At 60.3% G+C, this 106,556-nt stretch carries 100 protein-coding genes and 1 tRNA gene; 76 read left to right on the forward strand and 25 right to left on the reverse strand.

The window, feature by feature from the left end:
- From QD409_RS19275 to QD409_RS19395, 25 genes are all read left to right on the forward strand, one after another.
- Window positions 1-186: flagellin (locus QD409_RS19275; protein ID WP_430763381.1), on the forward strand; the 186-nt coding region annotated here is incomplete at its 5' end.
- 329 nt (window positions 187-515) lie between these two features.
- Window positions 516-1,439 (forward strand): flagellin, encoded by a 924-nt coding sequence (locus tag QD409_RS19280; protein ID WP_092851355.1) that lies wholly within the window; start codon window positions 516-518, stop codon window positions 1,437-1,439.
- A gap of 255 nt (window positions 1,440-1,694) precedes the next feature.
- The gene (locus QD409_RS19285) at window positions 1,695-2,672 is read left to right on the forward strand and encodes a flagellin (protein ID WP_092851353.1); all 978 of its coding nucleotides are present in this window, start codon (window positions 1,695-1,697) and stop codon (window positions 2,670-2,672) included.
- 246 nt (window positions 2,673-2,918) lie between these two features.
- On the forward strand, window positions 2,919-3,551 hold the full coding sequence (locus tag QD409_RS19290; protein ID WP_092851349.1) for a hypothetical protein: 633 nt from the start codon (window positions 2,919-2,921) through the stop codon (window positions 3,549-3,551).
- Complete coding sequence (locus tag QD409_RS19295) at window positions 3,548-4,990, forward strand: MotB family protein (protein WP_092851344.1); 1,443 nt, start codon at window positions 3,548-3,550, stop codon at window positions 4,988-4,990. The genes QD409_RS19290 and QD409_RS19295 overlap by 4 nt, the downstream gene beginning before the upstream one ends.
- A gap of 3 nt (window positions 4,991-4,993) precedes the next feature.
- Window positions 4,994-6,298 carry a chemotaxis protein MotC gene (motC, locus tag QD409_RS19300; RefSeq protein WP_092851341.1) on the forward strand — a complete coding sequence of 435 codons (1,305 nt, stop codon included), beginning with the start codon at window positions 4,994-4,996 and terminating at the stop codon, window positions 6,296-6,298.
- Between the two features lie 2 nt (window positions 6,299-6,300).
- On the forward strand, window positions 6,301-7,896 hold the full coding sequence (locus tag QD409_RS19305; RefSeq protein ID WP_430763382.1) for a flagellar hook-length control protein FliK: 1,596 nt from the start codon (window positions 6,301-6,303) through the stop codon (window positions 7,894-7,896).
- The gene (locus tag QD409_RS19310) at window positions 7,844-8,431 is read left to right on the forward strand and encodes a lytic transglycosylase domain-containing protein (RefSeq protein ID WP_092851335.1); all 588 of its coding nucleotides are present in this window, start codon (window positions 7,844-7,846) and stop codon (window positions 8,429-8,431) included. Before QD409_RS19305 ends, QD409_RS19310 begins: the two co-directional genes overlap by 53 nt.
- Before the next feature lie 280 nt (window positions 8,432-8,711).
- On the forward strand, window positions 8,712-9,383 hold the full coding sequence (gene rem, locus QD409_RS19315; RefSeq protein WP_092851334.1) for a transcriptional activator Rem: 672 nt from the start codon (window positions 8,712-8,714) through the stop codon (window positions 9,381-9,383).
- A 290-nt stretch (window positions 9,384-9,673) separates the two neighbouring features.
- Complete coding sequence (locus tag QD409_RS19320; RefSeq protein ID WP_139115069.1) at window positions 9,674-9,922, forward strand: hypothetical protein; 249 nt, start codon at window positions 9,674-9,676, stop codon at window positions 9,920-9,922.
- Between the two features lie 24 nt (window positions 9,923-9,946).
- Window positions 9,947-11,461, forward strand: coding sequence for a flagellar hook-associated protein FlgK (gene flgK, locus QD409_RS19325; protein ID WP_430763383.1), 1,515 nt, complete (start codon window positions 9,947-9,949; stop codon window positions 11,459-11,461).
- A 3-nt stretch (window positions 11,462-11,464) separates the two neighbouring features.
- Window positions 11,465-12,508: a flagellar hook-associated family protein gene (locus QD409_RS19330; RefSeq protein WP_092851327.1), complete on the forward strand. Its 1,044-nt coding sequence runs from the start codon at window positions 11,465-11,467 to the stop codon at window positions 12,506-12,508.
- A 37-nt stretch (window positions 12,509-12,545) separates the two neighbouring features.
- Window positions 12,546-12,893, forward strand: a complete 348-nt coding sequence (gene flaF / locus QD409_RS19335) for a flagellar biosynthesis regulator FlaF (RefSeq protein WP_004114928.1) — start codon at window positions 12,546-12,548, stop codon at window positions 12,891-12,893.
- Window positions 12,890-13,342: a flagellar biosynthesis repressor FlbT gene (gene flbT, locus QD409_RS19340; protein ID WP_092851325.1), complete on the forward strand. Its 453-nt coding sequence runs from the start codon at window positions 12,890-12,892 to the stop codon at window positions 13,340-13,342. The genes flaF and flbT overlap by 4 nt, the downstream gene beginning before the upstream one ends.
- The gene (flgD, locus tag QD409_RS19345) at window positions 13,330-13,830 is read left to right on the forward strand and encodes a flagellar hook assembly protein FlgD (RefSeq protein WP_430763384.1); all 501 of its coding nucleotides are present in this window, start codon (window positions 13,330-13,332) and stop codon (window positions 13,828-13,830) included. Before flbT ends, flgD begins: the two co-directional genes overlap by 13 nt.
- A gap of 31 nt (window positions 13,831-13,861) precedes the next feature.
- Entirely contained in the window at window positions 13,862-14,128 is a 267-nt protein-coding gene (gene fliQ, locus QD409_RS19350; RefSeq protein WP_004114921.1) for a flagellar biosynthesis protein FliQ, read from the forward strand.
- A gap of 151 nt (window positions 14,129-14,279) precedes the next feature.
- Entirely contained in the window at window positions 14,280-16,367 is a 2,088-nt protein-coding gene (flhA, locus tag QD409_RS19355) for a flagellar biosynthesis protein FlhA (RefSeq protein ID WP_092851317.1), read from the forward strand.
- Window positions 16,364-17,116 (forward strand): flagellar biosynthetic protein FliR, encoded by a 753-nt coding sequence (gene fliR, locus QD409_RS19360; protein WP_092851313.1) that lies wholly within the window; start codon window positions 16,364-16,366, stop codon window positions 17,114-17,116. The genes flhA and fliR overlap by 4 nt, the downstream gene beginning before the upstream one ends.
- A 72-nt stretch (window positions 17,117-17,188) precedes the next feature.
- On the forward strand, window positions 17,189-17,608 hold the full coding sequence (locus QD409_RS19365) for a hypothetical protein (protein WP_092851311.1): 420 nt from the start codon (window positions 17,189-17,191) through the stop codon (window positions 17,606-17,608).
- Between the two features lie 115 nt (window positions 17,609-17,723).
- Window positions 17,724-18,317, forward strand: coding sequence for a rod-binding protein (locus tag QD409_RS19370; RefSeq protein WP_092851307.1), 594 nt, complete (start codon window positions 17,724-17,726; stop codon window positions 18,315-18,317).
- Window positions 18,318-18,330: 13 nt separating this feature from the next.
- Entirely contained in the window at window positions 18,331-18,699 is a 369-nt protein-coding gene (locus tag QD409_RS19375) for a hypothetical protein (RefSeq protein WP_092851303.1), read from the forward strand.
- Window positions 18,696-19,223: a hypothetical protein gene (locus QD409_RS19380; protein WP_430763385.1), complete on the forward strand. Its 528-nt coding sequence runs from the start codon at window positions 18,696-18,698 to the stop codon at window positions 19,221-19,223. The genes QD409_RS19375 and QD409_RS19380 overlap by 4 nt, the downstream gene beginning before the upstream one ends.
- Window positions 19,224-19,492: 269 nt before the next feature.
- The gene (locus QD409_RS19385) at window positions 19,493-20,329 is read left to right on the forward strand and encodes a WecB/TagA/CpsF family glycosyltransferase (protein WP_430763386.1); all 837 of its coding nucleotides are present in this window, start codon (window positions 19,493-19,495) and stop codon (window positions 20,327-20,329) included.
- 99 nt (window positions 20,330-20,428) lie between these two features.
- Entirely contained in the window at window positions 20,429-22,351 is a 1,923-nt protein-coding gene (locus tag QD409_RS19390; RefSeq protein WP_430763387.1) for a succinoglycan biosynthesis transport protein, read from the forward strand.
- Window positions 22,352-22,466: 115 nt separating this feature from the next.
- On the forward strand, window positions 22,467-23,366 hold the full coding sequence (locus QD409_RS19395; RefSeq protein WP_430763388.1) for a bifunctional methylenetetrahydrofolate dehydrogenase/methenyltetrahydrofolate cyclohydrolase: 900 nt from the start codon (window positions 22,467-22,469) through the stop codon (window positions 23,364-23,366).
- 107 nt (window positions 23,367-23,473) lie between these two features.
- Here the strand turns inward: QD409_RS19395 and QD409_RS19400 are convergent, their stop codons facing one another.
- On the reverse strand, window positions 23,474-24,505 hold the full coding sequence (locus tag QD409_RS19400) for a substrate-binding domain-containing protein (RefSeq protein WP_092851373.1): 1,032 nt from the start codon (window positions 24,503-24,505) through the stop codon (window positions 23,474-23,476).
- 312 nt (window positions 24,506-24,817) lie between these two features.
- Here QD409_RS19400 and QD409_RS19405 point away from each other — a divergent pair, with 312 nt between their 5' ends.
- From QD409_RS19405 to QD409_RS19430, 6 genes are all read left to right on the forward strand, one after another.
- Window positions 24,818-26,179 carry an ABC transporter substrate-binding protein gene (locus tag QD409_RS19405; protein ID WP_430763389.1) on the forward strand — a complete coding sequence of 454 codons (1,362 nt, stop codon included), beginning with the start codon at window positions 24,818-24,820 and terminating at the stop codon, window positions 26,177-26,179.
- Window positions 26,180-26,301: 122 nt separating this feature from the next.
- Window positions 26,302-27,318, forward strand: coding sequence for a carbohydrate ABC transporter permease (locus QD409_RS19410; RefSeq protein ID WP_430763390.1), 1,017 nt, complete (start codon window positions 26,302-26,304; stop codon window positions 27,316-27,318).
- A 1-nt stretch (window position 27,319) separates the two neighbouring features.
- Window positions 27,320-28,474, forward strand: a complete 1,155-nt coding sequence (locus QD409_RS19415) for a carbohydrate ABC transporter permease (protein WP_430763391.1) — start codon at window positions 27,320-27,322, stop codon at window positions 28,472-28,474.
- A 36-nt stretch (window positions 28,475-28,510) separates the two neighbouring features.
- Window positions 28,511-30,163, forward strand: coding sequence for an alpha-glucosidase (locus QD409_RS19420; RefSeq protein WP_430763392.1), 1,653 nt, complete (start codon window positions 28,511-28,513; stop codon window positions 30,161-30,163).
- 23 nt (window positions 30,164-30,186) lie between these two features.
- Window positions 30,187-31,278 (forward strand): ABC transporter ATP-binding protein, encoded by a 1,092-nt coding sequence (locus QD409_RS19425; protein WP_430763393.1) that lies wholly within the window; start codon window positions 30,187-30,189, stop codon window positions 31,276-31,278.
- A 200-nt stretch (window positions 31,279-31,478) separates the two neighbouring features.
- Window positions 31,479-31,832 (forward strand): hypothetical protein, encoded by a 354-nt coding sequence (locus QD409_RS19430; RefSeq protein WP_430763394.1) that lies wholly within the window; start codon window positions 31,479-31,481, stop codon window positions 31,830-31,832.
- A 197-nt stretch (window positions 31,833-32,029) separates the two neighbouring features.
- On the opposite strand, the gene QD409_RS19435 is transcribed toward QD409_RS19430, so the two are convergent.
- The 6 genes from QD409_RS19435 to QD409_RS19460 all read right to left on the reverse strand — a co-directional run bounded on the left by QD409_RS19435 (window position 32,030) and on the right by QD409_RS19460 (window position 40,557).
- Window positions 32,030-33,400, reverse strand: a complete 1,371-nt coding sequence (locus tag QD409_RS19435) for a metallophosphoesterase (protein ID WP_430763395.1) — start codon at window positions 33,398-33,400, stop codon at window positions 32,030-32,032.
- A gap of 89 nt (window positions 33,401-33,489) precedes the next feature.
- Window positions 33,490-35,307 carry a phosphogluconate dehydratase gene (gene edd / locus QD409_RS19440; RefSeq protein WP_430763396.1) on the reverse strand — a complete coding sequence of 606 codons (1,818 nt, stop codon included), beginning with the start codon at window positions 35,305-35,307 and terminating at the stop codon, window positions 33,490-33,492.
- A 178-nt stretch (window positions 35,308-35,485) separates the two neighbouring features.
- Window positions 35,486-36,184, reverse strand: a complete 699-nt coding sequence (gene pgl, locus QD409_RS19445) for a 6-phosphogluconolactonase (RefSeq protein WP_430763397.1) — start codon at window positions 36,182-36,184, stop codon at window positions 35,486-35,488.
- Between the two features lie 17 nt (window positions 36,185-36,201).
- Window positions 36,202-37,677: a glucose-6-phosphate dehydrogenase gene (gene zwf, locus QD409_RS19450; protein WP_092851276.1), complete on the reverse strand. Its 1,476-nt coding sequence runs from the start codon at window positions 37,675-37,677 to the stop codon at window positions 36,202-36,204.
- A 132-nt stretch (window positions 37,678-37,809) separates the two neighbouring features.
- On the reverse strand, window positions 37,810-39,108 hold the full coding sequence (locus tag QD409_RS19455; protein ID WP_430763398.1) for an FAD-dependent oxidoreductase: 1,299 nt from the start codon (window positions 39,106-39,108) through the stop codon (window positions 37,810-37,812).
- A 12-nt stretch (window positions 39,109-39,120) separates the two neighbouring features.
- Window positions 39,121-40,557, reverse strand: a complete 1,437-nt coding sequence (locus QD409_RS19460) for a glutamine synthetase family protein (protein ID WP_092851272.1) — start codon at window positions 40,555-40,557, stop codon at window positions 39,121-39,123.
- Between the two features lie 185 nt (window positions 40,558-40,742).
- Between QD409_RS19460 and QD409_RS19465 the strand changes: the two genes are divergently transcribed.
- The 4 genes from QD409_RS19465 (at window position 40,743) to QD409_RS19480 (ending at window position 45,626) form a co-directional block, all read left to right on the forward strand.
- The gene (locus QD409_RS19465; protein WP_430763410.1) at window positions 40,743-41,876 is read left to right on the forward strand and encodes an NAD(P)/FAD-dependent oxidoreductase; all 1,134 of its coding nucleotides are present in this window, start codon (window positions 40,743-40,745) and stop codon (window positions 41,874-41,876) included.
- Between the two features lie 71 nt (window positions 41,877-41,947).
- Window positions 41,948-42,460 carry an ankyrin repeat domain-containing protein gene (locus tag QD409_RS19470; protein ID WP_430763399.1) on the forward strand — a complete coding sequence of 171 codons (513 nt, stop codon included), beginning with the start codon at window positions 41,948-41,950 and terminating at the stop codon, window positions 42,458-42,460.
- A 166-nt stretch (window positions 42,461-42,626) separates the two neighbouring features.
- Window positions 42,627-42,770, forward strand: a complete 144-nt coding sequence (locus QD409_RS19475; RefSeq protein WP_430763400.1) for a hypothetical protein — start codon at window positions 42,627-42,629, stop codon at window positions 42,768-42,770.
- Window positions 42,771-43,088: 318 nt separating this feature from the next.
- Window positions 43,089-45,626 carry a methyl-accepting chemotaxis protein gene (locus QD409_RS19480; RefSeq protein WP_430763401.1) on the forward strand — a complete coding sequence of 846 codons (2,538 nt, stop codon included), beginning with the start codon at window positions 43,089-43,091 and terminating at the stop codon, window positions 45,624-45,626.
- Here QD409_RS19480 and QD409_RS19485 read toward each other — a convergent pair.
- Entirely contained in the window at window positions 45,602-45,859 is a 258-nt protein-coding gene (locus QD409_RS19485) for a hypothetical protein (RefSeq protein WP_430763402.1), read from the reverse strand. The genes QD409_RS19480 and QD409_RS19485 overlap by 25 nt on opposite strands.
- An 88-nt stretch (window positions 45,860-45,947) precedes the next feature.
- Here QD409_RS19485 and QD409_RS19490 point away from each other — a divergent pair, with 88 nt between their 5' ends.
- From QD409_RS19490 to QD409_RS19510, 5 genes are all read left to right on the forward strand, one after another.
- Window positions 45,948-46,820 (forward strand): LysR family transcriptional regulator, encoded by an 873-nt coding sequence (locus QD409_RS19490; RefSeq protein WP_430763403.1) that lies wholly within the window; start codon window positions 45,948-45,950, stop codon window positions 46,818-46,820.
- A 181-nt stretch (window positions 46,821-47,001) separates the two neighbouring features.
- Entirely contained in the window at window positions 47,002-48,099 is a 1,098-nt protein-coding gene (locus QD409_RS19495; RefSeq protein WP_430763404.1) for a polyamine ABC transporter substrate-binding protein, read from the forward strand.
- 233 nt (window positions 48,100-48,332) lie between these two features.
- The gene (locus QD409_RS19500) at window positions 48,333-49,475 is read left to right on the forward strand and encodes an ABC transporter ATP-binding protein (RefSeq protein WP_430763405.1); all 1,143 of its coding nucleotides are present in this window, start codon (window positions 48,333-48,335) and stop codon (window positions 49,473-49,475) included.
- 2 nt (window positions 49,476-49,477) lie between these two features.
- On the forward strand, window positions 49,478-50,389 hold the full coding sequence (locus QD409_RS19505) for an ABC transporter permease subunit (protein ID WP_430763406.1): 912 nt from the start codon (window positions 49,478-49,480) through the stop codon (window positions 50,387-50,389).
- A 3-nt stretch (window positions 50,390-50,392) separates the two neighbouring features.
- Window positions 50,393-51,208, forward strand: a complete 816-nt coding sequence (locus QD409_RS19510) for an ABC transporter permease subunit (protein ID WP_430763407.1) — start codon at window positions 50,393-50,395, stop codon at window positions 51,206-51,208.
- Between the two features lie 31 nt (window positions 51,209-51,239).
- On the opposite strand, the gene QD409_RS19515 is transcribed toward QD409_RS19510, so the two are convergent.
- The gene (locus tag QD409_RS19515) at window positions 51,240-53,132 is read right to left on the reverse strand and encodes an AsmA family protein (RefSeq protein WP_430763408.1); all 1,893 of its coding nucleotides are present in this window, start codon (window positions 53,130-53,132) and stop codon (window positions 51,240-51,242) included.
- A 165-nt stretch (window positions 53,133-53,297) separates the two neighbouring features.
- On the opposite strand from QD409_RS19515, the gene QD409_RS19520 reads away from it, so the two are divergent.
- The 3 genes from QD409_RS19520 to QD409_RS19530 all read left to right on the forward strand — a co-directional run bounded on the left by QD409_RS19520 (window position 53,298) and on the right by QD409_RS19530 (window position 57,796).
- Window positions 53,298-55,250, forward strand: coding sequence for an acetoacetate--CoA ligase (locus QD409_RS19520; protein ID WP_430763409.1), 1,953 nt, complete (start codon window positions 53,298-53,300; stop codon window positions 55,248-55,250).
- 356 nt (window positions 55,251-55,606) lie between these two features.
- Window positions 55,607-57,529: a DEAD/DEAH box helicase gene (locus QD409_RS19525; protein ID WP_092851364.1), complete on the forward strand. Its 1,923-nt coding sequence runs from the start codon at window positions 55,607-55,609 to the stop codon at window positions 57,527-57,529.
- Window positions 57,530-57,568: 39 nt separating this feature from the next.
- Window positions 57,569-57,796, forward strand: a complete 228-nt coding sequence (locus QD409_RS19530) for a YcxB family protein (RefSeq protein WP_092851237.1) — start codon at window positions 57,569-57,571, stop codon at window positions 57,794-57,796.
- Window positions 57,797-57,830: 34 nt separating this feature from the next.
- Here the strand turns inward: QD409_RS19530 and QD409_RS19535 are convergent, their stop codons facing one another.
- Window positions 57,831-58,718 (reverse strand): LysR family transcriptional regulator, encoded by an 888-nt coding sequence (locus QD409_RS19535; RefSeq protein ID WP_092851234.1) that lies wholly within the window; start codon window positions 58,716-58,718, stop codon window positions 57,831-57,833.
- A gap of 123 nt (window positions 58,719-58,841) precedes the next feature.
- Between QD409_RS19535 and QD409_RS19540 the strand changes: the two genes are divergently transcribed.
- A complete protein-coding gene (locus tag QD409_RS19540) occupies window positions 58,842-59,189 on the forward strand; it encodes an antibiotic biosynthesis monooxygenase (protein ID WP_167668000.1) in 348 nt (115 codons plus the stop codon).
- Window positions 59,190-59,417: 228 nt separating this feature from the next.
- Complete coding sequence (locus tag QD409_RS19545; RefSeq protein WP_092851230.1) at window positions 59,418-59,819, forward strand: GFA family protein; 402 nt, start codon at window positions 59,418-59,420, stop codon at window positions 59,817-59,819.
- A 58-nt stretch (window positions 59,820-59,877) separates the two neighbouring features.
- Here the strand turns inward: QD409_RS19545 and QD409_RS19550 are convergent, their stop codons facing one another.
- A complete protein-coding gene (locus QD409_RS19550; RefSeq protein WP_092851227.1) occupies window positions 59,878-63,525 on the reverse strand; it encodes an ATP-binding protein in 3,648 nt (1,215 codons plus the stop codon).
- A 222-nt stretch (window positions 63,526-63,747) separates the two neighbouring features.
- Here QD409_RS19550 and QD409_RS19555 point away from each other — a divergent pair, with 222 nt between their 5' ends.
- On the forward strand, window positions 63,748-64,194 hold the full coding sequence (locus QD409_RS19555; protein WP_092851221.1) for a phasin: 447 nt from the start codon (window positions 63,748-63,750) through the stop codon (window positions 64,192-64,194).
- A 225-nt stretch (window positions 64,195-64,419) separates the two neighbouring features.
- Window positions 64,420-64,496: transfer RNA gene (locus QD409_RS19560), tRNA-His, on the forward strand.
- 97 nt (window positions 64,497-64,593) lie between these two features.
- On the opposite strand, the gene QD409_RS19565 is transcribed toward QD409_RS19560, so the two are convergent.
- Window positions 64,594-65,190 (reverse strand): TetR/AcrR family transcriptional regulator, encoded by a 597-nt coding sequence (locus tag QD409_RS19565; RefSeq protein ID WP_139115068.1) that lies wholly within the window; start codon window positions 65,188-65,190, stop codon window positions 64,594-64,596.
- 69 nt (window positions 65,191-65,259) lie between these two features.
- Here QD409_RS19565 and QD409_RS19570 point away from each other — a divergent pair, with 69 nt between their 5' ends.
- On the forward strand, window positions 65,260-65,709 hold the full coding sequence (locus QD409_RS19570) for a hypothetical protein (RefSeq protein ID WP_092851212.1): 450 nt from the start codon (window positions 65,260-65,262) through the stop codon (window positions 65,707-65,709).
- A gap of 206 nt (window positions 65,710-65,915) precedes the next feature.
- Here the strand turns inward: QD409_RS19570 and QD409_RS19575 are convergent, their stop codons facing one another.
- From QD409_RS19575 to QD409_RS19585, 3 genes are all read right to left on the reverse strand, one after another.
- Window positions 65,916-66,401 carry a GNAT family N-acetyltransferase gene (locus tag QD409_RS19575; protein WP_092851208.1) on the reverse strand — a complete coding sequence of 162 codons (486 nt, stop codon included), beginning with the start codon at window positions 66,399-66,401 and terminating at the stop codon, window positions 65,916-65,918.
- A gap of 366 nt (window positions 66,402-66,767) precedes the next feature.
- Window positions 66,768-66,914: a hypothetical protein gene (locus QD409_RS19580; protein WP_167667998.1), complete on the reverse strand. Its 147-nt coding sequence runs from the start codon at window positions 66,912-66,914 to the stop codon at window positions 66,768-66,770.
- A gap of 229 nt (window positions 66,915-67,143) precedes the next feature.
- Window positions 67,144-68,025, reverse strand: a complete 882-nt coding sequence (locus QD409_RS19585; RefSeq protein ID WP_092851206.1) for a LysR family transcriptional regulator — start codon at window positions 68,023-68,025, stop codon at window positions 67,144-67,146.
- 112 nt (window positions 68,026-68,137) lie between these two features.
- On the opposite strand from QD409_RS19585, the gene QD409_RS19590 reads away from it, so the two are divergent.
- The 11 genes from QD409_RS19590 (at window position 68,138) to QD409_RS19640 (ending at window position 79,695) form a co-directional block, all read left to right on the forward strand.
- Complete coding sequence (locus tag QD409_RS19590) at window positions 68,138-69,634, forward strand: CoA-acylating methylmalonate-semialdehyde dehydrogenase (RefSeq protein WP_092851204.1); 1,497 nt, start codon at window positions 68,138-68,140, stop codon at window positions 69,632-69,634.
- 141 nt (window positions 69,635-69,775) lie between these two features.
- Window positions 69,776-70,123: a VOC family protein gene (locus QD409_RS19595; protein WP_092851202.1), complete on the forward strand. Its 348-nt coding sequence runs from the start codon at window positions 69,776-69,778 to the stop codon at window positions 70,121-70,123.
- Between the two features lie 228 nt (window positions 70,124-70,351).
- Window positions 70,352-71,419, forward strand: coding sequence for a YjgN family protein (locus QD409_RS19600; protein WP_092851200.1), 1,068 nt, complete (start codon window positions 70,352-70,354; stop codon window positions 71,417-71,419).
- Window positions 71,391-72,482 (forward strand): M48 family metallopeptidase, encoded by a 1,092-nt coding sequence (locus tag QD409_RS19605; protein ID WP_092851198.1) that lies wholly within the window; start codon window positions 71,391-71,393, stop codon window positions 72,480-72,482. The genes QD409_RS19600 and QD409_RS19605 overlap by 29 nt, the downstream gene beginning before the upstream one ends.
- Before the next feature lie 132 nt (window positions 72,483-72,614).
- On the forward strand, window positions 72,615-73,103 hold the full coding sequence (rirA, locus tag QD409_RS19610; RefSeq protein ID WP_092851196.1) for an iron-responsive transcriptional regulator RirA: 489 nt from the start codon (window positions 72,615-72,617) through the stop codon (window positions 73,101-73,103).
- Window positions 73,104-73,444: 341 nt separating this feature from the next.
- Complete coding sequence (locus tag QD409_RS19615; RefSeq protein ID WP_092851194.1) at window positions 73,445-75,040, forward strand: ABC transporter substrate-binding protein; 1,596 nt, start codon at window positions 73,445-73,447, stop codon at window positions 75,038-75,040.
- An 89-nt stretch (window positions 75,041-75,129) separates the two neighbouring features.
- A complete protein-coding gene (locus tag QD409_RS19620; protein WP_092851192.1) occupies window positions 75,130-76,134 on the forward strand; it encodes an ABC transporter permease subunit in 1,005 nt (334 codons plus the stop codon).
- 9 nt (window positions 76,135-76,143) lie between these two features.
- A complete protein-coding gene (locus tag QD409_RS19625; RefSeq protein WP_092851190.1) occupies window positions 76,144-77,037 on the forward strand; it encodes an ABC transporter permease subunit in 894 nt (297 codons plus the stop codon).
- Complete coding sequence (locus QD409_RS19630; protein ID WP_092851188.1) at window positions 77,037-78,053, forward strand: ABC transporter ATP-binding protein; 1,017 nt, start codon at window positions 77,037-77,039, stop codon at window positions 78,051-78,053. Before QD409_RS19625 ends, QD409_RS19630 begins: the two co-directional genes overlap by 1 nt.
- Window positions 78,050-79,003: a peptide ABC transporter ATP-binding protein gene (locus QD409_RS19635; protein ID WP_092851186.1), complete on the forward strand. Its 954-nt coding sequence runs from the start codon at window positions 78,050-78,052 to the stop codon at window positions 79,001-79,003. Before QD409_RS19630 ends, QD409_RS19635 begins: the two co-directional genes overlap by 4 nt.
- Window positions 79,004-79,167: 164 nt before the next feature.
- The gene (locus tag QD409_RS19640) at window positions 79,168-79,695 is read left to right on the forward strand and encodes a gluconokinase (RefSeq protein WP_092851184.1); all 528 of its coding nucleotides are present in this window, start codon (window positions 79,168-79,170) and stop codon (window positions 79,693-79,695) included.
- Window positions 79,696-79,705: 10 nt separating this feature from the next.
- Here the strand turns inward: QD409_RS19640 and QD409_RS19645 are convergent, their stop codons facing one another.
- The 3 genes from QD409_RS19645 to QD409_RS19655 form a co-directional block, all read right to left on the reverse strand.
- The gene (locus tag QD409_RS19645; RefSeq protein WP_092851182.1) at window positions 79,706-80,953 is read right to left on the reverse strand and encodes an NAD(P)/FAD-dependent oxidoreductase; all 1,248 of its coding nucleotides are present in this window, start codon (window positions 80,951-80,953) and stop codon (window positions 79,706-79,708) included.
- 130 nt (window positions 80,954-81,083) lie between these two features.
- Window positions 81,084-81,581, reverse strand: a complete 498-nt coding sequence (locus QD409_RS19650) for an isoprenylcysteine carboxyl methyltransferase family protein (RefSeq protein ID WP_092851362.1) — start codon at window positions 81,579-81,581, stop codon at window positions 81,084-81,086.
- On the reverse strand, window positions 81,581-82,633 hold the full coding sequence (locus QD409_RS19655) for a type III polyketide synthase (protein WP_092851178.1): 1,053 nt from the start codon (window positions 82,631-82,633) through the stop codon (window positions 81,581-81,583). Before QD409_RS19655 ends, QD409_RS19650 begins: the two co-directional genes overlap by 1 nt.
- 196 nt (window positions 82,634-82,829) lie before the next feature.
- Between QD409_RS19655 and QD409_RS19660 the strand changes: the two genes are divergently transcribed.
- From QD409_RS19660 to QD409_RS19685, 6 genes are all read left to right on the forward strand, one after another.
- Window positions 82,830-83,372, forward strand: a complete 543-nt coding sequence (locus tag QD409_RS19660) for a tetratricopeptide repeat protein (RefSeq protein WP_092851174.1) — start codon at window positions 82,830-82,832, stop codon at window positions 83,370-83,372.
- 63 nt (window positions 83,373-83,435) lie between these two features.
- Window positions 83,436-84,080, forward strand: a complete 645-nt coding sequence (locus QD409_RS19665) for an RNA polymerase sigma factor (protein ID WP_092851171.1) — start codon at window positions 83,436-83,438, stop codon at window positions 84,078-84,080.
- Window positions 84,073-84,876 (forward strand): anti-sigma factor family protein, encoded by an 804-nt coding sequence (locus tag QD409_RS19670; protein ID WP_245298038.1) that lies wholly within the window; start codon window positions 84,073-84,075, stop codon window positions 84,874-84,876. Before QD409_RS19665 ends, QD409_RS19670 begins: the two co-directional genes overlap by 8 nt.
- 144 nt (window positions 84,877-85,020) lie before the next feature.
- A complete protein-coding gene (locus QD409_RS19675) occupies window positions 85,021-86,589 on the forward strand; it encodes a Ppx/GppA phosphatase family protein (protein ID WP_092851168.1) in 1,569 nt (522 codons plus the stop codon).
- Complete coding sequence (locus QD409_RS19680) at window positions 86,586-87,305, forward strand: RlmE family RNA methyltransferase (protein WP_092851164.1); 720 nt, start codon at window positions 86,586-86,588, stop codon at window positions 87,303-87,305. The genes QD409_RS19675 and QD409_RS19680 overlap by 4 nt, the downstream gene beginning before the upstream one ends.
- Window positions 87,306-87,370: 65 nt before the next feature.
- Window positions 87,371-87,754 (forward strand): VOC family protein, encoded by a 384-nt coding sequence (locus tag QD409_RS19685; RefSeq protein ID WP_092851162.1) that lies wholly within the window; start codon window positions 87,371-87,373, stop codon window positions 87,752-87,754.
- 34 nt (window positions 87,755-87,788) lie between these two features.
- On the opposite strand, the gene QD409_RS19690 is transcribed toward QD409_RS19685, so the two are convergent.
- Window positions 87,789-89,219 (reverse strand): MFS transporter, encoded by a 1,431-nt coding sequence (locus QD409_RS19690; protein WP_092851160.1) that lies wholly within the window; start codon window positions 89,217-89,219, stop codon window positions 87,789-87,791.
- 342 nt (window positions 89,220-89,561) lie between these two features.
- On the opposite strand from QD409_RS19690, the gene QD409_RS19695 reads away from it, so the two are divergent.
- From QD409_RS19695 to QD409_RS19720, 6 genes are all read left to right on the forward strand, one after another.
- Complete coding sequence (locus tag QD409_RS19695) at window positions 89,562-90,434, forward strand: MBL fold metallo-hydrolase (protein ID WP_092851158.1); 873 nt, start codon at window positions 89,562-89,564, stop codon at window positions 90,432-90,434.
- A 179-nt stretch (window positions 90,435-90,613) separates the two neighbouring features.
- A complete protein-coding gene (gene guaB, locus QD409_RS19700) occupies window positions 90,614-92,098 on the forward strand; it encodes an IMP dehydrogenase (protein ID WP_092851156.1) in 1,485 nt (494 codons plus the stop codon).
- A gap of 3 nt (window positions 92,099-92,101) precedes the next feature.
- The gene (locus tag QD409_RS19705; protein ID WP_092851154.1) at window positions 92,102-92,692 is read left to right on the forward strand and encodes a hypothetical protein; all 591 of its coding nucleotides are present in this window, start codon (window positions 92,102-92,104) and stop codon (window positions 92,690-92,692) included.
- Between the two features lie 42 nt (window positions 92,693-92,734).
- Entirely contained in the window at window positions 92,735-93,157 is a 423-nt protein-coding gene (locus QD409_RS19710; protein WP_092851152.1) for an MAPEG family protein, read from the forward strand.
- Between the two features lie 144 nt (window positions 93,158-93,301).
- On the forward strand, window positions 93,302-94,183 hold the full coding sequence (locus tag QD409_RS19715) for a dienelactone hydrolase family protein (RefSeq protein WP_092851150.1): 882 nt from the start codon (window positions 93,302-93,304) through the stop codon (window positions 94,181-94,183).
- Window positions 94,184-94,392: 209 nt separating this feature from the next.
- Window positions 94,393-95,025: a TetR/AcrR family transcriptional regulator gene (locus QD409_RS19720; RefSeq protein WP_092851148.1), complete on the forward strand. Its 633-nt coding sequence runs from the start codon at window positions 94,393-94,395 to the stop codon at window positions 95,023-95,025.
- Window positions 95,026-95,061: 36 nt separating this feature from the next.
- Here QD409_RS19720 and QD409_RS19725 read toward each other — a convergent pair whose 3' ends face one another.
- Window positions 95,062-96,015 carry a LysR substrate-binding domain-containing protein gene (locus QD409_RS19725; protein WP_092851146.1) on the reverse strand — a complete coding sequence of 318 codons (954 nt, stop codon included), beginning with the start codon at window positions 96,013-96,015 and terminating at the stop codon, window positions 95,062-95,064.
- Window positions 96,016-96,215: 200 nt separating this feature from the next.
- On the opposite strand from QD409_RS19725, the gene QD409_RS19730 reads away from it, so the two are divergent.
- The 3 genes from QD409_RS19730 to QD409_RS19740 all read left to right on the forward strand — a co-directional run bounded on the left by QD409_RS19730 (window position 96,216) and on the right by QD409_RS19740 (window position 99,042).
- Entirely contained in the window at window positions 96,216-96,509 is a 294-nt protein-coding gene (locus QD409_RS19730; RefSeq protein WP_092851144.1) for a DUF1127 domain-containing protein, read from the forward strand.
- Window positions 96,510-96,718: 209 nt separating this feature from the next.
- On the forward strand, window positions 96,719-97,297 hold the full coding sequence (locus QD409_RS19735; protein WP_092851138.1) for a dienelactone hydrolase family protein: 579 nt from the start codon (window positions 96,719-96,721) through the stop codon (window positions 97,295-97,297).
- A 134-nt stretch (window positions 97,298-97,431) separates the two neighbouring features.
- On the forward strand, window positions 97,432-99,042 hold the full coding sequence (locus tag QD409_RS19740; RefSeq protein ID WP_092851133.1) for an ABC-F family ATP-binding cassette domain-containing protein: 1,611 nt from the start codon (window positions 97,432-97,434) through the stop codon (window positions 99,040-99,042).
- 2 nt (window positions 99,043-99,044) lie between these two features.
- On the opposite strand, the gene QD409_RS19745 is transcribed toward QD409_RS19740, so the two are convergent.
- Together QD409_RS19745 and QD409_RS19750 are read right to left on the reverse strand one after the other, a co-directional pair.
- Window positions 99,045-99,923, reverse strand: coding sequence for an aldo/keto reductase family oxidoreductase (locus tag QD409_RS19745; protein ID WP_092851128.1), 879 nt, complete (start codon window positions 99,921-99,923; stop codon window positions 99,045-99,047).
- A gap of 206 nt (window positions 99,924-100,129) precedes the next feature.
- Window positions 100,130-101,005: a LysR family transcriptional regulator gene (locus QD409_RS19750; RefSeq protein WP_092851123.1), complete on the reverse strand. Its 876-nt coding sequence runs from the start codon at window positions 101,003-101,005 to the stop codon at window positions 100,130-100,132.
- A gap of 101 nt (window positions 101,006-101,106) precedes the next feature.
- On the opposite strand from QD409_RS19750, the gene QD409_RS19755 reads away from it, so the two are divergent.
- Window positions 101,107-102,168: an alkene reductase gene (locus QD409_RS19755; protein ID WP_092851358.1), complete on the forward strand. Its 1,062-nt coding sequence runs from the start codon at window positions 101,107-101,109 to the stop codon at window positions 102,166-102,168.
- A gap of 60 nt (window positions 102,169-102,228) precedes the next feature.
- On the opposite strand, the gene QD409_RS19760 is transcribed toward QD409_RS19755, so the two are convergent.
- Both QD409_RS19760 and QD409_RS19765 read right to left on the reverse strand, forming a co-directional pair.
- Window positions 102,229-103,104 (reverse strand): DUF937 domain-containing protein, encoded by an 876-nt coding sequence (locus QD409_RS19760; protein WP_092851121.1) that lies wholly within the window; start codon window positions 103,102-103,104, stop codon window positions 102,229-102,231.
- A 137-nt stretch (window positions 103,105-103,241) separates the two neighbouring features.
- Window positions 103,242-104,615, reverse strand: a complete 1,374-nt coding sequence (locus QD409_RS19765; protein WP_092851117.1) for a glutamate--cysteine ligase — start codon at window positions 104,613-104,615, stop codon at window positions 103,242-103,244.
- 242 nt (window positions 104,616-104,857) lie between these two features.
- On the opposite strand from QD409_RS19765, the gene QD409_RS19770 reads away from it, so the two are divergent.
- The gene (locus QD409_RS19770) at window positions 104,858-105,472 is read left to right on the forward strand and encodes a LysE family translocator (protein WP_092851112.1); all 615 of its coding nucleotides are present in this window, start codon (window positions 104,858-104,860) and stop codon (window positions 105,470-105,472) included.
- 4 nt (window positions 105,473-105,476) lie between these two features.
- On the opposite strand, the gene QD409_RS19775 is transcribed toward QD409_RS19770, so the two are convergent.
- Window positions 105,477-106,214: a 16S rRNA (uracil(1498)-N(3))-methyltransferase gene (locus QD409_RS19775; RefSeq protein WP_092851108.1), complete on the reverse strand. Its 738-nt coding sequence runs from the start codon at window positions 106,212-106,214 to the stop codon at window positions 105,477-105,479.
- Window positions 106,215-106,556: the final 342 nt, after the last annotated feature.

The raw sequence follows: 106,556 nt of genomic DNA on the forward strand, positions 1-106,556 counted from the left end.
CAGACGAGCTTCGCTTCGTCGCTGTCCGACTCGATCCAGTCGGGCGTCGGCAAGCTGGTTGACGCCAACATGGAACAGGAATCGAGCAAGCTGTCGGCTCTGCAGACGCAGCAGCAGCTCGCCGTCCAGTCGCTCTCGATCGCCAACTCCTCGAGCCAGTCGATCCTGTCGCTGTTCCGCGGCTAATAGCAAGCGTCGGCGTCCAACGCCGGCTGAAATACGCAATGACGACTTCACCGCGCCCTCCCTGGAAGGCGCGGTTTTCTTTTTTATTGGCCAATTACGTACCGCCAAAGATGATGTCGTCGGCCGCGCTCGCCGGATCTGATGTGGTCTGATTTTGTTAACTTTTGTGGCGGCATTAACCTTTTATTAACGCTATTGCTGTCAGTTGCAGCTAACGCAACGGTTGGTTAACCACTCCTAAGAGCCGGTTAACAAGCATGAGGCTGATCTCCGTTCCCGGCCACAGACCGGAATGTCCCTTCCAATTTCAGCCACAAGGGGCACCTTCAATGACCAGCATCCTGACCAACGTCGCGGCTATGTCCGCGCTCCAGACCCTGCGCTCGATCAATAACAATCTGCAGGATACCCAAAGCCGCGTTTCCTCCGGCTATCGTGTTGCCAAGGCATCCGACAACGCTGCCTATTGGTCGATCGCGACCTCCATGCGTTCCGACAACAGCGCGCTGTCCGCGGTGTCCGATGCGCTGGGTCTGGGTGCCGCCAAAGTCGACACCGCCTATACGGCGATGAGCACTGCCCTCACCGTCGTCGGGCAAATCAAGGACAAGCTCGTCGCAGCGACCGAAAACAGCGTCTCCAAGGGGGACGTGCAGCAGGAGATCTCGCAGCTTCAGCAGCAATTGGAAAGCATTGCCCAATCGGCCTCCTTCTCCGGTCAGAACTGGATGTATGCAGCCAATGGCGCCTCGGCCTCCGTCGTTTCCTCCTTCGTTCGCAACAACAACGGCACGGTTTCCGTCAACAGCACCAGCTACAGCTTCGATACCGGCTCCCATGGCAACGTCATGTTCGGCGCAAAGCCCAGCGGCGCGCTCGATACCAGTTCCGGCATTCTCGGCAGCAAGCAGACGATCGGCAGCAACTCCTATTCCGTCTTCAGCCTCGACATCACCAACATGACCAACGGCGATATCGGCAAGGCGATGAATCTCGTCCAGGGCGCGCTCAACTCCATGACGAGTACGTCTTCTCAGCTTGGCTCGCTCTCGACGCGTATCGACCTGCAGACCAACTTCGTCTCCACGCTGCGCGATACGATCGATTCGGGTGTCGGCAAGCTCGTCGATGCGAATATGGAACAGGAGTCGAGCAAGCTGTCGGCACTACAGACGCAGCAGCAGCTGGCAATCCAGTCGCTGCAGATTGCCAACACGAGCGCACAGAACGTGCTGTCGCTGTTCAAAGCTTGATCGGAGCTTGCGTTAAGATAGCGCGGCGGCATTTCTCTCTTGTCGTCGCGCCCAGGCTTTTGTTAACCTTACCGATAACTGATTTGTAGTTTTTGCGCAGGAGCTGGCTCCCGACTTTCCGCAAAGCGGGAACTGCATCTTGTTTTAGCGACGGGCCGCGCTGGGATATTTATTTCCCGCTGGTGGGCATGAGGCCAATCGTTGCTGCCGGATTTGCCCGGTTTGCCAATCCCAATGGAATTACGGATTTTTTAGATGAGCAATGTGACGGCGAATGCGGCCACGTCTGCGGCGTTGATCGTGCTGCGTGGAATCAACAAAGACCTCGGTGTCGCGCAGCAGCAGGTCTCATCCGGCTTCCGCGTCCAGAATGCGAGCGACAGCCCCACCTACTGGTCGATGGCGAACACCATGCGCTCGGACCAGAGCAGCCTTTCCACCATCAACGATGCGCTTGGCCTTGGTTCCTCCAAGGTCGATACCGCGTCGACCGCGATGGATTCGGTCGTCAGCCTGCTGACCAAGATCCAGTCCAAGCTCGTTTCGGCAAGTGAAGCGGGCACGAACAAGGATGCGGTCAACTCCGATATCCAGCAGCTCAAGGACCAGTTGCAGGCGGTCACGCAGTCGGCAGCCTTTTCCAGCGAAAACTGGCTCTACAACACCGGCGAGCAGCCCAGCACGCAACAGTCCGTGATCAGCAACTTCACCCGCGGCGCAGGTGGCCAGATAAGCCTCACGACCATCGGCTATGACAGCTCCCAGACCCTGATGATCGATACCTTCGATCCCAGCCGGGGATTGTTGACGAAGAATGTCGACGCAAGCGCGCTCGGCGCATCCGGCAGCAGCTCGACGCCTCGCAACTATTATCTTCTGGCTGCCGATGCCGGCACGCCGCCGGCCGGCGGCACGGAAATCGCCATCTCCAGCACCACGACGGACGCCCAGCTTACGGACATGCTCAATGTCACGAACTCGCTTCTGAAGTCGGCGACCACGGCGGCTTCGACGCTGGGCATGATGAAGTCTAATATCGACGACCAGTCGAACTACATTTCCAAGCTCAGCGACACCATCAAAAGCAGTGTCGGCGATCTCGTCGATACGAATATGGAAGAAGCGTCCGTGCGGCAGTCCGCGCTGCAGACGGCGCAGCAGATGGGCGTTCAGGCATTGTCGATCGCCAACAGCATGGCGAGCAAGGTGTTGATTATCCTTCAGTCGAAGTGATGTCGGGCGGCATTGCCGATCCGGCCGTGCCGCCCCGCATTCATCCTCGCACAAGTTTGACTGCCTACGGTCCAGCGCAGTGGCATGGTTGCGCCGTTTGCCGGAGATAGTCGTCATCTCCGCAGAGCGCTGCCAGAGGACGGAAACCGGAAGCGTGATGATCGACGTTTTGAGAATGGGAAATGATCGGCCCTCTTGTGGCATCTACCGCCAGCGTCCTACCGACGCAAACGAGGAGATGCGCGCTTGAGCTTGACACTATCCCGATATCTCAAGGATTTCAGCGCCGAACAGACCCCGCCCGCCGACTTCTCGGACACGGTCTTTGCGGAGCCGGCGGAATTTCCTGAGCCCGCCTTGGAGCCGCCGGTCGATGTCGAGGCCGAGCGTCGCGCCGCCTATGCGGAAGGGCATGAAGCGGCGACGCAGGATTTGTCCCAAAAGCATCAGGCAGAGCTCGATGCCGTGACCGCTTCCTTCCGCGCCGAAATGGATGCTCTTCGGGCGCAGTACGAAGAGCAGGCGGCACAGAAGATCGCTGCAGATTTGGCCCGCATCGCAACGACGCTTGGCCAGGCAATCAGCGCGGACGCCGCAGCAGTCCTTGCGCCGGTCATGACTGAAACCCTGACGACGAAGGCTGTCGCCGACCTCTCCGACTTAGTCAGGACGGCAATTCTGGATGGCAGCGCCGGCCCGGTCTCGGTGAGCGGTCCGCGCCATCTCTTCGAGGCCCTTGAAGCCCATCTTGGTGAAGAGGCTGCTTTCCTGCGCCACGTCGAGGTTGAGGATGTCGATCTCACTGTCACGATCGGTGAAAGCGTTCTTGTGACCCGCATGTCTGCCTGGGCTGCGGGCCTGAAAGAGATTCTGAAATGAGCGACGGCGATCAAAATCAAGCAAAGCATGAGATCATCATCGTCAAGCGCCACGGCGGCGGCGATCACGAAGGCGGCCATGGTGGTGCGTGGAAGATCGCCTATGCCGACTTCATGACCGCCATGATGGCCTTCTTCCTCGTCATGTGGCTGGTCAATGCCGCCAACGAGGAGACGAAGGCCTCGGTCGCTTCCTATTTCAATCCGATCAAGCTCGCCGACGAGAAGCCGACCGAGAAGGGGCTCAAGAAGCCTGTCGATCAGGCTCAGGGCGAAAAGAACCAGCAGAAGTCGGACAAGCCGCAGGACAGGCCCAATGACGGCAAGTCGGCCAAGACCGGCGAGGATCTGACGTCGACATCCGGCGATCAGACGAATTATTCCGAAGCCGATTTCTTCGAGAATCCCTACTCGGTTCTGGCCGAAATCGCACAGGAAGTCGGCCAGCAAGCCAATGTCAGCGCCAAGGGCGAGGGCGGTGCTGCGCAGTCCGGCCCGGCGACGGGTGCCGAAGGCGGTCAGGCCTATCGCGATCCCTTCGATCCGGATTTCTGGACCAAGCAGGTTCACGTTTCCAGCGCGTCGAAGATGGCGAACGAGGAACAGTCCGCCAAGTCGGATCAGTCACCCAAGGGGGAGGTTATCGCCCTGTCCAAGGCGACTGCTGCAGACAGCGGCCAGCCGGCGACGCAGCCGCAGACCCCGGAACAGCAGCCGACCCTGAGCGAGCAACAGGCTACCGGACAGCAGGCCATCGGCAAGCAGCAAGGCAAGCAAGCACAGCAGCAGGTCGCGAGCGCAACCGAACAAGGCACTGCCTCGAGCTTCCAGGATAATGCCGCCGCCTCCCAGGCCAAGGACACCCCGCCGACGAAAGCCCAGCAGCAGGAAGCCAAGGAACTGCAGCAGGAAATCCAGTCGCAGATCGGCGGCATCGCGGGCCAGCTGGCGGAGGGTCTTCAGGTAACGTCCGTCGAGGGCGGTTTGCTGGTAACGATTTCCGATCAGAGCAACGACCCGATGTTCAACATCGGCTCTGCCGTGCCGCGCCGGGAAATGGTGCTGGCGATGGAAAAGATCGGCAAGGTTCTGGCGGAGCGCAAGGGAGCAATCCTGGTCCGCGGCCATACCGACGGACGCCCCTATATGGTCGGCGGCCGCAATGACAACTGGCGTCTGTCGCTCGACCGCGCCCAGAGCGCCTACTACATGCTGACCAGCGGCGGCTTGGATGAAAAGCGGATCGCGCAGGTTTCCGGATTTGCAGACCGGCGGCTGAAGCTGCCCGATGATCCCTTCAACGACGCTAATCGCCGCATCGAGATTCTGATCGTCAGTCCGTCGAGCCAGGCTACGAAGGACCCCGTGAAGCCCACTACCCAGACCCCGGCCAAGCCGGCGACGGAAAAGGGCAAGCCGGGTCAAGGCAAGCAGGGATAGGTCATGGCGCGCAAACAGCATCGTCATCGTCTTGCGCTTGCGCTGACCCTCGGCATCCTCGTGCCGGGAGGCGCTCGTGCGGAGGGGCAGGACAACCTGCCGCTCTACAAGATGCTGCGCTCGCTTGAATTCGTGCAGGATTCCGTTGTTGCGGGCGATAGCTCGGCTGGAGAGATGCAACGCTTTCTGCTCGCCACCATCGATGCCCGCCTGCGCAATGCGGATAAATCCATCTTTGAAGATACCCGCAATGTCGATGCCGCACTGACCTATGCGATGAGCGGCGGCAATCCGCAAACGCTCGAATATCTGATGTCGCGCGACGTCAACGGCAATTTCGACAATCGCGTTGCCGATATTCTCCGGAAGTATCTCAACGGCAAGGGACTGCTGGTCGTCAACACGCTTGCCGATATTGCCAGGGAATACCGCGACAAGCCGATCGGCCCCTATCTTTCGCTGGTCGCCGGTAATGTCATGTCTGGCAAGAATGTCACGGCGGCGTTGAAGCTCTACGATTGGGCTCGTCTGCTGGCACCCGGCACGATCGTCGAGGAATCCGCGCTGCGACGCTCGCTTGCCCTAAGCACCGATGCGGGGCTCGTCCCGATGGGGCTCGACTATGCGCGGCGTTATACGAGACGCTTCCTGCATTCCCCCTATGCCAGCCAGTTCGCCGACCTCTTCGTTCAGCTGGCGGTGGATCACGATTCAGACATCAAGCAGCAGGACATCATCGACATCCTGTCCTTCATGGATCCGCCCAGGCAGCGGGAGATCTATCTGCGCATGGCGCGCCGCGCGGCGATCGCCGGCAAGTCCGATCTCGCAGCGCTGGCCGCCGGCCGTGCCCAGGCCATATCGAACGATGGCGGCGATGCCTTTGGCGCTTTGGCAGGCTTCTATGGCGGTGTCGCCGGCATATCGACGCCAGGTCTGGAAGCGGCGATCGACAACCTCAATCAGATGCCGGCCGGAGAATTGAACGCACGGGATCGCGCTCTGCGCGATGCTGCCAAGGCCGTCGCACAAGAGATCTTGCGAGCGCCGGATCCTGCAAGCCTCGGGCAAGGCAATGTTCCTAACCTGCCCAATCAACAGAATACTGAACACGATGCTGCTGTGACGAATCAAGGGGGAGGCCAATCTCCCACCACGGCGGGTGTTGAGCAGGGAGCCGCGGCAAAGGCAGCTCCCGCCCCGGAGAAGGGGAGGCAGGAGGCCGACTCTTCGTTCAACGCATTCGTCACAACGAACCGCTCGAAGCTCGATGCCATCGACGGTCTGTTGAAGCAGGGAAGTCATTGATCATGAACGACATCGGTGTATCCGGCGCCTCTTCCGGGGCGGATATTCTTGCTGCCGCCAAGGGCGCCCGCTCGTCAAAGCAAGACGAGGACGGCAAGGGCTTTCTCGACGCACTGACCAGCTCCCGCGGCAACGGGCGCAGATCGTCCGGCACGAATGCTGGCACTGGCAAGGCCGGGAATGCAGGTACTGCCGACAGCAGCAATACCGACAAGGACGCAGCGGCAACGAAGTCGGCCGAAAGTTCCGTGGCGAATGGTCTTGCCATCGACGAAAGCGCCACCATCGGAGCCGGAATGATCGATACGACTGCAGCCAATCTTGCAGGTCTCGCCGGTCTGCCGAAGGGGACGAAATCTCCGGAGGGGACCGATGCCCTGTCGCTGGCGAAATCATTGATGGAGCTTCAGAAGGCCGCTTCGGGCCCGGCTCCGGCGGACGCCGGTGCTGCGGCGACCGATCCGGCGGCGACCATGGCTGATACCGGCAAGGTGCCGGCACAGACCCGCGCGGCCGCTCAGCTTGCCGAGATCGTACAGCAATTGACGGAAGCGGCAACGCCAGGCGGCAAGCCGGCGCCAACTGACGGCAATGGCAAGACCCCGGTGAAGGGTGACAAGGATGCAGCCACCCCTGCTGAAGATGGTAAGGCCGCGCCTACGCAAAGTGGCCAGGCTGCGCCCACTATCTCCGACGCCTTGTCGCTCCTGAATATTCCTCAGGCCGCCGTCGCGGCGCAAGGCACACCAACAACAGCGGTCGGGCAGGCTTCTCGCGATACGAAGATCCAGGGCACGGTGCCTGCCAATGCCACGCTGAAGGACGACGCGACGGACACTATGCCGGCGCCGCAGGAAGACGGCAAGGTAACGGATACAGCGCAGACCTTTCGGTTGACGCGCGCAGACGGTCGAAACGGCGCGCTCGACATGTCGATCGCCAAGCGCGGTGACGATGCGGCAGATGTCACGGTAGGCGTTGGCACAGGCGGCGACGCACAGACCGTGACCGTCCTCGATTCCCGCCGCTACCTCGGGCTCGCTGCCAATTCCAATTCGGCGCTGGTCGCCGGTTCTTTAGCGGGTGACCGCGAGTGGTCGGCAGCCATGCAGCCGGGTTCGGCGCTTTCCAATGCTGCGAATCTCACCAGCACCGGCAAGGTCGTCAACACGCTCAAGATCCAGCTCCGCCCCGATAATCTCGGCGACGTTACCGCCACCATGCGGCTCTCCGGCGATCAGCTGAGTGTCGATCTGAAGGTGCAGACGGGCGAGGCCTACAGGCAGCTGCATGCTGATCAGAGCCGCATGGTCGATGCGCTACGGGCTCAAGGCTATCAGGTCGATCACATCACCGTCTCGCTGGCTTCCAATGCGGATCAGCCATCGGACAGCGGGCGGCAGTCCGGGTCGAACCAGTCGCAGCAGCAATCCCTGCCGAATCAGGGGCAGGGCGGTAGTGCAAATCAGCGAGGCCAGAACTACTCGGGACAGCAGGCAGGTGAAAACAATGGCAATCGCAGTTCGGGTGAGCGCGGCGTGGAAGATGGCGCCGCTGGTGGCGTTCAGCGTTCTCGCTCTGGCGCCGTTTACCTCTGAGGCATATGCCTCGGGGAATCCGGCACCGCCTGACAATGGTGCAGCCGGCCTCTGCGAGCGTGAAATCCAGTCGGCCGCAGTGAAATACGGAATACCGGAGGGAATTCTTTACTCGGTCGGCTTGACGGAGACGGGACGCAAGGGATCGCTCTATCCCTATGCCCTCAATGTCGAGGGACGGCCGATCTTCCCTCCGTCCGAGAATGCCGCTCTGCAGGTTTTTGCTGCTGCACGGCAGAACGGCGCCAAGCTTATCGACGTCGGCTGCATGCAGATAAACCAGTATTTCCACGGTGAGAATTTTACGTCCGTGGCTGCAATGTTCGACCCGCGCAGCAACGTAGAGTATGCTGCCAAGTTTCTCCGCAATCTCCATGACAGGCATGAAACCTGGACGATGGCGGTAGCAAGATACCACGCCGGACCGAACAACGACCCCGCCCAGAAGGTCTATGTTTGCCGCGTGATCGCCAATCTGGTGGCCACCGGTTATGGCAAATGGACGCCCAACGCGGCTACCTTCTGTCGGAATTAAACAACTCGCAGGTTGTATTGCCCGCCCGGTTAGCTGACGCTAACCGATGCGATGCGGTTGACTGCCACCAGTTTGCCCAAAATGTACGTGTTAACGATGAGCTAACTAACAGCTTTTTTATCGGTGTGAAATGAAGATGACCTACTAGATGTAGTGCAAATCGCACCCATATGGTTAATCAATTATTAATTCCCGCCACTCATTTCCGACAGTTGTTCGTGATTCGCCCGATTCGTACCCATAGGTCATCGAAACACCACACTGATTCGGAGGCGGACGAATGATCGTAGTGGTTGATGAGCGAGAGCTCGTTAAGGACGGATATACATCACTCTTTGGGCGCGAGGGCATCCCGTCCACGGGATTTGATCCACGCGAATTCGGCGAATGGGTCGCGACGGCTGCAGAGGGCGATATTGCTGCTGTTGAAGCGTTTTTGATCGGTCAGGGGCAGCATGTTCATGAGCTTCCCAGGGCGATTCGCGACCGGACGACTGCACCCGTCATCGCCGTCAGCGATCAACCTTCGCTGGAATCGACGCTTGCACTCTTTGATTGCGGCGTGGACGATGTCGTGCGCAAGCCCGTACATCCTCGCGAGATCCTGGCACGGGCCGCGGCGATCCGCCGGCGGCTCAAGGCTATCAACAACTATACGGATATCGGACCGATTCGCGTCTTTGCTGACGGTCGCGATCCGGAGATCAATGGCGAGATTTTTGCGCTGCCGCGACGGGAGCGCCGCATCCTGGAATATTTGATCGCCAACCGCGGCCGCCGGGTGACGAAGACGCAGATCTTCAACGCCATCTACGGCATTTTCGACGAAGAAGTCGAAGAAAACGTCGTCGAAAGCCATATTTCGAAGCTGCGCAAGAAGCTGCGCAAGAAGCTCGGCTTCGACCCCGTCGATTCCAAGCGCTTCCTCGGCTATTGCATCGACTGGGACTGAGCTTTCCAGTCGGCTCCTAGCCTACAGAATTCGGCCATAAGCCCGGGAATCCAGCGATTCCCGGGCTTCTTATTTGCGAAGATGCGCAGCAGTAGCCGGTACCTTATGGTGCGTTGTTCCTTACCGTCTCCCACCTCGTCAGCGTTGCGCGAGGGTCTCAAGTGGCACTCTGCGGGGTGATTTCAAGATGATCGGTCTTTTGTCCTCTCAGACAGCTTCACGCAAGGCCCGCCACCTACTCTCAGTCACATGAAGGATAACAAGGATTCCAGATGAGGAATTTCGGCAGCATGAGGACTGTGATTGCGGAAGGGGATGTGCAGACGATTCGTCTGGGCGCCATTTCCAACATCGCCGCGCATGCGAAGCCGGCTCATCGTGCAGTCCTCGCATTCCAGAGTGCTTGCAGACGGTCGTTTCGGCTCCAATCCGGTGCTTTGGCGGGCGATGCAAACGACAATCCGTTCAACTCCGCCGGCCTCATTCTGATGGGCTATCCTGACACATCCGGCGCGCCATCGGCCGATCTGCGGCGCTAAAACGAATAGGGTATCGAGTCAGTCATGTCGCTCACAACAGCTCTCAACAACGCGCAGGCAATATTCAACAATACAGGCACGCAAAGCAGTGTCGTGTCGAACAATATCGCCAATACGAATAATTCGGATTATTCGCGTCGACAGGCGATATTGACGACCAACATGTCCGGCGCGCAGGTGGTGAAGATCGCCCGCAGCGAAGAGCCGGCATTGCAGACGGCATTTCTTGCCAACTCGTCGTCGGATTCGGCACAGCAACTGCTTCTGAAAGCCTACAGCAATCTTCAGTCTACAACGATCGGTGGCAATAGCAACGAGATTGCGCCCTCGACCTACCTGACCGCCTTCCAGACGGCGATGCAGACCTATTCGGGCTCGCCGTCCAGCACCACGGCGGCGAAAGCTGCCATCAATGCGGCTCAAAGCCTGGTCACGTCGCTGAACAATGCCACGACTGCGGTGCAGAACGCGCGCACCGATGCGGACAAGCAGATCAGCTCCGACGTCGATACGCTGAATGGCCTGCTAAAGCAGTTCAAAGACGCAAACGATGCGGTGAAATCGGCGACGACGACTGCCGGACCGACGTCGAGTGCTACCGCCGATGCGCTCGACCAGCGCGATTCGATCTTGAAGCAGATCTCGCAGATCATCGGCGTGACGGCGGTGACGCGTGGCAACAGCAACGACATGGCGCTCTACACCTCGAGCGGCACGACCCTATTCGAAACCATCCCGCGCACGGTGACGTTTCAAGCGACCGGTTCGTATACGGCCTCCACGACCGGAAATAGCGTCTACGTCGACGGTGTCGCGCTGACTGTCGGCCAGGGTGCAGCGACAACGGCGCAAGGCAGCCTTCAGGCGGCACTTCAGGTTCGCGATGATGTCGCGCCCACCTATCAGAAGCAGCTCGACGAGATTGCTCGCGGCCTGGTGACGACCTTTGCGGAATCAACGAGCTCAGCCAGCCCACCCGTAACGAAGGCGGCAGGCCTATTCACCTATCCGGGTGCGACCACATGGACCAGCGGCACCGGATTAAGCAATCCGACGATCGTGACCGGCCTGGCCGGCTCCATCACGCTCAACGCGGCTGCGGTCACAAATCAGACCCTGCTGCGCGATGGCGGCATCAATGGCACGGCTTACATCACCAATCCGAGCTACGATCCGTTGAACCCGAGCAAGCCGCTGGACGCCGGCTATTCGACGCAGCTCGATGGCCTCATCACCGCGATGAATACGAAGATGAGCTTTGATAGCCATGCCGGTTCTGATACAAATGCAACCCTCATGAGCTACTCGGCCAGCTCTGTCGGCTGGCTCGAAGGCCAGCGCAGCACGGCAACGACAGCAGCGGAAAATACATCCGCAGCTCTGTCGCGTTCCTCGGGCGCCTATTCGAATGCAACCGGCGTCAGCCTCGACGAAGAGCTGAAGCTGATGATGGATATCGAACAGTCTTACAAGGCTGGAACCAAGATATTGAATGCAGTCAATGCGATGCTTCAATCGGTATTGGATATTGCGAGCTAAGCCATGAAACTTTCTTTCATTTCGAGCCAAGCCATTCAGAACGCCATGCGCCAGACGATCCGTCAGGCGCGCAATGAGATGACCGATGCCTCGACGGAGGCGACCACCGGCGTTTATGCCGACATCGGTGTCGCGCTGGGCAGCAACACCTCCCTCAGCGTCAACCTGGGGAGAGAAGTCTCGCGCATCGATTCCATTCTGGGCAGCAACTCGATTGCGAACCAGCGGATGACTTCGTCGCAGACGGCTCTGACCGGCATGAGCTCGCAGGCACAGAAGCTCATGGATCAGTTGGTGGCATTGCGCGGCAACACCGACAGCAACAGCATCGCTCTGAGCCAGCAGCTCGCCACATCGACCTTGTCGAGCGTCGTTGCCTCGGCCAACGTTATGGTCAATGGCGAATATCTTTTCGCCGGCACCAACACCGACGTGCAGCCGATGACCGACAAGTCGGCTACGACGAATACAGCGATCAAAAACGCGCTGGCGACGTACGCTACGACCAAAGGTGTGACCGTCGACAAGCTCTCCGGAGCCCAGATCAAGGATTTCATCACCACCACCGTCGAGCCGATGTTCACGACCGATGCTAATTGGGCGAGCTGGTCGAGCGCATCGGACCAGAACATGACGAGCCGGATCAGCAATACGGATGTCGTCGAAACCTCGACCAATTCGAATTCGGCCGGCATGCGCTATCTGGCGCTCGCCACAAGCGTCACCAACGCTCTGATGAGCACGACGCCGGCTCTGAGCCAGGATGCAATGAGCGCGGTTGCCGACCAGGCCATCAGCTACTCGCGCCAGGCAATTGACGGATTGAACAATCAGGCAAGCCAGCTCGGCCTCTCGCAAGCGCGCCTGTCTGACGCGAATACGTCACTGAACGCGCAGAAGACCATTCTCACTACCAACATAGGCGACTTGACGGGTGTGGATCCCTATGAGGCTTCCACCAAGGTCAGTAACCTCCAGACACAGCTTCAGACCGCCTACACCATTGTCTCCAAGATCCAGCAGTTAAGTCTCGTAAATTACCTTTGATGATCAAAGGGAAGGAATGACCAGGAAGGATGCATGAATGTATCAGTTCTCATATGCGGAAGTCATGCAGGATGCAGTGGCCGACGCCAAGGAGCGAGAACGGCAAGTTCTGGACCGGTCGATAAATCTTCTTTCTGCGGCCCGTGATGCGGAGAAGTACGGCCGCGAAACGATCGAAGCTCTCTATTATACGCGGCGCGTATGGGTGAGCTTCGTCGAGGACCTCAAAAGTCCGGAGAACCAGCTCAATGTCGAACTGCGTGCCAACCTAATCTCGATCGGCATCTGGATTCTGAAGGAGTGCGATCGGATCCAGCGGCGCCAGTCGGTAAATTATCAAGGCATCATAGATGTCACCACCATCATCAGGGATGGACTTAAATGAAAAGTACGCTTCGTATATCGCTCAAAGCCGGGGAAAAGATCTTTATCAACGGGGCCGTTCTGCGCGTCGATCGCAAGGTTGCTCTGGAGTTCCTGAATGATGTGACATTCCTGCTTGAGAACCATGTGCTCCAGCCCGAGGATGCAACGACTCCGCTGCGCCAGCTTTATTTCATCGCGCAGATGATCCTCATCAATCCGGAGGGCAAGGATCAGTCGACGGCGATGTTCCGCAAGTCGATCGTCATGCTGCTGTCGTGCTTCAACAATGAGGAAGTGCTGGCCGAGCTGAAGCGCATCGATGGCCTCGTCGCCACCGGCCGCGCCTTCGACGCACTGAAGGCGATCCGCGGGCTCTATCCGGTCGAGGACAATATTCTGAACAATCAGGAAATGCCGGCGGCCACGATCGAGCATATCCGCCGGGAGATCGCTCCATGGCAGCGGTAAACGCCGTTACCGGCGCGAACGGCAGCTCTTCGAGCAACTCCTCGAACACAGCCGCAACTGCCGCCACAAGCGCTACCCTGAACTATAATAACTTCCTGCAGCTTCTCATCGCGCAGATGAAGAACCAGGATCCGACGAGCCCGATGGACGCCAGCCAGCAGATCTCTCAGCTGGCGAGCTTCTCCCAGGTCGAGCAGCAGATCCAGACGAATTCGCATCTGCAAACGGTGCTGCAGAACCAGTGGATCTCGCAGGCGTCCGATTATATCGGCAAGCAGATCATGAGTGCCGACGGCAAGACGACGGGTACCATCAAGGAAGTAACCGTCTATACGGACGGTGTCATCGCCCAGACCAATGCCGGCGACAAGATCCTGATCCAGGCCGGCGTAACGATCGCTCCTGCGGGCACGACCATTGATAAGCCGCCCGCTTCGACGGATACTAGCAGCAGCGATTCGTCGAACACGGGTTCGACCGGCAGCTAATGAGTAGCCGCTGAACAAGGGATGACGTGCCATGAATGAAGCCGATGCGTTGGATATCTTCCAGGCGGCGATCTGGACGGTGCTTGTGGCTTCCGGTCCGGCGGTTCTTGCCGCCATGGTCGTTGGTCTGGTAATTGCCTTGATCCAGGCATTGACTCAGGTGCAGGAAGCGACATTGACCTTCGTGCCGAAGATCGTTGCCGTCATGGTGACGATCGGCGTCACGGCTCCCTTCGTCGGTTCGCAGATTTCGATCTTCACCAATCTCGTCTTCTCGCGAATCCAGTCCGGGTTCTAAACATCAGATCCGATGGCCGAAACGGCTTTCGGATCACGCGCTTTGCCGGCATAAGCCATTCTCGCGCAAGCTTCGCCTTCTAAAGATCGGTTCGAATAGGGCAGGCGGGTCAGCCGTTTGCCTCCTCTCATGAAGAGACGGAAACCGGTCGATGGCACAACCACCCGCACTAGCACTCCCAAAAGCTAATCCTAGCGTCCGTGATATCGGGTTCGCCCTCGGTATCATGGTCATCCTTTGCGTGCTGTTTCTGCCGATCCCGGCGTTTCTGATCGACCTCGGACTTGCCTTTTCGATCGCGCTTTCGGTGCTGATCCTCATGGTAGCGTTGTGGATCAAGAAGCCGCTGGAATTCTCGTCCTTCCCGACGATCCTGCTGATCGCCACGATGACTCGTCTGGCGTTGAATATCGCGACGACGCGCGTCATCCTCTCTCACGGCTATGAAGGGCATAATGCTGCCGGTGGCGTCATCGCCGGCTTTGCCAGCCTGGTGATGTCGGGCGATTTCGTCATCGGTCTGATCGTCTTCATGATCCTCATTACCATCAACTTCATCGTCATTACCAAGGGTGCGACGCGTATCGCCGAAGTCGGCGCCCGTTTCACCTTGGATGCCATCCCCGGCAAGCAGATGGCGATCGACGCCGATCTGTCGGCCGGCCTGATCGATGAGAAGGAAGCACAGCGCCGGCGCCGCGAGCTTGAAGAGGAAAGCTCCTTTTTCGGCGCCATGGACGGTGCTTCGAAATTCGTGCGTGGCGATGCGGTCGCTGGCCTTTTGATCACCTGCATCAATATTTTCGGCGGCATTATCATCGGCTATTTCCGCCACGGCATGCCGATCGGTCAGGCAGCGGATGTCTTCGTCAAGCTCTCCGTCGGCGATGGTCTGGTTTCGCAGATGCCGGCGCTTGTCGTGTCTCTCGCAGCCGGCCTCCTCGTTTCGCGCGGCGGTACGGCCGGCTCCACCGACCAGGCTGTCATCAATCAGCTGAGCGGCTATCCGCGCGCGCTTGCCGTCTCGGCCGTCCTGATGGGCATTCTCGCCGTGATGCCCGGCATGCCTTTCCTGCCTTTCGTGTTCCTTGGCGGCCTGCTGGCTTCCGGCGCTTGGTTCATTCCGCGCCAGATCGAAGCCGAAAACAAGCTTCGCCGTGATGCCGAAGAGCAGAAGGTGATGCAGACGAAGGAGATGGAGAAGGATTCGGTCAAGTCCGTTCTGAAAACGGCCGAGATCGAGCTGGCCCTCGGCAAGATCGTCTCCACCCGCCTGCTTGGCGCCCACCAGGAGCTCGCCTTCCGCGTCGGCAAGATGCGCAAGAAGTTCGCAACGCAGTATGGTTTCGTCGTGCCGGAGATCAAGGTGGTCGACGACATGGCCATTGCCGACAAGTCCTATCAGATCCGCATCCACGGCACGACGATCGCCTCCAACATGCTGCGCGTCGGCGAAGTACTTGTGGTCACCGGCTCTGGCCGCAGGCCGACCGTTCCGGGCGACGAGATTCGCGAACCCGCTTTTGGCATGCCTGCTGTCTCCGTCCTCGAAGCGTTCGTCGACGATCTGAAGCGCGAAGGCTTCCAGCCGATCGACAACGTCTCCGTCGTGCTTACCCATATGAGCGAGGTTATCCGCAACAACCTGCCGGCGCTTCTCTCCTATAAGGACGTGAAGATCCTGATCGAGCGGCTCGACCCGGAATATAAGAAGCTGGCAGACGAAATCTGCTCCTCACATATGTCCTATTCTGGCCTGCAGGCCGTGCTCAAGCTCCTGCTTGCCGAGCGCGTATCTATCCGCAACCTGCATCTCATTCTCGAAGCTGTGGCCGAACTTGCGCCGCATGTGCGCAAGACCGAGCAGATCGTCGAGCATGTGCGCGTGCGCATGGCCCAGCAGCTCTGCGGCGATCTGGCCGACAATGGCGTGCTGCGTGTCCTGCGCCTCGGCAGCAAATGGGATCTGGTCTTCCATCAGGCGCTGAAGCGCGACCAGAAGGGTGAAATCGTCGAATTCGACATCGACCCGCGCAGCCTCGAGGAGTTCAGCGAACAGGCAGGCAAAGTTATCCGTGAATACATGGACAGAGGCATGCCCTTCGTTCTTGTCACGTCGCCGGAAACGCGCTCCTATGTACGCATGATCATCGAACGCCTGTTCGCGACGCTTCCGGTTTTGTCGCATGTGGAGTTGGCCAAGGGGATCGAGATCAAGATTCTAGGTTCGATTTCATGATAACTGACCCCCAGGGGACCATTCTGGCGCTGTTCGTCGCCTTCTGCCGCATCGGCGGCTGTATAATGGTACTCCCGGGGTTCTCGTCGGGCCGCGTGCCGACGCAGATAAGGCTGCTTCTCGCCGCGGCTCTGTCGATGGCCATTCTGCCGCTGCTCTGGAACACGATCTACCCGGCGGTGGCGAACAGCGGCGCAAGCTATATCGTCTTGATCTTCACGGAGACGATCATCGGCCTGATGTACGGCATGATGGCCCGGATTTATACGCTGGGCTTGCAGTTTGCCGGCACGGCCATCTCGATGCTGATCGGCTTCAACGCGCCAGCCGGTGCGGATTTCATCGAAGATTCAAGCGAGACTTCGTTGACCAGCTTCATCAGCTTTTGCGGGCTGATGGTTCTCTTCATCCTGGATTTTCATCATTATGTTCTCCAGGCGCTGGTCGATTCCTATTCCGTCATCCCGTTTGGCGGCCATATCGAGCCGCGCGCCGCGCTGATTTCGATCACGGATACGCTGGCAACCACCTTCTTCATCATGTTGCGGTTGTCGAGCCCGTTTCTGCTTTACGGTCTGATGTTCCAGATTTCGATCGGCTTCATCAACAAGCTGGCGCCGCAAATTCCGATCTATTTCATCTCCACGCCGTACCTTCTGATGGGTGGCTTGTTCATGCTTTATTGGAGTATCGCGGCGGTGATCAATCAATTCTCCAATGCGTTCCTGACCGTCTTCAACGGGCATTAGCCCATGAGCAGGATGGCCGACAATCACACTTCCGAAGTGGCCGGGGACAGTCGCATGGTGGGCAGGTAGGCGATGGCGGAAAGAAACCGTTCTGAAAAATTGAAGCGCCTCGTCGCGGTGCAGCGTCATCTGGAGCGGATCGCCGAGAACGAGCTTGCGGATACCACACGCCAGCGCCTGGAAGTGACTGAGTCGATGGAAAGGGTCATGGATGCCATCGGCTCGGTCGATCCCGTGCACATGGCATTCTCCATCCATTATGCCGAACGCTACGGTCGCCTGACCATCAAGGATCAACAGCTGGAAGGCATCCAGACAATGATTCAGATGAAGGTCCAGCAGGAGCGCACCAAAGCCGAACGGCTGGAAGAACATATGAAGGATGCCCGCGCGCTCGAAGCCCGCGAGGCGGATGACAATGCGGTCTACGACGTCATCGACCAGCACTTCGCCGGCGCAACGCCAGCCTCCAGCAAGGTTCAAAATTCATAATCGCCACAATCATGGAGCATCGGGTTGCCCGCTTGCTCTGACCGTTTGATTCGACATGCCCCGCGATCGTTGCATCGAGTTTTTGGGAGCGTGCGATAGCAGAAGGAGACGTGACGTGGCTATTTCGCCTCCGAGTGATTTGGTCCTCGATGTCGTCAAGGCCGCCAATCCGGCCGATGTCGAGGTTGCTCAGGCCAAGCTCGCCGCCAACAGAGCTGCCTTTGCCGCCACCAGCCTAGCCGAAAACGGCAATGGTTTCGGTGCGACTGTCGACGCGCTGAATAGCGCTGCAACGCAGGCCGGCCTCGGCAACGCCAATACGCATGCCGCGCAGACGAAGGTGCCGCAGGCCTATCGCAAGTTCGAAGCCATGGTGCTGCAGAACTTCGTGAAGAACATGCTGCCCAATAGCGAGACGCTCTACGGCAAGGGTTCGGCCGGCGAGATCTGGAAGGGCATGATGGCGGAGCAGCTGGGCAATACGCTCGCCAAGGACGGCGGCGTCGGCATCGCCGAGAAGATGTACAAGGAACAGGTCGACAAGATGCGCAACAGCGGCGTCGTCAACGCAACGACCGATGAGAACGACAAGAAGATGGCACTCAGCGCCATTACGGATTTTCAACGCAAGACGCTTGCGGCAACTGACGCCACCGACGGCGACAGTAGCATTACCAATCATAATACGCTGACGTCCCAGAAAGCATAAGCGAGGTAGCAACATGGAAGTGATGTCACAGGACTATCGGATCAAATCCGTCCTTGGCCGTCTGGAGATGATTATCGACAACGAGAACAACCGGATCGGCACCGACCCGGAATTCGATCTGAAGGTGTCGAACGCTCACAAGAGCCGCTGCCTTTACGAACTGTCGATGCTGTTTCGCGATACGGAACCGGCGGATCTCGCCGTTGCGCATGTCGAGCAGCTACATGGGCTGAAGAAGAAGCTGGTGGTGAATGCCCGCCGCGTGGAAGCTCATCTTGAGGCCGTGCGCGCCGTTGCCGACATTCTGAAGAATGCCGTGCAGAATGCCGACACCGATGGCACTTATTCGCAGGAACAATTCCGCGTCCGTGAGGCTGGATGATCAAGCTCGTGCTCACCGGCCTTTGGGTCTGCGCGGTAACATTGGCTTCGGTCTATTTTTCGGTGCAGACGGCGACGGCGCCTGCGATCAGCCCTGATGATGCCAAGAAGGCGCAGCAGGAACTGGTCAAGGGCGAATCGATCAATGTCCCCGTTATCGCCAACGGCCAGGTGACCGGCTATTTCCTCACCCGCATCTCCTTCATGATGGAGAAAGGCAAGGCATCTGCGCTTCAGATACCCTTGCCGGAACTGACGACCGACGAGCTCTTCTCGCTGTTGGTCGGTAACAAGACGATCGACATCGGTCATGCGCAGAATTTCGACGTTGCGGCTTTTCGCAGCGATCTGAAAAAGCGGATGAATGAGCGGCTCGGCGGCAACTATGTCGCCGAGGTCCTGGTCGAACAGCTCGACTATCTCTCCAAGGAAGAGACCCATGGCGGGGAAAGCATCGGCAAGAGGACGGTCAAGCCGGTAAAGATCGTGCAGGACGCCGCAAAGAGCAAGGTTCCGGTCGAGTAGTATCATATTGGTGCACCCTGTCGCATCAGCAGCCGTTCCGGACGAGGAGTGGCGGCCGGCCAGTGGTTCGCGGCCGTTGCCATGCTTAACGAAAGCTTGCAGCATTCAGACAATTGCAGCTTTTTATCCTAACAGAAGCTTGGGATTGCTTTGCTATAAACACCTCCTGGCAATGCCTCTATCGTCGCCGAGCCGGTGACCAGCATAGGGGCAGGAGCTTGCATTACCGGCGCCTGTCGTGTCGACGACGCCGGCAGGAGGTTGTTGGATTGAACAAGGTTGCTGATTTCGCCGCCATCGCGTCACGCCGCATGATCTTCGATCTGCCTGTTTGCGATCTCAATTGGGAAGATGCGCTGCCCTTCGTCAATGAACTCGCGTCCCTGCCGGTCGGACAGACCTCGATCTCCTTCGTCAATGCCCACAACATGCTGGTGATGCTGCGCGATGAAAGCTATCGCGAGGTGCTGGAGCGCAACCTTGTTCTGCCCGATGGCGTCGGTCTCGATATCGCTTCCCGCGTCGCCCATGGAGAGCCGTTTCCCGCCAATCTGAACGGCACGGATTTCGTTCCGGCGCTGTTGACCTTCATGGAGCGGACGAAACGCATCGGCCTGCTGGGCGGCCGTCGCTCGGTCGTCGAAAAGGCGGCGGAAAAGCTGCGGCAGCACGCGCCATGGCACGAATTCATCGTTATTTCCGACGGCTTTTTCGATCCGGAGAAGAGCGATGCCGTCACGGCGGAAATTAGCCAGCAAAAGATTGACGTCCTGATCGTCGGCATGGGAACCCCCTTGCAGGAAAAATGGGTTGCCGAACATGTCGGACCGCAGCATGCGCGGCTGGTTCTGACCGTGGGCGCGCTCTTCGATTTCGTCTCCGGTACCGTGCCGCGTGCGCCAGCATTGGTGCGGGCAGTCCGCGGCGAGTGGCTGTTTCGCCTGGCCTTGGAGCCGAACAGACTATGGCGGCGCTATATGGTCGGCATACCGCTTTTCTTCTATCAGGTCGTCCGGCATCAGTTCGGCCGCAAGGAGCGGATCGATCGTGCGGAAATGCCTCAAGCGAGGCCACGCCTCATACCGCCAAACAAACTGGCGAGCTGACGCTGCGGGCACAGGCGTTAACCCTTTCTTTGGTATGAAAGTTTAGAGTGGGTTAACCATTTGCGTCGGTCTCTGACCGCGCGTGCGAGATGATCCGCCATGTTTGAAAGCAAAACCAGGACCGGATTCTACCCTGACGAGGCGGAAACCTTCGAGGTTTCGCAAAGGTCGGGTAGGCGTGCTATTTCCGTTCGCATCGACGATGACTTTCGCAGTCGCATTGGTCTGCGCGCGGCCAATTCCGACGACCCGCGCGATGCCGAATTGCGCGCGATTCTGCGCAGAAGGCTGAATGGCGATCCCTATCCGGTATCGGGTGGAAAGACGCTGCAACCGGGAGAAGTTCCGCAGCACCAGCCACTAGCCGAACAGATCGGCAGTATCTTGAGCCATCGGTACAGGGAGCGCGAACCCGCAGCCGGTCGGCCGTCGGAGCCGGTCCCCGATCTGCTGGAATTCGTGCCCGACCTGCTTGAAAACGAGCCGCTACAGCCGTTCTCCGAGCCGGTTCTTCCCGATCCGATGCGCCGCCGCCGCAACTGGTCCCTCAGCTTCCGCTCGCTGGGCTTTATCGTGGCAACGGCGCTGGCAGGAGCGGCCATTCCGACAGTGCTCGCGCCGCCGCCGCTTTACATGTCGCAGGCATTTCTGCATGCCGAAGGCGAGGGCAGGGTACGTCAATCCGTGCTGGACATAGCGGCGAAACGTGCAGTCGCTCCATCAGCGCTTTCCGATGTCGTCGCCAGGCTGAAGCTTGATCGCGATCCGGAATTCACCGGCAGCCGCGCGGGCGCTGTCGGGGTCGCCGTAGAGCTGCTGTCGGGCAACGGCAATGCCTCGGATGCGCCGTCGCGCGCGCAGGCAAGTCTTCGCAGGAACGTCACCGTCGGCATCGACGATGCGACCGGCCTCCTGCGGCTGACGGTCATGTCGGGCGATCCGGTCAGGTCCGCCGACATCGCCAATCGGCTGGCCGTCACCACCGTCTACGATTCTGCCGTCGCGCAGGCGGCCGCAATCCCAAGCGCCGGCGATACGGCAAGCGGTCGCAGCCGCAAGGAACTCGATCGTGCCTCGGCCGCGCTCGCTGATTTCAAGGCGCGTTACGGCGAAGACAAGATCGCAGCCGCCTTGGCAATGCAGGACCAGCGTCGGCAGCTGGACAGTGAAATCAAGGCGGCGGATCTGGCGGTGCGCAGCGCCCGGGCAAATGCGTCCGCGGCCAAATCTGCGACGCCTGCGTCCCTGCTGAGCGGTGCCTTGCCGGCAGATCTTGCTCCCGCCGGTTTCGATGATCTGCGCAGCCGCTATAGCGCCGCAAAGGCGCAGCTCGCCCAGCTTTCGACGCAGCTCGGTCCGCGCCATCCGCGCCTGCTCGCGCAGCAGGCGACGGTGGACGATCTGACCTCCAGCATCCGCAATCAGCTGCAGCGGCTCGTCGTCAGCAGCGACGCAGCGCTGAAGGCTGCGCTTGAAAAGCAGGAAGCTCTCTCCGCGCGGATGACCGCTCTCAGTCAGAAGAGCATCGATGTCGATATCGTCCGTCTCGCGCAGTTGCAGGATGCAGTCGCCGCCGCGCAAAGCCGCTATGAGGCCGACCGGCAGAATGCGGCTCTGGCTCCGTCGGACACCAGGGCGCCAATGACGGTGATTTCGCAAGCCGTCGCAGCCGCTGCCCCCATCGACGATCATCTCGCGGGTAATCAGGCTGCCGGCTTCCTGGCAGGCTTCGGCCTGTCGCTCTGCCTGGTTTTCCTGCGGAAATGGCTGGCCGGCGTCACGCAGGCCGAGGACCACGCAATCGTTGAGACCGCCATATCGAGGCCTGTCTCTCAGCACGAGATCGAGCCGGCATTCCTGCCGCTGCCCGATCTGACCCACGAGGCCCCCGCAGAACCGATGCCCGAGGCAGAAGCCCACACGGCCGCTAAGGATGAATGGCTGCGCATCAGGCAGGAACTTGCGGAACTGCGCTCGAAGGTCCAGACCTATGCCGCGCACAGGCATGCCGGTCTCGACTGATCGGCCGCCGTTTCTCCTTGCAATTACCGCTTTCAGACACCATAGGGCGTTGGCAGGCAATTCCGCCAGGCCGATGATTTGTAGATTGGCGTCGAATTCATATCGGGAGACCAGCGTGACGACAGTGATCGATGGCAAGGTTGCAGCGGCTTCGGTAATCGAGGCGGTGAAGAGTGCGGCGGCGGGACTTGAGAAGGAGACCGGTGTGAAGACCGGACTTGCGGTCGTCATCGTCGGTGACGATCCGGCGAGCCACACCTATGTCGGCGCCAAGGGCCGCATGGCCAAGGAATGCGGCTTCAATTCCATCCAGCACACGCTGCCGGCCGAGACGACGCAAGAGGCGCTTGCAGGCCTGGTACAGTCCCTGAACGAGGATCCGTCCGTCCACGGCATTCTGGTGCAGCTGCCATTGCCGAAGCACCTGAATTCCGATGCGATCATCCAGTCGATCCGGCCGGACAAGGATGTCGACGGGTTGCATGTGGTCAATGCCGGCAAGCTCGCCACCGGCGATCTTGCGACCGGGCTGATTTCCTGCACGCCGGCCGGCGCCATGCTGCTGGTGCGGCGCATCCATGGCGAGGATCTGTCGGGCCTCAACGCCGTGGTCATCGGCCGCTCCAACCTGTTCGGCAAGCCGATGGCGCAATTGCTGCTCAATGCCAACGCCACAGTGACGACAGCGCATTCGCGCACCAAGGATCTGGCAGCCGTGGCGCGTGGTGCCGATATTCTGGTGGCTGCCGTCGGCCGGCCGGAGATGGTCAAGGCTGATTGGATCAAGCCGGGCGCAACGGTGATCGACGTCGGCATCAATCGCATCGATGCGCCGGAGCGCGGCGAGGGCAAGAGCCGGTTGGTCGGCGATGTCGCTTATGCACAGGCGTCCGAAGTCGCCGCTGCGATCACGCCGGTGCCGGGTGGCGTCGGGCCGATGACGATTGCCATGCTGATGGCCAATACCGTCATCGCCGCTCATCGCGCCGCAGGCAAAAAGCCACCGAAGTTTTGAACAAGGCTACTCCAGAAAAAGCGCCGAGCGGTTTTCCGTCCCTAATTGCGTAAACGCAAAGAGGGAGCGGTTCGGAAACCCCGCGAAGGGCTGAACCGCTTTCGACATCAATCGGCCGGCGCAACGCCGGTCGAGGCGCGGACGATCAGCTCCGCCTTCCACAATTCCTGTGCCGGAAACGTCTCAGTACGCTTGATCTCGCCGATCAGGCGCTCGGCGATGCGCACACCTGCGGAGCGCAGCGACGAGCGCGTCGTCGTCAGCGGCACGGTGAAGTTTTCCGGCTTGAGCAAGGTCAGCACGTCGTCATGGGCGATCATCGAGATGTCTTCGCCGAGCTTGAGCTTTGCCTGATTGATGGCGCGAACGGCGCCGAGCGCCAGCACTGTACTGGAGCAAAGCACCGCAGTTGGCCGCTGTTTCTTCTCCATCTGTAAAATGCGCTCCATCACGAGCAGCCCCTGCTCGTCGGTCATCGCCGTGTGACTGACGCACGCCTCGTCCAAAGCCAGGCCGCGTTCGGCAAGCGCCGCCTCGACGCCGTTCTTCCGGCGAATGGCGAAATCGAGATAGATGGGGCCGTTCAACAGGGCAAAACGCTTGTGCCCGAGCTGCAGCAGCAGCTTCGTCGCTTCGTAGAACGCGGCTTCGTTGTCTATGTCAAGGAAGGGGTAATCCGGCTCCGAGCCGATGGAGCGCCCATGCACGAGGAAGGGCATGGAGAGCGTCTTCAGCATCTCCAGGCGCGGGTCGTGGCCGCGCATGTAGTTGACGAAAAGGGCATCGACATTGCCGCTGGCCGCTAGCCGCTTCAAGGCGCCGACCTCATCATTCGGGTCTGCCGGCGTCAGCACGAAATGGAAGTCATGGCGCAGCGCTTCCTCGCCAAGGCCGGTCAGGAACTCGCTGAAATGCACGTCTGAAGAGTTGCCTGGCGACGTCGGCATGACCAGCCCGATCGACCCGGCCTTGCCGGTCGCAAGTCTCTGTGCCGCCTTATTGGGCCGGTAGCCTGTTTCCCGAACCGCCTTGAGGACACGCTCGCGGGTTTCGCGATTGACCTCCGGATATCCGTTCAATGCTCGGCTGACTGTCGTCTGCGACAGCCCCAGCATTTGCGATAGCTGTTTCAGATTCACGGCTTTCGGCTCCTCCAACTCCTCACCTGCTAAGATGCCAACGCAACCTCCCGAGGCGTCCACGGCTTCCAAAGCGCTTTTAATATTTAGCAGGCGGAGCGCTCGAGACAAGATAATTAACAAGGATATTGGTGCTTATTTTATGCTGCAGTGCGAGATTTGCGGTGTATATTAGCCGAAAACTGAAAATCGCTTGACTTTGTCCCGTCCTCAATGGATGACAGAGGGCAGCCAAAGCGCTTTGAGGAATGGAGCGCGCAGCACGGAAGCGTGTTTGGGCTCATGGATTTCATTGTTTGGGAGGACAACCACATGAAGAAATTGTTTTTGATGACCGTTGCCGCTGCGGCCCTGATGGCTGGTACGGCCATGGCTGCCGATCTGAAATTCCAGCCCGGCCAGGATTCCAAGTTTAACTGGAAGAGCTACGACGAATTCAAGGCTGCCCACGCCGATCTGAAGGGCGAGACGCTGACCATCTTTGGTCCCTGGCGCGGCGAGGACGAAGCGCTCTTCACCAGCGTCCTGAACTACTTCACCGAAGCGACAGGCGTGAATGCCAAATATTCGTCCTCGGAAAACTATGAGCAGCAGATCGTCATCGACACGCAGGCCGGTTCTCCGCCGAACGTTGCCATCCTCCCGCAGCCGGGCCTGCTCGCCAACCTCGCAAGCAAGGGCTATCTGACGCCGCTCGGCGATGATGTCGCTTCGTGGATCAAGACCAATTACGGCGCCGGCGACAGCTGGGTCGGCTATGGCACCTATAAGGGCAAGGACGGCAAGGACGCCTTCTACGCCTTCCCCTACAAGGCCGACCTGAAGTCGCTGGTCTGGTATGTGCCCGAGAATTTCGAGGAAGCCGGCTACAAGGTTCCCACAACGATGGAGGACCTGATCAAGCTTTCGGACCAGATCGTCAAGGACGGCGGCACGCCCTGGTGCATCGGCCTCGGTTCGGGCGGCGCCACCGGCTGGCCGGCAACCGACTGGGTTGAAGATCTGATGCTGCGCCTGAACGCGCCGCAGGATTATGATCATTGGGTCGACAATACGCTGAAGTTCAACGATCCGAAGGTCGTTGCCGCCATCGAGGAATTCGGCAAGTTCTCCAAAAACCCGAAATATGTTGCCGGCGGAGTTGCAGCCGTTGCCTCGACGGACTTCCGCGACAGCCCGAAGGGTCTCTTCTCGGTGCCGCCGAAGTGCTACCTGCATAAGCAGGCTTCCTTCATTCCGTCCTTCTTCCCGGAAGGCACCAAGCTCGGCCAGGATGCGGACTTCTTCTACTTCCCGCCGTTTGCCTCGCATCCGGAACTCGGTAAGCCGGTCGAAGGTGCCGGCACGCTGGCGACCATCACCAAGGATTCGAAGGCTGCCCGCGCCTTCATCCAGTTCCTGCAGACGCCGATCGCCCAGGAAGTCTGGATGGCGCAGTCCGGCTTCCTGACGCCGTACAAGTCCGTCAACACGGCTGCCTACGCCAACGACACGCTGCGCAAGGAAGGCGAAATCCTGACCTCCGCCACCACCTTCCGCTTCGACGGTTCTGACCTGATGCCGGGCAAGATCGGCGCAGGCTCGTTCTGGACCGGCATGGTGGACTTCGTCGGCGGCAAGTCCGCACAGGATGTTGCCGACGGCATCCAGAAGTCCTGGGACGCCATCAAGTAAGACATCACAGCCCAACCGCCGCCGGCAAATTGCCGGCGGCGCCAATAGCATCCAACGGCGCGCTGTCGCGCTGCCGATGTCGGACGGGTGGCCTCAAGCAGGTAAATTCGGGGAGGGAGTGAATGTTTTCGCAGATCCTATCGGCGATTGGCGCCATGATATTCGGTGTTGCCTTTTGCGCCGCTTATTTCTGGTTCTCCAACAAGTTCTTGGACCTGATCTTCCCGGCAAAGGAGGGGGCCGACGTTCATAAGGCGGCCGTCAATCTTCGGCGCCGCGGCCTCATCCGCCCCTGGCTGTTCCTGGGGCCGGCGCTGTTCCTGCTCATCGTCTATCTCGTCTATCCGGTCGTGGCGACGTTCATCCTGTCTTTCTATGGACCGGATGGTAACAAGTTCGTCGGCGGCGCCAACTATCTCTGGGCCATCAACGACACCGAATTCCGCCAGTCGATCTTCAACAACATCCTCTGGCTTGCCGTCGTGCCGGCAGCCTGCACCTTCTTCGGTCTCGTCATCGCGGTCATGACCGACCGTATCTGGTGGGGCAATATCGCCAAGGCCGTCATCTTCATGCCGATGGCGATCTCCTTCGTCGGCGCCTCGGTCATCTGGAAATTCATCTACGAATACCGCGGCGGCACCGACGCACAGATCGGCCTGCTGAACGCTGTAGCCCAGCTTTTCGGCGGCACTCCGGAAGTCTGGATCACCATTCCCTTCTGGAACAATTTCTTCCTGATGGTCATGCTGATCTGGATTCAGACCGGCTTTGCCATGGTCATCCTGTCGGCGGCCCTGCGCGGCATTCCGGAGGAAACCATCGAAGCGGCCGTCATCGACGGCGCCAATGGCTGGCAGATCTTCTGGAAAATCATGGTGCCCCAGGTATGGGGCACGATCGCCACCGTCTGGACCACCATCACCATCCTCGTCCTCAAGGTTTTCGACATCGTTCTCACCATGACCAACGGTCAATGGAATACGATGGTGCTCGCCAACCTGATGTTCAACTGGCTGTTCCGAGGCGGCGGCGACAGCGGCCGAAGTGCCGTCATCGCACTCATCATCATGGCGGCGGTGACGCCGATCATGATCTGGAATATCCGTCGCGCAAACGCAGAAACGAAGGGGCGCTGATATGATTGGAAATCTCGGTCGTATCGGCCCCGCCCGCATCTTCGTCCATGCCGTAGTGTTGCTCATCGTCCTCCTCTGGCTTCTGCCGACGCTCGGCATCTTCGTCACCGCTATCCGCAACAAGGATCAGATCGTCGTCTCCGGTTGGTGGACTGCCTTTGCAGGTTCCTCGCGCACGACGGCTGCCCGTCTCGACGGCCCGGACAAGGCGAAGCCGGATGGCGCGAATTTCGTGATATTAGGCAATCTTGCCGTCGAAGGCGGCGGCAAGATCCAGTCCTTCGGTCAGCGCGTGCAGGAGCCGGCCGCCTATAAGGTTGGGGCGCCAGCAGAGCTGGAGAAGGGTGAGACCCTTACCATCAATGCCGACGGCAGCTATCGCTACCAGAAGAACAGCTCATTCGGAGCCGATGCGCGCGCCAAGCGTGTCTACCTCACAGTTGCCACTCCGCCGCAATTCACGATGGACAATTATCGCACGGTTCTGGCGGGCGAGGGCATCGGTCAGTCCTTCATCAATTCGCTGACAGTGACGATCCCCGCGACTGTCATCCCGATCCTGATTGCCGCCTTTGCAGCCTATGCGCTGGCCTGGATGGAGTTTCCCGGCCGGGCGCTGCTGATCGCACTCGTCGTCGGCCTGATCGTCGTGCCGCTGCAGATGTCGCTGATCCCGCTTCTGCGCATCTATAACGAAATCGGCCAGATCTTCGGCGTGCCGTCGAAAACCTATCCGGGCATCTGGATGGCGCACACCGCTTTCGGCCTGCCGCTCGCCATCTATCTGCTGCGCAACTACATTGCCGGCCTGCCCAAGGAAATCATCGAATCCGCCCGCGTCGACGGCGCCAGCGATTTCGATATCTTCGTCAAGATCATCCTGCCGCTGTCCTTCCCGGCTCTGGCCTCCTTCGCGATTTTCCAGTTCCTCTGGGTATGGAACGACCTTCTGATCGCCATGGTGTTCCTCGGCACCGACAAGGATCATCTCGTTCTGACGGCCGCCCTGAACGCGCTGCTCGGCTCGCGCGGCGGCAATTGGGAGATCCTGACGGCATCGGCCTTCGTTACCATCATTATTCCGCTCCTCGTCTTCTTCGGTCTGCAGCGCTATCTCGTGCGCGGTCTGCTCGCCGGGTCGGTGAAGGGGGGCTGATCCAAAACCGTATCATTCAGACAGGACCCATTCAGCATGAGCATTGCTCCTCAATCGACCCCGGCAGTTGACAAGGACTGGTGGCGCGGCGCCGTGATCTATCAGATCTATCCGCGTTCCTATCAGGACTCCAACGGCGACGGCATCGGCGATCTCAAAGGCATCGCCGTCCGCCTGCCGCATGTCGCGGCGCTCGGCGTCGATGCGATCTGGATTTCGCCGTTCTTCACGTCGCCGATGCGTGATTTCGGCTACGACGTCTCCAACTACGAGGATGTCGATGCGATCTTCGGCTCGCTGGCCGATTTCGATGCGATGATGACGGAAGCCCATCGCCTCGGCATCAAGGTGATGATCGACCTGGTGCTGTCGCACAGCTCCGATCGTCATCCCTGGTTTGTCGAAAGCCGTTCGAGCAAGGACAACCCCAAGGCCGATTGGTATGTCTGGGTCGACGCCAAGCCGGATGGCACGCCGCCCAACAACTGGCTGTCGATCTTTGGCGGCTCGGCCTGGGCCTGGGATCCCACCCGCATGCAATATTACATGCACAATTTCCTGACCTCGCAGCCGGATCTGAACCTGCACAATCCGGAAGTGCAGGATCGGTTGCTTGACGTCGTGCGTTTCTGGCTCGACCGCGGCGTCGATGGTTTCCGGCTCGATACCATCAACTTCTATTTCCACGACAAGGAACTGCGCGACAATCCCGCGCTGGAGCCTTCACGCCGCAATGCCTCCACTGCACCGGCCGTCAATCCCTACAACTTCCAGGAACACCTCTACGACAAGAACCGTCCCGAGAACCTGGAGTTCCTAAAGCGCTTCCGCGCCGTGCTCGACGAATATCCGGCCATTGCCGCCGTCGGCGAAGTCGGCGACAGCCAGCGCGGCCTCGAAATCGTCGGCGAGTACACCTCCGGCGGCGACAAGATGCACATGTGCTATGCCTTCGAATTCCTGGCGCCGGACGCGCTGTCGCCGGAGCGTGTCGAAGAGGTCATGAACGACTTTGACGCCGCAGCTCCCGAAGGCTGGGCCTGCTGGGCATTCTCCAACCATGACGTCGTGCGCCACGTCAGCCGCTGGGGCAATCTGGTCGCCGACCGCGATGCCTTCGCCAAGCTCTATGCGGCGCTGCTGCTGACCCTGCGCGGTTCCGTCTGCATCTATCAGGGCGAGGAACTGGCGCTCACCGAAGCCGATCTCGCCTATCAGGACCTGCAGGACCCCTACGGCATCCAGTTCTGGCCGGAGTTCAAGGGTCGCGATGGCTGCCGCACGCCGATGGTTTGGGACAGCCAGGTCGCACAGGGCGGCTTCTCCACGGTGAAGCCCTGGCTGCCGGTGCCGGTGGAGCATATTCTGCGTGCCGTCAACGTTCAGCAGGGCGACGAGAATTCGGTGCTTGAGCAATACCGCCGCTTCCTTGCCTTCCGCAAGCAGCACCCGGCCTTCGCCAAGGGCGAGATCGCCTTCTCGGAACCGCAGGGCGATGTCCTCATCTACACCCGCAATTATGACGGCGAGACCATTCTCTGCGTCTTCAACGTGAGCCCCGTTGAAGCTGCGGCGACCTTGCCGGAGGGCAACTGGCAGGGATTGACCGGACACGGCTTTACCAGCAACAACTACGGCAACAAGATCGATATTCCGGCCTGGGGCGCTTATTTCGCGCGTCTTGCCTGAGCCTTTGGGAGGAGGAAGAATAGATGACAGGACTTGTTCTGAAGGACATCCGTAAATCCTACGGCAGCGTGCATGTGCTGCACGGCATCGATCTGGAGATCAACGAAGGCGAATTCATCGTCTTCGTTGGGCCGTCCGGTTGCGGTAAATCCACCTTGCTGCGGATGATCGCCGGGCTCGAGAGCATCACGGCGGGCGATATGCTCATTGCTGGGCAGAAGGTGAACGAAGTGCCGCCCTCAAGGCGCGGCATCGCCATGGTCTTCCAATCCTATGCACTCTATCCGCATATGACCGTCTATGACAACATGGCCTTCGGCATGCGGATCGCTGGCGAAAGCAAGCAGGAGATCGACCGCCGCGTGCGCTCTGCAGCCGCCAGCCTGCAGCTCACTCAGTATCTCGAACGCCTGCCGAAAGCACTGTCGGGCGGCCAGCGCCAGCGCGTCGCCATCGGCCGCGCCATCTGCCGCAACCCGAAGGTCTTCCTGTTCGACGAGCCGTTGTCGAACCTGGATGCCGCGCTGCGTGTCGCGACCCGCATCGAGATCGCCAAGCTCAGCGACTCCATGCCCGAGACGACCATGATCTACGTCACCCACGACCAGGTGGAGGCCATGACGCTGGCAGACCGCATCGTCGTGCTGTCCGCTGGCCGCGTGGAGCAGGTTGGCGCCCCGCTCGATCTCTACGAGCGCCCGGCCAATCTGTTCGTCGCAAAGTTCATCGGCTCGCCGGCAATGAACATCATTCCGGCCACGGTGACCGAGACCGGAGCGACGACGACCGTAACGCTGACGGGCGGCAAGTCGGTGACGCTCGACGTGCCGACGGCAGCCTCCGAGAAAGGCAAGACGGCAAGCTTCGGCGTACGTCCGGAAGATCTGCGTCTCGCGACGGGTGACGATTATCTCTTCGAAGGCGAGGTTGCCATCGTCGAAGCGCTCGGCGAAGTGACCCAGCTCTATATCGAAGGTCTGGTCGACGGCGAGCCGATCATCGTCAAGATCCCCGGTATTGCCGATATTCACCGCGGCCGGAAGATGCGTTTTGCTGCCGATCGGCAGAAGCTGCACCTCTTCGACGCCGGCGGTCATTCCTACCGCAAGCAGTAATATAATACCGCTTATGAGCGGCGCCGGCACAGACAAGTATGAAGAATAAAATTCATCTTGAACCGGCGCGCTCAAACCTTCTGTTAAAGACCAGCTGATAATCTCGCTTTCATAATATACCCTAGGGGTTTACTAAGATGGCCGCTTTCAGCAGTGCTAATAATTCGGGTCAGCATTTCCTAAACAAAGAAGAGTCCTTCATGTATGACCGCGAGGTGCGGTTTCGCATGGAAGACACCATGAATGCAGCACGGCTCGAATACACCGAAAAGGGTGTGATGAACCTTGCGTCCCGCCGCTGCGATATCATCCGCATCTCGCAGAGCAGCGCTGTCCTCGCGATCCTCACCCAGTATAATCTGCCGAAGCAGTTCTATCTGGATATCCCGGACGCCCGCATCACCAAGATCGGCTGCGTGCTCATGAAGGTATTCCCCAACAACACGGTGGAAGTTCGTTTCCTGCGTCTCCTCACGGACAAGGAAATGAACAAGATCTTCGTCTACAGCTCACATCCGGCCCATAAGAACCGCGTGCTCGACATCCGCACCTGACACTACCAGGCGCATCGCGAAATTTGCGGCGTAGCCTTCGATTGGGAATGCACGGCGCAAGTGGCAATCATGCGATTGGGAATGGCGAAGCTCCGAGCATGATCCGCAATGACGGTGTTCGTCTCTTGCGGATCATGCTCATCAACACTCAAGAGCGAAATTCCCCTGCGGACTGAAGGGAGGATGCTCTGAAGGCGTTATCCAGCGGCCAGCGCGTCGAGGACCGTCTGCTTCAGCTTCATATCTGCAACTTCCGTGAAAACGAGATCCTCGCGGCCGAAATAGCTCTTCTGATTGATGGCCGACCAATCGTTGCAGACGAGCGTATAGCGCTCCTTCTTCGACGGGTTGACCGGTGCGGCGTGGAGATAATCGCCTGTGCGCGTCGCAAGCGGTATCTCACCCTCCTGATTGCAGCGAGCAAGGATGGCGGCGAGCACCGTCGCATCGATTTCCGTCCGCATGAGCTTGCCGTCGAAACGCACTGACGAGTTGAAGCTGTAGCGGCTGACTTCCCCCTGAAGCAGACCCGCGCCGAACGACGTATGGCCAACGAAGCCGACATCCGCTTTCGCCTTTTTCGCCATCACGTCAGCGACGAACCGTCCCACTTCGTCCACCGTCATCGTCTTGTCGGCTTTGCCGATGATAGCGCGATCTTCGTCCTTCAAATGGCGGGCAAAGACGGCGGCGATGAGATCCTGGAGGGCGGAGGAGGCGGCGCCGGTAGCATCGATATCGACGCGCTGAAGCGCAGCCGCTGCGCCCGCGGCGGCAATGGTCGCGACCGTGATCGCCGTCGACCAAGAGCCGGTGTGAACATAGCGCGTGGCGCCCTGTTCATGGGTCAGGTTGAGGTGGTCGTGCCCGCCAATGATGAGCGTGCCGTCGGGAAGGATCGGCAGGATATCGCGATCCGCGACCACGCCAGCATGGCTGAGCACGATATTGATGCTGTCGCTGCCGAGAATGACAGGCAGATTTTTCTTGGCCCACTCCACCGGCTGCGGAATGTCGAGCATCTCTCGGGTTGCCTTGGGATAGGTTTTGATCGCATCGGTCGCAAAGCCGGCGATGGTGACCGCCTGACCGTCAAGCGTCAGATGGGCGGAGGCTTGCGTGTAGGGTGCGCCGGTGCGCTTGTCGACGATATTGCTGAGGACGGTGACGCCGAGTGCGCGGGCGCGCGTGACGAAATTGGCAAGATCATTGTCCAGATCCGGCTCATGATTGCCGATATTGACGACCGTCGGCGCCAGCTTGGCGAGCGCGGCAAGAAAGGCCCAATCGATCTCGCCACCCGAACGTGAGGCAACGACATTGCCAGACTCGAACAGGTCGCCGTTCAGAACAACGAGATGGCGGCCCTCGTTGGCAGCGACCTGCTTTTCGATCGCCGCCAGCAATTGCCCCATGCGTTCGTAAGCCGAATGCAGATCCGACAAGATGACAACACGCAAAGGCTTCTGCGCCGCTTGGGCAGGCATAGCTGAAATAAGCGCCGGCAAAACAGCGGTGCCGGCGAGAAGTTTCAACGCCTGGCGGCGTCCGAGCAATGACTTGAACATGGATTCCTACCCTTGGGAATTGCAAGCAATGCCCAAGGGATTAGTCAATTCCGTTGTCAGTCCTATGACGCGTTGGTCATAAACTACACTTAAATCAATACGCTAGCGCCCTGGTCCGCCGGCCCTGCAGCGCGGCGGAAGGGGGCGAAGAGCTCGCGGCCCATGCCAAACTCATTTTCCGAGAGGTCGACGACGACGGGCTCGCGCTCGGCCATATCGGCGGCATCGACAAGCACTTCCAGCGTGCCGGCGACTGCGTCGATACGGATGATATCGCCTTCCTTGATGCGGGCAATCGGGCCGCCATCGATGGCTTCCGGCGTCACATGGATCGCGGCAGGCACCTTGCCCGATGCGCCCGACATGCGCCCATCGGTCAAAAGCGCCACGCGGAAACCGCGATCCTGCAGCACGCCGAGCGCCGGCGTCAGCTTGTGCAGCTCCGGCATGCCATTGGCCTTCGGCCCCTGGAAGCGGACGACGGCCACGAAATCGCGGTTCAGCTTGCCGTCCTTGAAGGCCTGCTGCATTTCCAGCTGGTCGTGGAAGATCACGGCCGGCGCTTCGACGATATGGCGCTCCGGCTTGACGGCGGAAATCTTGATGACCGCCTTGCCGATATTGCCGCGCAGCATCTTCAGGCCGCCGCTGCTTTGGAAGGGCGTCTCGATGCTGGCTAGCACCTTCGGGTCGTGGCTCTTTTCCGGTGCCGGCTCGCGCAGGACATTGCCGTCGGCGCCGAGCTTGACGTCGATGGAGTAGCCGCTGAGGCCTTGGCCGTAAACGGTGCGCACGTCGTCGTGCAGCAGCCCTTTCTTCAAGAGTTCCTTGATGAGGAAGCCCATGCCGCCGGCGGCATGGAAGTGGTTCACGTCGGCAAGCCCGTTCGGATAGACGCGGGCCAGCAGCGGGATGATGTCGGACAGCTCGGAAATATCCTGCCAGGTGAGCACGATGCCGGCCGCGCGCGCCATGGCGACGATGTGCATCGTGTGGTTCGTCGAGCCGCCGGTGGCATGCAGGCCGACGACGCCGTTGACGATCGAGCGCTCGTCGATCATCTCGCCGGCCGGCGTGAATTCATTGCCCATGGCGGTGATCGCGAGCGCGCGTTTGGTCGCTTCGCGGGTCAAGGCCTCGCGCAGCGGTGTGCCCGGATTGACGAAAGAGGCGCCCGGCATATGAAAGCCCATGATTTCCATCAGCATCTGGTTGGAATTGGCCGTGCCGTAGAAGGTACAGGTGCCGGGGCCGTGATAGGACTTCGATTCCGCCTCGAGCAGTTCGTCGCGGCCGACCTTGCCCTCGGCATAGAGCTGGCGCACGCGCGACTTTTCGTCGTTCGGCAAGCCCGAGGTCATCGGTCCTGCCGGAATGAAGACGGCAGGCAGATGGCCGAAGGAGAGGGCGGCGATGACGAGGCCGGGTACGATCTTGTCGCAGACGCCGAGGAAGACGGCCGCATCGAACATGTTGTGCGACAGACCGACACCGGCTGACATGGCGATCAGGTCGCGCGAGAAGAGCGAGAGCTCCATGCCCGGCTGGCCCTGTGTGACACCGTCGCACATGGCCGGCACGCCGCCGGCAACCTGGGCGATGCCGCCCACCTCGGCCGCCGCCTGACGGATGATGGCCGGATAGGTCTCGAAGGGCTGGTGCGCCGAGAGCATGTCATTATAGGAGGTGATGATCCCGAGATTGGGCACATGATCCCCCGCTAGCGCCTCTTTCTCGGACGGGGAACAGATGGCAAAGCCATGCGCAAGATTGGCGCAGCCGAGCACGGAGCGCTGCGCTCCCTTTGTCGCTGCATTGCGCAGGCGGTCCAGATAGCGTTCGCGTGTCGGCCTCGAACGCTCGACGATGCGTGCGGTGATCTTGGAAATGCGGGCGTCAGCGGCCATGGTCGATCTGCCTCCGTCTGTTTTGCGCAGTGCCCGTAAGATCGTCTCGATCTGTCCTGGTCGAGGGCATGGCGCGAGGGTCAAAAGTCAATACTTTGCCGGTACGCCCTTGCGGGCGCATGGCGCAGCACATGTTGCTGTGTCTTTCAGGGTTCGAAGACGAGGCCTGTCGGCTGCGTCAGGGAGCCCAATAAATCTCGACCGGAGAGGCGGCCCGACGCAGCATGGCGCGGATCGGCATCTCGGTTTCCTCGCCCGCCGCTTCGGCCTTGGCGAGGACATCCTTCTTGCCTTCTCCCTCGATATGGAGCACCAGCAATCTGGCGTCCTGAAGGCTGGAGAAGGTGAATGTCAGCCGCGGCTCGCCGGCGCCTTCCGCTTCCATCGTGATGATGCCGCGCGGGGTGTTCGGATCGAGTGCGGTCCGGAGATTGCTGCCACCCGGAAAGAAGGAAGCCGTGTGGCCGTCATTGCCCATGCCGAGGATGGCGACATCGAAGGGATGGCCGACAGCCCTGGTTTTTTCCGTGGCGATGGCGGCAGCCTCCTCGACGGAAGCCGCAGCCTGATAGAGCGGAAGGAAGCTGGCGGCAGCCGCCTTGTCCTTCAGCAGGTTTTCCTGGACGAGCAGGTGGTTCGAGCGGGGATTGTCCGCCGCCACGAAGCGTTCGTCGACGAGCGTGATCGTCACCTTGGCCCAGTCGATCGAGCGCGATGACAGCGCCTGGAAGAAAGCCTTCGGTGTGGAGCCGCCGGAGACCGCGATGCTTGCGGAGCCGCGCGCGGCGACAGCGGCCGAGAGGGTCTCGGCCACTTTGTCCGCGAGCTTGCCGGCGAGTTCGGCACCATTGGCAAATGCATGCATGTTCGCTGTCATCGTCATCGTCCCAGGTTTTAGATATCATCGTGCCAGGTGCGGCCGTCACGCTCGATGAGCGCGATAGCCTGGCTCGGACCCCAGGTGCCGGCCGTATAGCCCTGCACCTGCTGTCCTGCCTCTTCCCAACCCTTGAGGATCGGATCCACCCACTTCCATGCGGCTTCCACTTCGTCGCGGCGCATGAACAGCGTCTGGTTGGAGCGCACCACGTCCATCAGCAGACGCTCGTAAGCGTCCGGATTGCGAACGTTGAAGGCCGAGGCGAAGCTCATGTCGAGCGAGACGTTGCGCAGGCGCATGCCGCCCGGACCCGGATCCTTGATCATCAGCGACTGCTTGACGCCTTCGTCCGGCTGCAGGCGGATGATGAGCTGGTTGGCGACGATGCGGCCGGCGGCCTGATCGAAGATGGTGTGCGGAATGTGCTTGAAGGTGATGACGATCTCCGACACGCGGCCGGCAAGGCGCTTGCCGGTGCGGATGTAGAAGGGAACGCCCGCCCAGCGCCAGTTGCCGATCTCGGCCTTGATGGCGACGAAGGTTTCGGTGTTGGAAACGCCGCCTTCCAGCTCATCGAGATAGCCCTTGACCGGGCCGCCAGCCGAAGCGCCGGCACGATACTGGCCGCGAACGGTCGCCTGTTCGGCATTGGAAGCGTCGATCGGCTTCAGCGCGCGCAGCACCTTCAGCTTCTCGTCGCGAACGGCTTCCGAATCCATGGAGGAGGGGATCTCCATCGCAGTCAAGCAAAGCAGCTGCAGGATATGGTTCTGCACCATGTCGCGCAGGGCGCCGGCGGTGTCGTAGTAGCCGGCACGGCCTTCCAGACCAACCGACTCCGCGACCGTGATCTGCACATGGTCGATATAGTTGGCGTTCCACAGCGGCTCGTAGAGAGCATTGGCAAAGCGCAGCGCCATCAGGTTCTGCACGGTTTCCTTGCCGAGATAGTGGTCGATACGGAAGATCTGCTCTTCCTTGAAGACCTTGCCGATCGTGTCATTGAGCTGCAGGGCGGACGCGAGGTCGCGGCCGATCGGCTTTTCGACGACGATGCGGGTCTGCTTCGTGATCAGCTTGTGCTCGTGGATCTTTTGCGAGATGTCGCCGAAGATGCCCGGAGCGACGGCGAGGTAGAACGCGCGGACGCGCTCCTTGCCCTCGTCCAGGATCTTCTTGAGCTGATCCCAGCCGGCATCGCTGCGCGCATCGACCGGCACGTAGAACAGGCGAGCCAGGAATTTCTTGACTTCGGCATCGTCATACTCGCCCTTCTTCAGGTGCTCCTTGAGGGCGGCATCGGCAAATTTACGGTATTCTTCGTTGGAGAGCGCACTGCGCGAAGCGCCGATAATGCGCGTCGGCTCGGAAAACTGGCCTTCGACCTGACGGTGATAAAGGGCGGGCAGAAGCTTGCGTTCCGCGAGGTCGCCGCTGCCGCCGAAAACGACATAATCAAATGGTTCAACGGGAATGATTTGGCTGCTCATGAGCTATCTCTCAATCGGTCTTGGTTGAGGCCTCTTTTAATCTAATCGATTTAAAAAGGCCAGTGTGCATCGCAAAATTCAGACTCGGCTTTTTAGAGCGGATTGCAGGCGGAAGAAATCATCTTCCGGTTTCTAAAACCTGTCGCGCAACGCAAACCACGAGAGCGCCAGGAACAGCAGAGGCGCCCGCATGCGCGCACCGCCGGGGAAGGGCGGGACGTTCAGCTCCTTGAAGAGGCGTAGCTCGTCCGCGTTCCCGAGAACCGTTTTCGCATAGAGTTTACCGCAATAATTTGACAGCATGACCCCATGGCCGGAATAGCCGCCGATGGTGGTGACGCCCGGCATGACCTCGCGTACGAAGGGTTGCCGCGGCATGGTGATGCCGACCGAGCCACCCCAGGCATAGTCGATCTTGATGTCGGCGAGGGCGGGATAGATTTCGGCGATTTGCCGGCGGATGTGCTGCGTTATGTCGCGCGGATTGTCTGATGTATAGGCTTCACGTCCGCCGAACAGCAGCCGCCCGTCCTTCGATTTGCGGAAGTAGCGCACCACGAATCGCGAATCCGCGACCGCCTCATTGCCGGGAATCACGTTCGGAAAGCGATCTAGAGGTTCGGTGGCCCCGATGAAGGAGCGGATCGGCATGACATGGCTCGAGGTCACCGGCTCGAGGTTGCCGATATAGCCGTCGCAGGCGATCAGCACCCGGTTGGCGCTGATGTCTCCGCCATCCGTTTCGATGATGGTCTTGCCGCCCGATTGGCGAAAGGCCTTCGCCTTCGTCATTTCGAAGAGAGCTGCCCCGGCTTCAGCTGCGACACGGGCAAGGCCGATGAGCAGCTTCAGCGGGTGGATATGGCCCGTTCCCATATCCCTGACGCCATAGAGATAGAATTGCGAACCCAGCCGCTCCTGAGTTTCCGCCTGGTCCATGAACTTCATGTGCGGATAGCCGTAGCGGGTCGCTGCAATCTCCGCATTGTCCATGTAGTCGCGTTTGTAGCTGCGCTTGTGCGTGACATTCATCTGGCCGGGCAGGAAGTCGATGTCGATGCCATGATCGGAGGCGAAATCGAGCAGATGGTGCTTGGCATCCTCGGCAAGATCGAAGAGGGCTTTCGAGCGCTCGTAGCCGATCTTCTCTTCCATCTCCTCCGGCCACCAGCGCTGGCCGGTGCCGAGTTGCCCGCCGTTGCGTCCGGAGGCCCCGTCGCCGAAGCGGTTGGCGTCGATCAGCACGACTTCGACGCCGCCCTTGGCAAGATTGCAGGCCGCTTGGAGGCCCGTGTAGCCGCCGCCGACGATCGCGACGTCAGCCCGGCGCGAGCCGTCGAGCTTCGGATAGGTCGTGCGGGGGCCGACGGTCGCCTGATAGAAGGAAAGGCCCGGCGCGATCGGGCTCTGCCATGTTTTCTGCAGCGTCATGGGCGGCTCGCTTCACACGTTGAGCAGAAGGAATTCCCGCTCCCACGGGCTGATCACCTGCATGAAGGTCTCGAACTCGCCGCGTTTGACACCGGCATAGATGTCGATGAAGTCCTTGCCGAGAACCTCTTCGAAAGCCGGTTCGTCTTCGAGAAGGGCAATCGCTTCCAGCAGGCCGCGCGGCAGGTCGATCGAGCCTTCATTGGCGGAATCTTCCGTCGGCGCGGTTGGTTCGACTTGCTTCATGATACCGAGCAGGCCGGATGCGAGCGAGGCGGCAAGCGCCAGATAGGGATTGGCATCGGAGCTCGGCAACCGGTTCTCGACACGGCGGGCCTGCGGATCGGAGACGGGCACGCGGAACGCCGTTGTGCGGTTGTCGTAGCCCCAGGCATTGTTGACCGGGCAGGACATGTTCGGCGCCAGCCGCCGATAGGAATTCACATAGGGCGCGAGCATGGCAAGCGCATTGGGTACATAGCGCTGCATGCCGCCGATGAAATAGAAAAATTCCTGAGACGGGCTGCCGTCCGGATTGGTGAAGACGTTCTTGCCGGTCTCGATGTTCACGACCGACTGGTGGATATGCATGGCCGAACCCGCCTGGCTTTGCATCGGCTTGGCCATGAAGGTTGCGTAGATGCCGTGCTTCAGCGCCGCCTCGCGAATGGTGCGCTTGAACATGAACACCTGGTCGGCAAGCTCGATCGGGTCGCCATGGCGCAGGTTGATTTCGAGCTGCGCCGGACCTTCTTCATGGATCAGCGTGTCGATTTCCAGACCCTGCTTCTCCGAGAAATGGTAGATATCGTCGATCAATTCGTCGAACTCGTTGATGCCGGCGATCGAATAGCCTTGACCGCCGAGGATCGAACGGCCGGAGCGGCCTTTCGGCGGATGCAGCGGATAGTCGGGGTCGTCATTCTTGGCGACGAGATAGAATTCGATCTCGGGGGCGACCACGGGCTTCCAGCCGCGATCGCGATAGAGCCCCATGATCCGCTTCAGCAGGTTGCGCGGTGTATAGGACACCGCGTGTCCCTCGGAATTGACGATATCGCAGATCACCTGCGCCGTCGGGTCGGTTTCCCAGGGCACGACGGAAAGCGTCGAAAGGTCCGGCACCAGCTTCAGGTCGCTGTCGCGCGGCTCGTAACGGAAGCTCTCGGTCTCCTCCGGATATTCGCCCGAAATCGTATGGCGATAGATCGCCGAAGGCAGCGCCAGCGACGTATTCGAGGTGAATTTCGAAGTCGGCATCATCTTGCCGCGCGGCACGCCCGCAAGGTCCGGTGTGATGCATTCGATGTCTTCGATCCCGCGCGCCCGCAGCCATTGGGCCGCTTCCTTCCAGTTTGCCACGCCGCGTGCCGATCTCAAGCTGGGAGGTACCGTAGGGATTTTCGAGGCAGGCACTGAAGCTTTCAGCGGGGTCTTTCTCGCAGGCATAAAACACCGTATTTGGGTTGATCGGTGATTGCATCATAACCGCAGTTTGCCAATTGGCGAGGGGGAAAACCGCTCGGACTTTCGCCGTATGATGGAAAAATGGCGAGAGAGAGCGGCGAAAAATAAAGGGCTTAAACGTGGCTGGCAGATATGATGTGATCGTCCTCGGTGCGGGTGCGGCAGGCATGATGTGCGCCATCCGTGCCGGCCGGCGCGGGCGGTCCGTCGTCGTGCTCGATCATGCCGGTGCGCCCGGCGAAAAGATCCGCATTTCCGGCGGCGGCCGCTGCAACTTCACCAATATCCATGCCGGCCCGAAGAACTTCCTGTCCGCCAATCCGCATTTCGCCAAATCGGCGCTCGCCCGCTTCACGCCGCAGGATTTCATCGCCATGGTCGAGCGCCACGGCATCGCCTGGCATGAGAAGACGCTCGGCCAGCTCTTCTGCGACAACAGCGCCAAGGACATCATCCGCATGCTGACCGACGAGATGCGGACGGCCGGAGCGCAGCTGCGATTGCGGACGGAGATCGGCGACATCCAGCAGACCGCCGGCGGCTATCGCGTCAGCACCTCCGAAGGCGTTTTCGAGGCCGCTTCGCTGGTCGTTGCCACCGGCGGCAAGTCGATCCCCAAGATGGGCGCCACCGGCTTTGCCTACCGCATCGCCGAGCAATTCGGATTGCCTGTTGTCGAAACCCGACCGGGCCTCGTCCCCCTTACGCTCGATCCGCAATTGCTTCAGCGCCTGGCCCCGCTCTCGGGCATCGCCGCGCCCGCCGAGATCCGCCATGGCAAGACGGCATTCCGCGAAGCCTTGCTCTTCACCCATCGGGGCCTCAGCGGCCCCGCGATCCTGCAGATCTCCTCCTATTGGAGGGAAGGCGAAGACGTCACCGTCGTGATCGAGCCCGATATCGATGTCTTTACGCTTCTCAAGAAAGCCAAGCAGGCCAATGGCCGGCAATCGGCGCAAACAGCCCTTGCGGAGCTCCTGCCGAAACGGCTGGCGCAGCACTTTGTTGAAAGCGAAGGTGTGGCCGGCAACATGGCCGATCAATCCGACAACCGCCTGCAGAAGCTCGCGGCAACTATCCAGTCCTGGCCAGTCAAACCATCGGGTTCGGAAGGCTATCGCACGGCGGAGGTAACGCTTGGCGGCATCGACACGGCCTGCCTCGATTCGCGGACAATGGAGGTGAAGACTGTGCCGGGGCTCTTCTTCATCGGCGAATGCGTCGACGTTACGGGCTGGCTCGGCGGTTATAATTTYCAATGGGCCTGGGCCTCCGGCCATGTCACCGGCGAGGCGGCTTGAATTCACCTTGCCAACAGGCAGCAAATGGGCAAAGAACATCTCCAACGCGAAAACACTCGATGGAGGCAATCATGACGTTTAAGGCTCGGATATCCCGCCAAGCGGTTCTTTCAGGCATCGCTGCGGCCGTGACGATCTCGCTTGGCATATATGCAGTCACAGCATCGGGTGCCGCCGCCGCTTCCGCGCAGTGTAAGAAGCTGGACCCGAACGGCCGTGATGTGGGCGGCGATACGAATTTCGCCATTGCCATCCGCGACAAGAAAGCCGATGTCGTCAAGAAGATGCTGGCCTGCGACGCCAAGGTGAACCTGAAGACGACGGAAGGCTGGTATCCGCTACATACCGCCGCCTATTACGGCCCGGCGGACATCATCGATCTTCTGGTCTCCAAAGGTGCTGACGTCAATGCGCGCGGCGATTACGATGGCTGGACGCCGTTGCACATGGCGACCCAGCAGCACGATCCGGCCGTCGTCAAGGCGTTGTTGAAGGATGGCGCCGACAAGACCATCAAGTCTACCTCCGGCAAGATTGCCGCCGAAATGGCGACCGATCCCGCCATCGCGGCCTTGCTGAAGTAGCGCGCTGCTGTCGCACGATCTCGGGCCAATGACCGATGGGTGCGACACTTTCGGCCCGCCTCTGTTACTCGCGTTTTCCTTTCCTACATCTTTCTTGAATACATTGGCAGTTGCCGAATGCACCTTTTGCCGGTTATCGTGTCAGTGCGAAAATGGGAATATGCTCATGAACAGAACAAAGCGTCGTGCTCGCGCCATTGCAATCGCTCAGACCCGGGATAATGCTAAGCTCGTGGTCGCAAGACTTCTGATGCTCGCGACAGGCGTTACCGCTGCTTGCATCGCACTGCTGGCAGTACGCGGCTACTGATCAGCCGTTTCGGCCCTATTTCGACCGTCGCCTGACGGCGATCTTCTTCCGCGCGAAACACTTGGAGCGCAGGCTGTTTATGAGCGTTTTCTTGAGCGCGACAGGCTACGCCGGGCCTTATCTGAAAATTAATTAATCAGACCCACAATCTCCGACGATTTCATGGGGAGCTCTACTGCAAGTTGGAGCCGAAGCAATGATTGCTTCCAGACCCGTCTCGGGAACCCCCGCCTGCGCATATTTCAAGAACGATGGTTATACATCCGGTCAGCGCCGTGGCGGCGTCGATGGGGAGCGGTGTGAGAGGTTAGGGCCACAATGTTCATTGATAAGATACTGTCGCGTTTCAAGATCAAGACGAAGGTTCTCATATTCGTCCTGCCATTCGTCATCAGCATTTCCGCGGTTGGCCTCACCGGGCTCTATGCTTCCGGGCTTCTGCAGGGCCGTATGGAAATCTCCAACAGCGTGCTGCAATCGCTGACTGGCTTCAAGAACCTCTACGGCTCCATGGACGACTTCCTGCGCATCACCAATACGCAGCAGCGCGACAAGCTTTATGAGGATATCAAGTCGCAGCAGGGCGTGCTCAACGCGACGCTCGGCCAGCTTGGTCAGGAGGCCGATGGCCGCAGCAATCTGAACGACGCGATCGCCAAGAACGCCGACATGGCCAATCTCGTTGGCAGATTGTGGTCGCTGCACGAGCAGGAGCTGTCGTTCCGTAAGACGATCGACGACGCGCAGAGAGCGCTTATCAGTGCCCGCTTCAACGTCAACTTCAACAGCCAGCAGCTTGAGGATCGGATGCGGCAAGACCAGGCCGACGCGACCTCGACGCTGCGCTCCGCCGACCGCCTGCTGAAGGGCGGCGACCTGCTGGTTTCCGTGGCGGAGGATTTCAGCAAAGCCGCGACACCGGCCGACAAGATGAAGCTTCTCAAGGATCGGCTGCCGGATCTGAACAAGGCCCAGCGCTCCATCGATCTCGCATTGCCGCAGAACCAGAAGAGCGTCGTCCAGTCTCTGATCGGCACGATCAAGGATCTGACGGCTGCCACCGAAAGCGCCGATGCGCCGACCGACGACAGCGTCGCCACTGTCGGACGTCTCCTCTCGCGCTTCCGCCAGACGTCGACCTACACGCAGCTGACGGCAACGCAGATGATGCGTCAGGCGACGACGACCTTCGTATCGCTCGATGCCCGCGTCGCGCAGACCAATTCCATCCTGCAGGATACGCGCCGTCTGCAGGATTCGATCTATTCGCTGCAGCTCGTCCTTGCCGAGTTCAACGCGAATACCAACAAGGACAACCTCGTCCGCCTGCGTCAGGAAATCTCCAAGCTCAACGGCGATATCGATACGCTGAACCAGAGCGCCCAGAGCATGGATTTCGCTGGCGATATCGATGCAGCCATTCGCCCATCGCTCAAGTCGATGGACGGTGCCGGCATCAAGCTGGTCGATGTTATCACGCAGCGGATCGGCGAATATGCAAGCGCCCGGCAGCAGCTTGATCAGGTCTGGGGCCAGCTCACCGCATTTGCAGAGACGCAGAAGCAGAGTGCCGGCACGGAGCGTAACCAGGCAAACTACATCTCCATTCTGGCGACGGCTCTCGGCATCATCCTCTCGGTCGCCGGCGGCATCGCACTGGTTCTGACCCTGCAGCGCCCGATCGGCCAGATCACCGCCGCCATGCGCCGCATCGCCGATGGCATGCTGGAGACAGCAATCTCCGGCGAGCAGCGGCATGACGAAATCGGCGACATGGCCCGCGCCCTCGGCATCTTCAAGGAAAACGCCATCTCGAAGATCCGCATCGAGGAACAGAGCGACGAGGAGCGAACGGCGGCCGAACACGAGCGCCAGCGCAACGACACCGAAAAGCGCGAGCTTGACCGACAGATCGATTTTGCCGTCAGCGAACTGGCAGCCGGTCTCGAACGTCTCGCGCAGGGCGACATCTCAGCCACGATCGAGACGCCCTTCATCGGCCGTCTCGAGCAGCTCCGCCAGGACTTCAACAGCTCGCTGTCACGCCTGCAGGAAACGCTGAGCCAGGTGCGCAGCAATGTCGAGATGATCCAGAGCAACGGCAACCAGATGGCTGCTTCCGCCGAGGATCTGTCGAAGCGCACGGAACAGCAGGCGGCTTCGCTCGAACAGACCGCTGCCGCCGTCGAAGAAATCACGGTCACCGTTCGTTCCTCGGCCGAACGCGCCAAGGATGCGGACTCCATCGTGCGCGAAGCCAAGCGCAGCGCCGATGACAGTTCCGTCGTCGTCGGCAACGCCATCGACGCGATGGCGCGCATCGAAGACGCGTCCCGCAAGATCGAGCAGATCATCGGCGTCATCGACGAGATCGCCTTCCAGACGAACCTGCTGGCGCTCAATGCCGGCATCGAAGCTGCCCGCGCCGGCGATGCCGGCAAGGGCTTCGCGGTCGTCGCCATGGAAGTGCGGGAACTTGCACAGCGTTCCGCTGCCGCCGCCAAGGAGATCAAGGGGCTGATCAACAAGTCGACCCAGGAAGTCAATTCCGGTTCGCAATTTGTGCAGGAGGCCGGGGCCGTCCTGGCGCAGATCAGCAGCCAGATCGTCACGATCAGCCAGCATGTGGAAGGCATTGCCCGCGCAAGCCACGATCAGGCGAGCGCACTGCAGGAAGTCAACGCTTCGGTCAACCACATGGATCAGATGACCCAGCAGAATGCCGGCATGGTCGAGGAAACCACGGCAGCAAGCCGCGAGCTCGCCACCGAAGCCGATGCGCTTCTGCATCTCATCCTGCAGTTCAAGATCGATGCCGGCTACGCGGCGGGCTATACACGGCAAGAAGCGGCTTGACCGCAGCAGCCATTGTCATCACAGGCGGACTGGCGAATCTCTCGCCGGTCCGCCTTTTTCGTTGGCTTGCGAAGGGAGCATAACCCGGCGATCATCTTTCCGATCCAGATGAGAGGGGCGGGCGGATCCAGGCCGTAATCGCGGTAGAAAAGATCCTCATTTCTCCGCCATTGTTCTTCGCGCGCTTGGTTTTGCAATTCGATGGCCTTGGCCAAAGCGATGCTGTCCATCATGAGACATCTCCATGTTATGGGGCATCCCTTCAACTACACATCGGAATCTGCTTTATAAACACCCGTTTTCGTCCTATGCTTTTCATGCATGAAAAACACCGGTTGGGATTCCTATCAGCTTTTTCTCGATGTTGCCCGGGGAGGCGGGTTGACGGGCGCCGTCGCTTCGAGCGGCTTGAGCCCGGCGACGATTGGCCGACGCATGCTTGAGCTGGAAGGACAGATGGGCCGGCCGCTGTTCGAGCGCAGCCAGGCCGGCTATTCACTCACCGGCGACGGCCAGGCGCTGTTCGATCAGCTTTTGGAGATGGAGGCTGCCGCCCGCAAGGTGGATAGCTGGCAGCGCGATGCACAGGGGACTGCGATCGTACGCATCGCCGCCGGCACCTGGGTCGGGTGGCTGCTCAGCCAGAACATGCCGTCGATCTGCTCGGAGCGGGACCGCTTTCGCATCGACTTGCATCTCGGCGAACGTCGCGCCAGCCTCGCCCATCGCGAAAGCGATATCGGCATCCGCGCATTCGAGCCGGAGGAGGCCAATCTCGCTGCCATCAAGACCGGCGATGTCGCCTATGCTGCCTATCAGGCCCGCAACATGCGCTTTGCCAGGCCGCAGCGTTGGATCGCGGTGGCGGAGGAAGAGGCCATCTCCGCCTATCTGCGCTGGCCGCATCAGAACAGGCGGGAGGAAATCGCCTTCACCGTCAGTCGGCCGCGATCGCTTCATGACCTGGTGCTCGCCGGATCGGGCATCGCCGTTCTGCCCTGTTTCGTCGGCGATCAGGAGCCGAGGCTGGGGCGGGTCGGCGAAGAGATCGCGTCCCTACGTCATCGGCAATGGATCGTCATGAACGACGCAGATCGACATCGCAGGGAAATCCGCACCGTTGTCGACCGTATGGCCCGACTGCTGAAAAGCCACTCGGAGTTGTTTGCCGGCAAGCGGCCGACATATGCATGAGCTTTCGGCTCGGTGGTCTCCCTTGCTTATACGAGGCTTCCATGCCGGTCGCCGACAAACCTGCGAAAGAGGGCAAGGCCATGCTTTTCCCCTTGTCGCGTTTCGATTTCCTTTCTAGTCTAACGGGAAAAACAGAGGGTTGGGTGTCGCCGCGATACCCTTGAACGAAGCAGGAGAGATTATGAAGTCCATGTTCGCTAAGCTTGCGGCAACGGCTTTCGCAGCCGTTTCGCTTGCAACGGTCGCTCACGCAGAAGACAAGGTCGTCAATATCTACAACTGGTCGGATTATATCGATGATTCGATCCTGTCCGATTTCACCAAGGAAACTGGCATCAAGGTCGTCTACGATACCTTCGACCAGAATGAGACGGTGGAAACCAAGCTTCTGGCCGGCAAGACCGGTTATGACATCGTCGTCCCGACGGCATATTTCCTGCAGCGCCAGATCAAGGCCGGGGTCTTCCAGAAGCTCGACAAATCCAAGCTGCCGAACATTACCAACATGTGGGACACAGTGCAGCAGCGCATCGCCACCTACGATCCCGGCAACCAGTACGCGATCGATTACATGTGGGGAACCAGCGGCGTCGGCTACAATGTCGACAGGGTGAAGCAGATTCTCGGCTCCGATGAGGCGCCTGACATCGACATCATCTTCGATCCCAAGCTCGCCGCCAAGTTCAAGGATTGCGGCATCTATATGCTGGACTCGCCGACCGACGTCATTCCGGCCGCCTTGCGCTATCTGGGCCTTGATCCGAATTCGACCAAGCCGGAAGACTTCAAGAAGGCCGAAGATCTCTTGACGTCGATCCGTCCCTTCGTTCGCAAGTTCCATTCCTCCGAATATATCAACGCGCTCGCCAACGGCGACATTTGCGTTGCCTTCGGCTATTCCGGCGACGTGCTACAGGCACGCAACCGCGCCGCAGAAGCAAAGAACGGCGTGAAGATCAGCTATTCGATCCCCAAGAAGGGCGCGCAGATGTGGTTCGACGTCATGGCGGTCCCCGCCGATGCGCCGCATGTTGCCGAAGCCCATGCCTTCCTCAACTACATCATGAAGCCGGAAGTTATCGCCAAGGCCAGCAACTTCACCGCCTATGCCAACGGTAACAAGGCATCGCAGCAGTTCGTGAGCAAGGACGTGCTGGATGATCCAGCCGTTTATCCGACCGATACGGTCCGCGAGAAACTGTTCACGCTGACCCCTTGGGACTCGAAAACGCAGCGAGTGGCAACGCGCCTGTGGACAAAGGTCACCACCGGCCAATAATTCCAAGCGGCCCGGACGGCAACGTCCGGGCCTTTTCTTAAGAGGATAGCTTGAGAATCACGAGCGCGCCGGGAAGGGGAAGAGCCGGCGCCTCAGCATTTCCAGGAAAAGTGCGCAGCGGTTTTCCGTCCGGAATGCGGAAAGAAACAAAAAAGACGGAGCATTTCCGCGATTCGAAGAAAAGCGGAAATGCTCCAGGAAAGCCCGTCCGGGCGTCTATTTGGGGATAGATGATGAAGTCACTCGGTAATATCCGGCGTTCCTTTGCTCCGTGGACCGATCCTTCGGCCAAGCCGTACATTTCCTTCAAGAACGTGACGAAGAAGTTCGGTGATTTCACCGCCGTCGACGACCTCTCCCTCGATATCTACAATCGTGAGTTTTTCGCTCTTCTCGGCGCATCGGGTTGCGGCAAGTCTACGCTACTGCGCATGCTGGCGGGCTTCGAGCAACCGACGACGGGCGAGATCGTGCTCGACGGCCAGGATCTTGCCGGCACGCCGCCCTATCGCCGCCCCGTCAACATGATGTTCCAGTCCTACGCGCTATTCCCACATATGACGGTGGAAAAGAATATCGCCTTCGGCCTGCGGCAGGATGGCATGCCGAAAGCCGAGATCGAGGATCGCGTCGCCCAGATGCTGAAGCTCGTCAAGCTCGAGCAATTCGCCAAGCGCAAGCCCAACCAGTTGTCCGGCGGCCAGCGCCAGCGCGTGGCTCTGGCGCGCTCGCTCGCCAAGCGGCCGAAGGTGCTGCTGCTCGACGAGCCGCTCGGCGCGCTCGACAAGAAGCTCCGCGAAGAGACGCAGTTCGAACTCATGGATCTGCAGCAGAGCCTGGGTCTCACCTTCGTCGTCGTCACCCATGACCAGGAAGAGGCGATGACCATGGCCGACCGCATCGCGGTCATGAGCCACGGCAAAGTAGTGCAGGTGGCGACGGCGGCGGAAATTTACGAGGCGCCCAATTGCCGTTTCGTGGCAGACTTCATCGGCGATGTGAACATACTCGATGGCAACGTCACCTCCGCGCAGTCCGGCATCGTCGAATTATCAGTCGATTCCGCCCTTACGCTGCGCACTGCCTCCAGCGACGCACCGGCCGCGGGAAGCCGCGCCAGCCTCGCCATCCGGCCGGAGAAGCTGAGGGTAACGCCACGCCCGCCCGCCAACGCCTCCGTCAATGCCACCGAGGGAGAAATCTGGGACATCGCCTATCTTGGCGACATGACTGTCTTCCACGTCAAGTTGAAGAGCGGACAGGTGCTCAAAGCCTCGTCGCTGAATGCGGTTCGCGTCGTGGAAGAACCCTTCGCCTACGACCAGAACGTCTGGGTGTCCTTCGACGAAAATGCCGGCGTGCTGCTGAAGGACTGATCATGAAAGCGCTTGGTTCCTCCATCTATCAGCGCCTCGTCATCATCGTTCCCTATGCTTGGCTGCTGATCTTCTTTCTCGCGCCCTTCCTCATCGTCTTCCGCATCTCGCTGGCGACGAAGGCGCTGTCCGTCCCCCCTTACGATCCGTCCTTCGCATGGGCGGACAGTTTCAGCGACTGGTGGGTCAAGCTGCAGACCATGTCGTTCGACAATTACGTGTGGCTGACCGGCGATCCGCTTTACATAAACGCCTACATTCAGAGCCTTCAGATCGCTGGCATCTCGACGCTGCTGACGCTGATCATCGCCTATCCCATCGCCTATGGTATGGCGCAAGCGCCGCGCACGATCCGTCCCACCTTGCTGATGCTGGTCATTCTGCCTTTCTGGACGAGCTTCCTGATCCGCGTCTATTCCTGGATGTCGATCCTCAGCACGACAGGCCTGCTGAACCAGTTGCTGATGGGCCTTGGCATCATCCACCAGCCGCTCGTCATCTTGAATACCAATACCGCCGTCTATATCGGCATGGTCTATTCCTATCTGCCTTTCATGGTGCTGCCGCTCTATTCCGCGCTGGAAAAGATGGACGGCACGCTGATCGAGGCGGCGCAGGATCTCGGCTGTACGCCGATCGGCGCCTTCTGGCGCGTCACCTTTCCGCTCTCCCTTCCCGGCGTCATCGCCGGCTGCATGCTGGTCTTCATTCCCGCTGTCGGCGAGTTCGTCATTCCCGACCTGCTCGGCGGCTCGGAAACCCTGATGATCGGCAAGGTGCTCTGGACAGAATTCTACAGCAACACCGACTGGCCGCTGGCCTCGGCGGTGGCGACCATCCTGCTTCTGGTGCTGGTGGTGCCCATCGTCTTCTTTCAGCATTTCCAGGCCAAGGCCGACGAGAAGGGGAGATAATCGATGATCCGCTGGTCTCGTTTCAATATCGTCTCGGTCACGCTCGGCTTGGCTTTCCTTTATTTGCCGATCCTGCTGCTGGTGATCTATTCCTTCAACGGCTCCCGGCTGGTGACGGTCTGGGGCGGTTTCTCGACGCAATGGTATGTGCACCTCTTCAGCAACGACACCATGCTGAGCGCCGCCTGGTTAACGGTGCGCATCGCCCTCCTGTCCGCGACCATCGCAACCGTGCTCGGCACGTTCGCGGCGCTGACCCTGGTGCGCTATACGCGCTTCCGCGGTCGCATCCTGTTTTCGGGAATGATCTATGCGCCGCTGGTCATGCCCGATGTCATCACCGGTCTCTCGCTGCTGCTGCTCTTCGTCACGTCAGGCGTCGATCGCGGCTTCTGGACGATCGTCATGGCGCACACCACGCTGACCATGTGCTTCGTCGCCGTCGTCGTGCAGTCGCGCCTGTTGACCTTCGATCGCTCGATCGAGGAGGCGGCGATGGACCTCGGCGCGCCGCCCGTGCGCACCTTCTTCGAGGTGACGCTGCCGATCATCGCGCCGGCCGTATTCTCGGGCTGGGTTCTGGCTCTGACGCTTTCGCTCGACGATCTGGTGATCGCGACCTTCGCCTCCGGCGCTGGCGCCAAGACGCTGCCGATGCTGATCTATAGCCAGGTCAAGCTCGGCGTGACGCCGGAGATCAACGCCATCTGCACGATCCTGATCGGTGTCGTTGCCGTCGGTGTCATTTGTGCCTCGATCGCCACCAAGCGCCGCGAGGTGCAGCGTCAAAGGGACGAACAAGCGGCCGCCGCCGCGTGAGCGGCAGCGCTGGACCGGCTTGACGGAAGAGCTATTGCTGCTGGGGTTTCTGCAGCAAAGTGGTAACAGGTGAAACGACCGGATCCGGCCAGCTGCCGCCAAGGAAGAAGGGCAGCATCGGCAGGTCGTCCGCATCGGACGGCGACGTCGCCTCGATCGCTCCCGACAGCGCCAGACCATTGCTGCGGAACGGAACGACGCCGTTCAGCGTGATGGTTTCGTTGCGGCCGGCGATGGTCGCGTTTTGCACTTCGGCAGATCCCTTGGCAAAGGTTGCATCGACATTGATGCTGTCGAAATTGAAGGCTGCGTCAGCGATATCGCTCATCCTGAAAAAGGCCTTTTGAGTGGCCAAGGACCTGAAGGACGAGAGATCGAACTCACGGAAGGATCCGGCTGATGACGCGAAATGCATCTTCCCGGCAACGTCGCCCAACCTGGCGACCCAGATCGGCCGGGTGGTGCTGAGTGCCAGATCCAGAGACCCGGCGGTCGTCATTGGCAGCGGCCCCGGCAGCTTGAGGCGGGTGAAGAGCCCGCCGAAATCGGCATTGCGGACCGATATCTGCAGCTTGCCGCCGCCGTCGAAATCACCCGGAGCGACCTCCAGATGCGCCGTCAGCGAGCCGCCCTCGAAGCCGCTGTCAGCAATGTCGAACTTTGCTTTGCCGCCCGCGACCAGCAGGCTGGCGCCAATATTGTCGAACTGGAAGGGACCGAGCGCAGCCTTGTTGGAGGAGAGCCGCAAGTCGAGGTCGAGGCGCTGCAGCGGATTGCCGTTCAGGAGCGCATTGATGGCGGTCTCCGCGGCAAGACGCATGGAAAAGGCGGCGAGGAACGGATTGAGGTTCATTTGGTCGAAGGCGAGCGTGCCGGAGACCTTCGGCTTTCCAGTCGTCGTGTAGTTCAGGTCCATGACGCCGGAAGCCGCGGAGTCGTTGACCTTGAAGCTGAGATTGTTGAAGCGCAGGCCTTTGTCGATCGCCGTCACATCGGCGTTGAGTGAGACGTTCTTGAGCGCATCGGCGGCGGGGAGGCGCTGGCCACTCCATGCCAGGAAGGTGGGAACGTTCGGTACGCTGAGCTCGAGATTGCCCGAAAGCGTCGAAAGGTCCGAAATGCTGGTAACCCCGGTATAGGCCCAGCTGATCACCGGCGAGGAAAAGCTGGTCTTGGCGTCGACGTTCTTGCCGGCAAAGAACAGCAGCGGTTGCGCCGAGTCGAAGTTGAGCTTGATATCCTGGTCGTTGAGACGGGCAAGGATGACGGCGGTCATTCGCTGCGAGAGCCGCGGCCAGGAAATGTCGGCATTGACGCCGGTCATCTTGTAGACGTTGCCGCTGCGGTCATCCGTCATCTCGACGCTGCCGTCTTCGATAGTCAGCATACCGATCGCTGCATCCTGATCCTTTCGCATCGGCATGGCTTGGCCGGAGGAACTCTCCACCTGTTCGATCGCTTTCGACAGGCGGCCCTCATTGGTCCAGTCGATCAGCCCATTCTCGTCGCGACGGATGTAGAGCACGGGTCGAACAAAGTGGAACTCGTGAAAATGTGCATGTCCACGGATAGCGGGCAGCAGCGAGAAGTCCGCAGAGAGACTATCGACATGACCCAGCACTTTGCCGTTCTTTGCCGGTTCGCGGATGGTGACCTGATTGAGCGTTATGCGCGGCGTCGGCCAGAAGTCCAGCGTTGGATCGCCCTCGATCTGGGCTCTGTATCCCGTCCATTCCGAAAGCGCCCTCTCGATGCCGGAGCGCACGATCCCGCTGGAGATGAGGAAAGGAGCGGTAGCCCTGAAAACGACAAAGACGATCAGGAGGGTCAGAAGAACGATGCCGGTTGTCCGGGCAACGGCCGGCAACCATTGCGAGGCCGATCGCATCGTCAAACGCCACTTGTTGTTTCTCGACGCTCTCATATCCCGTGGAGACTCTCAAACTGATAGGGATGATGTGCCTATGCTTGCCGGATATAGGAAATGTTTGTCGGATGCAAACGTCGCAGGTTGGAAAGCCCCATGACTCCGTGACTTTATAATGCGTTGCAGCATTGCTATATACTGGGAAAAACAGGGGAGAGAAATATGCAGGATCAGCAGCCGCTCTGGACGCCATCGGAAGAAGCACGCCGCCAAAGCCCGATGTTTGCCTTCATGCAGCAATGCAACCGCCATTTTAACCTGTCGCTATCCGATTTCGCCGGCCTTCACGCCTGGTCGGTGGCCGATCGCGAGAATTTCTGGACGGCAGTTTGGGATTTCTGCGGCATCAAGGGCGAACGCGGCGAGCGGGCGCTGATCAATGGCGACCTCATGCTGGAGGCACGCTTCTTTCCCGATGCGCAATTGAACTTCGCCGAAAACCTGCTGTCGCGAAGCGGCGGGGGCGATGCGCTGGTATTCTGGGGCGAGGATAAGGTCCGTGATCGCTGGTCATGGGATCGTTTGGCCGCCACGGTGTCGCGCCTGCAGCAGGCTTATCGGGCTGAAGGTATAGGCAAGGGCGATCGGGTGGCGGCAATGATGCCGAATATGCCCGAAACCATCGCCTGCATGCTGGCCGCCGCATCGATCGGCGCGATCTGGTCCTCCTGTTCTCCGGATTTCGGCGAGCAGGGCGTCATGGATCGCTTCGGGCAGATCGAACCGAAGCTGTTCATCGCCTGCAGTGGCTATTGGTATAGCGGCAAGCTGCAGGATGTCGGGGCAAAGGTCAGCGCCATCGCGCAGCGTCTGAATGTGCCGACCCTTGTCGTGCCCTATGCCGGCAGCGCCGATGCGGTGGTGGCGGCAACACCTGGCGCACGGACATTGACCGATTTTATTGCACCTTTCGAGGCGAAAGCCGTCGAGTTCGTTGCAGTGCCTTTCTCCCATCCGCTGTTCATCCTGTTTTCCTCCGGCACGACAGGCGTTCCCAAATGCATCGTACATTCGACGGGCGGCGCGCTGCTGCAGCTGATCAAGGAACATCGCCTGCATTGCGGCGTCGTACCCGGTGAAAAGGTCTTCTACTTCACCACCTGCGGCTGGATGATGTGGAACTGGCTGGTGACCGGCCTTGCCGCCGGCGCGACGCTTTGCCTTTATGACGGGTCGCCCTTTGCTCCCAGCGGCAATATCCTGTTCGATTATGCGCAGGAAGAGAAATTCGCAGTGTTCGGCACCTCGGCCAAATATATCGACGCCGTGCATAAGAGCGGCCTCACGCCGAAGACATCGCATGATCTCTCGAGCCTGCGGCTGATGACCTCCACCGGCTCGCCGCTGTCGCCCGAGGGCTTCACGTTTGTCTATGAAGGCATCAAGGACGATATCCAGCTCGCTTCCATTTCCGGCGGCACCGATATCGTTTCCTGCTTCGTGCTGGGCAACCCGCTGCAGCCGGTCTGGCGCGGCGAGATCCAGGGACCGGGTCTCGGCCTTGCCGTCGATGTCTGGAATGACGAAGGCAAGCCGGTGCGCGGCGAAAAGGGCGAGCTTGTCTGCACCAAGGCTTTCCCTTCCATGCCGATCATGTTCTGGAACGATCCGGAACGCGCCAAATATCGTGCCGCCTATTTCGAGCGCTTCGACAATATCTGGTGCCACGGCGATTTCGCCGAATGGACTGTTCATGGCGGCCTCGTCATTCACGGCCGCTCGGATGCGACGCTCAATCCCGGCGGCGTGCGCATCGGGACGGCCGAGATCTACAATCAGGTCGAGCAGATCCCCGAAGTTCTGGAAGCTCTGTGCATCGGCCAGGACTGGGATGACGATGTTCGCGTCGTGCTGTTCGTCCGCCTGGCTCCTGGTGCCTCGCTGACCGAAGATCTGGTGAAGACAATGAAGACCCGCATCCGCACCGGCGCTTCGCCGCGCCACGTCCCGGCCAAGATCATCGCGGTCGCCGATATTCCGCGCACGAAATCCGGCAAGATCGTCGAGCTTGCGGTGCGTGATGTTGTGCACGGGCGGCCCGTCAAGAACAAGGAGGCGCTCGCCAATCCGGAGGCGCTGGATCTATTCGCCGGGCTGGAAGAACTGAAAAGCTGAGATGCACCCTAAAATTGAGGGGCAAACGATGACCTCCGTTTGGTAACCTTGCGTTAGGAAAGATTGGTCAAAGGTAAAGGCCAACTTGAGACCGTTCGCATACGTCAGCAGCGGATTGGAGCTGGTTCTGGCTCCCGAAACATGAAGTTCACCGACTCGAGCTTTCTTTTGACAGCACCATTCTCAAAGGCAGCGCGGTTCGCTGCCTTTTTTTCGTTCTGGCTGATACAAATACGCGGCCGCTCTGTACATTGGCCTGCCGACCAAGTATGTGCAGGCTTGAAGAAGAGGCCTGCGACGTGCGGGCCACGATGATCGCCGCCTTTTGGCGGGCGAAGAATTCCGAAAGACAGACTATGACTGAATTCGAAGGCATCGTTCCTGCGATTGCCCAGGCTTTGGCGAAGCGCGGTTATGAAACGCTGACGCCGGTACAGAAAGCCATGCTCGATCCCGGCCTTGCCGGGAAGGATGCCCTCGTGTCGGCGCAGACTGGCTCGGGCAAGACGGTTGCCTTCGGCCTGGCGCTGGCGCCCGGACTGCTCGATGGTTCGGAGCGCTTCGGTCCGGCCGGTGCACCTCTGGCCTTGGCGATCGCGCCGACCCGCGAACTGGCGCTTCAGGTGCAGCGCGAGCTGGAATGGCTCTACGGGCTGACCGGCGCGACGATCGCTTCCTGCGTCGGCGGCATGGATATGCGCACGGAACGGCGGACGCTCGAGCGCGGCGCTCACATCGTCGTCGGCACGCCCGGCCGTCTCTGCGATCACATCCGCCGCAATTCGCTCGATATTTCGCAATTGCGCGCCGTCGTGCTCGATGAGGCCGACGAAATGCTCGATCTCGGTTTCCGCGAGGATCTGGAATTCATTCTGGAAGCCTCGCCCTCCGAGCGCCGCACCTTGATGTTCTCCGCGACCGTGCCGCGCTCCATCGCCAAGCTCGCCGAAAACTACCAGCGCGATGCCGTTCGCATCGCCACCGCTTCCGAAGCCAAGCAGCATGTCGATATCGACTATCGCGCGCTGACCGTGGTGCCGAGCGACAAGGAAAACGCCATCATCAACGTGCTGCGCTATTATGAGGCGCGCAACGCCATCGTCTTCTGCTCGACGCGCGCTGCCGTCAATCATCTGACGGCGCGGTTCAACAATCGCGGCTTTTCGGTCGTCGCTCTGTCGGGCGAGCTCAGCCAGAACGAGCGCACCCACGCTCTTCAGGCCATGCGCGATGGCCGTGCCCGCGTCTGCATCGCAACTGATGTCGCGGCTCGCGGCATCGATCTACCGGGTCTGGAGCTGGTCGTCCATGCGGACTTGCCGACCAATCCGGACACGCTGCTTCATCGCAGCGGCCGCACCGGTCGCGCCGGCAACAAGGGCGTCAGCGCCCTCATCGTGCCGCTCAGCGCCCGCCGCCGCACCGAGCGCCTGCTGGAAGCCGCCCGCATTCGCGCTACCTGGGCAAAGCCGCCGTCTGCCGACGAAGTGAGCCAGCGTGACGACGAACGTCTTCTCGCCGATCCGGTCTTCACGGCCGCGCTTGCCGAAGACGAAAAGTCCATCGTCCAGCAACTGCTGGAGCGCCACGGCGCCGAGCAGGTTGCCGCCGCATTCCTGCGGCAGTACCGGGCCGGCCACTCCGCGCCCGAAGATCTGCAGGATGTGCCGGCGGAGGGCGAGCGCAGGAAGCCTCGCCGGGATGATTTCCCGGTCACTCCCCGCGATGATGGCCCATCTGGCGGACGGAACGATTTCACCGATGGCGTCTGGGTGTCGCTCTCTGTGGGGCGCAAGCAGAATGCCGAGCCGCGCTGGCTGATCCCGATGCTCTGCCGCAACGGCAACCTGACCAAGCGCGACATCGGCGCCATCAAGATGCAGCCGGAGGAAACCTTCGTCGAGTTTTCACAGGAAGGTGCCGAGCGCTTCCTCTCCGCCATCGGCCCGGACAAGACGCTGGAACGCGGCATCCGCGTCAAGCCGCTCGCCGGCGTGCCGGATTTTTCGCAAGCAAAGCGCGAAGGGGCTTTCGAGAAAAAGAAGCCCTTCGCCGACAAGGGACCCCGCTCGCAGGAGGGCGGCAAGCCGAAGTGGAAATCCGATCGCAAACCGGAACGGACACAGGCGGGCGAGGGCGGCATTTCCGAACGCTCCGATAAGAAGCCCTGGGCAAAGAAACCAGGCAAGCCGAGCTTCACCAAGAACGATGGTCCCCCCAAGGGCGGCAAACCCAATTCCCGGGCCGCTCGCAAGGGTGCGAAGTCACGAGGCGAATGATCTCAACGCCGCGCTCGCAAGAAGGCGCGGCTCTGCGATCTGAGGTTTCAATATCCAGGCAAATTCACATTTCGCGACAAGGGATTTGACGTCGTGTCCGATCTGGGATCGGCGACAATCCCATGGTCAACTGTGACCGAGATTTGGGAGCGTCCGGCCCATCGGATGATATTTACCGCTCCGAGCCAGTTCCTGACGCTCCCCGTTGAAATGCTCTCGGCAACCGACCGGGATTTTCTGCGATCGAAAGTGCCCGCCATACGTTAGCTAAAGCCTGGGTCCAGCGCTGTATCATGCGCCATCATTCGGCGAAGAGGTTCGCGGCCATATGATCCACGAAGGCGCGAACCTTTGGCGATAGATACCGATTGGTCGGCCAGAGGACGCGAAATGTTCCCGTATCGGCCAGATAGTCGGTCAGCAGCGAAACCAGTTTCCCTTGTGCGATCTCCGACGCCACCGCAAACGGGGGAAGGCATGTGATTCCGAAGGAGCGCTCCGCAAGGTAGATCAGTGGTTCCAGCGTGCTTGCAACGGTGGTCACCGGCAGGTCGAGCTTCATCTCGCCCTCTTCGCGAACCAATGGCCATGGCTCGAGCCTTCCCGAGTTTGCGAAGCGGTGGTGAAGGCAGCGATGCCGGAGCAGATCCTCCGGAACCTTCGGATGGCCATGAGCCTTGAGATAGTCCGGCGAGGCGACGACCTTGTACTTGAAGGTGCCGAGCTTGCGGCTCATCAGGCGGGTGTCTCTGACCTCGCCCGTGCGGATGACGGCGTCGAACCCTTCTTCGATGACATCGACGAGGCGATCCGTGAAATCGAGATCGAGATTGATCTCCGGATAAGCCGTCATGAAGGCCGATAATGTCGGCATCAGCAGCATGCCGGCCAGAGGAAGGCTCACGCGCAGCTGTCCGCGCGGCACGGCCTGCGAGCTGGATAGCTTGGACTGCGCTTCCTCATATTCCGATTGAATGCGCCGACACGTCTCCAGGAAAAAGCTGCCTTCTTCTGTCAGGGCCATGCTGCGGGTCGAGCGATTGAACAATCGCACGCCCAACTCGTCCTCGAGGCGGCCAATGGCTTTGCCCACGGCGGAACCTGAAATGCCGAGGCGATGTCCGGCCGCGACGAAACTCCCGACCTCGGCGACCTGGATAAAGATGCCGAGCGTTCCAAGCTTATCCATGTCTGCCTATTCTGGAATTTTTATCCGATATGTTGAGAATACAGGCTACTTTATCCGCTATCTCTCGCCGGATATCCAGAGGTCGCCGCGGCTGAACAGCGCGAGCTTCAGATGGAGAGACTCATGGAAACGAAACATATCGCCAGCTTTGCGGGTTCTCCCGCTCCTACGACCTTTATCGTCAACGTCATCCACGCTCATCCCGGAAAGCAGGAGGAAGCCTTCGCCATCATTCAGGATGTTGTGCATTACGTCGCGGAACGAAAGGAAGGCTTCCTCTGGAGCAGCCTTGCGAAAAGCTCGGATGGTCAGACGGTCGTCAACATCGAGGCCATCCAGGATGCCGGCAATGTCGGCGAGTTCTTTTCCGATCCGCATTTCGTCGAAAAATTCCGGAAACTGGACACCGTCTCGAAGAGCGAGTTCCACACCTACACGGTCGGCGATCTGGTCTTGCCCAAGCGCGCCTAAGCGGCATGGCCGGCTTTGCCTCTGAAAGGAAGATGCCGGGCGGGCAGCCGTCCGGCAGGGGATACTGCCCCTGTCGGACCTAGTGGCGCCTGTACCCAGCGGTTTGGCTGCGATCTGAGAGAGGCTCTCCTCGTGGCGTGTCGTCTTCGGGAGAGCCTCATTTGCAGATGTCACGCAGCTGAAGCAGAATGCCATTCTCGAACAGGCAGAGGATTGCATTCTACATTCATGCTGATCGGCTCATGTCATTGCGGCAGGACAAGTTGGACCCTTACGGGCGATCCGGGCTCGATCACGGCCTGCAACTGCACGCTCTGCCGACGCTACGGTGCGCTATGGGCCTATGACTATGAAGGGGAGCGGATCTTGCTCAGCGGGCCAACCGCGTCTTACACGCGGGCCGCCGAGAAGGAGCCGTCTCTCGAAATATTGTTCTGCCCAACCTGCGCCTGCGTCTTAAGCTGGCGCGGCCTGCATCTGGAAAAGGATGGCCGCCGGCGCATGGCGGTCAATCTGCGGCTTGCGCCGCCGGATCTCGTCTATGACCTGCCCATCGATCGCTTCGATGGTCTGGACACGTTCGAAGATCTTCCGTCGGACGGAAAATGCGTGCGTGATCTCTGGTTCTGAGAGTTGGCGACCGTGGGCGAGCGCCCGGCAGCGGATGCTGCCGAACCGAAAACGTCCCTTAGTTCGCCAGCACCCGCGGCGACGGGAAGGTGACTTCCACCAGCGTGCCCTCGTTCGGCGCGGAGTTGATCGAGAAGGTTGCGCGGTTGGCGTCGACCATCGCCTTGGTCAGCGGCAGGCCGAGGCCGGTGCCGTCGCCGCGCTTGCGGGAATTGGTCGAGACCTGCCGGAAGGGTTTCATCGCCTGCTCGAGTTCCGAGCGCGTCATGCCGACGCCGGTATCTCTGATGCGCAGGACGACACTGCCATTACCTTCATAGGACGTGGACACCACGATCTGGCCGCCCGACGGCGTGAAGCGGATGGCGTTCGAGAGGATGTTGAGTGCGATCTGCTTGATCGAGCGCAGGTCGGCGACGACATTCGGCACGGCCTGCGACAGCGCCGTGCGGATGATGACACGCTGGCTGTTGGCCTGCGGCTGCACCAGCGACACGGCCTCCGTAATCGCCTCGTTGAGGCCGACGGATGCGAAATCCAGATCCATCTCGCCGGCTTCGATCTTGGAGATATCAAGCAGGTCGTTGACGATATCGAGCACATGCCGTCCGGAGCGGCCGATATCGGTCGCATATTCGATGTAACGCGAATGGCCGATCGGCCCGAAGCGTTCGCCGGCCATCATGTCGGAGAAACCGATGATGGCGTTGAGCGGCGTGCGGATCTCGTGGCTGACGCGAGCGAGAAAATCCGTCTTGTGGGCATTGGCGGTTTCGGCGGCGCGCTTGGCGTTGCGCAGCTCCTCCTCGGTCCGCTTCCATTGCGTGATGTCGCGGATCACGGCGCAATAGCCGTTGGAGGAGTTGAGCTGACCCATGGTCATGAACAGCGGCAGGAAGCCCCCGGACGCCTCCCGACCGATCACTTCGCGGCCGTCGTTGAGCACGCTGGCAACGCCATGGCCGGAGAGGCCGCCGAGATAATCGAGCACCGCCTTCTGGCTTTCATGCGCAAACAGCATGACGAAGGGTTTGCCGCGGATCTCCTGGTCGTCATAGTTGAAGAGCGCGCTTGCCGAGCGGTTCATCGAGCGGATCTCGCCATCCTGGCCGACGATGATCACACCGTCGGTCGCCGTTTCCAGCGTCGAGCGCAGTTCCTCTATCTCCACCTGCAGCTTGCCGACCTTTTCGAGGATGCGTTCGGGCCGCCCTTCCTCGGAGACAGGTTGTGGCGGCGGGGCAGGCGGCTCGCTCTTCTCCACGGGCATCAGCGCCAGCATCAGGGCTGTGCCGTCTTCCCAGCGGATCGATTGCAGCCGCGCGGTGACCGGCACCAGCGCATCGTCGGCGCGCACCACCATCATCGTGCCCGGCTGTTCGGTCTTGCCTTCCAGATCGTTGCGCTGCAGCAGCGCATCCAGCCCACCGACCTGCTCGAGATCCGGCAGGTTCTCATAGCCAGTCAGTCGCAGGAATTCCGGATTGCCGTGGATCAGCCGGTCGCCGGCGTGGACGAGGATGGCGAGCGGCAGCTGATCGATGATATCGGACGACAGCCCCGTGCGCATCTTCACGCGCGGCGGAATGGCGGTGTTGAGCACATCGATAGGATCGAAATCCTCTTCCGGCTCGGCGGAGGAGACCGTCGCCTCAAAAGGAGAACCGGCATCCGCGACTGCTTCGCCGCTCGCCTCCTGCACCTGGGAAGGCTCAGCAACGGGCTCGGATGGAGAGGCGTCGGTATTCGACGCCGCGTTTTCCTGCCTGGTGTCGGCGTCGTCGTTTCCGATCGCCGTTTCGCTCGTGTCGGAAAGAATTTCGTCGGCCGCATTTGCTTGCGGGGCGGCATCGACATGTCTTTCGGCGGGTTCTGCCGTGGGTTGCTCGACAGGCGGCTCCGTGCGCTTGCCAAAAGGTTCGAGCTGCCGGGCGATTTCCCGGAAGGCCGCTTGTTCGCTGAGCGAAAGGCTTGCCTGCGCCAATGTCCGATGTTCGTGCAGACGGATGATCTTGTCTGTTTGCCGGCGGTTCGGCGTCTCGACGATATGCAAGGCGGGCGGTTCCGCGCTTGCAGTGGGAGCGTCTTTGGTGGTTGCTTGCTCGTTGCTTCCCGCTGCGGCGGAATCGTCCGGCTCGGAGCTGTGCTGGTCGCTCGCGGCTGCTTCCGCTTCGCCCGCCTGGTCGCTAGTCGTGGCTTCGGCATCCCAGCTTTCCTGCGCGTCCAGCGTCATGCCGCGCTTCATCGGATCTTCGATGGCATCCGCCAGGCGGACGACGCCGAAGCCTCTGAAGCCGTCGAATTCGCGGCTGCGGGTATAGGTCGGCAGGGCAGCCAGGTCGACCGGTACCATCAGGCCCGTGCCCTCCACCGGCCAATAGATCGTCCGGCCCGACCAGGTGTCGCGCCGTGCCAGCAGTTCCGTGATCTTGCCATCCGGATCGAGATTGAAGCGCGCGGCGACATCCGCGAAGGCATTGCCTGCAATTTGCGCCGCATGTGGTCCCACAGCATCGGCGAATTCGCGCGAAACCTCGCTGAAGCGGCCAGCAGCATCGATCTTCCATACGAACCGGGTCGCACGGCCGTTGCGCTTGAAGAGGAAGCCTTCGCCATCAGTGCTATCGGCAGAGACGGCTTCAGATTGGATTTGTTCCGGGCTTGCTTCCATGTGAGCATTGGCGAGGTGTTCTTCGCCAGCCGCCGCGGTCTCCGCCTCTTGCTCTTCAACAGGCGTGGCTTCTTCAACCGCAGCATCATTGGGAGCATCCATCAAAGTCGGAATTGGTACATGCTCGCCTGCCTCATGGCTAATCGGCGTCGCATCGGGCTCCTCATCCGCACTATATTCCGTCGTCTCGTCCAGCTCCTCGATATGGGCGACGGCATCGATGACATCGCTGAAGGGTGCGGACGGTGCGGGTTGCGGTGTTTCGTCGGCGGCTGCCGCTTCGAGCTCTGCCCGGGTCTCTTCCGCCTGCGGTTCGGCGGCGGCGGGCGCTGCCTCATCTGCAAGGCTTTCCGTCGGATCGAGATGGCCAAGGACCGTCTCGACGACGAACAGCAGATGCAGCGCCGGTATTTCCGAGAGCTTGCCGATGGCGGCGGGCAGGTAGCCGCGACCGGTCGAGATCGGCCGCTTGATCAGCCGGTCCGACTGCGCGCCGGCCATGGTCGTCAGCATTCGTGCCGTCTGCGGCGTGATGTCGAGCATGCGGAAACGCTCGGACGCCGCGACGATTTCGCCATCGCGGCCGATGACGGCCATATGCGTGTCGGGATCGTCGAATCCGTCGATCATGCGCTTGGCGCATTCGGAGGTGGCCATCGGTTTGGATGAGACCGGCGAGGAAAACAGGATCGCTTCTTCGCCTGCCTGGATGCGGATGCGCTCGACCGCTGCGTTTACCACAGAACGCTGGAATCCGGAGGCCATGCGGATGAGGAATGTGCGCTGATCGCCGACCGTGCCAAGGCCGCGCGCCGTCGCCTCGATCTGGCGGAACGAAACGTCGCCGGGCTTCGGCCCCTGGTCGAGGAAATCGTAGATGACGTCATAGCCGAAGAGGTTGGCGCCGGCGCCATTGGCCCACAATACGCGATCCATCCCGGTCGAAAACATGACCATGGCCTCGCCGCGGGCAAAGCGCTCCCGAACGCGCGGATGCACGGCAATGTCAATGAACGGATATTGAATTGCGGGCATATTCCAACCTGTTTTGCGGGCGTGACCGCCTCTCGTGTTTAACGGTTTATTAATAACCGCGACCCGCATTCGGGTCCAGCAAAGGCCCGATCTTTCGGCCGGAAAGGTTAACGTGTTGTGCGATGCAAAAAATATGTTGCACTGCACAAATCTTTATATTATATAAGCCTCACACAGGTTCACGAAGGGCGCCTCCGAGAGGGCCCACATAGGAGCGTAATCATGGCTACTGTAAAGAAAGACGACGTTTTTTCAACGGCTGCATTCGATCCGTCCAAGCTCTCCGAATCCTTCCGCGACTTTGCGGAAAAGGGCGCGGCCCAGTCCAAGGAAGCTTTCGCCAAGCTGAAGACCGCGACCGAGGAAGCCGGCAAGACGGTTGAAGCAACCGTACAGACCGCACAGGCCGGCTCTGTCGAAATCGGCCTCAAGGCCATCGACGTTCTGCGCACCAACGCCGAAAGCTCGCTGGCGCATATGGAAGCTCTGCTTCGCGTCAAGTCGGTCGCCGAACTCTTCGAACTTCAGACCGCTTTCATCCGCAAGCAGGCCGAAGTCACCGTAGAGCAGGCCAAGTCCATTCAGGAAACCACCAAGAAGGTTGCCGAAAAGCTGGTAAAGCCGGCCAAGGACGCCGCTGAAAAGGCAATGACTTCCTTCAAGGCCTAATCTTTTCGAAATACGCCTCTCAAGGTACGAATGTCCCGCCTCCAGCTTAGAGCCTGGGGGCGGGACTTTTCGTTCCGGGCGTGGGATGTGCGTGCTTTGATCCGTATCCCGCGGCGCATCTTCATTTGGATATCTGCAAAGCTTTTTTATATTGCGGGGAGATAGGACTTGAAATAATTTCAAAGTCCTCGTATGTCACCCCCGTTCGCGGCGACGCGAGCATGTGCGGTTGTAGCTCAGTTGGTTAGAGCGCAGGTTTGTGGCACCTGAGGTCGGAGGTTCGAGACCCCCCAACCGTACCATTCAATTCCCCGTAAATATCTGAGGTCATTCTGATCTAAGCGACATTAAAGTCGCCGCGTCGGGCACAAGACCGCCGTTCGGTCTGAATGATGGAATTCATCGCAGTTGAATGGGGAAGCCCGCAGCGCGGAGTACGGCCGTGACATAGGCTTTGGCATCCATGGCATGATCATCGCCGGGATAGGCCAGGAGCCGATAGGAGATGGCACCGCTAAGCAAATCCTGCATGAGTTCGGGGTCTAGGCTTTGGTCGATCTCGTGGTTTTGCTGGGCCTGCCGAATGATAAGGCTGAAGGCCTTTCGCCGCGGCTCCACGATTGTCGACCAGTAGAGGTGCTTGATCTCCGCTTCCTGGTCACTCAGTGCGAAGAGCTGGCGCAGGAGATTGCGGGCGAAGGGATCGGAAAAAGCCGCCGCCGTCTGATCCACGAAAATCTCAAGAATCTCGCCAAGCGGTCGACTTGCCCAATCTTCAAGTCCGCTCTCGGCTCTGGCCCGATATCCCAGCAGTGCGGAGGTCACCAGGGCCTCACGCGTGGCCCAGCGGCGATACAGCGCCGTGCGGCTGACGCCGGCCCGTTTTGCGACCTGATCGAAGCTCACCGCCGCCAGCCCGCCTTCCGCAAACAAGGCTAGGGCCGTCGCCTGTAACTCCTGATCGATCGTCTCATCCCGGGGCCTGCCGCCACTCAAAATTGCCACTCCACTTGCCAATCTCCCAATTACGATACATAAGTGTATCGTAATTGGGAGATGCCAGTAATGTCACATCCTATCTTTGACACGGCGATCACCGTCTTTGTAAGTGCCTTCGGCCTGTATGCGCTGATCAAGTTCGCTTTCTTCTTCGTGCTGAGCTACGCCGCTAGGCGCAAGCTTCTCGACAAGGCCTATGCCGGACGCGCCTACGCGACCAGCGGCTCCGACATCGCATCGCTCGTCATTGCGATCGCCATGTCGATCGCGCTATTGGTGCGCAGCGCCGAGCCCATCACCTTCCTCGGCGGTCTTTTGGCTGGCGGAACCCTGATCCAGCTCTATTTCCATGCCTTCCATGCGCCTGTATCCCGTGAACACGATGCGCCGGAGCCTCGCTCCCCACTTAAAATCATGTCCTATGCCATTCAGTCAGCGCCCTGGCGACCTTGGAAAGAGCTGCTTACCTACGCGGCGTTGGTGGTCGCCTGTATGTCGCTCTATTGGCTTGGCTGAATTTAGAGCATTTCCAGGAAAAGTGCGCAGCGGTTTTCCGTCCGGAATGCGTAAGGAAACAAGAAGATAGAGCGTTTTCGCGATTCGAAGAAAAGCGGAAATGCTCTGGCCGCTCTTCTGTCTTCAGAGGCGGACACAATGACCGCCTGAAAAAAATGCGAACGGAAATGGCCGAGGGTCGCTACACGCACCCCGGCCATTCCAGCCTATTTCTGGAAGTCGTACTTCATAACGAGCTCGCCACCTATGACGTCGTCGGTCATCCGAAATCCGACATGCTCATAAAGCCGGCGAGCCTTTTCGTTCTCGGGATGCACGCCAAGTACGACACATGGGCATCCGGGGATTTCCGATAGCAGCTTGACGATCTGGATCAGCGCAGCTCGACCATATCCACGACCCTGGAAGCGGCCGTCGATCATGAGGCGATAGATCCAATAGTTCCCGTCATCTTCATCGAGCGCGTACATGGCGAATCCCACCGGCTCGCCTGCGGCTCGGATGATGAGAGGAACGCAGGCAGGATTCTCCTCCGCTTCTTCAAGCGATTCCTCGTTACTGGCCAGATAGGATGTCTGGTAATCATGCGGGCGCAATAAGAGCACCTGCTGGCAGTCTTCGCGCGCAACGTGTTCAAGGGTAACGGCGGCAAGGTTTGCAGCGTGAAGCTGCTGGTTCTGTTTTGGATGCATTTTTTCGAATGGCGCTCGAACGGCGCCCCTATATTCGAGAGGAAGGTTGGGTCGGAAGACATACAGCAACCATCACGCAGACTTTAGCCGCGCGTTGAAAAACAGAGTTGCTATGCGGTTCCGATGTGCGTTGGTCCGGTAAGGCCTAGCGCTTGAGGCCAAGCCCGCTGCCGGAGTGTGCGGCTGATTCATACGTTTCGAACATCTGCGCACCTCCCTCGTTTGTTTGATGTGCAACCATTATGCTACATGCCGATCTTTGACAAGCATGGCGAGCCTTGATTCTTTGTGGCAAGCCGCAACACCGCTTTGATATGCAGCAGGACGCTATCACCCTCCAGCTGCCGATGTCCTTGGCTTTGATCCCTATTTCTTGTCTTGGGGCTTCTTCGACACATGGCCGGGCGAAATCGGGTCGCTGGCGGGAAAGGTCTCTTCCAGCGCTTCCTCCAGATAGTCGTCCTGCTCCTTGTGCTCTTTTTCGTTGAGCTTCTGCTGCTTCTTGTCGCTCATCGTCCTGGCTCCCTGATCTCTGTCTGAAATACTAGGCTTCGCTCGCCCTTTGTCCAGCATTAGAGGGAGAATGGCCAAGCGTGTGAGCGGCGGATGACGGCCAGGTTTGCCCGCATGCGGAAGCCGCCGATCGAGGAACTGCGGCCGGATGGGCTGCCGGACGAGTTTCCCGTTCCCAACCCGGATGAAAACGACGAGCCGCCGAAACAGATAGGATGGGCAAAAATGCCTAGAAAAACATCCGCCGTTCTTCGCTGACCAGCTCCTGCAGAAAGTCGGCGACAGTGCGCACGCGCACGAGATCGCGGGCGCTCTCGTGATAAGTCGTCCAGTAGGCGCGCTTGATGGAGACATCGGGCAGGATGCGGGTCAGCTCCGGAAATTGTCTGGCAATATAGTCGTGCAGGATGCCGATGCCAGCGCCGGAGCGGACGGCTTCCGTCTGGCCGATGGAGGTGGAGATCTCGAACGAGGCGTCCCAGCTGCGCATGATCTCGCCGGAAAAATTCAGCGAGGCCGTGAAGATGAGATCTTCGACGTAGCCGACGCGCGGATGCAGCTTCAGCGCCTCGACGCTGTCAGGCAATCCGGCCTGCTCCAGATAAGCTTTCGAGGCATAAAGGCCGAGCGTGTAGTCCGTCAGCTTCGATGAAACCAGGCGGCCCTGCTCGGGGCGTTCCAGCGTGATGGCGATATCGGCTTCGCGCTGCGACAGCGAAAAGGAGCGGGGAACGGGCACGAGCTGGATGCGCAGCTCGGGATAGCGGGCGATCAGTCGCCCCAGCCTTGGGGCAAGAAAGGAGACGCCAAACCCGTCGGGCGCGCCGATACGCACCGTGCCTGTGATGGCGCTGTCGAGATGACCGACGCTTGCCTGCGCGCGCAGCATTTCGGTTTCCATGCGCTCTGCGGCATGCAGGAAGATCTCGCCTTCCGCTGTCAGGTCGCAGCCATTGGTGCGGCGCACGAGCAACCGCGTCTTCAGGCGCTCCTCGAGCGTCGTCACGCGGCGGGAGAGGGTGGCGTGGTTGACGCCGAGCCGTTTGGAGGCGGCGAGAATCTGCCCCGTGCGGGCCACAGCGAGAAACATGCGGACATCGTCCCAATCCATATGCACATCCAGGGCTTTAATTTTTGCACAACGGTTGCTTATAACAGCTCATTGATTTGTGCAAATTGAAGTGCCATCCTGTCATTATCAAAGAAAACGAGGAGGCACATTCATGCGTGAGATCGGTCATTTCATCGGCGGCAAGCGCGTCGCCGGCACGAGCGGACGCACCAGCAACGTCTACAATCCGGCAACCGGCGAAGTGCAGGCAACGGTAGCACTCGCCAGCGTCGATGAGCTGCGCGCAGCCGTCGCAAACGCCAAGGCTGCGCAGCCGAAATGGGGGGCGACCAATCCGCAGCGCCGCGCCCGTGTTTTCTTCAAGTTCGTCGAACTGCTGAACCAGAACATGGATGAGCTGGCGACCCTGCTCTCCTCGGAGCATGGCAAGACGGTCGAAGATTCCAAGGGCGATATCATCCGCGGCCTGGAAGTCTGCGAATTCGTCTGCGGCATTCCGCATCTGCAGAAGGGTGAGTTCACCGAAGGCGCCGGCCCGGCGATCGACATGTACTCTATCCGCCAGCCGGTCGGTGTCGGCGCCGGCATCACGCCATTCAACTTCCCGGGCATGATCCCGATGTGGATGTTCGCCCCGGCGATCGCTTGCGGCAACGCCTTCATCCTCAAGCCGTCCGAGCGTGATCCGTCCCTGCCGATCCGCCTTGCCGAGCTTATGATCGAAGCCGGTCTGCCGGCAGGCATCCTCAACGTCGTCAACGGTGACAAGACCGCAGTCGACGCCATCCTGACCGATCCGGATATCGCTGCCGTTTCCTTCGTCGGCTCCACGCCGATCGCCCGCTACGTCTATGGCACGGCCGCCATGAATGGCAAGCGCGCCCAGTGCTTCGGCGGCGCCAAGAACCACATGATCATCATGCCCGACGCCGATATGGACCAGGCCGTCAACGCCCTGATGGGCGCCGGTTACGGCTCGGCCGGCGAGCGCTGCATGGCGGTATCGGTCGCAGTCCCGGTCGGCGAAGACACGGCCAACCGTCTCGTTGAAAAGCTGGTGCCGAAGATCGAATCGCTGCGCATCGGCCCCTATACCGACGACAAGGCCGATCTCGGCCCGCTCGTCACCAAGGATGCCTACAACCGCGTTACCGGCCTGATCGACCGTGGCGTCGAAGAAGGCGCCAAACTCGTCGTCGACGGCCGCGGTTTCAAGCTGCAGGGCTATGAAGACGGCTACTTTGTCGGCGGCACGCTGTTCGACCACGTCAAGCCTGACATGGACATCTACAAGACCGAGATCTTCGGGCCAGTTCTGTCCGTCGTCCGTGCCAAGAACTACGAAGAAGCGCTCGAACTGCCGATGAAGCACGAATACGGCAACGGCGTCGCCATCTACACCCGTGACGGCGATGCGGCCCGCGATTTCGCCTCGCGCATCAATATCGGCATGATCGGCGTCAACGTTCCGATCCCGGTTCCGCTTGCCTACCACTCCTTCGGCGGCTGGAAGGCTTCCAGCTTCGGCGACCTCAACCAGCACGGTACGGACTCGATCAAGTTCTGGACGCGCACGAAGACGATCACCGCCCGCTGGCCGTCCGGCATCAAGGATGGTGCCGAATTCGTCATGCCGACGATGAAGTAAGCATCGGCGCCTTTGCCATCATCGACCGCCGTCCGGGACTTCTCGGGCGGCGGTTTTTTGTTGCGTTTGTTTTCGATAGAGTCATCTTGCCTAAGCCGTCGTTTTCGTCTAGAACAAAACAAGAACAACGGGAGAGCCGCGATGTCCGTGAGCTATCAGATTGACTATCTCGAATTTCCGTCGAAAGACGGCCTGAAGACCCGCCGCTTCTTCGAAGAAGCCTTCGACTGGAGTTTTGTGAGCTACGGCCCGACCTATCACGCCATCGAGGCGGCCGGCATTGATGCTGGCATTCAGGGCGATGCGGCGGAAGCGACCGGAGCGCCGCTGCCAGTGGTGCGCACCACCGATCTGGAAGCGGCCCAGCGCGCGGTCGAGTTCGCCGGCGGCATCATCACGCGCCCTGCCTTCGATTTTCCAGGCGGCCGCCGGTTCCACTTCCGCGAACCGGGGGGGTGCGAAATGGCAGTATGGGTTTCTGCAACCTAAATGCCTGGATCCGACAAGGTGCTAAGGCTTTGGTTGTATGGACTTGGCACCCTGTTGATCTAGAATGGTATTCCGGCATTTTTTCATTGATCGGTGCATGTTTTCCTGCTCTCAAATACAACGGTAAGGCGAGCGATGTGTTGCGCAGCACATCCCGCGGCGGCCCGGGTGTGTGCGGATGCCTCCAGCGGAAAGCTCGTCCTCTTGTGGAGTAGGGGGAACATAAATATGGCAGCTGTCGAGCAAAGCTATCCGATCGGTGGAAGCCGGTATTTCCAGAGGGCTTCCTTCACGGGCAACGCCTCGGAATATTTCGGCATCTGGATCGTCAACATTCTGCTGACGATCGTTACCTTGGGCATTTACTCGGCCTGGGCAAAGGTACGCCGTAACCGATATTTCTACGGGAATACTGTCTTGCTGGGCCATAGTTTCGAGTATCATGCCAAGGGCAAGCAGATCCTCATCGGCCGATTGATCGTGTTCGGCTTTCTCATCGTAGTGAATATTCTGTCACATGTGGCGCCACTGGCGGTCCTGGCGATCTGGCCTGTCATGCTGGTGGTATTCCCATGGTTCCTCATGCGCGGCCTTCGCTTCAACGCGCGGGTCACGAGCTACCGCAATGTGCGCTTCGATTTCGTCGGGACCTATGGCGGCGCGTTCAAGGCGATCTTCCTCGGCGCCCTTGTAACGGTGGTATCGGTCGGACTTCTGTCTCCGATCGCAAGTCGCTGGTATTATAAATACATCTTCGACAATCTCCGTTACGGAGATCGACCGTTCTCGACGGAGCCGCGATTGGGGGCGATCTACAAGGTTTTCGGCGCAACGATCGTGATCGCGATTGGATGTGGCCTGATTCTTGGTTTTGTTGCTGGCGCCTTGGGCCTTTTCCACGGGATGCTGACGCGGTCGGCAGGCGCCGGCCTCAGTGCGGGGCATTTTGTAATTCTCCTTAACTTCCTCGCTTATATCGCCGCCGGCCTCTATTATCGCGCATCGATCCGCAACGTCATCTGGTCGGCTACAACGATTGATCGCCGGCATCAGCTCAGAAGCGATCTTGGCCGTCGGCGCTATATGTGGATTGCAGTTTCGAACGTGATCGTCACCTTGGTGACCCTTGGATTGATGCGCCCCTGGGCGGCGGTGCGCATGCAACGTTTTCTCACCGAGCATACTGCCGTCCATGTCGACGGCGAGATCGGCGTCGTCTTCGATCAGATCCGCTCGACAGGCAATGCGATCAGCGCGGAATATCTCGATGTCGATGGTTTCGACTTTGGCTTCTGATGGGCAGACAATAGCGACGGGTATCTGGCATCCGCCTCATTCCAGCCGGGAGGTTCCTGCCCGGCTGCAGGATATCGGCGGTTCGCTCATCGTGGTCTCGGACGAAGAGGGGGACGAGAGCAGGCGGCTCACCTGGGGCATTCGTTCCGATATCGAGATCAGCCCGCGCGTCGGTTCGATCCCGCGCCGCATCGTGTTCGGAAATGAATCGGTGTTCGAAGCCCGCGACAACGATGCCGTCGATGCCTATCTGCGCAGCCGCGGCGAAGGGCGCAGCGGCTTCGTTCATGGGTTGGAGATTGTTCGCCCCCGGCTGATTGCCTTTGCACTAGCAGTATTCGTCCTTGCTTCGATCATCTATCGCTATGCCTTGCCGGGCCTGGTGGAAGTTGCCGTGCTGGTGACGCCGCCGGTGGTGCCGGAGATGATGTCGGCGGGAACTCTGAAGACGCTGGATCGAGTGACCTTCGGCCCCAGCAAGCTGCCTGAGGCGCAGCAGACGGAAATCCGCGATGATTTCGCCAGGATAGCCGCCAATGCGCAAGGCGGTGCGGGTCGCTATCATCTGAACTTCCGCGATGGCGGCCTTATCGGCCCAAATGCCTTCGCGCTTCCGGACGGCAATCTCGTTCTTACCGATCAGCTTGTCGAACTGGCCGGCGGCGACAAGGAGATGATCACCGCCGTGCTCGGCCACGAGATCGGCCACGTCGAATACAAGCACAGTCTGCGCCAGCTCTACAGCGCCGCGGGTGTTGCCGGTCTTGTGCTTTTGATCGCCGGCGACGTCGGCTCCGGCATTCAGGACATACTGACGCAAGGCGGCGGTCTCCTTGCGCTTTCCTACTCCCGGCAAGCCGAGGCGCAGGCCGATCGTCGCTCGGTGGAGCTGATGATGGCGGCCGGCAAGGACCCGGCGGCATTGTCACGCTTCTTTGATCTGCTCGAGACGAAGCTGCACGATCATGGCAACACCAGCATGCTTTCGACCCATCCCGGCACGCCCGAACGCAAGCAGGCGATCCTCGACTACATCAGAGAGCTGAAGGAAAGGGGAGAGTAGCCGAACGGGTGAGGAGCTTGTGGCCTTCGGAATAAGCTGAATATGAATTTCATATTTTGGAATTGTTCAAAACTAAGAAAGCCACTATATACAGGTCCAGCCCCTAAGCAGCCTCGATTCCAGGAGATCGGCATGCGCCTGACCAAACAGACCAATTACGCAGTGCGCATGTTGATGTATTGCGCCGCCAATGACGGCCATCTGAGCCGTATCCCGGAAATCGCCAGAGCTTACAGTGTTTCAGAGCTGTTTCTCTTCAAGATCCTGCAGCCGCTGACCAAGGCAGGCCTTGTCGAAACCGTTCGCGGCCGCAATGGTGGCGTTCGTCTCGGCAAGCCCGCGAGCGATATCAGCCTCTTCGACGTTGTTCGTGTGACCGAAGACAGCTTCGCCATGGCGGAATGCTTCGAAGAAGGCGTGGTAGAATGTCCGTTGGTCGACAGCTGCGGTCTCAACTCGGCTCTGCGCAAGGCGCTGAACGCCTTCTTCGACGTCCTGACGCAATATTCCATCGACGATCTCGTCAAGGCGCGCCCGCAGATCAACTTCTTGCTCGGCCTGACCGATCTGGATCACAGAGCGATTGCCAAGAAGCCGTCGCTCACCGCTCCTGCAGCCTGATCTTCTGCTTCGAGTTGCATCGGTTTTCCATCCGCGGTTGCTGCCGGCAGCCGCGGATTTTTGCATTTAGTACCCCGTATCAGGGCCGTGGAGGGTAATCGGATCGCAAGAGGAAAGCACTAAATCGTCCTGAATCTGACAAAACTGCGTCAAATTCCGGCAGATTATTACCAATTCAAAGGTTTTTTCGTCCAAAAATTTCCAAACTCGACAAATCGGAAAAAATTTAGGCGGGACTTGTTGCTTTCAAACTTAAAATAAAGTTCCATCGGCGCGATCCGAACGGCAACCTCTAGGGTGTCCGCGGCTTCAAAAGAATAACAAATCTGGGAAACGATATCATGAAAAAGATTTCTGCCCTGCTGGCAGTGACAGCTTTGGCTTCGGTCATGGCAACGTCCGCCTGGTCGAAAACACTTGTCTATTGCTCGGAAAGCTCGCCGGAAGGCTTCGATCCGGGGATCTACACCGGAGGCAATACCTTCGATGCTTCATCGCGTACGGTCTACAGCCGTCTCGTCGAATTCAAGCACGGTGGCACCGAGATCGAGCCGGGCCTTGCCGAAAGCTGGACCGTTTCCCCCGATGGCAAGGAATATACGTTCAAGCTCCGCAAGGGCGTGAAGTTCCAGACCACCGATTTCTTTACGCCGACGCGCGACCTGAACGCCGATGACGTCATCTTCGCCATCGGGCGCCAGATCAGCGCAGACAGCCCCTGGGCCAAGTACGTCGCTGGCGGTTCTTATGAATACGCCGACGGCATGGGCTTCCCCAAGCTGATCAAGTCGATCGAGAAGGTCGATGACCTCACCGTGAAGTTCGTGCTGAACCGCCCGGAAGCGCCTTTCCTCGCCGACCTGGCCATGGACTTCGGCTCGATCCTGTCGAAGGAATATGCAGACAAGCTGCAGGCCGACAAGAAGATGGAGCAGATGAACCAGCAGCCGCTGGGCACCGGCCCGTTCACCTTCGTTGCCTACCAGCCGGATGCCGTCATCCGCTACAAGGCAAACGAAAGCTACTTCAAGGGCAAGGAAAAGATCGACGATCTCGTCTTTGCGATTACGCCGGACGCATCCGTTCGCGCGCAGAAGCTGAAGTCCGGCGAATGCAACATCATGCCGTACCCGAACGCGGCCGATATCAAGGACCTCAAAGCCGACAAGAACCTCAATGTTCTCGAGCAGGCTGGTCTGAACGTTTCTTATCTCGCCTATAACACGCTGGTTGCACCATTCGACAAGGTCGAAGTGCGCAAGGCGATCAACATGGCTGTCAGCAAGCAGGCCATCGTCGACGCCGTCTTCCAGGGCTCTGCCAAGGTTGCCACCAACCCGATCCCGCCGACCATGTGGTCCTACAACAAGGAAGTGAAGGACGACGCCTACAACCCGGACGAAGCCAAGAAGCTGCTTGAAAAGGCTGGCGTCAAGGGTCTCAGCATGAAGATCTGGGCTATGCCGGTTTCGCGTCCTTACATGCTGAATGCGCGTCGCGCTGCCGAGCTGATGCAGGCAGATCTGGCCAAGATCGGCGTCAAGGTCGAGATCGTCACCTATGACTGGGCTCAGTACCTGAAGCTCTCCTCCGCTAAGGACCGCGATGGTGCGGCCATCCTCGGCTGGACCGGCGACAACGGCGATCCGGACAACTTCCTTGACACGCTGCTCGGCTGCGATGCCGTCGGTGGCAACAACCGTGCGCAGTGGTGCAACAAGGAATTCGACGATCTGGTGAAGAAGGCCAAGCAGACGGCTGACGTCAAGGAGCGCACCAAGCTCTATGAACAGGCCCAGGTCATCTTTAAGCGCGAAGCACCATGGATGACGATCGATCACTCCGAAGTCTTCATGCCAATGACGAAGAACGTCACCGGCTACTTCCAGGATCCGCTCGGCGTTCACCGCTTCGACGGCGTCGATATCGCCGAATAACGAAAAATCTGTGAGAATGCCCGGCTAGGACCGGGCGACCCGGCGGTCAGGCACTCAGTCTGACCGCCGGAAAAATTTGGACAACTGTCATGTTGCGATTTCTTTTCAGCCGCCTTGCGGTGCTGATCCCGACATTCCTCGGCGTATCGATTGTCGCCTTCTCCTTCATCCGCCTGCTTCCCGGCGATCCCGTCATGTTGCTGTCGGGCGAACGCGTCATGTCGCCGGAGCGCCATGCCGAGATCTCGCACGATCTCGGTTACGACCAGCCGATGATCGTCCAGTACGGCAAATACGTCTGGAACTCCCTGCACGGCGATCTCGGCACGTCTATCACCACCAAGCGTGACGTATTGACCGACTTCTTCACCTTCTTCCCGGCTACGCTCGAGCTGTCGATTTGTGCCATGATCCTGGCGATCTGTCTTGGCATTCCGGCCGGCGTTTTCGCCGCCGTCAAGCGAGGGACATGGTTCGACCAGAGTGTCATGGGAGTCGCCCTCGTCGGCTATTCCATGCCGATCTTCTGGTGGGGCCTGTTGCTGATCATCGTCTTCAACGGCTATCTGCACTGGACGCCGGTTTCGGGCCGCATCGGCCTCATCTATTTCTTCAAGCCGATCACCGGTTTCATGCTGATCGACAGCCTCCTCTCAGGACAGAAGGGCGCGTTTGCTTCCGCGCTCAATTCGCTGATCCTGCCGACCGTCGTGCTCGGCACCATTCCGCTCGCCGTCATTGCGCGCCAGACGCGCTCCGCCATGCTGGAAGTGCTCGGCGAGGATTATGTGCGCACTGCCCGCTCCAAGGGCCTGTCGCCGCTGCGCGTCGTTTCCGTGCATGCGCTGCGCAATGCGATGATCCCGGTGGTCACAACGATCGGTCTGCAGGTTGGCGTGCTGCTCGGCGGCGCCATCCTGACGGAAAGCATCTTCTCCTGGCCGGGCATCGGCAAATGGATGATCGATGCCGTCTTCAAGCGGGATTATCCGGTCGTGCAGGGCGGCCTGCTGTTGATCGCGGGCATCGTCATGCTCGTCAATCTCGCTGTCGACTTGCTCTACGGCTTCGTCAATCCACGCATTCGTCACTAGGAGCGGTCCATGAGCACGGTAAGCGTCAAAACCGACCGTCCTTCCGCTCTCGCGGAGTTCTGGTATTACTTCTCTCGCAACAAGGGCGCCGTCATCGGCCTTGTGATCTTCCTCTTCGTTCTGTTTCTGGCAATCTTTGCCGGCGTCGTGGCGCCTCATAACCCCGATGCCGCTTACGGCAGCGACATGCAGCGCCTACCGCCGGCATGGGTACAGGGCAGCAACAGCAGCTTCCTGCTCGGCACCGATGCCAACGGCCGCGATCTTCTGTCGCGCCTCATCTACGGCACGCGGTTCTCGCTGTTCATCGGTCTTGTGGTCGCCTCGCTTTCGGCGCTCGCCGGTATCCTGATCGGCCTCGTCGCCGGCTATGTCCGTGGCCGTACCGACACGATCATCATGCGCATCATGGACATCATCCTTGCCGTCCCGTCGCTGCTGCTCGCCCTGGTGCTGGTGGCAATCCTCGGGCCTGGCCTGACGAACGCCATGATTGCGATCTCCATCGTCAATCAGCCGCATTTCGTCCGCCTGACACGCGCTTCGGTCATGACCGAACGCGACAAGGAATATGTCATCGCTTCGCGCGTCGCCGGCGCGGGGTCGCTGCGGCTGATGTTCAAGACGATCCTGCCGAATTGCCTTGGGCCGCTGATCGTGCAGGGCACGCTTGCCTTCTCGGCCGCCATTCTCGATGCCGCGGCACTCGGCTTCCTCGGCCAGGGCGCCCAGCCGCCGACGCCGGAATGGGGCACGATGCTTGCGGATTCGCGTGAATTCTTCCAGAGCAACCCCTCGCTCGTTACTTTCCCCGGTCTCTGCATCCTGATCACCGTGCTCGCCATCAATCTGATGGGCGACGGCCTGCGCGATGCGTTCGACCCGAAGCTGAAGAGGTCGTGATGGCACTCCTCGATATTGAAAACCTATCCGTTGAATTCCAGACCTCGTCCGGCCTGTTCCGCGCAGTCGACGGTGTCTCGCTCCAATGCGACAAGGGAGAAATCCTGTCGATCGTCGGCGAGTCCGGCTCCGGCAAGTCGGTCTCCATGCTTGCCATGATGGGTCTTCTGCCCTGGACGGCAAAGATCACCGCCGACCGCATGATGTTCGATGGCAAAGACCTTCGCGGCATCTCCGCCCGTCAGCGCCGCAAGATCATCGGCAAGGACATGGCGATGATCTTCCAGGAGCCGATGTCGAGCCTCAATCCGTGCTTCACGGTCGGCTTCCAGCTCGGCGAAACCCTGCGCATTCACATGGGCCTCGACCGCAAGGCGCGCCGCGAGCGCTCGATCGAGCTGCTCAATCTCGTCGGCATTCCTGCGCCTGCGGATCGCCTGTCGAACTTCCCGCATCAGATGTCCGGCGGCATGAGCCAGCGCGTCATGATCGCCATGGCGCTGGCCTGCAATCCGAAGCTCTTGATCGCCGACGAGCCGACCACCGCGCTCGACGTGACGATCCAGGCGCAGATCCTCGATCTGCTCGTGCGCCTGCAGCAGGAGCAGGGCATGGCGCTCGTGCTCATCACCCACGACATGGGTGTGGTCGCCGAAACGGCAGAGCGCGTGCAGGTGCAATATGCCGGCCAGAAGGTCGAGGAGCAGCCGGTCAAGGAGCTGTTCCGCGATCCGCATCATCCCTATACGGCGGCTCTTCTCTCGGCTCTGCCGGAGCGCGCCGAAGTGGGCGAGCGCCTGCCGTCGATCGCCGGTGTCGTTCCCGGTCAGCACGATCGGCCGACGGGCTGTCTCTTTGCGCCCCGTTGTTCCTTCGCCACGCCGGAATGCGACAAGGGCGTCAAGCGTCAGGGTAGCGAACTCGGCCTGACCCTTTGCAACTATCCGCTGGAACATGGCAAGCCGCTCGGTCATCCCGGCATTGCCGCCACGAAATCTGCAGGAGGTGCCGCATGACCGGCGCTGTTCTCGAAGGGCGCGATCTCGCCCGTTTCTACACCATCAAGCGCGGCAGCTTCAAACCCGAGGCGACCGTCAAGGCGCTGAACGGCGTCAGCTTCAGCCTGCAGTCGGGCCGCACGCTCGCTGTCGTCGGCGAATCCGGCTGCGGCAAGTCGACGCTCGCCCGTCTCGTGACGATGATCGAAAATCCGACATCGGGCGAATTGCTGATCGATGGCAAGCCGGCGAAGCTCGGCGACCGCAGCCTGCGCAGCGCCGTGCAGATCGTGTTTCAGAACCCTTATGGCTCGCTCAACCCGCGTCAGAAGGTCGGCTCCATCCTGGAAGAGCCGCTGAAGATCAATACCGATGACGATGCCGCCACTCGCCGCCGCAAGGCCGAGGAGATGATGGCGCGTGTCGGTCTGCGCCCGGAGCATTATGATCGCTACCCGCATATGTTCTCCGGCGGCCAGCGCCAGCGTATCGCGATTGCGCGTGCCCTGATGCTGCGGCCGAAGGTGTTGGTGCTCGACGAGCCGGTTTCCGCGCTCGATCTGTCGATCCAGGCGCAGGTTCTCAACCTGCTGATGGATCTGCAGAAGGAGATGGGGCTTGCCTATCTCTTCATCTCGCACGGCCTTTCCGTTGTCCGCCACATCGCCGACGACGTGATGGTGATGTATCTCGGACGCCCGGTTGAGACCGGTACGGCCGAAGAGGTCTTCAACCGCCCGCGCCATCCCTATACGGCAGCACTTCTGTCGGCGACGCCGATCGCAGACCCCGATCGTGAGAAGAACCGCATCCGCCTGCAGGGCGAGCTGCCGTCGCCGCTCAACCCGCCGACCGGCTGCCATTTCAATCCGCGCTGCTGGCGCGCTCAGGACAAGTGCCGGCAGGTTGCGCCGGAATTAGCGGGCGAAGGCTCGCACAAATTTTCCTGTTTCTTTCCGCTGGATTGATCCAAGTTGTGAATCGGGCAGTTCCGGCTTTCCCATGCCTTTCTGCCTGGCCCCTCTCCCCGTATGCGGGGCGAGGGTTGGGGTGACGGGCTAGGCAATCGGATGCGTCAACGGTGGAACCTGCCTGATTGTCATTATCGGCCATGATTCAAGGCAGGAAACAAATGAGTGAACTATCCAAGACGCCCCTTGCCATCATCGTCATGGGCGTAAGCGGCAGCGGCAAATCCTCGGTCGGCGAGGGGGTGGCGGCTAAGCTTGGCATTCACTTCATCGAGGGCGATGCGCTCCATCCTGCCGCCAATGTCGAGAAGATGAGCAAGGGAATCCCGCTCACCGACGAGGATCGCTGGCCCTGGCTCGAAAAAATCGGCCAGGAGATTGCGGCAAGCCTAGCCAAGGGCGAGGGGATCAGTGTTTCCTGCTCGGCTCTGAAACGGACCTATCGCGAGCGCCTGCGGGCGTCCGCCGGCGGCCATCTCTATTTCATTTATCTCCACGGCTCCAAGGAGCTGCTGAGCAGGCGCATGGGCGAGCGCAAGGGTCATTTCATGCCTGCTTCGCTCTTGGAAAGCCAGTTGCAGACACTGGAAGTGCCGACCGGCGAGCCGGGCGTCGTCACCGTCGATATCGACGGTACCATTGATGCGATCGTCGAGGCTGCCGTGAAGAGCCTTAAGGCCATCCTCTAGAGCAAATAGCTCAGGGCGCAAACCGGCCCGGGCCATAGGCCGAGATATCGATGAACGGCTTCTCGCCGGTGATGAGTTCGGCAAGCACGCGGCCGGTTACCGGGCCGAGCGTCAGGCCGTGATGCGCATGGCCGAAGGCGAACCACAGACCGTTGTGGCGTGGCGCCTTGCCGATGATCGGCATCATATCCGGCGTACAGGGGCGGGCGCCCATCCAGGGCTCGGGATCGAGCCGTTCGCCAAGCGGGAAGGCGGCACGGGCGAGGGCTTCGGCACGGTCGAGCTGTACCGGCGTTTTCGGCGCGTCGCGGCGTGCGAATTCGGCGCCGGTCGTCAGGCGAATGCCGCGGCTCATGGGCGCCAGCAGATAGCCGCGCTCGGCATCCGCCGCCCAGTTGTTGAGGACGGCATTGCCTTCGGCGGCGTAATGCATGTGATAGCCGCGCTTCACGCCGAGCGGGAAGGCATAGCCGAAGCGTTTCGTCACCAGATCGGCCCAGGGGCCGAGCGCAACGACGACATCTTCCGCCTCGATGGATCCTTCCGCCGTCACCATTCTCCAGGCTGATCCAGACATGCCGAGCGAGACGGCATCGCCCGTGGTCACGCGGCCACCGATGCTCTCGAAATAGCGGCGATAGGCTGATATCAGCCCATGCGGGTCGAGCACCGACCAGGGATCGAGCCAGCGGAGAGCGCCTGCGAAGCCGCCCCTGAGATGCGGTTCCGCCGTCGCGATGTCCGCGCTGCTCAACGCTTCGTAACCGATCCCGAATTCCCGGTTGAGGCGCTCGGCTTCGGCAAACTCCGCGTCGCGCTTCTCGTTCGAGCGGTACAGCTCCAGCCAGCCGTTCTTGCGAATGAGCTCTTCAGCATGCGAGGCTTCGATAAGGTCATTGTGCTCGCTCACGGAATGCTCGATCAACGGCGCATAGGCGCGCGAGATCATCTGATGGCGCTTGGTATTGGAATTCCACCAGTAGCGGGCAAGGAAGGCGATCTGCGAAGGCAGGGCGCGCAGGTGATAATGCGCATCGACGCGATTGTTGAGGGCATAGCGCAGCAGCAGGCCGAATTGCTGCGGGAAGCCATAGGGCACCACGCCCTCGCGCTGAATGAGGCCGGCATTGCCGAAGGACGTTTCCCGGCCGGGCTCCCTTCTGTCGACGAGAACGACCTGGCGCCCCCGCCGCTGCAGATGGATTGCCGTCGAAACGCCGACGATGCCGGCGCCGAGAACGATTGCGTCCTTTGTCATTTTACCCTGCTATCCGCATGTTCATTGCATTTTCGCGCGAATTCGCATGGATATTGCTATCATTGCGTGAGTTGCGCTCTAAGCATCGAAAGTGCCTGCCAAATTTCGGCGGCGCAAATGAAAAATGCAGTCAGGTCGCAGTCCGTTTCAGACAGGCGTTCTCGGCGCGGATGCGGACCGTAAGAATGATGCCGTTCAGCAGCGAAAAGATCGCTGCATAGAGCGGCATCCCGAAGGAAAGCGGCAGGACGGCGATCTCGCCGACTACGATCGCATAATTCGGATGACGGAGGAAATGATAGGGACCTTTCGTTACGAGTGGGCTACCCGGCAGGATGATGATCCGTGTCGTCCAACGTTCCTTCAGCGTCGCTAATACCCAGAGGCGCAATCCCTGCAGCACCATGAACAGCAGGAACCAGGCGAGGACGACCGGCCTGCCGATGGCAAGCAACCAGAGGCCAGCCAGCCAGGCGGCATGCATCGCCACCATGAAGGGATAGTGTTCAGGTGCATATTCCCGGCCGCCGCGGGCAAGAAGGGCGGCGGTGTTGCGTCTGGCATAGATCAATTCGGCCAGGCGCTGCAGTGTCACGAATGTCAGAAGGGCGATCGAGGACCATAGCATCATGCGACCCTCTTCAACGTGATGCAGCTTGCCGAGAAGCCGGGGCCCAAGGCAAGCAATGCCGAACGTCGCGGCAGTCCCGCAGCGATCGCCCGCTCCAGCACGAACAGTACGGTGGGGGAGGACATGTTGCCATAATCGGCGATCACCTCGCGCTCGATATCGAGCGAGCCTTCGTCGAGATGGAGTGCGCTCTCCAGCGCCGCAAGCACTTTGGCGCCGCCGGGATGGCAGATGAAGCGGTCTATATCCGAGAGCGAAAGCCCGGCGCGGTCAAGAATGCCGGCGACCGCGCTCCTCAGATGTGTCTCGGCAAAGACCGGCAGCGATTGTTCCAGAATGATGCCGAAGCCCGTATCGTCGATCTTCCAGCCCATGATGCCGAGGCTGTCGGGGAAGAGATGTTCTCCGGTCGATTCGATTTCGACGACGCCACTCTCACCGGCTCGCAATACGCAGGCCGCCCCACCATCGCCGAACAGGGCCGTAGCGATGATGTTGGGTCTGGTCAGTTCGTCCAGTCGGAAGGCGAGCGAGCAAAGCTCGATCGCGACGAAGAGCACGACGGCGCCGGGCCGGCTTTTCGCCATCTTCGTCGCGATGGCAAGACCGGAAACGCCCGCCGCGCAGCCGAGCCCGAAGACAGGCACCCGCTCTATATCGCAGCGGAAGCCCATTTTTCCGGCCAGCCGTGCCTCGAGGCTTGGGGTTGCAAGCCCCGTCGAGGAAACCGTGACGACACAATCAACCTGATGCGCTTCAATGCCGGCGCGTTGCAGCGCCCCTGTCGCAGCTCGCCGGAAAAGCTCGGTTGCGACCTCGGTATAGGCCGCCATGCGATCCTCCCAGCCATGCGGCTCTTCGAACCAGGAAAGCGGTCGCGCCACATGCCGCTTGCGAATGCCGGTGCTCTCGAACACGCGGGCGAGATATTTGAAATCCTGAAATCGATCTGAGAACAGACGGCTTGCCGTCTCTGCTGCATCCGTTTGGAGGATGATATTGTCAGGCGTGGCGACGGCGAGGCTTAGAAGTTTGACGGTATCGGTCACGGGTTTCTCCTGCCGCCCTTAAAGGGCATGGGACGCAAACACGCGATGACGGCAGTCTATTCGATACTGGAGCGGTCACGAAACAGTGACGATCTTCACGGACCGGCCGCACGAAAAATATTCTGAAGCGACCCGAATAAATGCCGCAGGCGGTGTGTTCTCCCCTCGCAACGTTCATTTGCCAAGGAGACATTCCATGACGACCAAAGTATTTCGCCTGGCTTCCATCGCCCTCGGCGCAAGCCTGACCCTCGGCGCTTTCGCCGTTCCCGTCTTCGCCGCCGGCGATAATTCGAGCACGACGCCGACCTGCAAGAAGGGCGAGATCTACGATCAGAAGGCGAAGAAGTGCGTCAAGCAGCAGGGTGCCAACGTCACGGACGAAAACCGCGCCGATTACGCCTATTCTCTGGCCAAGAAGGATCATCGCTATCAGGAAGCTCTGGCGGTTCTGGACACGATGAAGAACCCGAACACGGCAGAGGCGCTGAACTATCGCGGCTATGCCACTCGCAAGCTCGGACGCACGGATGAAGGCATTTCCTACTACCAGAAGTCCGTTGCCATGGACCCGAAATATACGCTGGTTCGCGAATATCTCGGTGAAGCCTACGTCATCAAGGGCCAGATGGATCTCGCCAAGGATCAGCTGAGCACGATCAAGACGCTCTGCGGCAACACGACCTGCGAGGAATATCGCGACCTTCACGCCGCGATCCTGAATCCATCGACCCTTTGAGGTACGGGATCGGCTCAACCATGACTATCATCAGCAGGGAGCTTTGCGAGGGATATGGGAGTGATGCCAGTCGCTCGTGGCGCGATTTCTGCTTATAGTCGGGCTGCAACGGAGTCGCCGAAAAAGCCGGCGGCTCCCGGATGCGCGAATGCCGTGGAGGATGCCATAGCGAGCGAAGAGGATATCAGGACGGGCCTGTCCCAGCATCTGACGCGGCTGTGGCGCTATGGTGTAGTGCTGTCGCGCCAGCGCGACGTGGCCGACGATCTCGTGCAGGCGACCTGTGTCAGGGCGCTGGAGCGAGCGGCGCAGTTCACTGCCGGCACGCGGCTGGATCGTTGGCTCTTTGCCATCCTCCATTCGATATGGCTGAACGAGGTCCGTTCGCGTCGGGTGCGCATGGGGCAGGGCTTCGTCGACGCCGGCGAGACGCTGGTTTTCGACGGTGCGCACGAGACCGAGACTCACATCATGGCGGGCCAGGTGCTGCAGCGGGTGCAGGCTCTGCCGGAGGCGCAGCGTACGGCCGTGTTTCTGGCCTATGTCGAGGGGCTCTCCTACCGCGAGGTGGCGGAAGTCCTGAGTGTGCCGATCGGCACGGTCATGAGCAGGCTTGCAGCGGCGCGAGCGAAACTCGCCGATGGCATGGGGGTGGCGGCCGACGGAAGTTCTTCCGGAGGTGGGCGACTGGGGAATCGAAATGAGTGAATTGAACAAAGGACATATGCCCACGGACGAGCAGCTCACCGCCTTCATCGATGGCGAGCTGGATGCCGCCGACCGTGAATGGGTCGAACGATTGATCGCCGGCGACGCGCGCGTGGCGGAGCGTTTCGATTTCCTGTCGCGCAGCGCGCTGCCGTTCGAGGAGGCATTCGAGCCCATGCTTGCCGAGGCGCCGGCTGCGAAACTGGAAGCCATGCTTGCCGCTGTTACCACTGCGAAGAAGTCCAAGGCTCGTGCCGCCGGCATCGGCCGTCGCGGCTTCCTTGCAGCTGTTGCTGCAAGTTTCGTGGCCGCTATTGCGATCGACCGCGCCGTGATCGGCCTCGGCCGTCGGCTTTCGAAACCGGATGAGGACACCGAATGGCGTGCCGCGGTTGCCGAATATCTTTCCCTCTATACCGCCGACACCTTGAGCGCCCCGGCCGGCGATCATGTACAGCAGGTCGCGCAGCTGAACGAAGTCAGCATGAAACTCGGCTTGTCGCTGGCGCCGGAAGCCGTCGCCATGCCGGGCGTCGAATTCAAGCGCGCGCAGATCCTGAATTATGACAACAAGCCTCTCGCTCAGATCGCCTATCTCGATCCGGAAAGCGGGCCGATGGCTCTTTGCATTGTCCAATCTGCAAAGGGTGCGGCAGCGCCGGACATGGAGAGCCGTCGTGGCATGAATGTCGTCTACTGGTCGAGCGCCACCCATGCCTTCATGCTGATCGGCCACGCGCCGATTGATCGGATGCAGCAACTTGCGGCTGATGTCATGGCGCGCTTGGTCGCCTGATGGCTGTTCCGGATGCGCCCAAACTGGCGTGATTCAAAAAGAATTTGGCGAAAACCCATCCTGCTGGTATTCTTTGCCCAACGAAAATCAAACGAGTGCCAGCAGCATGCCTCCGGGCCTTGCGCGGCGCGGTGGAAAAGATACGTGAGTGACCCCGACAGCGGCTCAGCGCCGCAGGCAGACGGGGCGTCGGCAGTGGAGCGCAGGAAGGGTAAATCCTCCCGGCGCGCGAAGCGTAAGCGCGGCCATGGTCGCCCGAACGCTCATTCTGCGGAGGCCAATCAGGCAGGCAAGTCCAGCCAGGTGGCGGTGCGCCCAGTGGAAGACGAGGCCGGTTCTCCGGCCAAAAAGCGTAAGCGCCGACGCCGTTCCCGCGGTGGAGCACAAGTTGATGCGCAATCTTCCCCCCAGACACAGCACCCTTCATCAACGGCCGAGCATCGCGCAACGGCGGATCATGGCCATCGGTCATCGAACAAGAGCGGCAAAAATAGGCGCAAGCATCGCAGCAAGCGCGGCCTGCAGGGCCGGCCGCTGGCGCATGAAAAAACCGCGCAATTCGTCGCTCCCACAAGCTCGGCTGCGAACGCGCAGGCTCCGGCTCACGACGATCACCGCCAGATCAGGCAATCGCAGCCGCGTCGTGAAGGCCAGCATCATGCCGATGCTGATTCCCGTCCGCTCGACCTCTATGCCGCCCTCGATCTCGGCACCAACAATTGCCGCCTGCTGATCGCGCAGCCGACCCGTCCCGGGCAGTTCCGGGTTGTCGATGCCTTTTCCCGCATCGTGCGCCTCGGCGAGGGGCTTGGCGCCAGTGGCCGCCTTTCAAGCGATGCCATGGATCGGGCTGTCGAGGCCCTGCGTATCTGTGCTGCCAAGCTGAAGACGCGGGAAATCCGCCGCATGCGGCTGATCGCGACCGAAGCTTGCCGCGCGGCCGACAACGGCGAGGCCTTCCTCGAGCGCGTCACCGCCGAGACCGGACTGCAGTTGGAGATCATCGACCGCGAGACTGAGGCTCGCCTTGCTGTTTCCGGCTGCTCTTCTCTGGTTGGACCGGAGGCACGCTCCGTCGTGCTGTTCGATATCGGTGGCGGCTCTTCCGAGATCGCCGTCATCCGCATCGGCGAGAATCGCTCCAGCCGGCTTGCCAACCATATCACCCATTGGACCTCGCTTCCCGTCGGCGTCGTGACGCTCTCGGAACGGCACGGCGGACGCGATGTGACGCCGGAGCTGTTTGAGACGATGGTGTGCGAGGTCGAGCGTATGCTCGAACGTTTCGATTGCCCGCCGGTGCAGGGGGCCGCGCGCGACAGTGCCGACTTCCATCTCATCGGCACATCTGGCACGGTGACGACGCTTGCCGGCGTCCATCTCGATCTGCCGCGCTACGATCGGCGCAGGGTCGATGGCGTCTGGCTGTCGGACGACGAGGTGAGCGCGATGCAGGCCAAGCTGCTGTCCTGGGATTTTGCCGGCCGCGCCGCCAATCCCTGCATCGGGCCGGATCGCGCCGATCTGGTTCTGGCGGGATGCGCTATTCTGGAGGCGATCCGCCGCCGCTGGCCGAGCCCGCGCATGCGTGTCGCCGATCGCGGCCTGCGCGAGGGACTGCTGACTGACATGATGGCGGACGACGGTGTCTGGCGGCGGGGCCGCTCGCGCCGGGGCCATCGACCGAGGGATACGAAGGGGCCGCAGACGTGACCAAGCCAACCATCGCCGGCAACCGCACGGGCCGCAAGCTCGGCCAGCGCGTCAAGAAAAAGAAGCTCAAGGCCTCCTCGCGGCAATGGCTGCAACGGCATATTAACGATCCCTATGTGCAGCGCGCCCAGCTCGAAGGCTATCGCGCGCGCGCCGCTTTCAAGCTGCTGGAGATCGACGAGAAGCATCAGATCCTGAAGGGCGCGCGCCGCATCATCGACCTGGGTGCCGCACCGGGCAGCTGGTCGCAGATCGCCGCCAAGGTGACCGACTCGACAGAAGAGGATATCCGCGTCGCGGCCATCGACTTCCTGGAAATGGCGCCTATCCCCGGCGTAACGATCCTGCAGCTCGATTTCCTTGATCCGGAAGCGCCGCAACGGCTGATCGATGCGGTCGGCGGCACGCCGGATATCGTCATTTCCGATATGGCGGCGCCGACGACGGGCCATCACCGCACCGATCACCTGCGGACCATGCATCTTTGCGAAGTCGCCGCCCATTTCGCCGTCGAAGTGTTGGCGGAGGGCGGTCATTTCCTTGCCAAGACCTTCCAGGGCGGCACGGAGCGCGATCTCTTGACCTTCCTCAAGCAGAATTTCCGGCAGGTCATCCATGTGAAGCCGGGGGCATCCCGAGCCGAGTCGGTCGAAATGTTCCTGCTGGCGAAGGGCTTTAAGGGGCGCAAGGCAGATGAGGAAATAGCAGAGGCTTGATCTGACGGTCTTTTTCGTTCGATGATGCCGGTTCCCAAGGCATCACGGACAATCAAGACTCAATCATGCTTCTCTACATAACGCTCGGTTCCAACGACATCTCCCGCTCGCAAGACTTTTACGACGCCGTTTTGCCCGTGCTCGGCTACCGGCGTCAGCGCGAATCGGATGAGGAAATCGGCTACGCCGCCGATGGCGACAGCCGTTGCCGGTTCTGGGTGGTCAGGCCCTACAATCAAAGGGCGGCCACTGTCGGCAATGGCTCCATGGTCGCCCTGCATGCCGAAAGCCGTGCTGATGTCGATGCCTTCTATGCCGCGGCTCTTGCCCATGGCGGCATCGATGAGGGCAAGCCGGGCCTGCGCTCCTTCCATGCCAATTTCTACGCTGCCTATGTCCGCGATCCTGACGGCAACAAGCTGAGCGCCGTCTGCGAAAGGCCGGAATAGGTTCCGGTTGCGCCGGAGCGCAACCGAGACGGCATCATTTTGCAACCCGCTGCTCCACCTGCGGCTCCAGGGCGGCGACGCGCTTGAGGCCGGCCTTGTGGCCGGAGACCATGGCGCCGGCGTTGCGATCCATCCGGATGAAGGGGATGGTTGCGAGCACGGTCAGCACCGAGATGCAGAAGAAGGCGATGTGGAAATCGCGGACCTGCAGTTCCGTGCCGCTGAAGAAGGTCGAGGTTTCCAGGATCATGGCAGCGACGGCCACGCCGAGCGCGAGGCTGATCTGCTGCATGACGGAGCTCATCGACGTCGCCTGGCTTGCCTGCTTGTCGTTGATGTCGGCGAAGGCAAGAGCATTGATGCCGGTGAAGAAGAACGAGCGCGAGAAGCCGCCGATCAGCAATATGGCGACGATGATGATATGCGCCGTCCAGGGCTGGAAGAAGCCGGTGCAGATCGTGGTGATTGTCGTGATGGCCGCCGCCGATAGCAGCGCCGTCTTGAAGCCGACGGCGGTGAAAACCCGGCGAGCGATGAACTTGGTGGTGATCGCACCGATCGCGCCCGCAAAGGTGATAAGGCCGGACTGGAACGGATTGAGGCCGAAACCGAGCTGCAGCATCAGCGGCGTCAGGAAAGGCATGGCGCCGATGCAGATGCGAAAGAGCGTGCCGCCGGTCACCGAGGCGCGGAAGGTGGCGTTCCTCATCAGCGACAGGTCGAGGATCGGTGCCGGGTGACGGCGCGCATGGCCGATATAGAGGAAGCCGCAGACGAAACCGATGACGACGGTCGAGGTGCCGACGATCGGTGGCAGGGCAGGCAGGCTAATCACGGACATGCCGAAGACGACGCCGGATGCAGCGAAAGACGTCAGCAGGAAGCCTGTCACATCGAGCTTCGGCGGCATGGTCGCTTCCACATCGGGCAGGTAGATCGTCGACAGGATGACGCCGAGAACGCCGACGGGAACGTTGATGAGAAAGATCCAGTGCCAAGAGGCGTAGGTGGTGATGAAGCCGCCAAGCGGCGGGCCGGCGAGCGGGCCGACAAGGGCCGGAATGGAGAGCAGCGCCATGGCCGAAACCAGATCGCTCTTTTGGGTGGTGCGCACCAGCACCAACCGCCCGACCGGCGTCATCATCGAGCCGCCGACACCCTGCAGGAAGCGGGCGAAGACGAATTCGAACAGGCCGCCGGAAAAGGCGCACATGATGGAGCCGATGACGAAGACGCAGATGGCGATGCGGAAGATGTTCTTCGCGCCGAAGCGATCCGCCATCCAGCCGCTGATCGGGATGAAGACGGCGAGCGACACCATGTAGGAGGTCAGCGCCAGCTTGAGGGTGATCGGGCCGACATGGAGATCGTTGGCAATGGCCGGCAGCGCTGTCGCGATAACGGTGGAATCCATCTGTTCCATGAAGAGAGCGACTGCGAGGATCAATGGAACGATGCGATTCATAGGCATCTGCCTTGATGGGTCTGTCTTCGGGAAGGCGGCCGCCATGGGCGGTCGCCGCTCTGTAGTCCTATGCGGGGCTGCTGCCAATCCCGGATTTTGCACCATGACTGCTTGAGGATCACGTCTTCGTGATGTCCGCTGCCATATGGCGCCGAAAGCAAGATTTGACATATGCTAAGAGCATGGAAATGCTAATCGCATAAAACGTCGTCCGGTGTATTAGCGGATTCGGAAAAGGTTGTCATGGCCAAATCGCCGGCCAGCCAAGATCACTTTCCGGACCGTTTTCACCGTGGCGACGATAGGCGCGGCTTACGCTGAGACAAGCATAAGGAGTAACATATGACTGCTGTTCCGCCCCCGGACATGCATCGGTTCAAACTGGGATCCTGCATCATCACAGTCATCAAGGACGGTGCCAGCATCATGGATAGCCCTTGGGAAATCTTCGGCTCGAACCAGGCGCCCGATACCGTGCGCAAGCTGTTGGAGCAGAATTTCCTGCCGACGGAAAAGCTGGTGAATAGCTATGCCCCAGCCATCATCGACACCGGCTCCGACCTGATCGTCGTCGACACCGGCTTTGGCGCGACTGGTCGCGCTCGCGGTCTCGGCCGTTTTCGCGAGGGGCTGAAGGCTGCCGGCTACACGCCGGAACAGGTCACCGTCGTTGCTCTCACGCATCTGCACGGCGATCACATTGGCGGATTGATGGAGGAGGGCGCTCCGGCCTTTCCGAACGCCCGCTATGTCACCGGTGAGATCGAATATGGGTTCTGGACCGACAAGGCACGCGAGGGAACGCCGGCAGACGGCGGTCACAAGACCGTTCTCGCCAATGTCGCGCCCTTCGCCGAAAAGATGACCTTCCTGAAGGACGGCGGCCAGATCGTCAGTGGCATGACGGCCATGCTGGCGCCTGGCCACACGCCCGGCCATCTCGTTTTTCATCTCGAATCCGACGGCAAGCAGCTTGTCATGACCGGCGACACCGCCAATCACTATATTCTCTCGCTCGGCCGCCCGGATTGGGAAGTCCGCTTCGATGCGGATAAGGCCCAGGCCGCAAAGACCCGCCGGCGCATCTTCGACATGATCGCCGCCGACCGCATCCCCTTCCTCGGCTTCCATATGCCTTTCCCCGCCGTCGGCTTCGTCGAAAAACAACCGGAAGGCTTCCGCTACATTCCGAAAACCTATCAGTTTGAAATCTGAAGACGGAAGGCTTGGTAGAGCTTGAGCGCCCGGCATATCTGCCCAGCGCTTTTTGCTATTCCCTTCCTGTCATAGACGTGTTACCAGCCCTCGCCAACTTCCAAGCAACACTTGCAAGATCGCCCGGTAGACGATTCGTTCCGGAGCCATCCTGCTTTTCACAGACGAAGGAATTGGCCATGGCACGCATTATTGAAACGTCAACAGGGTTGGATGCGCTGACATTCGACGACGTACTCCTGCAGCCGGGACACTCCGAGGTCATGCCCGGGCAGACGAATATCGCCACCCGCATCGCCCAGGACATCGAGCTCAACCTGCCGATCCTCTCCGCCGCCATGGACACAGTGACGGAAAGCCGCCTTGCGATCGCCATGGCCCAGGCCGGCGGCATGGGCGTTATCCACCGCAATCTGACGCCGGTGCAGCAGGCCGAAGAGGTCCGCCAGGTCAAGAAGTTCGAAAGCGGCATGGTCGTCAATCCGGTCACCATCGGCCCGGACGCAACGCTTGCCGAAGCACTCGCTCTGATGAAAGCGCACAGCATTTCCGGCATCCCGGTCGTTGAAAAGTCGCATCGCCTCGTCGGCATCCTCACCAACCGCGACGTGCGTTTCGCTTCTGACCCTTCGCAGAAGATCTATGAACTGATGACCCGCGAGAATCTCGTGACGGTCAAGGACGGCGTGCAGCAGCAGGAAGCCAAGCGCCTGCTGCACACGCATCGCATCGAAAAGCTGCTCGTCGTCGACGGTGACGGCCGCCTCGTCGGCTTGATCACGGTCAAGGATATCGAGAAGTCGCAGCTCAACCCGAATGCCTCGAAGGATGCGCAGGGCCGCCTGCGTGCCGCCGCCGCCATTAGCGTCGGTGATGATGGCTTCGAGCGCGCCGAACGCCTGATCGAGGCAGGCGTCGACCTTCTGGTCGTCGATACCGCCCACGGTCACTCGCAGCGCGTTCTCGATGCCGTCGCCCGCGTCAAGAAGCTTTCCAATTCGGTCCGCATCATGGCCGGCAACGTCGCCACCTATGATGGCACGCGGGCGCTGATCGATGCCGGTGCTGATGCAGTCAAGGTCGGTATCGGCCCCGGCTCCATCTGCACGACGCGTATCGTCGCCGGCGTCGGCGTGCCGCAGCTTGCCGCCATCATGTCGGCTGTGCAGGCTGCGCAGGACCAGAACATCCCTGTTATCGCCGATGGCGGCATCAAGTTCTCCGGCGATCTGGCAAAGGCGATCGCCGCCGGCGCATCCGCCGCCATGATCGGCTCGCTGCTGGCCGGCACGGACGAAAGCCCGGGCGAGGTCTATCTGTATCAGGGACGCTCCTTCAAGGCCTATCGCGGTATGGGCTCCGTCGGCGCCATGGCCCGCGGCTCGGCCGATCGCTATTTCCAGGCTGAAGTCCGCGACACGCTGAAGCTCGTTCCGGAAGGCATTGAAGGCCAGGTTCCCTACAAGGGCCCTGTTGCTGGTGTGCTGCATCAGCTCGCAGGCGGCCTCAAGGCTGCCATGGGCTATGTCGGCGGCGCCGATCTCAAGGATTTCCAGGAGCGTGCGACCTTCGTGCGCATCTCCGGCGCAGGCCTGCGCGAAAGCCATGCCCACGACGTCACGATTACCCGCGAAAGCCCGAACTATCCGGGCGCAGGCGGCTGATCGATGGCGGATCGCGCTCAGGGCAACGCCAGGTCCTTGCAGGGCCTGGCGGCGATCCTCGCGGCTCTTTCCCTGGCTCTGTTTGCCTGGATCCATGCCGGCTTCGTCAGAGCATTCAGCGATGCTGCAGCCGGCCAGCAGATGCTCGATGCGCGCATCGGCGGCTATGAGCGCGACGACGTCATCGGCATGCTGCACTACCTCAAGGATCACCCCGATCCGGCTGCGATCCTGCATTCCATGTATCTCGGGCCGGAGCTGATCTTCCCATTGGTGTTGGGCGGGTTGCTGTTTTGCCTGATGCGCCTGATCGGTCCTGGCGGCTTTTTCTTCGGCCGGCCGATCCCGCCCGGCGCGACTGCAGTTATTTTTTGCCTGCCGATCTTCTATACGATTGTCGATTATGCCGAGAATATCGCCGGCCTGATGCTTTACCCGCCGGCAACGCCCTCCGATGCCATGGTGTCGCTGCTGGCGAGCCTGTTGCCGATCGTTGTCAGGCTGAAATTCCTGACGCTGGTGGTCACCGTTATTCTACTGGCTCGGTTTGCCATTTTTCGCTACCTCTCGCCAGACGGCTCGCGGCCGTCCTGATTGACCCTATCGGCAATGTGGCATTCCAAAGGAGTTGGCGACGTGACAGGCTATGAAATGTTCTGGCCCATGGTGGCGCATGCGGTGCTGGTCTTCATCCTCTACGCGCTCCTCGGATGGCGCCGCCGCGTTCTGACTAAAGCAGGCCGAATTCAACCCACGCAATTTCGCGAGAACCACGCCGCAAACGAGCCGGCTGAAAGCCTGGTGGTACGAAACAGCCTCGCCAATCAGTTCGAGCTTCCCTTGCTCTTCCACACTTGCTGCATCCTGCTCTATACCACCCAGGCGGATAACCTGCCTTCGGTGATCCTTGCCTGGATCTTCGTCGTCGCGCGCTACGCACATGCTTTCGTGCATGTGACCAGCAATGATCTGCGCTATCGCAGCCCGCTCTTCGCTCTTGGCTTTGTCGCGCTGGTCGGCATGTGGATCTGGCTGGGCGTCTGGCTCGCCTTCTCCTGACGCCACTGCGTGATCGCGGGCGCAACCGGCGGTCACGTCTTTGTGTTCTTCTTTTACCGTTACGTCGTCGCTCGCTGACCTATCTTGTCAGCGGATGGCTGGCTGTTTGCGCCTGCCGCGCGGAGCAACAGGGAAAGCAGGACCATGAGCACGGAAAAGCCCATCGTGACGCAGGCGATGATCAACGCCTATGATGAATACACGCATCTGACGCTCGATCGTCGTGGTTTCATGGAAAAGCTGACCAAGCTTGCAGGGTCCGCCGGCGCGGCCGCCGCCATCGCGCCGCTGCTCGCCGCCAGCAAGGCAAGCGCCGAGGTCATTACCGCTGACGACAAGAGGCTGGAGGCGAAGGATGTCACGTTTGCCGGCAGCAAGGGCGAGATGAAGGGCTATCTCGTTCGGCCGAAAGACACAGCCGGCAAGCTCGGCGGCGTCATTGTCATCCATGAAAATCGTGGCCTCAATCCGCATATTCGCGATATTGCCCGTCGTATGGCGCTGGAGGGCTTCGTGGCGCTGGCGCCGGATTTCCTTTCCCCGCTTGGCGGCACGCCTGAGGATGAGGACAAGGCGCGCGACCTGTTCACCAATCTCGACCCGGCGCTGACAGCAGCCAATGCCGAAGCGAGCCTGACTTACCTCGCCAAGCTAGACGGGGCTAACGGCAAGGTCGGTGCGATCGGCTTCTGCTGGGGTGGTGGCGTCGTCAACCGTTTTGCGACGATCTCGCCGGAGCTGAAGGCGGGCGTCGCCTATTACGGCACGCAACCGCCGGCAAGCGATGTGCCCAAGATCAAGGCTGCCTTGCTGCTGCACTATGCCGGCCTGGACGATCGCATCAATGCCGGCATCGATGCCTATCGCAAGGAGTTGCAGGCAGGCGGCAAGACTTTCGAGATATTCATCTACGATGGCGTCAATCATGCCTTCAACAACGACACGTCGGCTGCCCGCTACGACAAGAAGGCGGCTGATCTGGCGTGGGGCAGGACGGTTGAATTCCTGAAAAAGTACCTGTCCTAGAACGATACGAATCGTCGATACCGGCCTAGCGTCCACAGGCTGATTACCGGGTCGAAACCATATTTCGGCCGCAGCTGCGGAGCCTGAGCATGGCTCCTAAGTAATGATTAAAATTGGACTTTTCCCGTTTACGCGCATTGAACGCGTCGGATGCCATAGCGTCTGCCGCGCCTAAGCGTCGTTCAGTATGACAATGAAACGGGTAAAGAATGAATTCGAATAACCCCGACCGCATCACGTTCCGAAAGAAGCCACAGCAGGAGCGGAGTATTCAACGTGTCGATGCCATCCTGTCTGCGGCGGCCTCGCTGATCGCCGAGAAGGGGGTCAGTGCCATGAAGATGACGGAACTGGCTGTGGTTGCCGCTATCCCGATCGGTTCCGTCTACCAGTATTTTCCGGACAAGGCAGCGATCGTCCGGGCGCTGCTCGACCGTCATGCCAATTTAATTCAACAGAAAGTCGAGGAGGCTTTCGCCGGCGTCAAGTCTTGCGATCATGCCATCGAACTCGTCTGCGGTATGATCGACTGGTACTATCGCGAGTTCCGCAACGATCCCGCCTATCTCGGCGTATGGCTTGGCACGGATATCGATAGGGATATCCTGCAGCTCAACATACTGCACAGCAATCGCGTCGCCGGTATATTCCAGGAGAGCATCCGGCCTTTCCTGCCGGCCGAAAGCCGGGTCGACCTGAAGGCGCGCACCCAACTCTTCAGCCATCTGATCGGCGCGTCGATCCGCTTTGCCATCATGAGCGACGACGACATGGCATTGCGCGCGTTGAACGAATGGAAACAGGTGATCCGCGTCACCCTGCTGGCCGAGCCGACATCGTAACGGCGGCCGAAGAAGATCGGTTGGTGGGCCGTCGGCTCACCAGCCCGGCAAAATCTGTCCGGCGCGCTGCCGCGGATAGATGCGTGCGTAGGTCTTCACATCGCCATCGAGATCATCATCCACAACAGCCGGCGTGATGTTGTCCAGGCAGGCAGAGATATGTGCGGTGATGGCGTTCATCAGCGACACCGAAAGTCCGGGCCGCTTCATGATGCCAATCTGCACTGGCGGCAGGGGCGGGAAGCCGTCGGCCTGCGTCAGCACCTTCATGCCGGTGCGCAGCGCCGATTCCGGCATGACCGAAACAGCCATGCCGGCAAGCACGGCTGCTGCGACGACTGTGCAGGACCAGCTTGTGAACAGAATCTGATAGTCGCGGCCGCCGGCATCGAGCGCCGAGCAGGCAAGCTGGCGCCACTGGCAGTCGCGCCGCCCGACGGCAAGCGGAATGGGCGCATCGTCCCGCAGCGGATGGTTGGCTGAGCCGACCCAGCAGAGCGGTTCCGTACGCACCACGTCAGACATCCGCTCGCGTGGATTATGGGTGACGAGCGCGATATCGAGTTCGCCGCGATGCATGCGTTCGGCCAGATCGACCGAGGGCTCGCAGACGATGTAAAGCTCGACATTCGGATGCGTCTTGGCAAAGCGGCCGATGATTTCGGGCATGTAGCGGTCGGCATAATCGTCCGGCGTGCCGATGCGCAGCGTGCCCTCGAGGCGGTTGTCGTCGAAGGCGGCGATGGCCTCGTTGTTCAGGCGAATGATGCGGCGGGCGTAGTTCAGCAGCTTGTCGCCTTCGGCCGTCAGGCGGTTGCCGCGGCCATCCTTGATGAAAAGCTGCTTGCCGACGCGCTCTTCCAGCCGGCGCATCTGCATGGAAACGGCCGATTGCGTCTTGAACACCCGGTCGGCTGCCTTGGTGAAGCTGCCGGAATCCACGATTGCGATGAAGGTCTGCAACTGATCGATATCAAGCGGCGCGGACATGGGTTCACCTATAAAGGAGTTTGATAGTTATCATTAGAAACATTCGTTGGACTGATCAATAGGGCTTTGGCATCTTCTGAATGCAATTCAGCATACCAATCGAACAGATACTCCTGTCGAACTCCTCCCGGCCTGCGCCCCTTCTCCGGTCCCTGGGAAGGGGCTTGGCTGGCGCGTGCCTCAAGGAAAGGACTACGGAAATGCGCACGACAGATCAGACCCTTGGCCTTGTAACGCCATCGCTGTCTCTGACGGCTCGTATGACGGTTGCTTTCGGCAAAGCGGCTTCCGTCTGGCGCGCGCTCCGCAATCGCCGCGAGATTGACTACCTGAACGAGCTTGATGACAGTCAGTTGAGAGACATCGGCTTGACCCGTCAGGACCTCAACACCGCGTTGACCACCTCGACCTTCTTCGAGGATCCGTCCGGCCATTTGACCCAGTCCGCGCGCCGCTGCGCGCGATCCTCCGCTTTCGGCAGCATGCGCAGCTGAAAGCGGACACTCGTTTCCCCGCAGGGTGATAGCCAATAAGCCCTGCTTCTTTCCCGGTGTTCGGCCCAAGGGCCAGCACCGGGTTTTTTCTTTCTGGAGATGCTGTTTCGCAGCAGGTCGTGCGCGGTTAAGTTGCCTCCTGCGGCAATTGCCTTATCTTACAGCCTGATCGAAACAGCAGGCCCGATCGAAACAACAGGAAAGCTGCGATGGCAACGGTGATCTTTTTCCACTCGGTCTATGGTTTGCGTTCGCTCGAGCATGAGGCGGTAGAGCGCGTGCAGGCGGCAGGGCACCGAGCCTTCGCACCGGATCTCTATGACGGGCTGATTGCCCGATCGATCGAAGAGGGCTTCGAGTTCAAGGATGAGATCGGCTGGCCGACGATCTGCGAACGCGCGGAATGGGCGCTGGCGGGCCTGCCCGCCTCGACGGTCCTTGCCGGCTTCTCGATGGGCGCCGCTGTCGCGGCAAGTCTCTGGCCGAAGCGACAGAACACCGCCGGTATCCTTTTCCTGCATGGCATTGCCGCGATTGCCGACAATGCCCGCAAGGGTCTGCCTATGCAGCTACATCTAGCCGACCCGGACCCGTTCGAGCCGGAGGAAGACGTTGCCGCCTGGCGGCAGGTGGCCGCACGGTCCGGGACCGCTGCGGAGATCTTCAGATATCCGGGCGGCGGCCATCTCTATACCGATGCCAGTCTGCCCGATTATGATGCCAAGGCAGCCGACCTCACCTGGAAGCGCGTCATCAGCTTCCTTGATGCGATCGACGCCCAGACTTGAACGATCCTGACTTGAAACGGCGCAACTTGTCGCTTAGCTTATAGGCATCGTTGATACCAACAGGATGTGTGCAGCAATGGATTCCACCTCGACCGCAATGCCGTTCAGCCTTGCCATCGGGGAAATTCTTGCTCATGCCTATATCCATCGTTCTATCCAATCTTTCGTGGTCCACGCCTGAGGGTCGGCCGCTTCTTTCCAATCTCGATCTAAGCTTCGGCGCCGAGCGCACCGGCCTTGTGGGCCGCAATGGCGTCGGCAAGACGACGCTGATCAAACTCGTCTCCGGGGAATTGCAACCGCAATCCGGCAGCATCTCCTTCAACGGCAGATTGGGAATCCTGCGCCAGAGCGTGCAGGTGCAGGCCGAAGAAACCGTTGCCGATCTTTTCGGAGCGAGCGAAGCACTGGCGGTGCTGAAGCGTGCGGAGGCGGGGGAGGCGACGAATGAAGAGCTCGCCTCGGCCGACTGGACGCTCGAGCAGCGTATCGCCGCGGCACTTGACCGTGTCGGGCTCGACGTTACGGCGGAAACGCGTCTTGTGACTCTATCCGGCGGGCAGCGCACCCGCTGCGGCCTTGCTGCGCTCATCGTCGACGATCCCGATTTCCTGATTCTCGACGAACCCACCAACAACCTGGACCGTGACGGCCGCGGCGCAGTGATCGATCTCCTCTCGGGTTGGAGGGCAGGCGCCATCGTCATCAGCCATGACCGGGAGCTGCTCGATACCATGGATGCGATCGTCGAGCTGACGTCGCTCGGCGCATCGCGTTACGGCGGCAACTGGAGCCAGTATCGCGAACGCAAGGCGCTGGAGCTTTCCGCCGCCGAACACGATTTCGCCGAGGCGGAAAAGCGCATCGCCGAGGTGGAAAGAAGCGCCCAGGCGGCCGTCGAGCGCCAGGCAAGGCGGGACAAGGCTGGCCGGAAAATGGCGGCCAAGGGCGGCATACCGCGTATCCTGCTTGGCGGGATGAAAGAGCGAGCCGAAATGACGGGCGGCGAGAACACGCGGCTTGCCGAGCGGCGGCGCGGCCAAGCCCTGCAGGATGCCTCGGCCGCCCGCGAAAAGATCGAGATCCTACAGCCCTTGACGGTCAAGGTTCCGACATCCGGCCTGCCGGCGAATCGGGTCGTGCTCAGGCTGGAAGGCATCACCGCCGGCTATGATCCCGAGCGGCCGATCTTCCGCAGTCTCGATTTCGTCATGACGGGGCCGGAACGCGTCGCGATCACCGGGCCGAACGGGTCGGGCAAGACGACGCTTCTGGCGCTGATATCAGGCGCGCTGGAACCCTGGAGCGGGAGTGTGCGGGTCGTCTCGTCGGCTCTCCTGGACCAGAGGGTTAGTTTCCTCGATCCAGCGCTTTCGATTCGCAACAATTTCCGCAGGATCAATCCGGACGCAGACGAGAATGTCTGCCGCGCCGCCTTGGCGCGGTTCATGTTCCGGGCCGATGCCGCGCTGCAGATTGTTTCGAGTCTCAGCGGCGGGCAGCTTCTGCGCGCGGGGCTTGCCTGTGTGCTCGGCGGCTTGGTGCCACCCTCGCTATTGATCCTCGACGAGCCGACCAATCATCTGGACATCGATTCCATCGCCGCAGTCGAAGCCGGATTGCGCGCCTATGACGGAGCGCTTCTGGTCGTCAGCCATGACGAAGTGTTTCTCGAGAATATTGGCATAGAGAGACGGCTCGAGCTGCCTGCGCGAGCCGTCTCGGTCTTGCCGGATAACCGGTAACGTCAGGCGTGGCCGGCGCCAGCGATGCGGTCGAGCTCAGTGATCGCATCATCAGGCAATGTCAGCCCGGCGGCCGCGATATTCTGCTGCAGGTGGGCAAGTGACGAGGTGCCCGGAATGAGCAGGATATTCGGCGCGCGACGCAGCAGCCAGGCAAGCGCCACCTGCATCGGCGTCGCGTTCAGGCGCGCGGCCACATCGGAGAGCGCCGAGGATTGCAGCGGCGTGAAGCCGCCGAGCGGGAAGAAGGGCACATAGGCGATGCCATCGCGGCCTAATTCTTCGATCAGCGCGTCGTCCGAACGTTGCGCCAGATTGTAGAGATTCTGCACGCAGACGATATTCGTGATCGTGCGGCCTTCGGCGATTTGGCTGCGCGTGACGTTACTGAGCCCGATATGGCGCACGAGGCCCTGCTGCTGGAGATCCGCAAGGACTGTCAGCGGCGCCTCGATGGAGCCTTCGCTCGGGTGATGCGGGTTGAGCATGACGCGGAGGTTGACGACGTCGAGCACATCCAGTCCCAGATTGCGCAGATTGTCATGCACCGCCTGCTTCAGCTCGTCAGGCGAGAAAGCCGGCAGCCAGGAGGCGTCCGCACCGCGCCGCGCGCCGATCTTGGTGACGATGACGAGATCGTCGCGATAGGGATGGAGCGCCTCCCGGATCAGCCGGTTGGTCACATGCGGACCGTAGAAATCGCTGGTGTCGATATGGTTGACGCCGGAGGCGATGGCTTCGCGCAAAACCGCAAGCGCCGTCTCATGATCCTTCGGCGGGCCGAACACGCCAGGACCTGCGAGCTGCATGGCGCCGTAGCCAAGCCGTTTGACCTTGAGGTCACCGAGGGCAAAATTACCGGATTGATCGATGCTGGACATGGCTGTCTCCTTTCAAGCTGAAAGCAGAAATAGGCTGTGTTTTAGTGTAAGATAACTGGGTGCAATGTGCACGGGCCGTACGATATGGCGAACAATGAACCTCAGCCATGACGCGATACTTCTGCCTGCCATCGTGATATCGCGCCGGCGAGCTTGTCCATGCGGCCGGCTCATATACCACGCTGACAGCGGGATGACGCATGCGTTTATTCTTCGCGAAGCCGTTCTCGCAGGAACTCGATAAAGCGTTGTGTCTTGGCGGGAAGCAGGCGTGTTTCCGTCACTGCATAGACCGAAGTGGGAGCCAACTGCCATTCCGGCAAGATGCGCCGCAGTTGTCCGCTTGCCAGCTCTTCCATGACGACTCTCTCCGGAAGGGCGCTAATGCCCATCTCCAATACCGCGAGCCGCCGGATCATGGCGACGCTATTGCCGCGAAAGCGGCTTCCCACCGTGGTCTCAACGCTTTCCGCTTCGCGATGGAGGATCCAGCTGCCGATATTCTGCATCGTCAGACATTGGTGCTGCTTCAGCTCGGACGGATGGTGCGGTTCGCCTTTTTGTTGAAGATAGCCGGGAGCGGCATATAGCCGAGGCGTAAGCCGGGCGATGACCCGTGCGATCAGGTTTGACGTTTGAGGGGCTGCCATGCGGATCGCCAGATCGAAAGGCTCGGCAACGAGATCGACATTACGGGGTGTCAAGTCGAAATCAAAGTCCATGCCGGGGTAAAGTGCGGCAAACTCCGGCAGCATCGGCGCCAGATATGTTGTCGCGAAGTCGACCGGTAGGGAAACCCTGAGCACGCCACTTGGCTGCGCAACCATCTCCCCCAGCTGTTCATGGGCTATTCTCGCCTCTTCGACGATGCGCTTGCTGCGTTCGTAGTAGAGCTGCCCTGCTTCGGTAAGCTCGATCCGGCGCGTCGTGCGATGCAGAAGACGCAACCCGATCGACTTCTCAAGGAGGCTGATCCTGCGGGAAAGCGTGGAATTCGGCATGCCAAGGGTCTCCGCTGCACGGCGGAAGCTCCGGGCTTTCGCCACCTCAACGAAGAGCGCCATGTCATTCAGGTATTCCATAAAGATTGCGCCATTGTTGGAATAATCATTTCCACAATAGCCCGTTTATGCCATCAAGGAAAAGTCCCATGTCTTGTTCGAACAGACAGAAAGGACGTTCCATGAGCAAGATTTTCACATCCACTCGCCTCGGCCGCATCGAGATTGCCAACCGCCTTGTCATGGCTCCGATGACCCGTTCCCGCGCCGATGATGATGATGCCGTGCCGGGAGATCTGGTCGCCACCTACTACGCGCAACGCGCCAGTGCGGGTCTTATCGTCACCGAAGGTGTCTTCCCGACATCTGGCGGTAAGGGCTATGTGCGCACACCGGGTATCCAGACGGAACCGCAACTCAAGGCGTGGAAAGCCGTGGTCGATGCCGTTCACGCTGCGGGTGGGCGGATTTTCCTGCAGCTGATGCATACGGGCAGAATCTCCCATCCCCTATTGCTGCCGGGCGGCGAACTGCCGGTCGCTCCTTCGGCCATCCGTCCGAACGGGCAGACCTGGACAAATGAGGGTCAAAAGGATTTTGTCACGCCCCACGAGCTTTCGCTCGCCGAGATCAAGGAGACTGTCAGAAATTATCGCGTCGCAACACGCCACGCGCTTGCCGTCGGCTTCGACGGTGTCGAACTCCATGGCGCCTCGGGCTATCTTCCGGAGCAATTCCTCTCATCAGGCAGCAACCAGCGCACGGATGAGTATGGCGGCTCTGTCGCCAACCGCGCCCGTTTCATGCTCGAAGTCCTGGCAGCGATGATCGATGAGGCCGGGGTCGGTCGGGTCGGTCTGAAAATTTCGCCGGAAATGAATTTTAACGATATATCCGACGCCAATCCGCAGGAGACCTACTCTTATTTGGTCGAGCATCTTCAGGCCTCGGACATGGCCTATCTCCATGTCGCCCTGTTCGGGGCAGCGGTGAATTATCGTGAGCTGCTGCGCCCGCGTTTCGCCGGATCATATATTATCGGCGGCGGGCTCACTCGGGCGAGCGCTGAGGAACTCTTGCAGGAAGGCAAAGCCGATGCTGTGGTTTTCGGCAGCGCGTTTCTCGCCAATCCGGATTTGGTGGAGCGCTTCCGCCGTAACGCGCCTTTAAATGAACCGGATCGTTCAACCTTCTATGCGCCGGGAGCCGAAGGCTACATCGACTATCCAACGCTTGCAGGATAGCGGTACGCGCAGTCGCCAGCGCATCTGCAGCCGCATCCCAGGCACAAACAGGCAGCGCGGCTAAGACTTGCTTTCGGGCGTCTTGGCCGGGCTGCTGCCTTGCATGTAGCTGTCGAAGATCGATTCCATGTTCTTCTGATAGCTCTTCTGCACTTCGAGGCCGCTGTCGAACATGGCGTTGAACATCTCGGTATAGGCGGCCATGTCGACGCCGGCGGCAGGTTTTGGCTTCGGTTCTTCCTTCGGCGGCTCGGCGGCCATCGGGAAGTTCTTCATCATGTCCTGGAAAGCCTTGGCAAAGGGATTGTCGAGGAACGGATTGGTCGCCGCAGCCTTCTCGTGTTTGACACTATCGGCGCCGAACATCAGTTCCATCGCCTGCGTGAAGGGATTGTCGAAGATGCTCGCCTGCGGTGTCGGCTTCTGCTTCGGCGCAAAACCGATGGTCTGCAGCCAGCCCTGCATCATCTCGCCCATGGCCGTGTTTAGAAAGGGGTTGGCCATCGGCGGGATCTGGCCGCTGGTCTCCTTGAACAGGCCGCCCATCAGCGTATCGGCCATGGCGGGCAACATGCGCTTGTAGACTTCCTGGCCGATGCCGGTCATCTGTGCGGCTTGTGCCGCGATCGCGCGGGAAACATCCTTGGAACCGAACAGCCGCGCCAGCACAGTGTTGCCGTCGGAGATACCTTCAGGTGTGAAGGCCTTGCTCATGTCCTCGAAATACTTGGCGTAGCTGCCTGACGTAATGTCCTGCATCACGCCCATGAAATTATAGGGGTCGGTGGCACTGCGCTTGAAGCCGGTAGAGAAAGCCGGCATTAATGCAGCCATCGCCTTGGTCGCCTGCTCCTGCGCAAGGTTGAACTGCTTGGCCATGGCCTCCGTGGCGGCGCCGTTCTGTGCCTGCATCATCATGTCGAAGAGTGGCAGCATCGAAGTCCCTTTCCCCACAATGAGGCCGCTTCGGAATCAGGCGGCGCTTGATTCCGATAGTATAGCGGGAAAAAAGAGGGCGCATACCGGTTTCTGCCCTCATGCTATCCAGGCGATGAAGGCATGCAAGCTGATTATCAGTATTGATATTCTTCGAAGATCGGCTCGACCGATTGGTTCCAGCGGCCGTTGTAGAGCATCAGCAGATCGTCGGCGAGCGTGCCCTTCTTGGCAAGCACTTCGTCGAGCGGCGCAAGGAAGACGGTTTCGTCCAGCCCGTCACCATTCAAACGGCCGCGGTTCTTCAGGCCGAGGCGGGAAATGCCGACCACTTCGCGCGCCACATCCATGAGGCTGTGGCCCTTGATCACAGCGTTCAGACCCTCTACCGGCACGACGTCGCGAAGCGCGTTGACCTCGTCGAAGCTCCAGTCCTTGGTCAACTCGTCGGCAGCCGTGAGCGCCTCGTCGTCGTAGAGCAGGCCGACCCAGAAGGCAGGCAGCGCACAGATGCGGCGCCAGGGGCCGCCGTCTGCGCCGCGCATTTCGAGGAAGCGCTTGAGGCGCACATCGGGGAACAGCGTGGAGAGATGGTTCGTCCAGTCGCCCATCGTCGGCTCCCAGTCAGTAATCTCGCCCTTCAGCGCGCCGTCCATGAACTGGCGGAAGGTGACATGGGTGCAGTCGTGATAGCGGCCGTCGCGGACGACGAAGTACATGGGAACGTCGAGCGCCCACTTCACATAGTCCTCAAAGCCGAAATCGTCGCGGAAGGTAAAATCGAGCAGGCCGCCGCGGCGATTGTCGGTGTCCTTCCAGATTTCGCCGCGCCAGGAGGAAAGCCCGTTCGGCTTGCCTTCGGTGAAAGGCGAGGAGGCGAAGAGTGCGGTTGCCAGCGACTGCAGCTTCATCGACACGCGCATCTTGCGGCGCATGTCCGCTTCCGACGAGAAATCGAGATTCACCTGGATCGTGCAGGTGCGATACATCATGTCGAGACCCTTGGTGCCGACCTTCGGCATGTAGCGGGTCATGATGTCGTAGCGCGATTTCGGCATACGCGGCGTTTCCGCCAAGGTCCATTTCGGGCTGCCGCCGACGCCGAGGAAGCGAATGCCCATCGGCTCTGCGATCTCGCGCACTGCCGCCAGATGGTTGTTCGATTCCTTGCAGGTCTCGTGGATAGTTTCGAGCGGCGCGCCCGACAGTTCGAACTGGCCGCCCGGCTCGATCGAGATCGCGCCCATTCCGGTGGGTTCGCCGAGCCCGATGATGTTCTCGCCATCCATGATCGGCTCCCAGCCGCTCTTTGCCTGCAGCCCCTTGAGGAGCGCAGAAATGCTGGCATCGCCGAAATAGGGCACGGGGCTGTTGTCGGCGCGGAAGAATACGAATTTCTCGTGTTCCGTGCCGATGCGGAATTTCTCCTTCGGCTTGTTGCCCGCGGCCAGATAGGCCGTCATTTCCGAGACCGAGGAGAGCGGAGTCTGGTCGGTAGTGTCGCGCGCCATGGTATTACCTTAGATCTCGGAGGATAACCCGCGCCAGTCGCAGGTCAATTGGAGGGTGATTGACGCGGATTGAGGTACGGTGCAAGTGAATTTCTTTCAAGGGTCGTTCAAAAAAATAGGATTTTATGTCTCGCAAGTGCATCACGGTCGTGACAGCCACCGGCATATTTGCACAAGCGTTCAAGACATCTCGCTATTGGCACGGATAATTCGCTTCGACTGACGTCAAGCGGAGCATATCGATGAACGGTTCAGACGGCCTTTACTATCCCATACTGACGCTGCTTGTGGCCTCACTGGTGATCATGGGCAGCCCTGGCCCCTCGACGATCAGCGCGACAGCGATGGGCGCGGCCTATGGCTTCCGGCGGTCGCTCGGTTATGTCTCCGGCCTTATCGCAGGCACCGTGGCGGTCTTGCTGGCCGTAGCAGCCGGCGTCGTTGCGATCCTTTTGTCCGTCCCACACGGCGCCGTCGTGCTGACGGTGGTTTCGGCCGTCTATATCCTCTATCTCGCCTTCAAGATCGCCACCGCACCGCCGCTGTCGCGCCGTGATGATCAGGTGGCAGCGCCGGCTTTTTCAGGCGGCTTCCTGCTCGCAGTAGCTAATCCCAAGGCCTATCTCGCGATTGCCGCCGTCTTTGCCGGTGTCAGCCTGTTTCAGGGCCAGAGACTGCTCGATGCCACGGTCAAGATCGTATTGCTCACGGCAATGATCGTCGCCATTCACATGGTATGGCTTCTTGTCGGCGCTTCGCTCTCACGCTTCCTGCAAAATCCGAGGGTTTCGCGGATCGTCAATATCTCGCTGGCGATCCTGCTGATCGTTGCGACCATCGTTGCAGTCTTGGAGTGAAGACTTAGTTCCAGTCGCCGATCGCGGCCTGGATCACCGCCATGGCGGCAACGGCTGCCGTGTCGGCGCGCAGGATGCGCGGTCCGAGCGGAATGGCGGTGACGAAATCGAGGCTGCGCAATAGGGCGCGCTCCTCTTCGGAAAAGCCGCCTTCGGGGCCGACCAGCAGCGCCAGATGCTTCTCCTTCACCTGCGCCAGCAGCGGTAGCGGATTCTGGCCGGCATCGCCTTCGTCGCAGTAGATGATGCGCCGCTCGCGCGGCCAGCCGGCGAGCAGGTCGGCAAGCTTCACGGGCTCGGCCACGTCGGGAATGCCAAGGATGCCGCATTGCTCGGCAGCCTCGATGACATTAGCTTTGACCTTGTCCAGATTGGTGATCTTGCCCTGCACATGCTGTGTCGTGACCGGCTGCAGCAGGCCTGCACCCATCTCCACGGCTTTCTGCACGAGATAATCGAGGCGCCCCACTTTCAGCGGCGCGAAGAGATAGTGCAGGTCGGAGGGTGCCGGTTGCGGGCGCGTTTCCTCGACCGGCGTCAACAGGATGCGCTTGCGAGAGGGGAAGGAGACGCTGACCTTCCATTCGCCGTCGCGGCCGTTGAATACAAGCAGTTCGTCGCCGCCTTCCATGCGCAGCACATTGGCGAGATAGTTGAACTGATCCTGGTCGGCTTCGATGGCGGAGCCTGCCTTGATGTCTGACGTCACGAACAGCCGCTGCATGCGGAAATTGGCGCGCATGGATTACCCCCTAAAGCAATTTCCGGAAAAGTGCGCAGCGGTTTTCCGTTCGAAATTGCGTAAAACAAAAAGATTGAGCGGTTCAAAGATGCCGTGAAAAGCTGAACTGCTCTTCTGTAACGGGCATTGAGTCAATCCCTTTTGAGCTTAATCCCTCGCCGAGTGCTTGCTTCTGTCCGCAGTCGACGCTGGGGCCGCTGCTGTATGGGGTCTGCTGAGGACCGGCTGGCCAATCTAAAGATGCGCAGTCATTTGAGTGCTGCGTGAGCGGTTGCGGCCTAACCCATCCATCGTCCCGGCGAAGGGACCTTGCTCAGAGGGCTGATGGCAGTGCCCCCGAAG

Source organism: Rhizobium sp. BR 315 (assembly GCF_050577975.1).
GTDB classification, from domain to species: Bacteria; Pseudomonadota; Alphaproteobacteria; order Rhizobiales; family Rhizobiaceae; genus Rhizobium; species Rhizobium miluonense.

What these genes read in the sequence shown, in the direction of transcription:
- QD409_RS19535 (WP_092851234.1), bottom strand. Translation starts at nt 58,718, where the DNA reads ATGGATAAGCTTGGAACGCTCGGCATCTTTATCCAGGTCGCCGAGGTC.
- QD409_RS19500 (WP_430763405.1), top strand. Translation starts at nt 48,333, where the DNA reads ATGAAGTCACTCGGTAATATCCGGCGTTCCTTTGCTCCGTGGACCGAT.
- QD409_RS19635 (WP_092851186.1), top strand. Translation starts at nt 78,050, where the DNA reads ATGACCGGCGCTGTTCTCGAAGGGCGCGATCTCGCCCGTTTCTACACC.
- QD409_RS19470 (WP_430763399.1), top strand. Translation starts at nt 41,948, where the DNA reads ATGACGTTTAAGGCTCGGATATCCCGCCAAGCGGTTCTTTCAGGCATC.
- QD409_RS19690 (WP_092851160.1), bottom strand. Translation starts at nt 89,219, where the DNA reads ATGAATCGCATCGTTCCATTGATCCTCGCAGTCGCTCTCTTCATGGAA.
- QD409_RS19550 (WP_092851227.1), bottom strand. Translation starts at nt 63,525, where the DNA reads ATGCCCGCAATTCAATATCCGTTCATTGACATTGCCGTGCATCCGCGC.
- QD409_RS19525 (WP_092851364.1), top strand. Translation starts at nt 55,607, where the DNA reads ATGACTGAATTCGAAGGCATCGTTCCTGCGATTGCCCAGGCTTTGGCG.
- QD409_RS19665 (WP_092851171.1), top strand. Translation starts at nt 83,436, where the DNA reads ATGCCAGTCGCTCGTGGCGCGATTTCTGCTTATAGTCGGGCTGCAACG.
- flgK (WP_430763383.1), top strand. Translation starts at nt 9,947, where the DNA reads ATGTCGCTCACAACAGCTCTCAACAACGCGCAGGCAATATTCAACAAT.
- QD409_RS19695 (WP_092851158.1), top strand. Translation starts at nt 89,562, where the DNA reads ATGACTGCTGTTCCGCCCCCGGACATGCATCGGTTCAAACTGGGATCC.
- QD409_RS19540 (WP_167668000.1), top strand. Translation starts at nt 58,842, where the DNA reads ATGGAAACGAAACATATCGCCAGCTTTGCGGGTTCTCCCGCTCCTACG.
- pgl (WP_430763397.1), bottom strand. Translation starts at nt 36,184, where the DNA reads ATGACAGCGAACATGCATGCATTTGCCAATGGTGCCGAACTCGCCGGC.
- QD409_RS19365 (WP_092851311.1), top strand. Translation starts at nt 17,189, where the DNA reads ATGGCGGAAAGAAACCGTTCTGAAAAATTGAAGCGCCTCGTCGCGGTG.
- QD409_RS19720 (WP_092851148.1), top strand. Translation starts at nt 94,393, where the DNA reads ATGAATTCGAATAACCCCGACCGCATCACGTTCCGAAAGAAGCCACAG.
- QD409_RS19740 (WP_092851133.1), top strand. Translation starts at nt 97,432, where the DNA reads ATGCCTATATCCATCGTTCTATCCAATCTTTCGTGGTCCACGCCTGAG.
- QD409_RS19670 (WP_245298038.1), top strand. Translation starts at nt 84,073, where the DNA reads ATGAGTGAATTGAACAAAGGACATATGCCCACGGACGAGCAGCTCACC.
- QD409_RS19580 (WP_167667998.1), bottom strand. Translation starts at nt 66,914, where the DNA reads ATGAGCGACAAGAAGCAGCAGAAGCTCAACGAAAAAGAGCACAAGGAG.
- QD409_RS19330 (WP_092851327.1), top strand. Translation starts at nt 11,465, where the DNA reads ATGAAACTTTCTTTCATTTCGAGCCAAGCCATTCAGAACGCCATGCGC.
- QD409_RS19375 (WP_092851303.1), top strand. Translation starts at nt 18,331, where the DNA reads ATGGAAGTGATGTCACAGGACTATCGGATCAAATCCGTCCTTGGCCGT.
- QD409_RS19410 (WP_430763390.1), top strand. Translation starts at nt 26,302, where the DNA reads ATGTTTTCGCAGATCCTATCGGCGATTGGCGCCATGATATTCGGTGTT.
- zwf (WP_092851276.1), bottom strand. Translation starts at nt 37,677, where the DNA reads ATGAGCAGCCAAATCATTCCCGTTGAACCATTTGATTATGTCGTTTTC.
- QD409_RS19625 (WP_092851190.1), top strand. Translation starts at nt 76,144, where the DNA reads ATGAGCACGGTAAGCGTCAAAACCGACCGTCCTTCCGCTCTCGCGGAG.
- QD409_RS19305 (WP_430763382.1), top strand. Translation starts at nt 6,301, where the DNA reads ATGAACGACATCGGTGTATCCGGCGCCTCTTCCGGGGCGGATATTCTT.
- QD409_RS19555 (WP_092851221.1), top strand. Translation starts at nt 63,748, where the DNA reads ATGGCTACTGTAAAGAAAGACGACGTTTTTTCAACGGCTGCATTCGAT.
- QD409_RS19750 (WP_092851123.1), bottom strand. Translation starts at nt 101,005, where the DNA reads ATGGAATACCTGAATGACATGGCGCTCTTCGTTGAGGTGGCGAAAGCC.
- guaB (WP_092851156.1), top strand. Translation starts at nt 90,614, where the DNA reads ATGGCACGCATTATTGAAACGTCAACAGGGTTGGATGCGCTGACATTC.
- QD409_RS19650 (WP_092851362.1), bottom strand. Translation starts at nt 81,581, where the DNA reads ATGCTATGGTCCTCGATCGCCCTTCTGACATTCGTGACACTGCAGCGC.
- flgD (WP_430763384.1), top strand. Translation starts at nt 13,330, where the DNA reads ATGGCAGCGGTAAACGCCGTTACCGGCGCGAACGGCAGCTCTTCGAGC.
- QD409_RS19775 (WP_092851108.1), bottom strand. Translation starts at nt 106,214, where the DNA reads ATGCGCGCCAATTTCCGCATGCAGCGGCTGTTCGTGACGTCAGACATC.
- QD409_RS19320 (WP_139115069.1), top strand. Translation starts at nt 9,674, where the DNA reads ATGAGGACTGTGATTGCGGAAGGGGATGTGCAGACGATTCGTCTGGGC.
- QD409_RS19435 (WP_430763395.1), bottom strand. Translation starts at nt 33,400, where the DNA reads ATGTTCAAGTCATTGCTCGGACGCCGCCAGGCGTTGAAACTTCTCGCC.
- QD409_RS19425 (WP_430763393.1), top strand. Translation starts at nt 30,187, where the DNA reads ATGACAGGACTTGTTCTGAAGGACATCCGTAAATCCTACGGCAGCGTG.
- QD409_RS19570 (WP_092851212.1), top strand. Translation starts at nt 65,260, where the DNA reads ATGTCACATCCTATCTTTGACACGGCGATCACCGTCTTTGTAAGTGCC.
- flbT (WP_092851325.1), top strand. Translation starts at nt 12,890, where the DNA reads ATGAAAAGTACGCTTCGTATATCGCTCAAAGCCGGGGAAAAGATCTTT.
- QD409_RS19765 (WP_092851117.1), bottom strand. Translation starts at nt 104,615, where the DNA reads ATGGCGCGCGACACTACCGACCAGACTCCGCTCTCCTCGGTCTCGGAA.
- QD409_RS19510 (WP_430763407.1), top strand. Translation starts at nt 50,393, where the DNA reads ATGATCCGCTGGTCTCGTTTCAATATCGTCTCGGTCACGCTCGGCTTG.
- QD409_RS19660 (WP_092851174.1), top strand. Translation starts at nt 82,830, where the DNA reads ATGACGACCAAAGTATTTCGCCTGGCTTCCATCGCCCTCGGCGCAAGC.
- QD409_RS19630 (WP_092851188.1), top strand. Translation starts at nt 77,037, where the DNA reads ATGGCACTCCTCGATATTGAAAACCTATCCGTTGAATTCCAGACCTCG.
- QD409_RS19505 (WP_430763406.1), top strand. Translation starts at nt 49,478, where the DNA reads ATGAAAGCGCTTGGTTCCTCCATCTATCAGCGCCTCGTCATCATCGTT.
- rem (WP_092851334.1), top strand. Translation starts at nt 8,712, where the DNA reads ATGATCGTAGTGGTTGATGAGCGAGAGCTCGTTAAGGACGGATATACA.
- QD409_RS19480 (WP_430763401.1), top strand. Translation starts at nt 43,089, where the DNA reads ATGTTCATTGATAAGATACTGTCGCGTTTCAAGATCAAGACGAAGGTT.
- QD409_RS19430 (WP_430763394.1), top strand. Translation starts at nt 31,479, where the DNA reads ATGTATGACCGCGAGGTGCGGTTTCGCATGGAAGACACCATGAATGCA.
- QD409_RS19545 (WP_092851230.1), top strand. Translation starts at nt 59,418, where the DNA reads ATGCTGATCGGCTCATGTCATTGCGGCAGGACAAGTTGGACCCTTACG.
- QD409_RS19515 (WP_430763408.1), bottom strand. Translation starts at nt 53,132, where the DNA reads ATGAGAGCGTCGAGAAACAACAAGTGGCGTTTGACGATGCGATCGGCC.
- QD409_RS19760 (WP_092851121.1), bottom strand. Translation starts at nt 103,104, where the DNA reads ATGCTGCCACTCTTCGACATGATGATGCAGGCACAGAACGGCGCCGCC.
- QD409_RS19575 (WP_092851208.1), bottom strand. Translation starts at nt 66,401, where the DNA reads ATGCATCCAAAACAGAACCAGCAGCTTCACGCTGCAAACCTTGCCGCC.
- QD409_RS19285 (WP_092851353.1), top strand. Translation starts at nt 1,695, where the DNA reads ATGAGCAATGTGACGGCGAATGCGGCCACGTCTGCGGCGTTGATCGTG.
- QD409_RS19745 (WP_092851128.1), bottom strand. Translation starts at nt 99,923, where the DNA reads ATGTCCAGCATCGATCAATCCGGTAATTTTGCCCTCGGTGACCTCAAG.
- QD409_RS19460 (WP_092851272.1), bottom strand. Translation starts at nt 40,557, where the DNA reads ATGCCTGCGAGAAAGACCCCGCTGAAAGCTTCAGTGCCTGCCTCGAAA.
- QD409_RS19705 (WP_092851154.1), top strand. Translation starts at nt 92,102, where the DNA reads ATGGCGGATCGCGCTCAGGGCAACGCCAGGTCCTTGCAGGGCCTGGCG.
- flaF (WP_004114928.1), top strand. Translation starts at nt 12,546, where the DNA reads ATGTATCAGTTCTCATATGCGGAAGTCATGCAGGATGCAGTGGCCGAC.
- QD409_RS19380 (WP_430763385.1), top strand. Translation starts at nt 18,696, where the DNA reads ATGATCAAGCTCGTGCTCACCGGCCTTTGGGTCTGCGCGGTAACATTG.
- QD409_RS19645 (WP_092851182.1), bottom strand. Translation starts at nt 80,953, where the DNA reads ATGACAAAGGACGCAATCGTTCTCGGCGCCGGCATCGTCGGCGTTTCG.
- QD409_RS19455 (WP_430763398.1), bottom strand. Translation starts at nt 39,108, where the DNA reads ATGACGCTGCAGAAAACATGGCAGAGCCCGATCGCGCCGGGCCTTTCC.
- QD409_RS19590 (WP_092851204.1), top strand. Translation starts at nt 68,138, where the DNA reads ATGCGTGAGATCGGTCATTTCATCGGCGGCAAGCGCGTCGCCGGCACG.
- QD409_RS19620 (WP_092851192.1), top strand. Translation starts at nt 75,130, where the DNA reads ATGTTGCGATTTCTTTTCAGCCGCCTTGCGGTGCTGATCCCGACATTC.
- QD409_RS19295 (WP_092851344.1), top strand. Translation starts at nt 3,548, where the DNA reads ATGAGCGACGGCGATCAAAATCAAGCAAAGCATGAGATCATCATCGTC.
- QD409_RS19415 (WP_430763391.1), top strand. Translation starts at nt 27,320, where the DNA reads ATGATTGGAAATCTCGGTCGTATCGGCCCCGCCCGCATCTTCGTCCAT.
- fliR (WP_092851313.1), top strand. Translation starts at nt 16,364, where the DNA reads ATGATAACTGACCCCCAGGGGACCATTCTGGCGCTGTTCGTCGCCTTC.
- QD409_RS19615 (WP_092851194.1), top strand. Translation starts at nt 73,445, where the DNA reads ATGAAAAAGATTTCTGCCCTGCTGGCAGTGACAGCTTTGGCTTCGGTC.
- QD409_RS19755 (WP_092851358.1), top strand. Translation starts at nt 101,107, where the DNA reads ATGAGCAAGATTTTCACATCCACTCGCCTCGGCCGCATCGAGATTGCC.
- QD409_RS19730 (WP_092851144.1), top strand. Translation starts at nt 96,216, where the DNA reads ATGCGCACGACAGATCAGACCCTTGGCCTTGTAACGCCATCGCTGTCT.
- QD409_RS19310 (WP_092851335.1), top strand. Translation starts at nt 7,844, where the DNA reads ATGGCGCCGCTGGTGGCGTTCAGCGTTCTCGCTCTGGCGCCGTTTACC.
- QD409_RS19600 (WP_092851200.1), top strand. Translation starts at nt 70,352, where the DNA reads ATGGCAGCTGTCGAGCAAAGCTATCCGATCGGTGGAAGCCGGTATTTC.
- motC (WP_092851341.1), top strand. Translation starts at nt 4,994, where the DNA reads ATGGCGCGCAAACAGCATCGTCATCGTCTTGCGCTTGCGCTGACCCTC.
- rirA (WP_092851196.1), top strand. Translation starts at nt 72,615, where the DNA reads ATGCGCCTGACCAAACAGACCAATTACGCAGTGCGCATGTTGATGTAT.
- QD409_RS19585 (WP_092851206.1), bottom strand. Translation starts at nt 68,025, where the DNA reads ATGGATTGGGACGATGTCCGCATGTTTCTCGCTGTGGCCCGCACGGGG.
- QD409_RS19475 (WP_430763400.1), top strand. Translation starts at nt 42,627, where the DNA reads ATGAACAGAACAAAGCGTCGTGCTCGCGCCATTGCAATCGCTCAGACC.
- QD409_RS19390 (WP_430763387.1), top strand. Translation starts at nt 20,429, where the DNA reads ATGTTTGAAAGCAAAACCAGGACCGGATTCTACCCTGACGAGGCGGAA.
- QD409_RS19605 (WP_092851198.1), top strand. Translation starts at nt 71,391, where the DNA reads ATGTCGATGGTTTCGACTTTGGCTTCTGATGGGCAGACAATAGCGACG.
- QD409_RS19495 (WP_430763404.1), top strand. Translation starts at nt 47,002, where the DNA reads ATGAAGTCCATGTTCGCTAAGCTTGCGGCAACGGCTTTCGCAGCCGTT.
- QD409_RS19520 (WP_430763409.1), top strand. Translation starts at nt 53,298, where the DNA reads ATGCAGGATCAGCAGCCGCTCTGGACGCCATCGGAAGAAGCACGCCGC.
- edd (WP_430763396.1), bottom strand. Translation starts at nt 35,307, where the DNA reads ATGGCCGCTGACGCCCGCATTTCCAAGATCACCGCACGCATCGTCGAG.
- QD409_RS19405 (WP_430763389.1), top strand. Translation starts at nt 24,818, where the DNA reads ATGAAGAAATTGTTTTTGATGACCGTTGCCGCTGCGGCCCTGATGGCT.
- fliQ (WP_004114921.1), top strand. Translation starts at nt 13,862, where the DNA reads ATGAATGAAGCCGATGCGTTGGATATCTTCCAGGCGGCGATCTGGACG.
- QD409_RS19770 (WP_092851112.1), top strand. Translation starts at nt 104,858, where the DNA reads ATGAACGGTTCAGACGGCCTTTACTATCCCATACTGACGCTGCTTGTG.
- QD409_RS19715 (WP_092851150.1), top strand. Translation starts at nt 93,302, where the DNA reads ATGAGCACGGAAAAGCCCATCGTGACGCAGGCGATGATCAACGCCTAT.
- QD409_RS19595 (WP_092851202.1), top strand. Translation starts at nt 69,776, where the DNA reads ATGTCCGTGAGCTATCAGATTGACTATCTCGAATTTCCGTCGAAAGAC.
- QD409_RS19280 (WP_092851355.1), top strand. Translation starts at nt 516, where the DNA reads ATGACCAGCATCCTGACCAACGTCGCGGCTATGTCCGCGCTCCAGACC.
- QD409_RS19485 (WP_430763402.1), bottom strand. Translation starts at nt 45,859, where the DNA reads ATGATGGACAGCATCGCTTTGGCCAAGGCCATCGAATTGCAAAACCAA.
- QD409_RS19725 (WP_092851146.1), bottom strand. Translation starts at nt 96,015, where the DNA reads ATGTCCGCGCCGCTTGATATCGATCAGTTGCAGACCTTCATCGCAATC.
- QD409_RS19420 (WP_430763392.1), top strand. Translation starts at nt 28,511, where the DNA reads ATGAGCATTGCTCCTCAATCGACCCCGGCAGTTGACAAGGACTGGTGG.
- QD409_RS19490 (WP_430763403.1), top strand. Translation starts at nt 45,948, where the DNA reads ATGAAAAACACCGGTTGGGATTCCTATCAGCTTTTTCTCGATGTTGCC.
- QD409_RS19640 (WP_092851184.1), top strand. Translation starts at nt 79,168, where the DNA reads ATGAGTGAACTATCCAAGACGCCCCTTGCCATCATCGTCATGGGCGTA.
- QD409_RS19685 (WP_092851162.1), top strand. Translation starts at nt 87,371, where the DNA reads ATGCTTCTCTACATAACGCTCGGTTCCAACGACATCTCCCGCTCGCAA.
- flhA (WP_092851317.1), top strand. Translation starts at nt 14,280, where the DNA reads ATGGCACAACCACCCGCACTAGCACTCCCAAAAGCTAATCCTAGCGTC.
- QD409_RS19735 (WP_092851138.1), top strand. Translation starts at nt 96,719, where the DNA reads ATGGCAACGGTGATCTTTTTCCACTCGGTCTATGGTTTGCGTTCGCTC.